The organism is Bartonella mastomydis, from assembly GCF_900185775.1.
Taxonomy (GTDB): domain Bacteria; phylum Pseudomonadota; class Alphaproteobacteria; order Rhizobiales; family Rhizobiaceae; genus Bartonella; species Bartonella elizabethae.
In genome coordinates this window covers 289,423-404,765 of sequence record NZ_LT883138.1, presented here as the reverse complement: position 1 = coordinate 404,765, position 115,343 = coordinate 289,423, and the positions used below count along the sequence as shown (strand labels likewise).

Sequence of the window (115,343 nt, the reverse complement as noted above, 5' to 3'; positions counted from 1 at the left end):
CGCGCCGAAGTTACTGAAGAAGATGAACCCCATTTGGTTGGTATTTCCTTCGACATTAGTGAACAGCAGCAATTGGCTGAACAAACAGCACAAGCTGACCTTCGTATCCGTGATGCGATTGAAAACATTTCAGAATCTTTTGTCTTGTGGGATGCTGAGGGACGTTTAGTCATGTCCAATAGCAAATTTTGCGAATATGCCGCTATTCCTAAACAAATTCTACAATCAGGGATCCAACGTGCAACCGTCGAAGCCATGGCTCGCCCTGCACTCAGTGAATATCCCCTCAAAGATGATGGTCACGGTAACTTAACCAGTATTCGCCAAACAGCAGATGGTTATTGGCTTAAAATTAATGAACGGCGAACCCAAGACGGAGGATTGGTTTGTATTGGTACGGATATTTCTGAGCTTAAACAACAACAGGAAAAATTTGAAGACAGTGAAAGGCGTCTTTTTTCTTTTATTCAAGAACTCAAACGCACTAGAGGGAGTGCTCAACAACGTGCAACAGAAGTGGAAAAACTGAATAAAAGTCTGAAAGCAGAAAAAGAGCGCGCAGAAAGTGCGAATAAGGCTAAATCAGAATTTTTAGCCAATATGTCTCATGAATTGCGCACACCTTTAAATGCTATTCTCGGCTTTTCAGATATCATGTTACAATCGACTTTTGGCCCCCTTGGTTCACAGCGCTATAAGGAATATATGCATGATATTTACAATTCAGGAACCCATCTTCTAACTCTTATCAATGATATCCTTGATATGTCAAAAATCGAAGCTGGAAGATTTACGCTTGATTGTAAAAATACCGATCTTGAGCCCATCATTAGTGAAGCAGTACGAACGCTTACACCACAGGCTCAAGAAAAAAATATTGCTGTTACAACAAATATCACCCCAGAACTTCATGCTGAAGTTGATGGGCGTGCAATGAAACAGATTTTCCTTAATCTCATCTCTAATGCGGTTAAATTTACGCCTTCTGGTGGAAATATTGATGTTTGCGCTTTCAAGAAAAAAGATAATCTTATTTTTAAAATTACCGATACAGGTGTTGGTATTCCACAATCAGCCATCAAAAAACTTGGGCAACCTTTTGAACAAGTTGAAAATCAGCTGACTAAATCTCATACGGGCTCAGGTCTTGGATTAGCCATTTCACGCTCCTTATTAGAGCTACACAAAGGGAAACTTGAAATTACTTCAAAAGAAATGAAAGGAACAACGGTAACGATTATAATGCCCATCACACAAGATTAAATTTGTTTTTAATCTCCTCTGTTTGTTCCCGTTGTAACAAAATCTGTTTCCGTTTAACACCCCAACGATATCCTGAAATAAAACCATTTTTACGGACAACACGATGACAAGGAATAATGATAGCCAATTCATTACGCGCACATGCATTAGCAACGGCACGAAAAGCTTTTGGCATCCCCAAACGACATGCTAATTCCTCATATGAAATTGTTTTACCACACGGTATATCGCATAATCGTGCCCATACTTGCCGTTGAAAAACGGTACCCTTTATATCTAGGGGTAAATTATATTTTTTTACCAACTTAGGCGTTTCTATCATGGCTATAATATGTGCAACCTCTCTCTTAAATGCATTGTCACCCACAACTTGTTGTGCATCACCAAAGCGTACCGTAAACTCCTGTAATAATTGCTCTGTAGTATCTCCTAATGCAGTATAACAAATCCCCTTTTGAGATTTAGCCACCAAAAGTTTTCCTATGGATACATCTTCCAGACAGAATATTTTCTTTTGGGAAATATTCAGCATTTTAACTTTCTCTCCATTTAAAAAAACTTTGAACATAACCTACAATAAAGGGAGAATATTCACATCTTTTAAAACCAAACATGATTATCCTGAAATTATCTTCTTCGTTATGGTATTAAGATACATCCTCACTATTTTATGGTCTGAAAACAGACAGAGATTGTCTTTCTTCTTCCCCTAAAAAACCAAGACTGCAACCAGAGCCAAAATTTAGCTTTTTTTCTTACAGTTCCCCCCTAGTAATCACTTCAATATAGTTCACTTCATAAATTCTCCTTAAATCCTAGATTGAATTTTGCTACACACTCTAACAAAAAAACACCTCATGTATCATTTTCATGCCCTATATCATCCTCTAAACAGCAGTGTTTTACAAAACAAAAAGATGAACTTCCCCTTTCATTTTACGAAACTTCATCAAGACATAATGGTTTATGTTTTATTCCCCACGAATGCTTGAATATTTTCATTTTTCGGAGCACTCTTATTGTCTTATTAAAGTTTATCCTTTTGATATACTGATCAGGTAATTCAACGAAAAAAAAAGGAATTTATTTTCAATTTTATGAAAAAAAGCATGGAAAAGGCATTTTAGTGCTTACTTTCTTTGTCACTTAACTTATAAAATGACTGTAGCCTCAAAACTTAAATATTTTTCTTGCCACAATCGTGTACGGATATTTGTCATAGGAAAAAAACATGCCCAAACGCACAGATATAAAATCTATTCTTATCATCGGAGCAGGACCTATTATTATTGGTCAGGCATGTGAATTTGACTATTCAGGCACACAAGCCTGTAAAGCATTAAAAGAAGAAGGCTACCGAATTATTTTGGTCAATTCTAATCCCGCCACGATTATGACAGATCCAGATCTTGCTGATGCAACTTATATAGAGCCCATTACACCTGAGATTGTTGCTAAAATTATTGCTCGTGAGCGTCCCGATGCCCTTTTGCCCACCATGGGAGGACAAACGGCTCTCAATACTGCTTTATCATTAAAGCGTATGGGGATTTTAGACCGCTATCATGTTGAAATGATAGGAGCCAATGCTGAAGCGATTGATAAAGCGGAGGATCGTGCTTTATTCCGCCAAGCGATGGCAAAAATCGGTTTGGAAACACCACGGTCTATGTTAGCCAATGCCACAGAACTGAAAGAAGAAAATCGCCAGAAACATGCAAAAACGCGTGCTGAACTTAAAGAAAAACTTTCTGGTGTAGCCCTTGAAAAAGCCCTCGAAGAACTTGAACGCAACTGGCGACATACCGAAGCTGATCGCAAACAGCATTATATCGCCCATGCAACAGCAAAAGCAGTTCAAGCGCTTGATGTTGTTGGACTTCCCGCTATTATTCGTCCTTCGTTTACCCTTGGTGGAACCGGGGGTGGAATTGCGTATAACCGTTCTGAATTTTATGAAATTATTGAACGGGGGCTTGAAGCTTCTCCTACAACAGAGGTTTTAATCGAAGAAAGTGTTCTAGGGTGGAAAGAATATGAAATGGAAGTTGTTCGTGATAAGAACGACAACTGTATCATTGTTTGTTCTATTGAAAATATTGATCCGATGGGTATTCATACCGGTGATTCGATTACTGTAGCCCCCGCTCTCACCTTAACCGATAAAGAATATCAACGTATGCGCAATGCTTCGATTGCGGTCTTGCGTGAAATTGGTGTTGAAACGGGAGGGTCCAATGTACAGTTTGCTGTTAATCCTGAAAATGGGCGTCTCATTGTTATTGAAATGAATCCGCGCGTTTCGCGCTCTTCAGCACTTGCCTCAAAAGCAACGGGTTTTCCCATTGCCAAGATAGCTGCAAAACTCGCCGTTGGCTATACACTTGATGAATTGAAAAATGATATCACAGGTGGTGCGATACCAGCATCATTTGAGCCTTCTATTGACTATATCGTGACCAAAATTCCTCGTTTTGCTTTCGAAAAATTTCCTGGGTCGTCACCTGTCCTTACGACTGCGATGAAATCTGTAGGAGAGGTCATGGCCATTGGACGTACTTTTCAAGAATCATTACAAAAGGCACTCCGTGGACTTGAAACAGGACTTACTGGTTTTGATGAAATTATCATCCCAGAACATGCTGAAGGTGATGAAAAAAGTTCTATACGCTCAGCCATTGCCATACCAAGTCCTGACCGTCTACGCTATATTGCCGAAGCTATGCGCGCGGGCTTACCCTTAAATGAAATCCACCAAATCAGCAAAATTGACCCGTGGTTTTTAGAACAAATAGCCTCCATCGTTGAAATGGAGCAGCGTATCCGCATCCATGGATTACCTAAAGATCAAGATAACTTACGTATGTTAAAAGCTATGGGATTTTCGGATGCGCGATTAGCTACCCTTACCGGACAAGAAGCCGATGATATTGCGGCTTTGCGCAAATCACTGAATGTTAAACAAGTCTTCAAACGGATTGATACTTGTGCTGCTGAATTTTCTTCGCCTACAGCCTATATGTATTCAACATACGAAGTTCCCTTTGCCGGTATAGAGCGCTCAGAGGCACAGATTTCTGAACGCAAGAAAATTGCGATTTTAGGTGGTGGTCCAAACCGCATTGGACAAGGAATTGAATTTGATTACTGTTGCTGCCATGCGGCTTTTGCCCTACGTGATGCAGGCTTTGAAGCCATTATGATTAACTGCAATCCTGAAACCGTTTCAACTGACTATGATACCTCCGATCGTCTTTACTTTGAATCTTTAACAACAGAAGATGTTATCGCTATTTTAGAAGCAGAACAGGAAAAAGGCGAACTCGTTGGAGTCATCGTCCAATTTGGCGGACAAACACCCTTAAAATTAGCAAGCGCTCTGGAAAAACACAACATTCCCATCTTAGGGACTTCACCTGACGCCATCGATTTAGCAGAAGATAGAGATCGCTTTCAAAAACTATTATTTAAACTTAACTTAACACAACCTAAAAATGGAATTGCCCACTCTATCGAACAAGCACGCCTCATTGCCCATGAACTAGGATTTCCATTGGTTGTGCGTCCTTCTTATGTTTTAGGAGGACGTGCTATGCAAATTATCCGTGATGAGCGAAGCTTGCAAAATTATTTACTTGAAAGTGTGCCTGAATTAATTCCAGAAGATATCAAAGCTCGTTATCCCAACGATAAAACAGGACAAATCAATATATTGCTTGGTAAAAATCCGCTTCTCTTTGACACTTATCTAACAGAAGCCATTGAAGTAGACGTTGATTGTCTGTGTGATGGTAAAGAAACACTGATTGTGGGAATTATGGAACATATTGAAGAAGCTGGGATCCACTCCGGTGATTCAGCGTGTTCTTTACCAGTTCATACGCTCTCACAGAACATCGTCGCTGAATTAGAGCGCCAAACAAAAGCATTAGCACAAGCACTTCATGTTCGTGGCTTAATGAATGTACAATATGCCATTAAAGATGACACTATTTATGTCTTAGAAGTTAATCCCCGCGCTTCGCGGACAGTTCCATTTGTTGCGAAAACAATTGGTCGCCCTATTGCTAAAATGGCTGCACGTATTATGGCAGGAGAAACGCTGCACAATGCTCTCCAAGCTTATGGTGGATTACCTTCTTCGCAGAAAAAACAACATATTGCCGTCAAGGAAGCCGTGTTTCCTTTTGCCCGCTTTTCCGGTGTTGATACGCTGCTTGGTCCAGAAATGCGCTCAACCGGTGAAGTTATGGGACTTGACTATGAGTTTGCGCTTGCTTTTGCTAAAGCGCAACTTGGAGCGGGTGTAAAGCTCCCTAAGGAGGGAACTTTATTCGTTTCTGTAAGAGATGAAGACAAAAAACGCATCTTAAATCCTGTAAAACGTTTAACAGAACTTGGCTTTTCTGTTTTTGCCACAAGTGGAACACAAAAATTTCTCGCCGAACATCATGTTGAGGCAAAAAAAATCAACAAAGTTTTAGAAGGTCACCCGCATATTGAAGATGCTATTCGTAATCGTCAAATTCAATTGATTTTTAATACAACCAGTACGGCCAGTGCCATCTCAGACTCCAAATCATTACGCTATGCAGCACTCATGCAAAATGTTCCCTATTATACAACAATAGCGGGCGCCAAAGCTGTCGTAGAAGCGATCAAAGCACTCAAAAAGAAGCGCCTTGAAGTACGTTCCCTGCAAAGTTATTTCAGTTGAATTTCTTGCTATGCGAAGAAACATACGCTTTTTGATACGCTTTCTTGATTTTTTCTTTGTATAAAAAATAGCAATTAAAGCTTGCTTTTTATGCTAAAGGCTTTTATATGAACTCTATCGAATTTTCGGTTACGTGACTTTCTTTCCTGTGCGTTCTGCACTTTTGACGAAACCTCTCCCACCTAATTTCGATCTACAACCGTATTGAAGAATTATAGCTTCAGTACACAATATAATTATATATCTAAGGAGTTTCCTATGTCTACAGGAACAGTTAAGTGGTTCAATACAACAAAAGGTTTCGGATTCATTCAGCCTAGTGATGGCAGTGCAGATGTATTTGTACACATTTCCGCCGTTGAGCGTTCTGGTCTAACCAATCTTAATGAAGGGCAAAAAATTTCTTATGATGTTCTTCAAGACCGTCGTTCAGGAAAATTTGCCGCTGGCAACCTTGCAGCTCTTTAAAGTTTAAATTCTGCAAACTCTCGTTTAAAAATCTTCGTCTATAATGACGAAGATTTTTTTTACTTTGTATAAAGCAAAATTTAAAGCAAAATTGATCTTAACAAAAAAAACACTGCTTATCTATTTTGCGCAATTTATCAAGTTATTTCTCTCCTTCCTCTAATACTTTTATAGTCCTTAAGGGGAGAATTCCTTGTCAAAATGCTCAAAAAACAACACTATAAAAACCCATATCAAAGTATTTTAGAAGTTTTTTATTGCATACAATATAATCTCTTATAGAATATCCTTAAAGCAATAATCATTTATTGATATAATATAAGGATTTTAAATTATGGCTTTTATTGCCGACAAGCTGTCTCGTATCAAACCTTCTGCAACAATTGCTGCTTCCCAAAAAGCCCGTCACTTAAAAACATTAGGGCGCAATGTTATTGCCTTAAGTGCTGGAGAGCCAGACTTTGATACCCCAGACAACATCAAAAATGCGGCCATTGAAGCTATTCGAAGGGGAGAAACAAAATATCCTCCTATATCTGGAATTCCAGAATTGCGCCAAGCAATTTCTGCAAAGTTTAAAAGAGAAAATAACCTTCTTTATCAACCAGAACAAATTATTGTTGGGACCGGTGGAAAACAAATTCTCTTTAATGCATTGATGGCAACTTTGAATAAAGGAGATGAAGTCATCATTCCATCCCCTTATTGGGTGAGTTATCCAGAAATGGTCGCACTTAACGATGGTACGCCTGTCTTTTTAGAAACAAAAGCTGAATTTTCTTATAAACTTCAACCCCAAGAGCTCGAAGCGGCCATTACCCCCCAAACAAAATGGTTCATTTTTAACTCTCCTTCAAATCCATCAGGGGCTGCTTATACATATTATGAATTGAAAAAACTCACAGATGTTTTAGTAAAATATCCTCATGTCTCTATCCTTTCCGATGATATCTATGAACATCTCACGTATGAAGGTTTTACCTTTGTGACTCCCGCTCAAGTAGAACCAGCGCTTTATGAGCGTACACTCACAATGAATGGTGTTTCCAAAGCCTATGCGATGACGGGCTGGAGAATCGGTTATGCAGGGGGACCACAAGAACTCATTAAAGCTATGGATATCATTCAAGGTCAGCAAACATCTGGAACGAGTGTGATTTCACAATGGGCTGCTGTTGAAGCACTCAATGGACCTCAAGACTTTATCGCTAAAAATAAAAGTATTTTTCAAGCACGCCGTGATCTCGTTGTTTCCATGCTAAACCAAACTCCTGGTATTCATTGTCCAACACCTGAAGGCGCTTTTTATGTTTATCCTTCTTGCGCAGAACTTATTGGCAAGAAAACACCAAATGGCCAATGTATTCAGAATGATGAAGACTTTGCTATAGCGCTTCTAGAAACAGAAGCTGTTGCTGTCGTCCAAGGATCTGCTTTTGGACTTGGGTCAGCTTTTCGTATTTCTTATGCAACATCAGAAAAATTACTGGAAGAAGCTTGCACACGTATCCAGCGTTTTTGTAATAGTTTAATTTAAAAATTTTTAACATCATCTCTTGTGAGAGTTTTTTACAGAATATCAATCTATGCAACAAAATATCGAAAGTTATATTAAGGACAAAGCTTATAAATTCAGCAAAAATATTCATGAATAAACATAACAAAAATAGAAGCTGCAGATAAAAATTAAAAAAATCCAGCAATTAAATAAATGAAACAGTCTGTTGTCATGAGAGATGAAAAACCTGTTTAGCCTTCTCTATCCAATTTATAACACTAAGAAAGACCTCGTGCTTTTCAACATAATCACCCTGTATAATGAAATCTTTTCTATTTCTCTGCTTCCTTTTCGCCTTATAATGAAGAAGAATCTACCTCTCTCCTCTGTGTAAATAGTTCAATTTCTTTTAAATTTTCGCTATTAACCACTTGATTAACTTTATAGGTTTTATGAACAAGCCCTTAATATTCATCTCATACTCTCATAAAAAACACTTCATGTATAAAGTTTTACATGCTTTATAGCCCCCTAAAAACACAATTTTATGGTGTAATAGAATAAATCTCCTTTAAATTCCTCGTTGAGCTTTAGTCTACCTAAAGAAGTTTATTGAGTATTCATAAGTTTTGAAATTTTCTCTTATCAATCTTCCCATGCGTTGCAATTTCTAAGCACTCTTTTAAGAATAAAAAAAAGCCGGACAAACGTCCGGCAAATCTGGAAAATCCTCAGAGATAAAATCAATCTGACAGATCTTCGTAAGGGAACACTCAAGAAAATGCAATGGGAGGCAACATAATCAAGAGATAGCATTCTATGTCATTTTATAAGCAAAAGCACAATAAAGACTTAAGCGTATCTGCTATGCAATAAACACATAGCTCTAATTTTTTCTCAATCTTATATCTCTTTAATGAAATAGAAAGAGCTCATCCTCATACGATTATTTTTAATGTTACAATAGTCTTCACATTTGAATGCATTTATAAAAGATATTTTATCCCTTTTTGCAAAAGTATTTATCCACACAAACGTCTTCCACCCTATGACCTAAAATGGTTTTAACAACCTATGAGGGATATTGGTTGTTTCAAAAAGCTAATCCCGTAAAATAGAGTGAAACCCATGAAAACAAGCTCCAAGTTTATTTTTTTCATATACTTTGACATACAACTCTCAGCAAAGTAATCATAACCTCTAACAGAAAAAAATTATTATGAGATAACAGATGCACTCGTTTTAAAGAGGCATTTCTCAAGACCCTCACCCTCATCTCGCGATAGCGCCGTGTGAATGTTATAACAATAAAGCCATTGAATTCCTTCATCTTTATACTTGTAAAGGAGTAAATCCGCACTATCACACACTTTACCAACCCTAAACGTTTCGACAGCCCTTAGAACTTGAGACAGTTCAAAAGAGGCATGCCTTTATAATTTTTATCCACATGTCCTACCCGCTTGTAACGTACTCGCAAATGAGTTGATTGATTCAATATGGGAAAATTTGAAACAAATGAATATTACGAGAGCCTTAAGGTGCAAAACAACTCATTGTTGCTTATAAATTAAGGCAGGAATATTAAAAAGACCACTGACGCGCTTTTAAAAAAATATAATCTCGAAAAGCATTTAACCTTGCCAAATTCTTTAAATTATAAGGATAACAAAAAAAAGTATCAAAAGAAGGAATATCAACCATATCAGGAAAAAGACGCACCAAGCGCTCATCATTATTGACGATATAATCGGGCAGCACAGCAATTCCAAGATCACGCATAAGTGCATTCTTTATTGAAATAATATTGTTGATTTGTAGAATTGAAACGCGCAATGATCCATCACTTCTACCAGCTTTTTCTAACCAATTTAAACCAGATAAATAAGGGGGAACAGGTTCACCAAACGAAATAATACGATGCCCATCGAGCTCAGACAATTTTTCCGGTTTTCCATAATTTGCAATATACTTTTCCGAAGCATAAACATGCATATGAATTGTAAATAATTTTCTTTGTATAAGATCAGGTTGTTGGGGTTGATGGAGGCGAACAGCACAATCTGCATGACACATCGTCAAATCAAGCTCTTCATCGGAAAGTAAAAGCTGAACCTGCATATCAGGATAAAGACTAAGAAATTCTGGCATGCGCTCTGCAATCCACCCAGCCCCCATCCCAAAGGTTGAGGTCACACGTAAATGCCCCGTTGGTTTTGCATAGCTTTCACTTAATTGCAAACGTACACTTTCAAGTTTCATCAAAACATCATGAGCTGTACGATAAAGAGTTTCTCCCTGTTCTGTAAGAATCAAACCACGCGCATGACGCAGGAATAAAGATACCCCAACCTCTTGTTCTAAAGCCGATACCTGTCGGGAAACTGCTGATTGAGATAAATGAAGCTTTTGAGCAGCATGCGTAAAAGATCCTGCTTCCGCTGCAGCGTGAAAAACCCTCAACTTATCCCAATCCAATGGTGACGCCACAATTAATTCTACCTATAGATTCTCTATGTTCTCAATGAATTATTAACGCTTAGATATCTCTAAAAACCGTTCTGCTTCCAATGCTGCCATACATCCCCTCCCCGCGGCTGTTACAGCTTGGCGGAATGTTTCATCTGTTACATCCCCTGCAGCAAAAACACCCGCAATGCTTGTTGCTGTTGAATCCGGTGCTGTCCATAAATAGCCGCCTCGTTTTTGTTTCAGTTGCCCTTCAAACAGAGAAACAGCAGGATCATGCCCAATGGCAATAAATATTCCCTCTGCTTCCAATTTCATCTCATGACCTGTTTTAACGTTCTTCAAACGCGCTCCTGTTACAACAGCTCCCTTTGTTCCCTGAGCTGGAAGCCCCACAATTTCTTCGACCACATGATCCCAAAGAACACGTACATTATTACAAGCAAATAATCTATCTTGCAAAATTTTCTCTGCCCGAAACTGTTCTCGTCGATGCACCACGCTTACACTCTTTGCTATATGCGATAAATAAAGGGCTTCTTCAACGGCCGTATTTCCTCCCCCTACAACAATAACATCCTTATCCCGATAAAAAAAGCCATCACACGTAGCGCAAGCAGAAACACCACCGCCCATAAAGGTCTGTTCACTTTCTAAACCAAGCCAGCGCGCTTGGGCTCCTGTTGCAATAATCAGTGAATCACAAGAATATTGTGTTCCCAAATCCCCATATAAAACAAAAGGATACTTTAATAAATCTGCCTTTGTAATCGTATCATAGACAATTTTTGTCCCCATATTCTCAGCTTGTTTTGCCATTTGTTCCATCAACCATGGTCCTTGAATGGGGTCAGCAAAACCTGGATAATTTTCCACATCCGTCGTAATTGTCAATTGTCCACCCTGCTGCAAACCTGTCACTAAAACCGGCTGGAGCATTGCTCTTGCCGCATAAACCGCCGCTGTATAACCAGCCGGACCGGAGCCAATAATCAGCAGACGAATATGCGATTGTACCATTAAATCCCCTTCATTTTTTACAACTTAATAATTCTATAAATTCTAACGGAATGTAAGTCTTTTAAAAAAATATTTTTCAATAGGCTCAATTATGTTATATATACTTCTTTTCAAGTTTTATGAAAAGGTCTGATTATCAATTCATCAAGGCATGCTAATGTTAAAGGCTAATCTTTATCCTATAAAGAGAAAAACATAAATTCTTATGAGCACAAAACCATAATAAAAAGAGATACAAAGATAGGGAACGGTCATTTTTCAGTTTATTATCAATGTCTGTGCACGTTTTGCGTTGATCATGGGAGGAGCAATGCTTTTGCCAATTTTGGTGGATTTGCATGACAATAACCGTAATTGGATAATCTTTCTTTATTCTTGTGCCATAACCACCATGTTAGCAACGCTGATTCTTTTAGCAACAAAGGGCGCTACCTGTCGTTTTTCAGCACGACTTGGCTTTATGCTCACTGTTTGTCTTTGGCTTACAGGAAGCATTGTAGGTGCTTTACCTCTTTATCTTTCCCCTCTTCCCATTTCTCTCGCAGGAGCCATTTTTGAATCGGTTTCTGGAATTACAACAACAGGCTCCACAGTTCTTTCTGGTCTTGATCATTTATCGCGAAGTATTTTGTTATGGCGTTCTATTATATGCTGGATTGGAGGAATTGGTTTTATCGGTTTAGCCCTCTTGCTTTTGCCTTCACTGCGTGTGGGGGGCGTACGACTTTTTCATATGGAATCATCTGATAAATCTGAAAAAATATTACCTCGCATCAATCAAATTGCTAACGGAATTATCATCGCTTATGTTGGACTCACATTGGCCTGTATGCTTTCTTATTTTGCTGCGGGCATGAATTTATTTGATGCCATTAACCATGCAATGAGTACGGTCGCAACTGCTGGTTTTTCAACGCATGATGCTTCTTTTGGCTATTTTTCTGATACACCAGCCATCTTAATTATTTCAACAATTTTCATGTTGCTTTCTGCTTTGCCCTTCGTACTTTATGTTAAATTAGTCCTGCCTGGACACTCCAAGCGCTTCCTTGACCCACAAGTGATTGTTTTTCTCCATATCGTTCTCCTTTTCAGCTTTGCTTTAGCAGCGTGGCTACGGTTTCATGATCATCGTGCTTTTCACTTGATTTTCCTCGATGTCATTTTTCATCTTTCATCCATTATTAGCACCACAGGTTACAGTGCTGAAGATTATCAGCTTTGGGGGCCCTTTGCGCTTGGAATTTTCTTCATTGTTTCTTTTACAGGCGGGTGTGCTGGTTCTACTTCTGGTGGCATGAAAATCAATCGCCTCATTATTCTTTGGCGTATTACACAAACAAATATAGAAAAACTTCTTTCTCCTAATGTCATTGTAAAGGCGCGCTACGATCATTCAAATATATCAAACGATGTTGCTCAAGCCGTTTTGTTTTTTGTCTGTCTTTATATGTTCTGTCTTGTTATTGGCACTGCACTTTTGCTCACAACCGGTCTTGATTTTACCTCTGCCTTTACAGGCGTTTTAACAGCACTTTCAAATGTCGGCCCAGGCTTTGGAGATATTATTGGTCCCGTTGGGAATTTCTCTACAATCAACGATAATGCTTTATGGATTTTAAGTTTTCTAATGTTAGCTGGACGCCTTGAAATCATAACAATATTCGTCCTTTTTATTCCCGCTTTCTGGCGTGAACAATTCTAATGCATAGAGCATTTTATTTTATCATGATAAAAAATTGATAAAATAAAAAAGGTGCTAACAAGATTTAATCTTCAATCAATCAACTGAAAATTTTCTAAAATTTCAAATATCGTATAAATGATTGACATAAAAATATTTCGGAAAAAACAATCAAATGATAACAGCTTTCAAAGCCGTAACATAACATATGGCACTTTACATGACATTCTTAAGTTTCTTTATCAAATAAAATGGACTTATAGAACATCCTTTTTTACGAATAATCGCTCGTGCAAAAAATATGAATATTTGAAGATAAAAATGCTTTTTCTTTAATAAGTCATGGCCTTATAAAAAACAAAATACCATTTACTATAAATTCGTAATCGTATTAAAAAAACTTACAGCACTCATCACCCGCATTCCACGACAGTCTTCATGAAAGGCACAAAATGAGTATTATTACACGCCGGTACCACAAAACAAAATATAAATTAACACCACCATATCATTTTCTTTTTATGAATGTTACAACAGCTTTCATTTCAAACAATTTATAAAAATCTCTTTATAGCTTGTCTTCAATAATTTTTTTCCACCAATGCCATCTTCCAATTGTGATGTGCAAAAGGACAGCTCTCATTGATTTAAGCTCAACAGATTTGACATGAGAAAATCTTACGATACTTAAAGCTCTTATTCAAATTGCAAAGGTAGATTATCTATATGAATCGATATATTGATCTTAGATTTATCTTATTATGAATTTATTGAAAATATGTATGACTATTTTATCCATGGAGAGACCATCATTATCTTTTTTAAGAGAAGAAAACACTTTTTTGCACTCTATTTGAGTCTTATAAAACAAACAATATCAGGACGAAACTGTTAAGATAGTCCATAAATCTATAGATTTGAGTTAAAGCATCGTTTTCTTATTCTAAAATATCATTAGCATAAGAATAGCTTTTCTCCCTTCTCGTATGCTTTATTATAAGCCTCATATCGCTCTCAAGCATATACATTTTTATTTTTTTTATCCAAATTTTGAAAAATTCTTATAGCATTCTACTAAAGACAAAATAAATTTTGTAAAATAGCATTTATATTCTTTGAGCTATTTTCTTGATGATTACGAAATAATCCTTAAGCAACGTACTTTACTATCATTCCTAAAGGAAATTTTTGATATAATATTAAAGTGTTTTTTCCGCAAACAGTTCTTCATAAACACTTTCAATCTCGCTTGCCTCTTTTTCTAAAGGAAAGTGAGCACATACATGGGTTAAAGCTTTTTTTCCAGCTGCCAATGTTTTTTCTATATCAGCAAAATAAGGTTCAATGGCTGCCGTTAAAGCTTCCCCATCTCCTGCTTTAACAACTGTTCCTGTTCCCTCTACAACCAATTCTTTATAAGCGCCTGCATCACTCGTTACAACTGCTACCTGTGATGCCATTGCCTCTAATGGTGTTAAACCGAAACCTTCTGTACGAGAAGGTGCAATATAAAGCGATAAACGACGATACCACAAAGGAATATCCAGAATTTCACCAAGAAAAATAATGCGATCACTAAGACCAGCCTTAGCAACTTTTTGGCGTAATTCTTTTTCAAAACGAGAATGTTGTTCTGTCGTACGACCAGCGATAAGTGCTGTCCACTCTGGATAGAGTGGTAATAACGCTATCATGGAATCAACAAATAAATCTGTTCCCTTTGAGCTACGCAAACGGCCAAAACACCCTACCGCATATTTTCCTGGGAATCCTGTTGAAGAAAAGTAATCATCAAGTGTCCGTGGTGGTGTAAAACGCCTCACATCCACCCCATGCATAATAACCTTATGAGGAACTTCTAGATAAGCACCCGTATGTGTACTGGTAGCAATAACCCTATCCATACGACGAATCAACTATTTGGTAAAAGACTTATGATGACGTTGTGAAGCCGATGTAAAGATAAGTTTCAGCTTCATTTTCAAGATATCGCGCAAAAAGATCCCACAAAGCATCTCAATATTGCGTCTTGCATGCCAAATACGAAACGACTTCCCTTTCGGACTTTTCCAAAGTCCGAAAAGGTCCCCAAAGGCAAGAGCCGGAAATTTTTTTGGTAAGCCAAACCCCACGGTGGCTATACGCACTCCCTGTTGGCGTTGCAGTGGAATAAGCTGAATAATCGTGGATGTCACTCCCGATAAACGCCTTTTAAAGTGGGGCGCAATAATCTCAGTTTCTTCCAAAGGCACACGCATAACTATTTAGATATTCAAATGTACTGAACCTTAATGATTTCGTAATTATGCGCACCACCAGGCGCATTCACTTCAATCACATCACCCTCTTGTTTGCCAATGAGTGCACGTGCAATCGGTGAAGAAATAGAGATTTTACCAATCTTTACATCAGCTTCTTGATCCCCTACAATCTGATACACCTTTTTTTCTTCAGTATCCTCATCTAAGAGTTTAATAGTCGCTCCAAATTTGATTTTGTCGCCTGAAAGACGAGAGACATCGATAACTTCTGCTCTTGCGATATAATCTTCAAGCTCATTAATACGCCCCTCATTATGACTTTGTGCTTCTTTAGCAGCGTGATACTCGGCGTTTTCTGACAAATCACCATGGGCACGCGCCTCAGAAATTGCTTCAATAATTCGTGGACGTTCCTGTTGTTGACGCCAACGCAACTCTTCTTTAAGACTTTCAAAACCAGCTGTAGTCATCGGAACTTTTTCCATAATCCGTCCCTTTCTATTACACGGAAGGTTTAATAAAAATACAAAAAACGGCTTCCAAAATTACTTTTGGAATCCGAAAACTACGATCTTTTTCATTATATAGCACAGTATCCCTGTTTTCCATATAAAAATAAATAAAGGGAACAAAACATGCACTAATAGTGTTTAAAACATCTCATTTTGGTGTTTAAAACGTTAAACTTCGCTCTCCTCTTTAAAATCTCATAAAGAAGAAAGAATTGTAATTTTTTTTGTTTTATCATAGTCTAGCAACAGAAATCATATAGAATATCAAAGAGAGAAGGATAATTTCTAAAGAAATTCTTTGTAGAAAAATGAAAAAAATTGTCATTTTTTTTATGTTTGGCTCTTTCTTTTTAGCCACGACAATATCTAAAGCAGCAGATGCCTTTGTGACAACAAATCTTAATTTTAGAACAGGACCTAGCACTCAGTATGCAGTTTGTGGCTTAATCTCTGCTGGAGAATTGGTTTTTGTTAAAAACTGTGAAGGAAATTGGTGCCATATCCGACATAACACTCAAATAGGTTGGGTATCATCTCGTTATCTTTCATTTAAAGATGGTAATGACCTTTATCACACATACACAATGTCTTTAGGCCCAAACCAGACCCCATAGGATTATTCTTCATAACAACTATGATAACTCATGCCCTCTTGAAGATCATCATGGCAAGAATGCAATAATATCCCACGAGCGACCACAAATATACCCCTCCAAAGAAATATTTCAAAGAATTCATCTCATAGAAAAAACTTGCTCAATATCCCCATGAAAGCGCTAATAAACCAAAACAAATCATTCAATAATGTTTTGCTGTTCTTGTAATAAAATTGTAAAAATTAGTATTTTCTTTAAAATCACCAGAAGTTTTCTCTCAAAGGATACAACAATGAAAAATGGTGTTACTGCAACCGTAGAAGCTCTTTCTGCTCTCATTGCTTCAGGTAATCCTCTTTTTAAAAATGGTGCATTATGGACCCCTCATCGCCCTATTCGTCCTGAAAAATCTGAAGGCGGTATTCCATTTCAACTCGAAACATCCTTTAAACCGGCGGGAGATCAGCCTCAAGCCATTAAAACTCTGGTTGAGGGAATTGAAAAAGATGAACGTACACAAGTGCTTTTGGGGGTTACTGGCTCGGGAAAGACCTATACGATGGCAAAAGTCATTGAAAAAACACAACGTCCAGCTCTCATCTTAGCCCCCAATAAAACGCTCGCCGCACAACTTTACGGAGAATTTAAAAGCTTTTTTCCTCACAATGCTGTCGAATATTTTGTTTCTTATTATGACTATTATCAACCCGAAGCCTATGTTGCACGATCTGACACTTATATTGAAAAAGAGTCCTCTACTAATGAACAAATCGACCGGATGCGCCATGCTGCAACACGCGCCGTCTTAGAGCGTGATGATGTTATCATCGTTGCATCTGTCTCCTGTATCTACGGAATTGGTTCCGTAGAAACCTATACGGCCATGACCTCCCAAATAGAAAAAGGAGACAAACTCAATCAACGAAAATTCCTAGCTGATTTAGTTTCTCAACAATATTATCGGCAAGACATTAATTTCATTCGTGGTTCTTTTCGTGTACGGGGAGATACCATTGAAATTTTTCCTGCTCACCTTGAAGATCGTGCTTGGCGTATCTCGCTTTTTGGTGATGAAGTAGAAAAAATTACTGAGTTTGATCCTCTAACGGGACAAAAAACAGGTGACCTCCAATCTATTAAAATTTATGCCAATTCACACTATGTAATACCACGTCCAACCTTAAATCAAGCAATGAAATTGATCAAACGAGAACTCGTTCAACGTCTTGATGAATTGAATGATGCCGGTCGTCTTTTAGAAGCACAACGCTTAGAACAGCGTACAATTTTTGATTTAGAAATGTTAGAAACAACGGGTTCATGTCCGGGAATTGAAAATTATTCACGTTATTTAACAGGACGAAATCCTGGTGAACCACCACCAACCTTATTCGAATATATTCCACTCAATGCTCTTGTTTTTATCGATGAAAGCCATGTCACGATTCCCCAAATTGGCGGCATGTATCGCGGTGACTTTCGCAGAAAAGCCACTCTAGCAGAATATGGTTTTCGCCTCCCTTCCTGTATGGACAACCGTCCTTTGCGCTTTGAAGAATGGGACGCTATGCGCCCACAAACAATTGCTGTCTCCGCAACGCCTGGACGCTGGGAAATGGAACAATCCCATGGTGTTTTTGCTGAACAAATTATCCGCCCAACTGGGCTTGTTGATCCAGAAACAGAAGTTCGTCCAGCATGTACTCAAGTCGATGATGTTGTCAATGAAATTCGTAAAACAGTTCAAAAAGGCTACCGTACATTGGTCACGGTCCTAACCAAGCGTATGGCCGAAGATTTAACGGAATATCTCCACGAACAAGGTATTCGCGTACGCTATATGCATTCCGATATTGATACGTTAGAGCGCATTGAAATTCTTCGTGATCTGCGACTTGGCACCTTTGATGTCCTCATTGGGATCAACCTCCTTCGAGAAGGTTTGGATATTCCAGAATGTGGTTTTGTTGCTATACTAGATGCCGATAAAGAGGGTTTTTTGCGCTCAGAAACCTCGCTCATCCAAACCATAGGACGTGCCGCACGAAACGTAGATGGTCGCGTTATTCTTTATGCAGATACAATGACCGGCTCTATAGAACGTGCTTTACAAGAAACACAAAGACGTCGAAAAAAACAAATAGCCTATAATAAAGAGCACCATATCACACCAACCAGTATCAAAAAAAATATTGACGATATACTCAATGTGGGCCGTGAAAACCATCAAACTCCTACAAATATTCCTGATTTTATCACGCAAAACAATATGGATCACAATAATTTAGCCAGCCATATTCAATCTCTGGAAAAATCAATGCGTAAAGCAGCAGCCGATCTTAATTTTGAAGAAGCAGCACGACTTCGTGATGAAATAAAACAACTCCAGAAAATAGAACTCGCAATCGCGGATGACCCCTTAAAATAGCATAGCCCCCTCCCTGTGATCCCATTAACTCTTAAGTGATACAAATCTTGAACACGAAAGTTCATCCAGAGATATCAACGTTTTTGAAAATCAAAAAAGAAAAAATCTCACAAAAATACTTTTAACAAAATAGCCAAAAAACAAAGAAAAACTCTGCTCAACAAATCATCTAAAAATCTCAAATAAACCTTGAATTTCTTAAAGCCCACACGAAATACCACACACAGATAAAACATGCTCTATACTGTAATAGAAATATCATGTAACGAAAAAGGATTCTTAAACAACTTTAAATATGAGGATTTTTAGACAATTTTTTCTTATTTGAATATATTCTATTGAAAAGCTATAAGATTTTCGAGCAACATTTCTAAATTTGCAATCAATAATAACACATTAAAAACAATATCTTTTATAACCCAAAAGATTTACTTATAAAGATAATTTATCGTTTTTTATAGAGCATAAAAAGCAAAAGCGCCGTAAAATTTTCTCATTTCAAACCTGTTTATGATGAAACAAAAAACGTCCGACTTACACCTGATAAAAAATGCACATTAATATAAAAGATTTGACCTATCAAAAAATGAACAATGATCTATGAATTCAAAAATATAACATATCTCTTCGTTATAAAAGTATAAGTCTATGATAAAATTAATGATATTTTTGATTCATATTTTTATTTTTTTAGGTTATATGGAATCAGTTGATGCAAAAATTATCTCCTGAATAAAAAATTTTCTTCCTCTTGTAAAAAATGAGATTTTATAAAGTAATTTTTGTCAATCGACATTAATAGAATATTTTTTATGAAAAGCGATCTTTATTTTCTGTTTATTTTATCATTTTCTGTCAACCAAATAGCTCTTTATTCGTTTTGTCAAAATAAAATCAAAAGTCATTCAGGTTATATTCAGTTTATCGCGTGTATGATGTAAAAAATATGTATTGAAGTTAAGGAGTGTCGCTATGAAAAAATCAAGTAAATTAGCGGTATTATCAGTGGTATCGATGGCAACCGTTTTTGTCCCATTAAGCACAGCGCTTGCGGATATGAAATGGATGCATAGTGAAAATCATATTGATCAACAAATAAATGCTATGAGAAGAAGTATGGATAACCAAATGGAAGATATGAGGAAAGGAATGCATTCCTATTTTCCTTCTTATCATTCTAACAGCCATTCTACTTTTGAAAAATATCACTCTTCTCATACGCATCCCTACCATCATGGTGACCATAAAAGACGAGAACATAATCGTCATCATGTTGAACGCAAAACATATCGTTATGTTGAACGCAAAAAGACAACACATCATCATATATATGAGCATCATGTGACGCGCGATAACTCAGGAGATGCTTTAGCAGCAGGTATTCTTGGTCTCGCAGCCGGAGCAATTCTTGGCAATGTTTTGAAAAAACCAGAACAGCCACAAATTATCTATCAACCTATGCCACAAAGACAGGTTGTCTATCAAGAAATTCCGCAAGTAGTGTATCAACAAGTTCCTGAGACTCAAATCATTTATGAATCTCAGTCAACAGCCACATACCAGCCGCTCCAGCAACCATGGACTCGTGGATGGCTTCAATATTGCAAGAAAAAGTACCGTTCATTCAATCCCAAAACGGGTACTTTTAGAGGTTATGATGGACAAGACCATTTTTGTTATGCCCCATTGAACTAACATCTTTGCTTTACAAGAAAATTTTAAGAGCTTCCCAAAAAACGCTTTAAAGCGTTTTTTGGTTATGTACTGATGAGATCTTGAAGAAAAGGATTCCACTGGCGCTCATAGCCTATATAACTTCCAAGACCATGACCACAGATAAAACGAACATCATCGCCTAAAGACAAAACTTTTTCTCGAAGTGATCTCATCAATTTTTCATGAGAACAAAAAGGAAAATCTGTACGTCCAATAGAACCGCGAAAGAGAACATCACCCAATAAAGCAAAACGTTCTTCCTCATTAAAATAAATAACATGGCCAGGAGAATGCCCCGGTGTATGAAAAACCTTGAACACATGTTCAGCAAAATGGACACTATCGCCATCTTCTAACCATTGATCCGGAATACACACAGAGGCATCCATGATACCATAATTTCTTGCACTTTCAACCACAGCATCCATCACAGGCTTATCATCACGATGTGAACCAATAATTTTTACGCCAAGTGCTTCTTTTACTTGCATCGCTGCTCCCACATGATCAAAGTGACCATGTGTTATCCAAATTGCTTCAACGGTAATACCCATCTTTTTAATGACTTCTTGAATTCGAAGCCAATCTCCACCAGGATCCACTAAAACACCTACTTTCTGTTCTTTATCAAAAAGCAGAGTGCAATTTTGCTGAAAAGGCGTAACCGGAATAATATGCGTACTAAAATGACTCATGTAATCCTTTTTTAAAAAGAAATCCTTTCAAGCTTATTTTCTTCAAGCTTACAAGGAACATTTCCTTCCTTCTATAAGATAACCTGCTCGACAGCTTTATGCAACTTATGTAAAGTTAAATCTTTTAAAAACTTCATTTAAAGGTTTTGGAGAATGAGCAATCACGTTCAAGTTTTGTGTGACGATGCCCCTCACCTTCTTGTGATTGATGACGATACACGTATTCGTAATCTTTTATTTCAGTTTCTCATTAAAAATGGATTTCGTGTTTCAGTTTCAGCCAATGCCACGCAAGCAAGACGACTATTGAAAAGTTTAGATTTTGATCTTCTTATCGTTGATGTCATGATGCCTGGTGAAAACGGTATTAGTCTTACCCATTCACTGCGCCAAACAAAAGATGTTCCTATCCTCATGCTCACCGCTTTATCAGAAATAGATAGTCGTATCCGTGGATTAGAAGCAGGTGCAGATGATTATCTAGCAAAACCGTTTGATCCTCGTGAACTTCTCCTTCGCATCAATGCTATTTTACGACGCGGTTTTCCCCTTAGCCAACCCAAAATTGAGCAAATCGTTTTTGGGCCTTATATTTTTTCAATTTCACGGCGCGAACTCAAAAGAGGAGGAGAAATTATTAAATTAACTGATAAAGAACAAAAAATGATGGTCATTTTTGCCGAAAACGCAGGTGACATCATTCCGCGTCATCAATTTGCAATGGATGACAACACGATCAGTGAACGCGCCATTGATGTACAAGTCAACCGCCTTCGTCGTAAGATCGAAAAAAATCCAGCATTGCCTATATGGCTCCAAACCGTACGAGGAATAGGGTATAAACTCTCAATTGAATAGGCAAACAATGATCAAAGCTTTAAGAATTTTTTTTCGATGGTTAACGAAAAAGATGCCTAAACGGCTTTATGCACGCTCTTTGATCATTATTATCGCTCCCATGGTGCTTCTGCAAACGGTCATTGCTTACGTCTTTATGGAACGGCATTGGCAAATGGTAACGGAGCGTCTTTCAATGGCTGTCGTGCATGATATTTCAGCCATTATTGATATTATTGAAACATACCCGCAGCAAGATAACTATGAAGATATCAAACGTATTGCACAACAACGGATGGGATTAAATATTTCTATTCTCTCTCCTGCCCCCCTACCCCCTCCAGGACCAAAGCCATTTTTTGCAATTCTTGATTATTTTCTCAGTGAAGAAATTACCCGCCAAATCAATCGTCCCTTCTGGATTGATACCGTAGGGGATTCTGATCTTGTTGAAATTCGCATCCATCTTGGCCACAATATCTTGCGCGTCTTTGCACCACGTAGCCAAGCTTATGCTTCCAATACCGCTATTTTTTTAAGTTGGATGGTAGGAACAGCCCTTGTTTTATTGTTGATAGCAATTTATTTTTTACGCAACCAAATAAAACCCATTCAACAATTGGCTGAAGCAGCTGAAAGTTTTGGACGGGGGCGCCCCTTACCAAAAGGATTTCAACCACAAGGAGCCGATGAAGTTCGTCGTGCTGGTATTGCTTTTTTACGAATGCGCGAACGTATTGAACGGCAAATCGAACAACGCACCATGATGCTCTCAGGAGTAAGCCATGATTTAAGAACTATTCTTACACGTTTTAAACTCCAGCTAGCATTAGCAAATACTGATTTTGATATTAAACCGCTTGAGCAAGATGTCAGTGATATGCAAAATATGTTAGAAGATTATCTTGCTTTTGCCCGTGGCGAAGGAAGTGAAAGTGTCAAGACCTTTGACCTCAACGCTCTTATGCAAAAATTCTCCGACGATGCGCATCTTCACAAACGTCAATTTTCTTATGCCATTGAAGGCCCTACACAAATACAAGTACGCCCTCGTGCATTCACACGCTTGGTCAGCAATCTTGTCTCAAATGCATTTTATTATGGAACGACCATTAAACTAACAGCCAACTCTCAAAAAGAATCCTTTATATTGATCATCGACGATGATGGACCTGGAATCCATAAAGATATGCGGACAGAAGTTTTTAAGCCATTCTTCAGAATTGATAGAGCACGAAATCAAGATGCAAGTGGAACAGGACTTGGTCTTTCTATTGCCCAAGACATAGCACGCAGCCATGGTGGCAACATACAATTGGATGAGAGCCCTCTCGGGGGATTACGCGCTATTCTTGATATCCCCCTATGAGCAATCTTTCAGCAAACCGCCTATAAACAATAACGAACTTGATATTTTAGGCATTCCCTACAGTTTCAAACAAAGTGTATTGTAGTGCCTTGTAAGCACTTTCTCCCGATAAAGCCACCATCTGAAAAGCAACATAATGGCTTTCACAGGCTTTCAGTGCATGTATCAACAATGTTTCAACCTGTATATGGGATGGATGCACTCCACCAGCCAACAGAAGACCTTGTCGATAAATAACCGAATTATTCCTCTGCCAGTAATCAAAATGTCCCAGCAACAACTTTTCATTAATCGCGAGCAATAAGCGTTGTATTTCGGCTGTTCGAGCATTTTCAATAGAAAGATCAAATGAACAAGCCAAATGCAACGCTTCTTGTTCTTCCATCCATGAAAAAGCAAGACGATAATTTGCCCGTTTTCCTTCCACACAAACGCTAATTTCATCTTGAGCATCCCGCTCAAACGACCAATCATATTCACAGGCAATCTGTTCGATAAAGTCAACAGGATGCTCTTTTCTTTCTGTGGCGCAAAATGCAAGCCTCATCACAATCCTCAATCATCTTAAAACATTGTCAACAGAATATAAACCGCTTGAATTGTAACAATATTTTGTCACAATCAGAACTTTTACACCAAACAAATACACATTAAAAACATAGAAACTACACCCCCCCAGAACACAATCGCGCTCTTTAGGGCAACCTGATAATCATAAAACGAATCACCAAGTCTTTTCAGTGTATTGATACAATTTCATAGCGCCAGCCCCCCTGATTCAAAAAAGTGTATTTTACCCAAAAAAAAATTAAAAATAAACAAATGCTCCGCTCTAACAGACTCAAGATTAAGCATTTTTTAGTTTCATGCATCGTATTGAAAAATTGGGGATATTTTTTGAAGACTCTTTTTCTTAAAGAAAATATTTTACTTTTTTCGTGTATTCTTTTTTTCTAAATCATCTTTTTCTAAATCATCAAGACGCTTTTTCAAGTCAGCATTATCAGCATGGATTTTTAGCACCATCTCCTTAAAAGTCTCAAATTCTTCACGTGAAACAAGATCAAGTTTGTTGGCTATCTTTTCAGCCTGCACACGAAAAGCTGTTCCAGCTTCACGTCGTATACCTTGCGCAACATCAGCGGCATCTGTTGCTAATTTTGCTAATTCATCAAGAATACGGTTTGATCCATTACGCATAACATTTTTCCTCAAATTTTAATATTGACACACGCATTATAGCGTATTCTCATAACATTTAGATACTTTAATTTGTTCCTTTTACCCTATTTTTACCCTACTGTGCAGATTTTTCATGATGATTTTGTTCGAAAATTTTTATATTCCTTTTTATCGCCATAATTTTTTACCACGATATGGGTGGAAATCTATTATTCTTCCTGACTTGACCATTGTGCATTCATCTGTCATTTCTGACCATTAGAGTCACTTCATATCCATCTTATACAATGTAAAGTGCTTAATTCATGAACAACCTTGTCTGTCCAGCCATTGCTTTTCCATCTTTTCTTGATCCTGTCATTATCCAGCTAGGCCCCATAACACTTCATTGGTATGGACTTGGTTATGTCGTGGGTATTCTTTTTGCTTGGTGGTATGCACAAAAATTATTAAAAAAAACGTCTCTATGGCATAAAAACCACCCTCCTATGGATAAAGAAAAGATCGGAGATTTCGTTGTCTGGTCGGCCATAAGTGTTGTTGTCGGAGGGCGTTTGGGACAAGTTCTTGTATGGGATCCTCTTTATTACTTTAGCCATCCAAGTGCTATTATTGCCGTATGGGATGGGGGAATGTCTTTTCATGGTGGTCTTATTGGCATTATCATTGCAATGATTTTGTTTGCTCGTAAAAATAACATCAATATACGATCCATGTTTGATATCATTGCTGCCGGTGCGCCTATCGGTATCGGCATTGTACGAATCTGCAATTTCATCAATCAAGAATTATGGGGCAACGTTACCACACAACCTTGGGCAGTTTGTTTTCCCCTAGATCCTTACTATTTACCGCGCCACCCAAGCCAACTTTACGAAGCATTTACAGAAGGATTTTTTCTCTTCACTCTTCTCTTCATTGTTATTTTTGCCTTCAACGCATTCAAACGCCGTGGGACTGTGTCAGGAATATTTATTATAGGCTATGCAATAGCACGCAGCATCTCAGAAGTTTACCGCGCTCCTCAAGAAGATCCAGAATGGTTCTCTACTCTTTTCCATTCTACAGGCTTTACCTATGGCATGGCTTTATCTCTTCCCATGCTTCTTTTAGGGTTTTATCTCCTCCTTCAAGCATTTAAAGATAAATCTACCGAAAATGACACCCCTCAAAGAAAAAATTAAAGAAATCATCGCATCTCATGGCCCCATTACTGTCAGTGAATATATGACATTGGCGCTCACAGATCCTCAATTTGGCTATTATCAAACACAAACACCTTTTGGGCGCACTGGTGATTTCATAACAGCACCCGAGGTGAGCCAATTATTTGGAGAAATGATTGGCATTTGGCTTCTTGCAAATTGGAATGCCCATGGTTGTCCTCAGCCTTTTATTCTTGCTGAAATAGGACCAGGACGTGGAACTTTGATGGATGACATTTTGCGAACCATCCAAAAGCTTTCAACAACAGCATTTAATACTGCTGAAATTTTTCTGATTGAAATAAGTAAAAAACTCGCAAAAGAACAAAAAAAACGCCTTTTCTCTTATCAAAAACAAATCCATAGCATTGAAAATTTTAATCAAATTCCTTCAAAACCTCTCTTTCTCATTGGGAATGAATTCCTCGATACACTCCCCATCAACCAATATATTAAAATCGATGGTGAATGGAGAGAACGCCGCATCACAAGCAATAAAGATGGAGATTTCATCTTTATTGCTGCCCCGTATAAACTTCCTTCTTCTTGTCTACAAACCTATTGCTCTGAAGTCCCTGATGGGACAATTTTTGAACATGCTCCCTTACGACATCAATTCATGCAACAGATCAGTCACCATTTAGTGCAAGTCACAGGTTCTGCTTTGCTTATCGACTATGGTGCGTGTGATCTTGCCTTTGGCGATACCTTGCAAGCACTCTCAAAACATAAATTTCGGGATGTTTTTGATGCCCCTGGTGAACATGATTTAACATCCCATGTTGATTTTTCTTTTTTAAAAAATATAGCTCTTGAACAGGGCTGTTTTGCTGAAACCTTAGAGCAAGGAGAATTTCTTTTTAAAATGGGGCTCATGGAGCGTGCAAAACAACTTGGAATGGGAAAAAGCGTTTCCTTGCAAGACAAAATCCGCCAAGATATCCAACGGCTCGCTGGCCCAGATCAAATGGGTAAACTATTTAAAGTTTTACATTTCAGTGATAAAAATATACCTATACCTCCCCAATTTTGATGATCGACAATTTTATCAATAAGAACATCATTCTCTGAAATGTTCGTCGACAAATAGGAACATCACCCCACCATTCAAATAACCCCATAAGGAACTTTTATGAAGCCTATCCCTCATCCCATCCTTGCAAAAAATCTTTCTACTTTACACCACCATGGAATAAAACATGGATTTTTTACACGTCAAGCTAGTGTTTCAAAAAACCTTTCTCATAGCCTTAATGTTGGAAAAAGGTTAAATGATCAACCTGAATATATTGTGCAGAACTGTCTTTTGATCGCTGATTATTTTTCTATTGAGGTACAAAACTTAGTCACGGTCAATCAAATACATTCTTCCGATGTTGTCGTAGTCAATCAAGCGTTTATTGACAATCCTCCCAAAGCAGATGCTCTCGTTACCACCACACCAGGGCTTGTAATCGGTATTCTTACAGCAGACTGTGGCCCAATACTGTTTGCTGATCCACAAGCTGGAGTCATCGCCGCGACGCATGCTGGCTGGCGCGGAAGTTTAAATGGAATTATTGAAAAAACAATTGCTGTTATGGAAAAACAAGGAGCCAAAAGACAATCAATAACAGCAGCTCTTGGACCTTGTATTGGTCCGCACCACTACGAAGTAACAAGTGAATTTTATAACCAATTTATTGAGAGTCACAGCAAATTTCAAAAATATTTTTTAAAAACAGAAAAAGTCAATCATTTTCATTTTAATCTATGGGCGTTTATTATCAATCAACTCAAAGAAGCAGGCGTTAATGCTTCTTGTGTAGAGCTTTGTACTTATCAAGATGAACAGCATTTTTTTTCTTATCGACGTACAATACACCGCAATGAACCTGATTATGAGCGGCAAATTTCTGCTATTATGTTGAAATAAATATTTTTTCAAAAAAATATCAAAACCGCAAACAAAGGAATGTCGATAAAATAAGTACGCTTTTTTCTACAATTCTTTTTTCATAAAAATTCTTATTGGCGTTACAAAACACGAAAATTGTCGCATTGAGAAATAAAACAAATTCTTTTGTTCAACGTTTACTTATTAATGACCTTTAATATGTCATTATTTAAACATAAAATATCACTGAAGCTATTTTCTAAATCAAGTCGTTGAAAAAAGCTGAACTGAGTGATTAAAAATATCTTCACTGCCTTCGCTCTCTCTACAAATAATGACACATCAATTTTAAAAAATACTTCGAAATACCAAAAAAATAAAAAACATGACACGCATCAAGATCCGCAAAAGCATCCTTAGAACAAGTAATTTATAAAACTTATAGAGATCAAAGATCTTTCTCTATCGCAGATCCTCCCGTACAAATAAACCGTATCTTTTTTTTCTTAACAATTTCAATAATTAATTCTACAGGGAACAAAAATTTGGGAAAAAGAGAAAATATACCGCATCGCTCTTTAACAATAATCAATAAAATTGTAAGGCTTTTGTAATTGTTTTCTTGCAATTTAATAAAAAGAAATTAAAAACCGTGTCGCATTCCTACCATGATTATTCAGAGGTTCTACTATGAAACTTTTCTGCGGAAATTCTAACCCACGTCTCGCTGAAGATGTTACAAATTATTTGAACATCCCCTTAGGCAAGGCAACTGTAAAGCGCTTTGCTGATCAAGAAATTTTCGTAGAATTGCATGAAAATGTACGAGGCCAAGATGTATTTGTTTTGCAATCTACATCTTATCCTGCAAATGATCATTTGATGGAATTGCTCATCATGATTGATGCCCTTCGTCGGTCTTCTGCGCGTCGTATTACAGCGGTAATACCCTATTTTGGCTACGCCCGCCAAGATAGAAAACCTGGACCACGGACTCCTATTTCTGCAAAACTTGTTGCCAACCTGATTACTGAAGCAGGCGCCCATCGCGTTTTAACATTGGACCTTCATGCAGGACAAATTCAAGGTTTTTTTGATATCCCTACAGATAATCTCTATGCTGTTCCTGTTATTTCTCGTGATGTCAAAATGCATTATTCTCTTGAAAATGTTATTGTTGTTTCACCTGATGTAGGTGGTGTGGTCCGCGCTCGCTCGCTCGCCAAGCGCTTGAACAGTTTGCTTGCTATTGTCGATAAACGTCGTGAACGTCCTGGTGAATCAGAAGTTATGAACATTATTGGAGATGTATCGGGGAAAGATTGCCTTTTGCTTGATGACATTGTTGATTCAGGTGGAACTTTATGCAATGCAGCAAGTGCTCTCTTGAAACATGGTGCCAATAGTGTCACAGCTTATATCACACATGGTGTTCTTTCTGGAAATGCTATTGAGCGTATTACTAACTCAGAGATGAAAGAATTGGTTATTACAGATTCAATTATGCCAACAGGAGCCATTGAGAAAGCTCATAATATTCGCGTTTTACCCATTGCTGATCTCATTGGAGAAGCAATTGCCAGAACAGCAGCAGAGCAATCCGTTTCCAGCTTATTTGGTTAAAGTGGTTCTTTAGGATCTCCCGGTGCTGTCTCTACACCCAGATCAGGAAAGGCAACAATACGTTGACCACTAAAATGCGTATGAATAACAATAAGGCCACGCTCTTCAAAGTAGGTTAAAAGCCGACGTGCACGGCTTAAAGAATGTGTTCCATAAAGACGGGCTAAAAATGCATCAGATGGGCATGGCTTTCCCCCCAATGCAGCCTGTGCCACATTCAAGAAGACTCCTTGAACATCATCTTCCAAACTTTCTGATATCTGCAAAATATGTTTCCAATGTTCACTGACAGCCGTTTGTTCATCGACAAAAGCCTGAGCAATCGCCAATTTACGCCGAAATTGTGAAAGATTAAAAGGAACCTTTGACATACCATGGATACGGCAACGAACCGAAAAATCTTGATAAAGCTCTGCTGTTGAACGATAAAAAGCCTCAGAATCCTCAAGAATTTCCCGAATAACTTGTTCCGCTTGACACTCTCTCTCAACATCAGAAAGTTCAGGAAATAAACTCGGGGGGTCTTCTAAGCTCTCTTGTTTTTTATGCACCACCTCCTCTAATATCTCATGCATTGATTTTTCTCTCACTGGTTCTCGTATTTGTTTAAATGGCGTTAAAATTTCCTCTGGTGAAGCCGTAAAAACGAGTTCTTTTGCATCTATGTGCTCTGTTGGAAGTGGCATTAATTTAGGGCTAGAAGAGCGTGCTAAAGTTTCAACAGAACCAATGATAATTGGTAAAGGACGTCGTGATAAAGCAGGACCTAAAGCGATAAAATTTCCCCGCTCAAGATCTCTAAACATTTCCGCTTGGCGACGCTCCATCCCCAAAAGATCAGCCGCACGCATCATATCAATATCTAAAAAAGTCCGCCCTATTAAAAAATTTGAAGCTTCAGCAGCAACATTTTTGGCAAGCTTAGCCAAACGTTGTGTTGCAATAACGCCAGCAAGACCACGTTTACGTCCTCGACACATAAGATTGGTCATAGCGCTTAGAGAAATTTTACGCGCTTCATCGGAAACTTCTCCTGCCGCAGTGGGAGCAAACAATTGTGCTTCATCGACAACAATAAGCATAGGATACCAATAATCACGCTCCACATCAAACAATGCTCCAAGAAAAGCCCCCACAGCACGCATCTGTTGTTCAGTATCCAACCCTTCAAGATTAAAGACCACCGAAACCCGATGTTGCCGAATGCGATGGGCAATACGCGTCAACTCTAATTCACTTCGTTGAGCCTCTACAATAACATGACCAAATTTATCGGCCAAAGTTATAAAATCCCCCTCTGGGTCAATCACACAGTGCTGTACCCACTGAGCACTTTGTTCTAAAAGACGGCGTAAAAGATGTGATTTTCCTGACCCGGAATTCCCTTGTACAAGAAGACGTGTCGCCAATAATTCTTCCAAATCCAGAAGTGCTGGCATCGATTTATGCAAAGCACGACTTTCTGACATCTCACCCAAGGCAATCTCAACCTTCATAACATCTCCAGTGTTTGATTTTAAACATATCAGCGCCTATTGGTTGATTCTCCATCCGCACCGCAATTTGTAACATTTCCTCCTTTTTAACGGTAGAAATCATCGATTTTTCCCACAACTCTTGCATCTATGAATAGTTTGAATTATAGAACAAGCTTCTACGTAGACACCCTTGGAGGCAACGTAGAATGGAGCAATCGCTGTTTTCTAGCGCATATCTTCATATCCATGCAAAAACTGTTATTGTTTTTGCAGGATCTCCAATCATGTAAAAAGGACTTAAATTATGAGTAAAAGCTACACTCTTAAGGCCGAAAAACGCGAGCGGGTTGGTAAGGGGTCCTCCCGTGAACTTCGCCGCAACGGTCTTATCCCTGCTGTCATTTATGGTGAAAAACAACCTCCTTTGGCAATAACAGTTCCCTATAAAGAAATTTTCTACAAAATTCACGCCGGTGGCTTTCGGACCACCATTGCAACGATTGTTCTCGACAAGCAAAAAATTATGGTCTTGCCAAAAGATTACCAATTAGATCCTGTGCGTGACTTCCCACTCCATGTCGATTTCTTACGCATTTCGGCAAAATCCGTTGTAGAAGTGAATATTCCTGTCCACTTTCTCAATGAAGATACAGCGCCTGGACTTAAAAAGGGTGGTGTCCTCAATATTGTTCGGCACGAAATTGAATGTACAGCTCCGGCAAATGCTATTCCTGAGGCCATTGAAATTGATCTCTCCAGCTACTCTATTGGTGATTCTATTCACATTTCAGCTGTGCAACTGCCCAAAGATGTAACCCCCATCATTCAAGATCGGGACTTTACCATTGCGACCATTGCAGCGCCTGCGAGTATGGATGTCAGTGATGAAACTTCCGAACAAGAAAAGGATGAAGATGAGGCTCAAACTTCATAAAACTCAACAGGCGGGAATTTTTCCCGCCTTAATTTATGAGACATGTAATTCCCTTACACTTTGACTGAAGGTACATATGTGGCTTATTGCTGGTCTTGGCAATCCTGGTTTGCAATATCAAAATAACCGCCATAATATTGGTTTTATGGCTGTGGATGCTATTTATCAGTCCTTTTCTTTTTCTCCATGGTCGAAGAAGTTTCAAGCAGAAATCTCCAATGGTTTTATAAATAATGAGAAAATTTTTCTTATTAAACCGCAAACTTTTATGAATCTTTCGGGGCAAGCTATTGGTGAAGCTTTGCGATTTTACAAATTAGATTTAAAAAATTTGATTATTATTTACGATGAGTTAGACCTATCACCGGGAAAAGTCCGTATAAAAATTGGAGGAGGAAATAATGGGCATAATGGTATTAAGTCTATTGATGCCCATTGTGGTACCGATTATTGTCGCATACGGATAGGTATTGGTCATCCTGGAAACAAAGAACTTGTTCATCAGCATGTTTTAGGGAATTTTACCAAATCTGATCAAGAATGGTTGCCCACTCTCTTAAATACCCTTGCAAAAAATATTGCTCTCCTTATAAAAGGTGACAAATCTCTCTTTATGAATGAAGTTTCACAAACGATAAAAAACAAACACTTACCCTAATCGCTCATTTCTCTTATCAGCAAAAAATCAACTTTTTTCTATAAAAATTTTATATAACGTATTATAAAAATTAATTTTTATAAACTGAATAAAAATGCCAAATATCATAGGTTCATTATCAAATCTATTGATAATGAAGCAATCAAAACCAATTGGTCTACATCTCACCAGTTGGAGAGGTATACGGATAAAAACTCTTGAAAAAAGAAAGAAAAATGCCTCTTATAAATCTTTTCAAAGGAAAAACCTGTTGGGAAAACATGAAAAGCTGACAAAGAAAATTATGATATTTATACAGACCTTGTGAAAACGAGAAGTCTATACTCTCTTTTTGGAGAAAGAGAAGATTGAACAGCAAACCAAAATACTCAAATGGCTCTCTCCAATCTTCTCCCTAAAATTAAAAATCATTTGGCTGAATGGTTGACTCTAGCGGATCGTAGCCATTTGATTGTTGACTGTAAACTGTAGATATACTCCTATTGTTTTGCAATACCACAACGCGCGAGCCAACGGGAACACGATCATAAAGATCAATAATATCTTGATTGAGCAAACGGATACATCCGCTTGAAATAGCACGCCCTATTGACCAAGATTCATGTGAGCCATGAATACGGAAAAGTGTATCTTTCCCGTTTTTGAAAAGATAAAGTGCTCGCGCGCCCAATGGATTATCGGGTCCTGGTGGCATTCCTTTCCCCAAATGTCCATAACGTTCTGGTTCTCGAGCCATCATTGCTGCAGTAGGCGCCCAATTTGGCCAGCGACGTTTGCGCTGTACAACACCCTCACCTTCAAATGCTAGGCCTTCCTTACCGACCCCAATTCCATAGCGTAAAGCTTTTCCATTTTCACCAATAAGGTAAAGAAAACATTCTTGCGTATCGATAACCAACGTTCCAGGTGGATAAGATGTATAATAAATCACTTCTTGTCGCCAAAACTTTGGATCAATTTTTGCAAGATCAACAGCAGGTAACGGATAAGCTTCATTCGTTACAGGACCGTACAAAGCCTGTATTTCTGGTGGAATGTATCGAGCTTGTTGCAAAGAAGCCGATGACATATCTGATTGATGTGTTGTAGCACATCCAGCTAAAGCTAAAAGTGCTGCAATTAAAAAGGCACAACGAGATAACACTCTTCTATTTTCTCCGATTAATTATTTACGCAGATTTGCGTACCATGAAAAACTTAGCACACTATTAACATTAACTTGAAGTTTTCTTAATTATTAAGTTTAAGAAGAACTTTAAAGGGTAAAAAAGCAGATTATTCATTGCTGTAGACTTTTTTCTTACTTATCACAATACAAAGACTATAACTCTTCTGAAAATATGCTATAAAAAAATTTTATCTTGACCATAAAATCAACAGAAAAGAAAGATTCTCATGGGCTTTAAATGCGGTATTGTCGGATTACCTAATGTTGGAAAATCAACTCTTTTTAATGCACTAACAAAAACAGCCACTGCACAAGCTGCCAATTATCCTTTTTGTACCATTGAACCAAACACTGGTGACGTTGCTGTTCCAGATTTACGAATGGAAAAAGTTGCATCGATTGCAGGTTCAAAAGAAATTATTCCTACACGCATTAATTTTGTTGATATTGCGGGGCTTGTACGAGGCGCTTCAAAAGGTGAAGGTTTAGGGAACAAATTTTTAGCCAATATTCGCGAAGTCGATGCCATTATCCATGTTTTACGCTGTTTTCAAAATGAAGATATCACTCACGTAGAAGGACGTATTGATCCTATTTCTGATGCGACAACCGTTGAAACTGAACTCATGCTGGCGGATCTCGAAAGTCTGGAGAGACGAATCGTACAAATCCGTAAACGAGCAATTGGAAAAGATAAAGAAGCTCTTACAATTCTCCCCGTTATGGAAAAAGCATTAAATATTCTGCAACAGGGAAATCCTGTCCGGTTATTACTCAAAGATATCGCTTTAGATGAACACCATATTCTAAAGAGCTTAAATCTTCTCACTTCCAAGCCTGTACTTTATGTTTGCAACGTAAGCGAAAATGATGCCGCTCATGGAAATAACTTTACCCAAGCAGTTGAAAAAATGGCAACGGAACAAAATGCGCAAAGCATTATCATTTCTGCTTCTATTGAAGCGGAAATCACACAATTGAGTGATGCTGAAGCATCAGAATATCTCGATGCTCTAGGGCTCTTTGAACCAAGTTTAAATCGCCTTATTCGCGCTGGTTATCATTTACTTGATCTCATTACTTACTTCACCTGCGGACCTAAGGAAACACGAGCATGGACAATTACGCGTGGTACAAAAGCTCCCCAAGCTGCCGGCGTTATTCACTCCGATTTTGAGCGCGGCTTCATTCGTGCCCAAACGATTAGCTACAATGACTATATTGCTCTGGGGGGAGAAAGCGGTGCAAAAGAAGCTGGAAAGGCTCGCGATGAAGGAAAAGAATACATTGTGCAAGATGGTGATATCATGTTATTTAAACATAATACTTAATTCTTCACTCTCCCTTAATATTTTAGCATTTTATCTTGAAGATTTTGTAATAAGTCTATAGAAGAGTATTGCAAAAACTCCCAAGTTCTTCTGAACTAAAAACCGTTGCTACCATGTTATTATGGTAGCAACCTCTTTGTCTATTAAAAAATGGAAATATGAAATTAGCGTGCCCAATGCCCTTCATATTTAAATGTTGGAGCATCTTTTAAAGAATCCTTTGTGGCATTTGTAATAAGTTTCCACTTACCATAATCATTTGTCATCTGGATTGTTTCTGGAGAAACGACCACATAACTCTCCCCTATACCAAGAAAACCGCCAACAGCAATTACAAATCCCGCAATATTATTTTCACGTAGAATAATATCTTTTACTTCACCAATATTTTCATCTTCTATATTATAAACATCGGCGCCTATAAGGCTGGAAGCAACAAAGTCCGTTGCTAAAGGCGTTACATAACGCACAGACTTATCGATCCCCACCTGTACAATACCCGTCGAAGAAATTATTTCATGTTTAGAAGGCATTTCAAAAGACTGAGCATAAGTACTAGAAAGCATCAAAATTGACATAAGAGTAGTACATACAATTTTTTTCATTTTAACATCTCCGTTTTACTTTGCTTTTACTTTATAAAACCTCAATGCATCATAAACAGATTTGTTCCTTATGTTCTTTATACTTTCTACTCTTTCAAGATAGGTTACCTTGTCCTTTTCTCTTTAATTTCCTCTTTTGTTTCTACCTCCAAACCACACCAAATACGATTTTTTAAAATATAAACAAGTCCTGCAAAAATGATTAAAAATAAAATAACACGAAAACCGGTTTTTTTACGAATTTCCATATGAGGATCAGCAGCCCACATCAAAAAAGCAGCAACATCACGCGCGTAATGTTCAACAGTTTGGGGGGTTCCATCTTCATAAGTAACGACACCATCACTCAAAGGAGGCGCCATGGTTAAAGAATTACTGGCAATAAAATAAGGATTATACCAATAACCATCCACAATCTCTACCTCCTTTGGCGCTTCCTGATATCCTGTTAAAAGAGCGGTAATATAATCTGGACCGGCTGTATCATAATGCGTTAACACATCAGTAATTAAAGCAGGAAACGGCAAAGATACACCACGTGCACGTGCCATCAATGATAAATCTGGAGGATACGCACCATTTAAAGCAAATCTTGCTTCTTCTTCATTTGCAAAAGGAGAAGGAAAATAATCCGTTGCGACCCCAGGACGTTTAAAATTTTTTCCTTCACGATTAGGACCATCGCGCACTTCATATTGTGCTGCCCAAGCTTTAATCTGTTCTTGATCATAGCCAAGAGCTTTTAAATGGCGAAAAGCCACATATTTTAGCCCATGGCAGCTGGAACAAACTTGTTTATAAACCTTTAACCCACGTCGCAATTGTGCCTTATCATAAAACCCAAATGGCCCTGAAAAACTCCATTCTTGTTTTGTAGGAATCCGTAAAGGAAAAGAAGTCAGTTCCTCTTCTTGATCCAATCGATCAGAGGCATAACTAGCCCCACTCTGAACAGAAAAACTCAGAGAAACAATAACAATTAATCCAATAAAAATATTTACCATAGTCTCTTTTTTTTCTGTTTCAGATCTTGCATAATTGAAGAGGGAAGAGAACGACTTTTTTCAAACGTAGGTAAAATCGGCAAAATAACCAAAAAGAATATAAAATAATAAACCGTAGCCAATTGCGTCCATAAAAGAATTCTGTCACTTATTTCTCTTGACCCCAGCCAACCAAGAAAAACGACATCAAAAACCAACGCCCAAAAGAAAATTTTATAAACAGGTCGATACCTTGCCGAACATATTTTAGAGCGATCTAACCACGGGACAAAAATCAACACGAGAATCGAGCTGACGAAGAGAACAAAGCCCACAAAAGTTGAAGAAAAAATACCGATATCAAAAGTTATAGCACGCAGCATTGCATAAAAAGGTAAAAAATACCATTCTGGAACGACACGAAGCGGTGCCTTTAAAGGATCGGCCACGCTATAATTTTCGGCTTGCCCCATATAATCGGGCATATAAAATAAAAACCAAGCAAAAAAGATCAAAAAAACAGTAATGGCAAAAATATCTTTGATAAGTGTATAAGGCGAAAACGGTACCGTTTCTTTATCTGATTGTATCGCAAGACCCGTTGGGTTTCCTTGCCCCACACAGTGGATTGCCCAAATATGAAGCCCCACAAAAAGAAGCAAAATAAAGGATAAAACATAATGAAAAACATAAAAACGATTCAATGTTGGTTGTCCTACACCATAACCACCAAGAAGTATTTCATGTAACCATGCTCCCACCAAAGGTATCGTTTTTAAAAGCCCTGCAATCACTGAGGCGGCTGAAATAGACATCATCCCCCAAACAAGCACATAACCAAAAAATGCGATTGCCATCATGATGATATAAATAAAAATCCCTGTGATCCACACCATTTCTCGCATATTTTTATAAGAACCATAATAAAGTCCGCGCGCCAAATGGATATAAACGGCAATAAAAAAAAACGAAGAACCTACACTATGCCATGGACGAAAAAGCCATCCAAACTGGCCTTCACGCCGAAATCGTTCACCCGTTTCAAAAGCCAAATGAATATCTGGAACATAATGCAGTGACAAGACAAGACCAGTCAAAAGCTGTGATAAAAGCATAAGGGTCAAAATACCGCCAAACGTATAAAAGTAATTAAGATTACGCGGAACAGGAAAAATCACAAATGCATTATAAAAAAAACGAGGAAGAGGAAAACGCTTATCAAACCAACGGGAAAGAGCATTTTTAGGACAATAAGGAGGAAACCTTGTCATGACCTTATCCTATTTTGAGCAAAGTATCAGAAAGAAATTGGTAAGGGGGGATTGCCAAATTATAGTTCGCTGGACCTGACCGCACTCTTCCCGCGGTATCATAAACAGACCCATGACACGGGCACAACCACCCTCCAAATTTCCCCGATTGCCCAAGTGTTACACAGCCTAGATGCGTACAAAGATTAATGACAATAAGCCAATTTTCACGGCCTTTACCGGCTGAACGCGCAAAATCCGTCGCTTCTTTTTCACCTTCAAGATTAGGATTGCGAGCTTGACGATCTTTTAGAAGACTCAAATTCGTAGCACGCGCATCAGCGATTTCTTTTGCCGTACGGTTTCGAATAACAACGGGCTGTCCTCGCCATTTTACCGTCACTGACATCCCCTCTTCAATACCGGAAAGGTCAACCTCAACAGAAGAAGATGCCAAAACAGCCTCATCTGGGCGCAACTGACGGACAAAAGGCCACGCAACAATACCCATTCCAACTGCTCCTGCAACAGCTGTTACTAAAAACAGAAAATCCCGCCTCGTCTGCTCACCCATTGCCTTAACTTAAAAGAGATACTTTTCTAAAAAATCTTTTTATCATACCCTCTCCCATTGCACAATGCTTGTATTACTTGCGTTGCTTTAACCCATAACATATCCCTATAAAAAACTTCTATTCTTCGTATGATTGACACAAAAATTGCTCAATCGAAGGAAAGCCCCTAACTAGGAGATTCTCTTTTATCTCAAACCAATCTTTGACCGTAACTTTTTCCTGAAACTTAAACTGCATAAAAAATAAATACAAAAATCATATATTTTTTGACCATATTTTTCGAATAAATTACAGCACTTCTTTACAAAGCTGAAAAAAATCATATTACAGAGAATATGACACTTCATATAGCTCTTTTCCAACCTGATATTGCTGGTAATACCGGAACAATTTTACGTCTTAGTGCTTGTTTTGGTTTACATGTGCACATTATTGAACCCGCAGGCTTTAACCTGTCGGACCGTAATCTCAAACGTGCAGGATTGGATTATCTCGAATATGCTTCCTTAGAACGACACATTGATTGGCAACATTTTTTAAGCTCTATGAAACGCTTTAACCGCCGTCTTTTGCTTTTAAGTACAAAAGCAAAAACATGCTATACGCAGATAGACTATCAAAAAAATGATGTTTTACTTTTTGGTCGTGAATCAGCTGGCGTTCCCGATTATGTCCATGAAGCTGTCGATTACACATTGAAAATTCCCATGAAACCACAGGCACGCTCTCTCAATCTTGCCATGAGCGTAGCCATAACAACAGGAGAAGCACTGCGCCAAATTGGTTATTATGAAGAAAACTGTAATCTATAAAAACACAACACTTCTATCAAAGCATTAATAGAATATCAAAATACATAAACTCTGGTTTTCAAATAAATAGAAAAAACTATTTTTCAAGAATTTTTCAAATCTTAAAAGCACATACTTTTCAATGATACTTCTGGAATAAAGCCTCTAAAAGCTCATAAGCTATCCTATAAATATAGTTAAAGCGTATAACACCTGCCATTGCTAATACCCAAGTGCTGATAAAATAAACGTTTCTTAGTGCCCATTACCTCCATTTTATATCACCATCTGTGAATAATTAAATCCCTCTCATATAAAAATGCCTTGAGCATCCTCCTCTTTATGCTCATACAAAATACAAACCGTTATCATTATTCTCTCTAATCTGTTCTTATTTTCCAGAATCTTTATCTTTGATATAGTTTATTAAGAGGTATTTTTCCCCCTTATAATCGTTTTTTCTCACACGACTTCCCTCGCTTGTGACGAATAAGGCAATAATTTTGACTGAATAGTATGAACAAGTTTGAAATAAAGATAATCTTACGATATTTAGCGCTCTTATTTCATATGAGTAATGATAAATTATTATTATAAATCAATTTTTTCTAATAAGGCATGACGATCCATTAAAAATCCACTTTCAACCCATATCATTTCTAGTTCTTTAAGCTTTTTTCCTAAAAGGATACCTTTTGAAAAACCTTTTTTTATTAAATCGTTACCATTAATGGGAAACGTTGGAATCTGCCATTTTTGAACAAGCTGATAAAGTTTGAGATACTCTTCTTTTTTTTGCAAAGCATCCCCTTTTTCTGGAATATCGGCATGTGATGCAGCCACTGACAAGGATAATTGATCCAAAACCGGCTGTCGCCCCTGAAAATAAATCAATTTTTGTACAAAATGATCAGAACAGTTTTGGCTTATTATTTCTAACTCTGCCCATTCCTTTAACCGTGTTGTTTCCTTATGGGAAAAACGCAAGCGCTGTGCCATTTCATGAAGACGTATAGGATCAGGAGGAAGAAGACTTTCTAACCGTAAAAATGGATCAACTTTCCAACCAAGCATCTGTTCTGTTTTCACCAATGCGTGAATTGCATCAATGCCCCATTTTTCTGTTTCAGGAAAAATGAGTGACAAAATTCTGCTTTGTCGCATCCATAAAAGAGCACGTGTTGGATCAGAAGCTAAAAGAAGCTTTTTCATTTCTGCCCAAATACGCTCAGAAGAAAGTTTTTTTAAACCGTGTTTTAAACGAACACATGCCTTCAACCCTTGACCATCAGGTCGCCCCGCTCCATACCACGCAAAAAAGCGAAAAAACCGTAAAATACGCAAATAATCTTCACGAATACGATTTTCTGCAAAACCTATAAAACGAACTGTTCGGCTCGCAATATCGCTCAAGCCTCCTACATCATCATAAAGGTTGCCAGCGGCATCACAATAAAGGGCATTTATCGTAAAATCTCGCCGTTCAGCATCTTTTTTCCAATCACGCCCAAATACCACTTTTGCATGACGACCATCTGTTTCAATGTCGCTGCGAAGCGTTGTGACCTCATAAGAACATGAATGCGCAACCACTGTTATTGTACCAAAAGCAATCCCTGTCGGAATAGCTTTAAATCCTGCTTCTTCTACACGTGCAATAATCTGTTGCGGTAAGCAGGTTGTCGCAATATCAATATCACTAATAGGTTGCCCTAATAGTTGATTGCGCACTGCTCCCCCCACAATACGTGCCTCTTCCCCCTCTAAAGATAAAATACGAAGAAGTGTTTGGACATCACTTTGTTGTAACCACGCAGCCTGTTTGAAGTTCTGCCTTATATTCACCCTTTAACCTTTCAAAAAGTTGTCTTCATTGCTTTCAAAAACTCTCTTCATAAAACAAAGTTTTTAAAACATTCCTTATAAAACAAGCCTCTTTCTTTAAAAGAAACTTTTCTCTATCTATACACGAATATGAAAAAAAACGGCTTATGATGCTTCTTTTCTTCTCATTTTCTGTTACAAACAATAAGATATCCATTATCATGCAGAGAAAATTACCATTTTTGCGACAAACGCCTTAAGGAAAAAATATGAGTCACCGTGATCCAGCATCTAATTCTGTGAAAAAGGTTAATACCAAACAGGAGGCCCAAGTTATTATTGAGGATATTGATACGGCACACAAAGAATTAGATATTATACAACAAGAAATTGACAAAGTTATTTTTGGGCAAAGTCATATCATTGAATATGCTTTAACAGCTATTTTTGCTGGTGGCCATGCTCTTCTTGTCGGTGCTCCGGGGCTTGCAAAAACACGTCTTGTGGAAACATTGGGAACCGTTTTAGGACTTGATGAAAAACGTATCCAGTTTACCCCAGACTTAATGCCATCGGACATTATCGGTTCTGAAATCATGGATTCCGATAAAGAGGGGAAGCGTTCTTTTCGCTACGTTCAAGGTCCCATTTTCACGCAGCTTCTCATGGCTGATGAAATCAATCGTGCCTCTCCACGCACACAGTCAGCTCTTTTACAGGCTATGCAGGAATATCATGTGACCGTTGCAGGAACCCGTTATGACTTACCACAACCTTTTCATGTTCTTGCAACGCAAAATCCTCTCGAACAAGAGGGAACCTATCCACTTCCTGAAGCTCAACTCGATCGCTTTTTGATGCAAATTGATATTGATTATCCTGATCTTACAACAGAGCGGCGGATCATTTTAGAAACAACAAAAGAAAAAAAATCAAATGCCAAAGCAATTTTATCCGCTAAAAAATTGCAAAAAATTCAAAATATCGTTCGCAAAATGCCTCTTTCAGAAAATGTGATCGAAGCTATTTTAAAAATTGTCCGCTCAGCCCGCCCGGATAAAGACAATAGCCTTGCCAATACTTATGTTTCTTGGGGACCTGGCCCGCGCGCATCACAAGCTCTTTCACTTTGTGTTCGTGCGCGTGCTCTTTATTATGGGCGTTTAGCCCCTTCACTTGATGATGTTGAAGCGTTGGCATATCCCGTATTACAACATCGTATGGCGCTTAATTTCTCTGCTCGTGCTGAAGATATAACCGTAAAAGATATTATCAATAACCTTGTGAAAGATGCTCTTTAAATGGCTATTGGCAAAAAAGTTTTACAAAAACCTCCATTGTCGCTGGCAAAAGAGCTGTATAAGGATAATGGGAAAATGCCATATTTCCTTTTACAAGCGCGTCATATTGCCAATACACTGATAACCGGATGGCATGGGCAACGCAAACGTGGTCATGGAGAAAATTTTTGGCAATTTCGTCCCTATATGGAGGGAGAATCCATTACCCGCATTGATTGGCGTCGCTCAGCGCGTGATGAAAATACCTATCTCCGTGAGCATGAATGGCAAATGACACAAACCGTTTGGCTTTGGCCTGATCAGAGCCCATCAATGCATTACTGTTCGCGCTTTTCTAAAATCTCTAAAGGCAATCATGCCATCATTTTAACCCTTGCCTTGGCATCACTTTTGGCACGGTGCGGCGAACATATTGCTATTCCCAACTTAGTGCCTCCCACGATGACATCCAATGTCGTAGAACGAATAGCATTTGCTTTAGAAAATCATTCAGATGAAAATTCATTTCCAGATTTTTCAACGATTACACGCTTTTCACACACCATTATAATGAGTGATTTTCTCGATCACCCTGAAAAAATCATCCAACATTTAACTGCTTTATCGACAAAACAGGTGACAGCTCATTTAATTGAAATTGCTGATCCTGCAGAAGAAAGCTTTCCCTACACAGGTCACACGGAATTTTTTGATCCGGAAACGAAAGAAAAACACATTTTTGGAAAAGCAGAAAATCTTCGTAAGAGCTATTGTAAGCTATATCAAGCACGTCGACAAGAATTGGTAAATTTTTGCACACGCCAAGGGTGGTCTTATCACGTCAGTCCAACAGATCAACCTTTAACAGAGACCATTTTGCATCTTGCAAATACAATGGGCGACTCTTCACTGCAAAAAAGGAGGGCACTTTGAGTTTTTCTGCTCCCTTTCTGTTATTAGGGCTCTTGTTTCTACCGGTCATGTGGTGGCTGTTGCGGATATCCCCTCCACCTCCACGGAAAGAGCTCTTTCCTCCTTTCCGCTTCTTACCCAAATCAACCCATCAGCAGGAAACAGCAAAACATACCCCTTGGTGGTTGCTCTTGTTGCGTTTAACCATAGCCGCACTGGTTATCATCGCTCTAGCCCGCCCCACTTGGAATCAAAAGCCAATAAGCTTTTCTGGATCTCAACCCCTTGCGCTCATTATTGATAATGGATGGGCATCTGTAAAAGAATGGAAAAAACGTATCTCTAGCGCTGAAATGCTCCTTGCACAAGCAGAAAAACAGCAAAAAAATATTTATCTTATTGCAACGGCTGAGAATGATATCTCCAATGTGGAACCCAAACCAGCAAAGGTTATAAAACAGCATTTAATGCATTTGCAACCGCGTCCTTGGCCTGTAAATCGTGTGCATATCTTAAAAGAATTCAGTAAAATAAACAAAGGAAAGCCGCTCGATATTGCTTATTTAAGCGATGGATTACAAACAAATGACGAAGAGCAAACTTTTGCTCTAATTGAAGAATTAAAACCTAGAAACTTCTTGTGGTATTTGGCTGATATTTCCGATTTAATCGGCATAACATCCATAGAAAATAGCAATGGAAATATGGTCGCGCGTATTATTCGCTCAACAACACACAATGCGATGCCCGCTACACTCAGCCTTTACGATTCACACAATCAACTTCTTGGTCAATTTACGAAAAATTTCTCTGAAGGCGAAACAACAGCACTTATTCCTTTTGATGTCCCCCTTGAACTACGCAACGATATCGCTTGGATAAAAGTCAATAACCAAAACCATGCTGCTGCAACTTTCTTAGTAGACAGCCATAGCAGGATAAGCCGTGTTGCTCTTCTCTCTCCAGATACCAACGAAATGACACAGCCTTTACTTGCTCCGTTTTATTATATTATCAAAGCACTACAAGATCATACACAGCTTATAACTTCCGGTGGAAGAGAACTTTCAACGGATATTGATCATTTGCTTAAACAAAATCCATCTGTTTTCATTATGGGCGACATGGTTAATATCCCTGAAAAAGCAGAAAAAAAGCTTTCTGATTTTGTGAATAAAGGGGGAACACTCATCCGCTTTGCAGGAGAAAAACTCAGTAGTATAGAACATTACGATAGTCTCCTTCCGGTACCGCTGCGTCAGGGTCAACGTTCCCTTGGAAGTATTATGTCTTGGACAAAACCGCAAAAACTTGCCCCTTTTGCAAAAAATAGCTTTTTCTTTGACCTTCCTTTTCCAGAAGATGTTACTGTCTCGCGCCAAATCCTCGCAGAACCAACCCCAGATCTTTTCGAAAAAACGTGGCTCAGTCTTTCGGATGGAACCCCTCTTATTACCGCAGCAAAGCGTGGGAAAGGAACCCTCATTTTCATTCATATTGCCCCTGATCCTACATGGTCTAATCTTCCTCTTTCTGGCTTTTTTGCACAAATGTTGCAAAAACTAATCACATTAGGAGCTTTTGAAAACACAAACCCAACACATAAAGAAAAAAGAACAAGAGTACAAAATCCTTGGCAAACCATAGCCGCTGATGGACAATTACAAATCCCCCCTTCTGATGTTGTTCCGCTAATCTTTAATGCACAAAATCCACCCCGTCCTTCCTATCATACTCCCCCAGGACTTTATGGTGTCAAAAATGACTTTTATGCGCTTAATCTCTTAAACCATTCATCGCGCTTGAGACAACAATCATCATTGCCAAATTCTCTTAATAAGAATCCTTTATCTTATGATACAAAAGAAAAAAATCTTATCGGTCCCCTTTTAGGATTAGCCCTCTTATTATTTGCCTTTGATAATTTTCTCATTTTATGGATGGGAGGTATTTTTTCTTTTAATAAACGGCGTAATCTGTTTTTCCTTCCTCTCATCATTCTGATTGGTTTATTTTCATATGATCCAACGCTTCATGCACAAACGACAGAAAATCATCATGATAGTGTGCAAGCCGCTGGTGCAACACATCTTGCCTACGTTATAACCAACAATCATGAAATTGATACAACGAGTAAAAGTGGTCTAGAAGCCTTAAGTCAATTTATCGCAGAACGCACAATGCTTATCCCCGGCTCGGTTAGAGCACTTGATCTCGATAAAGATGAACTCTCCTTTTATCCTCTTATTTACTGGCCAATTGATGTTCAGAGTCCTATACTCACCCCTCAAGCCCTTGAAAAAATAAATAACTTTATGAAACATGGAGGAACCATTTTATTTGACACGCGTGATCAGATAAAAAGCAATCTTAATCTTGAAGGAGATGCTACTCCAGAAACGCAAAGATTACGAACCATCTTAAAAAGGTTAAACATTCCCTCCATTGAGCCCGCATCAACAGATCATGTTGTTGCACGTTCCTTTTATATTATGCCAGATTTTCCTGGTCTCTACCGTGGTTCACCTTTATGGGTTGAATCCTCATCAACGAACAAAAAAAATAAAAACTCCCTTGCCAGTGGCGATAATGTAAGTTCTCTGCTCATCACCGCAAATAACTTTGCTGCTGCTTGGGCACTCGATGAAAAAGGGACATGGAAATATCCCCTTGTTCCCAATGACCCAGTGCAACGTCTATGGGCATTTCGTGCAGGCTTAAATATTGTCCTTTATGTGCTTACTGGAAACTATAAAGCAGATCAAATTCATGTTCCAGCGCTCTTGGAACGCTTTAAAAGAGAAAGAAGGCAATGAACCCACTTTTCACTTTTCAGCCTTTTTTACCACTTTTTTGGATTCTGCTGTTAAGCGGAATATCTATTCTTTTTGTCGTTGTTGGTCTTATTACACAGCGTCAAGGATCTTTGTTTCGTCTGATGGCATTGAGCGCTCTCATTTTTGCTTTGCTTAATCCAATGATTATCAAAGAACAGCGCGAACCGCTGAAAAGCACAGTAGGCATTGTCATTGACCGCAGCAAAAGCCAAACTTTTGGAACACGGATAGACGACAGTGATGAAGCGCGCGCGCAATTAATCAAAACATTGGCGCATTATCCACAATTTGAACCACGTTTTATTGAGGCTGGAAAACTTGCTGATCATCAATATGCCTCCTCAACGAATTTGTTTAATGCTTTAACACAAGCACTTTCTGATGTACCGCCCTCTCGTTATGCAGGAACCATTTTTATCACTGATGGACAAGTGCATGATATTCCAGAGCTATCAGATCTTCATCATAAAGCACCTCTGAATGCTCTGATCACAGGGCGCTCAGATGAATTTGATCGTCAAATCAAGTTTATTTCTCCTCCACGCTTTGCCCTTGTCAACAAACCACAAAAGCTCTCTATTTTGATAGAAGATCAAGGAGTGTCTCAAGAAACAATACCACAGAAAGCCAATATGACACTCAGTGTCAATGGACAAGAAGTTGGCCATTATTCTATGACTCCTGGTATTATTTTTCAAACTGAAATTATCCTTCCCCATGCTGAAAAAAATATTATCCAAGCAACAACTGAACCTTATAAAGGTGAACTAAGCATTGAAAACAACCGCGCCATAACAACCATTGAAGGAATCAGAGAAAATTTACGCGTTCTTCTTATTTCAGGTGCTCCTTATAATGGAGAACGAACTTGGCGAGACCTTTTGAAAGGTGACTCTAATATTGATCTTGTTCACTTTACGATTTTGCGCCCCCCCACTAAAGCAGATAATACCCCTTTAAGCCAATTATCCTTGGTGGTCTTTCCCACAAGAAAGCTCTTTGTTGAGGAGATTAATAACTTTGATCTCATCATCCTTGATGGTTACCAACACTCTGATGTTCTCCCTTTAATCTATTATGATTATATCGCCCAATATGTACAAAAGGGTGGTGCATTGCTGATGGTAACAGGACCTGAATTTACCCAAAAAAACTCACTTGCAAAAACACCTTTAATAAGCATCCTACCAGCATTGCCCAATGGAACTATTATTGAAAAACCTTTTCGCCCCGCATTAACCAAAGAAGGTGAGCGTCATCCTGTCACAAGGAATCTTGCAACGCTTAATCTTCCAGCTTCTCAATGGGGACGCTGGCTGCGACAAATTGCTATTCAAGATGCATACAAAGGCACAGCGCTCATGAAAGGCGCCGATGAACAGCCACTTTTACTTCTTTCCCATGTTGATAAAGGGCGTGTAGGTATGTTGCTTTCCGATGAAAGTTGGCTTTGGGCACGAGGTTTTGAAGGTGGTGGTCCGTATGCCGCTCTTTATCGCCGAATTGCTCATTGGCTCATGAAAGAACCGGAACTTGAGGAAGAAAAATTAAGTGCGACCAGCAACCATCATCATTTAACAATTCGCCGACAAACTCTGAAAGACCATCCAGAACCCGCTGAAATAACCTTTCCTTCTGGAAAAAAACAAAAGATCATCCTCACTCAAGAGCAAGAAGGTCTCTTCTCCGCAACTGTAGCCACTGATGAGGCAGGGATTTTTACCATCAAAAATGGTGGTTTAACAATACTTTCTTCTGTAGGGATGCTCGATAATCTTGAATTGTTTGACTTAATTTCAACACAAGAAAAATTAGCCCCCATTATTAAACACACGGGGGGCTACATTGGACGTTTACACCCTGAAGGAAAAGAAAACATTCATCTTCCTCCACTCAAGCTCATTCAATCAAAAACAAATCTGTCATCTTCCCCAGCACATTCAATTATTTTAAAAGAAGCGACAGAAACGCGTTTAATTGATACCTTTTATTTTTCGGTATTTTCTGGTTTTTTTGCCCTGCTTGTTTGTCTTTTACTGTTGAGCAGCATGTGGTATCGTGAAGGTCGTTAAAAAATCCTGAGATTTTGTAGAGCAGTTTTTAAATTAAGCTGATCTTTTTGTATATTTACTTATCTTTTACAATGAGATGAGATATTGACTTATCATTGAATAATTTACCACTTCTTCATATCGAGTTATTATTCCTGTTAGGATTTTCCTTATTTGTAATCCTGTTCATATTAAATCAATTAAAATCATTCTTTTACACATCCTTAAAAGAGGTGCTGCATGGATAAAAACCATTGAAGAAAAGAATAAAATTCCTCTTAGGAATCCTCTTAAAACAAGGATTTTTATAAAGTTGGGATGGGATAGTATAACGGTTTTGGTTTGCCCCTTGTATGAGCGTAAAGATGGTGGTGCATGAATAAAACCTTATAAACGAGGTTTTTCATAGCTTTGAAGAATTTTCGTTAAATGAAATCAATCACACTGAAAAAAATTTAAAAAAATATGTGAATGTACAACACAATGATATTTTTGTTGGAGATATTCTATTTGGAATTTTTCTCTTGAGGCGTTCTGTTTTGCGTGAGAAACACCTCCCATTAAAAACGATATATGGCAGCACAAAACCGTAAAAACTCTTGATAAATACAACATATTCTTTTGGATTTTTCACTAAACGATTAAATTTTTATGATAATGTGTGGTCGTATAAAAGCTGTTTAAAAGTCTTAAAACTTTATGACCATCATTTTAAAGTTTATCCCATCATCCAAAAGACATATCGCTTACCAAGAATGGTCTGTTGTATTACGCTGTCCTTTGTCATAAGACATACAATACAGCATCAATTCTTCAAAGAATTTTCGAATTTTCTCTTACTTTCAATAAGCTGTTTTCCCTTTTACAATCCTTCTTGCCTTTAAGCACTAACTTATCTTATGTTTGTTCTTTAAATCGTTTTTAATACTCTACGAGCTTTTATGTTTTATCTTGCCCATATATCGGATATACATCTTTCCCCTCTCCCAAAACCTTCCCTTTTTGAACTTTCTGGAAAGCGTCTTACTGGTTACTTAAATTGGCAAAAAAAACGTAAGAGTCAAATGGCAACAAATGTCCTCGAAACTTTAATAGATGCCTTGAACAAAACAAAGCCTGATCATGTTGTGATCTCTGGTGATCTTGTGAATCTTGCTCTTGATAAGGAATTTGAACAGGCGCGTCGTTGGCTCCTGACCTTAGGACAACCTCAAGATATTTCTTTGACATTTGGAAATCATGATGCGTATGTCCGCGGAGCCCTCCAAAAAGCATGTATGCTCTTTAAACCTTGGATCACAGGGGACGTACCTCAAAAAAGTACCTTTCCTTTTCCTTATATGCGCATTCGCGAAGATGTCGCCATCATAGCTGCTTCTTCAGCCATTGCGACACTTCCTTTTCAAGCTTCTGGTTATTTTGGTAAAATGCAAGCGCAAACATTACCGCACTTTTTAAAAGAAGCAGCACAGCGCAACCTTTTTCGTGTTGTCATGATCCACCATCCCCCTTTTCCCAAGGCAACGTCTTGGCATAAAAAACTACGAGATATAAAACGTTTTCAAGAGGTTATCAAATACCACGGTTGCGAACTTATTCTTCACGGACATACTCATTTACCCACATTGAAGTGGATTGAAGGACCCATTAAAAAAATTCCTATTGTTGGTGTTCCTTCCGCATCACAAGCTTTTGGTGATAAAAAACCACCCGCGGGCTTTAACTTATTTTCCATTGAACGCTTACAAAATCAATGGCACTGCCAGTTACAACGTTATAGCATTATCAATCCCCAAAACGAGATTGCCTGTACTGAAACAATTAATCTTTAAACACTTCCAAAGTTGTCAAAACAACAAAAAACGAAAATATTTTTACTTTATATCCCTTTCATAAATCATAATTTTATTATCCTTCTCCTCTTAACAAGAAAAAACTCTACCTTCTTTGTCGATAGATCGATTTCTCTCAGAGTGCTCCATTGATTAACCCCACTTATGTGACTGACTTTACAAAGTCATTGGTTTACATCCCTCCTATTTTCAAGGATCGAAGATTTCTACCCTATCTGATCTATAAATAATCTGAATTCTTTTCGTAAGAGCCTCCCCTGTCGATTGCACCCTGTGATCTACTTCACAAAGTTCTACACGCCTTTCTTTGCACTTCATCGCACACTCAAAGCATCTCATAGGCAAAATCTTCATCCTCCTATAATCATGATATTTTGTAAAATATAGAGAAGTGCATTTAGTTTCTACACCTAAATATTAATGACAATAAAAAGCCCAATAATAATTAAAATGTATAATTTCAATAATCCATTCCCCTGTAATTCATAAACAAATGATGTTGATTGATTTATGGCAAATAGATTTGAAATGACCCCCTGCTATTATACGCAAAACTTATTATCGAATATTTGAAAAATTTATAAAAATAATAGTTCCTCATTCAATAATAGACATAGAAAATAATGTTTTTTATATCTTGATAAATGTCTAATTTTCTATCTATTTTTTCCTATAAATCACTTTATAATATTCTTTATTATTATTGTATTATTACCTATAATAAAGCATAAATTATCCAATAATAATAAGAAAATTATAGTATGATTTTTTACTATTTGAGTTATCTTGTGGATGTGATTTTATGCGATTTTTTTTGTTATTAAACAAAATATTTTATGATAACGAACAATAAAAAATTCAATTGTATGAGAAGTCTTTCAAATACGAGAGAATACCATTGGATTGCCTATTCACGCGTTTATTTTAAAGAAGTATGTTTGCTATTCAAGCCCTTTTACGACGACTCCCATGAATGGTTTAATGGTAAAGTTCCATTAAGTCGCATGTTTTTGCGTTTATGAAGAAGAAATTTGCTACCATTACACACTTAGCTCCCCAATGTTGCAGATATCTCTTGGCACTTGAGACGGTTCATAAGAAGCATTTTTATTCTTTCTTGAATGTCTTTATACGCACAGGCTTTCCCCAGCCTGTAACGTACAGACAAATGATTTTGATTGATTCAACGTGGAATAGGTTTTAAATGAGAGAATTCTACGATATTCTGAATTCTTATTCCACATGAAATAGTAATTTGTTTTTATAAATAAAACTATTGTCCAAATAAAATAGTACCTCTCCTCAGTAGAGGAGTATTTACCAGTACCTACTTGAAAAATAAAAGCCTCATTTTAAAATGAGGCTTTTAAATTGTTTAATTCTGCAAAAAATTAAAATTTATAAGCGACACCCACACGGAAGTCGTTTGTCTTATAGCTCATTTCAACTTTATCTTGCACAAATTTCTTCTTACCAAAATCTGAATAACGATATTCTGCACGCAAAAGAATATTATCAGTCATTGCAAAATCAACTCCCCCACCAAGAGTATAACCAATCATGGTCTTTTTTTCATCATGCATCAAATCAGACGAATCAACTGCTTCTCTAAGTGCTTCTTTAAATCTGCTATCAATAACGAACCCAAAAATATTCTGAAGCTGCGTATAAGCAATTCCACCGGAAAGATAAGGCATCATACGCTCAAGCGCAAACCCAACTTTTACCCGTGTAGCACCAGACCATTTTTGTTTTAAAGTATGACTTATACCTTTAATAAGTGATTCTGAAGATTCCTCTTCCTCAGAACCCCTCGTTAAACTTTTTGTTTTTGAAGACTGTGCTGTTTCCCCAGCTTGACTGTTTTGAGGTATTGGGATGTCTTTCGTATGCTTTTTATTAGACCACATAATATCCGTCTCAACACCGATAATAAAACCATTATCGATATCAATATTGGAACCTGCATAAACTCCCCCTATAAAACCAGAAAGTTTAGGTAAATTCTCTTTCGGAAGAGCCTCCCATTTTCCAGCAGTCTCATCTATCAAATAATGCACAGCCGTTTTACTTGAAAAGTTACCAATCTGTCCTCCAATATAAAACCCTGTCCAAGAAAAAGCAGGCGCTGTAATAACAGGAACATGTTGCTCAGGAATAATAGCATCCGCTGCCTGTAATACAGAAATTGACATTAAAGAAAAGATAGATGTTGATATTAAATACTTTTTAATCATAATTGCTCCCCTAAAAGCTAATTTGAACGTAAATAATGGTGGATATTTTCACATTTTTTGCAAAAAATCTATAGCAAAAATAACACAGTTATAAAAAATTAAAGTTTATATTTAAATATTAAATTATTTTAGATAAATAATATTGTAAAAAAATTTAAATACTCTTTATATTTTTCTTTATTTATTTAATCTCTATTGGCTTTTATAGATTCATATTTCTCATTATTATCCAGTATTATATCAATAATTATAATATTAATTTTTGAAAAATGAGAGAGATAATCAATAAAACTTTTTGTCTTATTTACTTAAGTATCTTCGTAATATTCGTGTTATAAGAAATCATATACAGCCATAATCTTTATAAGATTTTATCTAAATTTGTGTGCTAAAAACACTCTTGCACATCTTCTTGTGTTGAAGATCTCTCAATTCATAAGTGTATCTGATAGACTGATACTTTATAAATGAGCCATATGCTTCTATCATACCCTTAAGCTAAACTCACAAAGAGTATTATTTACTAAAAGTCATCATTCCATTAATTTTTGTATGAATAATAACTCCTAGAATAAGCTCATTTAACAGAAAAATTCTTTGATTACACTTGAGAAACGAATAGATAAAATTTTTCACTCTCTAAAGCTCTCAAGCGTATAATGAAATATCAAAAGTAATATATAAAAATGGAATGAACCGTTTTTATTATTCTATAATATCCGTTTAGTTTTTATCTGAAAATTACATTCAATACTTTTATAAAAGCATTATAAAAGATATTTAATATTTTATAATTTTTGTAAAAATTGAACAGACCAATTGCCCAGTTTCTGCAATTAATTTTTCAACACGAAGCAAATCAGGTTCCCCAACGCTCTTTAACAAAAGGTCACTTAATCCAGGTGGCATATCATTGGGATCAAGGGGATCACTTAAGCAAAGCCGTATAATTTGACTCAAATTTGTATAGAGACGATAGGCATAATGTAAATCAGCAATACATGACTGATTAAGAAAACTGTTTGGTAAGTGATCTAAAATATCGGCTGTCGTCGCCCCAATTTGAAACTCAATGACATGCGTAATAAGAGAAAATTGAGCAATAAACTCCAAATCGACAATACCACCAGACATCGTTTTAAAATCCCATTGATTCTTTGGCGGCTTTTCTTTTGCAATCAAAGAGCGCATTTCATATACTTCTTTTGCAACTTCGTTCTTATTACGAGAAAGAGCAATAATTGTACACACTTCATTTTCTAACTTTTGTAAAAAATCAGGATCTCCTGTAATGCCTCGAGCCCTTGTTAAAGCAAGATATTCCCATATCCATGCTTCTTGACGATAATATTTTTTAAAAAATGGAAAAGAAACAGCAATAGGTCCTTTATTGCCTAAGGGACGTAACCTTAAATCAACGGCATAAAGAACACCTTGGCTTGTAAGGGTAGATAAAGCAGAAACAAGACGCTGTGCTAAACGCGTATAATATTGAGGGATGTAAAGAGGCTTTTCTCCATCAGATATTTCTGCATCATCATCGTGTTCATAAAGTAAAATGATATCAATATCCGAACCAGCTGTTAATTCACGACTTCCAAGCTTTCCCATTCCCAATATGCCAACACGTCCCCCTTTAATGAAGCCATGAAGACGAGAAAACTCCTCTTGAACGGCAGAAAATGTTTTTGTAATCATAAGATCAGCAAGCGCAGTAAAAGCAAAACCTGCTCTTTCTCCTGTAATTGTACCATTCAAAATTCGAATACCAATCAAAAAACGTTGCTCATCTGCAAAAATCCTTAAATGGTCCAGAATTTCCTCATAAGAGGAAACATCTTCAAGAAAATATTCAAGCCGTTTTTCTAAATAGGTTTTTGTGGGTAACTCTGAAAGAATATTAGGGTCTAACATTCCATCAAAAACATGAGATCTGCGTGTAATGATTTCCGCAAGACGTGGTGCAGCCCCCATGATCAAGACAAGCATATCTAAAAGAGAGGGATTAGACTGCAAAAGACTAAAAAGCTGAATTCCTGAAGGCAATCCTTGTAAAAAACTATCAAAACGCAACATTGCCTCATCCGCTCGTTTTGTTGCACCAAAAGCTTTCAAAAGAGCTGGTGTTAATTCTGTTAATCTCTCACGCGCTTCAGCGGATTGCGTTGCTTTATAACGACCACAATGGAGAGTGCGCATAATACGACAAATATCACTCGCTCTTTCAAAACCTAAACGGCTTAATGTTATTAATGTCTCCGGATCATCTCCTTCTCCTGTAAAAACTAAATTGCCAGTTTCTAAACCGAGTTCTTGTTCATTCTCAAACAGTGCTGCATAGTGTTTTTCAACAACCTGAAGTGTTTTTAATAAATCACGGATAAAACTGCTCCTGTCTTGATAGCCCATTAAATAAGCAACACTCGTGAATTGAGAAATATCATTTGGAAGAAGATGCGTTTGTTCATCCGCAAGCATCTGAATACGATGTTCTACATTTCTTAGAAAAGCATAACTTTTTATAAGACTATCTCGCGTTTTCTCACTGATCCAACCAAGTGTGTGAAGTTCTGCTAACATTGCAACTGTCTGACGTCCTCGTAATTGAGGAAACCGTCCACCAGCAATAAGTTGTTGTGTCTGAACAAAAAATTCAATTTCACGAATACCACCACGACCTAACTTTATATTGTGCCCATAAGCAGCAATTTGACCATAACTTTTATGCGCATGAATTTGACGTTTGATCGAATGAATGTCAGCTATTGCAGCATAGTCTAAATATTTTCGCCATACATAGGGAAAAAGCTCTTTAAGAAAATTAAAACCTGCTCTCTTATCGCCGGCCACTGGACGTGCTTTAATCATGGCGGCTCTTTCCCAATTTTGTCCACGCCCTTCGTAATAACGCAAGGCAGTCCTTACTGGTAAGGCCAAAGGTGTTGATCCTGGATCTGGACGAAGACGAAAATCAAGGCGAAAAACATATCCTTCAGCTGTACGCTCTTGAATGATACGGATTAATCGGCGTACCATTTTAGAAAATACGTCGACACTTTCAGAAAGATTACCGATATGAGGGGACGTTTCATCAATGAAAACAATAAGATCAATATCAGAAGAATAATTAAGTTCTCCTGCTCCTAATTTGCCCATCCCTAAAATGATTAAACCACAGTCTTTTTCTGGATTCTCACGGCTCAGCAAAGTAATCTTACCATGATCATGTGCTTCTCTTAAGAGAAAACGCAATGCTACACCTAACGCAGCTTCACCCAAACGCGTCAACCAAGCACATGAAACTTCATAAGTAAAAACACCACTCAAATCAGCTAAAGCAATAAGGACATGTACCTCCCGTTTTTTGCGTCTTAAAGCAGCCATCAATGAAGTTTCATTGATGGATTTATCCTGATCAATAACCGTAATATCATCGATAATTTCGCTTATCCTTGTTTCTATATCAACATACAATAAAGGACTAAGATAGGATGGATTAGCAATTAAAACCTCACGCAAAAAAGGAGATAAAGTCATAACTGAACGGATAAAATTAATCTGCGTTCCCTTCTCTGAAATGAGAGAAACAAGCGGTTCTAAACCTTCTTTCCTCGCTTGTTCTTCCATGTCTTTTAACCATTGGGAACCACTTTCATTGAGAGGGCATAAAGGGAGAAGCTGTGTTTTTAAAAAAGCTTGTTTTGCCTTCACTCCCTTGAAAAGCATTTTGCCTTCCTTTCTATTGCATTATACTTTTTAAATAGTTGTTCCGCATGAAAAGAAAAAAGTGAAAAAATATCTTTAAGGAAATAACAAGACAGCTCTAAGTCCTGGATTTGCATTTTCAAGTAACAATTCACCTCCGTGTAGCTTCATAACTGCTTTTGCTATACTTAAACCAATCCCAAAACCAGGTTGTGTACGGCTTTCTTCAAGACGAACAAATCGTTCTGTGACTTTTTCACGTTTATCCTCTGCTATTCCTGGACCATTATCGCTTACAACAACTAATAAATGTTCATCACGATATTCCATTGATAAGCAAACCTTCGCTTTCCCTCCATCTTTAGAGGCATATTTAATCGCATTATCGATAAGATTAAAAATTGTTTGCGCAACAAGCTCACGATTCAATTTAAGCTCTTTATCAAAGATATCTCCTAACTGAAGTAAAACACCTGACTCTTCAGCAAAAGGTTCATAAAGCTCAACAGCATCTTCAAGGATCAGTCTCATATTCATCCTCTCAAGATGCTCAATTGCACTGCTAGCTTCAATGCGTGAAATCATTAAAATCGCATTAAACGTACGAATAAGTTGATCTGATTCAGCAATAACACTCTCAAGAACCTGACGATATTCAAGCTTTGTCTTATTTCCCGAAAGTGCCTCTTCAGCACGATTTCTAAGACGTGTTAACGGTGTTTTTAGATCATGAGCAATATTATCTGATACTTGACGTAAACCAATATTTAACTCTTCAATGCGGTCTAACATAACATTAAGATTCGTTGATAATCGATCAAACTCATCTCCTACCCCAGAAACCGGTAAACGCCCACTGAAATCACCATCCATCAAGCGCCGTGATGCTGCTGTGACCTGATCAATCCTTTGTAAAGCTCTCCTGCCAACAAAAAACCATATGAGTAAAGCACCTCCCACCATTGCAGCAAGCGCAATGATTACAGCTTTACGAATAACCGCCGCAAAACGTTCGGGCTCATCCAAATCGCGTCCTATAAGGATCTTCATAGCATTAGGTAAATCAAAAACAACCGCCAAAGCGCGATGTTCACTTGTTTTGCCATGTTCTCCAAAACGGGAATATAAAAAGGAATTAGAAATAAAACCATTCTGTTGCAAAAGACCTAATTCAATACGTGCTACATTGCCTGCTAAAATACGCCCCATAGGATCCGTAACAAGATAAAGAAATGCCCCAGGTTGCCTTGAACGATAATCTATCGTACGCATTAATAAAGAAAGCCCCCCATAATTATAAGCATTTTCAATATACTTTAATTCTTCATGTAAGGCCTGTTCAGTCTGCTCTTTTAACAGCGAAGCAGAAAAGGCTGTCATATAAATAGAAAGACCTGTTGCCACCAATCCAAACAATAAAATGTAAAGTGCTGAAAGCCTTAGCGCAGTCGTGCGCATTATATTCATCAAACGATTCATGCTTTGTTATCTGGTGCTTTCAGCATATATCCGGCGCCACGCACCGTATGAAGAAGTGGAACATCAAAGTCTTTTTCAATTTTTGCTCTCAAGCGCGATATATGAACATCAATGACATTTGTTTGCGGATCAAAATGATAATCCCAAACATTTTCCAAAAGCATCGTGCGGGTAACAACCTGCCCCGCATAGCGCATTAAATATTCAAGGAGACGAAACTCTCGTGGTTGCAATAGAATGTTTCTATCACCCCGTTTTACCGTATGGGCTAACCGATCAAGCTCAAGATTGCTTACGCAATAAACAGTTTCTGCTTCTTTAGGATTCTTCCGCCGTTGTAATACTTCAACACGCGCAAGAAGTTCAGAAAAAGCATAAGGCTTTGTCAAATAATCATCCGCCCCTGCACGCAAACCCGTCACACGATCATTGACTTGCCCTAAAGCTGAAAGAATGAGAACGGGTGTTTCATTGCCTTTAGCACGCAATTCAGCAATAATAGAAAGCCCATCACGATGCAAAAGCATCCGATCAACAACCATAACATCATAATTTTCTGTTTCAGCTAAAGCGTATCCAGTATCACCATCATAGGCAACATCAACGGAATGTCCGACCTCCGAAAAAGCTTTTTCGAGATAACGTCCTGTTTCACGATCATCTTCGATAACGAGTATTTTCATAAAACGCATCTCCGTTATTGTTATAAAATTGCATTGTAGGACAGAAATTTAAAAAATCTCTGTCCCACTCATAATAAAGTGCTATTTTTTGAAAATTGGAAGAGCGACAAAACGATTTTGATCATTTGTTCGCACTTGTAGGAGAATAGCTTTTCGCCCTAGCTTTTGGGCATTCTTGATTGCATCGGTAATATCAGAAGTCTTTTTAACAGATTTATTATTCACTGTCACAATAACATCACCTGGGCGGATTCCCTTATCTGCAGCATCTGAATCCGAATCCACATCCGTTACAACCAACCCTAAATCATCGTCAGAAGGAGCAACAATTAACCCATAATCTTCCAATGTTTCATCTGAATTACCCCGTTCATTTAAATATTTTGAACTTTCTTTCTTACCTTCATCTTCAGGCATTGCAGCAAGTTTAACTTTGATCTTTTCCTCCTTACCGGATCTAAAAATCCCTAAAGTCACAGTTTCTTGTGGACTCATATTTGCAATACGCTTTGCCAAATCACGAGAATCATTAACTTTTTCATCATTCACTGAAATAATAACATCACCTGCCTTGATACCAGCCTTTGCTGCTGGTCCTTTTAATGGATCAGTTACCAAAGCACCTTTCGCTTCTTGCAAACCTATCGAATCAGAAATTTCCTTCGTTACTGGCTGAATCATAACCCCAAGCCAACCACGTTGAACTGAACCTTTTTCGATAAGCTGTTGTACAACCTGTTTCGCTGTCCCTGCTGGAATAGCAAAAGCAATCCCAACATTGCCTCCTGAAGGAGAAAAAATCGCTGTATTAACGCCAACAACTTTGCCATTCAAATCAAACGTTGGACCTCCGGAATTTCCTCTATTAACAGCAGCATCAATTTGAATAAAATCATCATAACTACTGGTACCAATATCTCGTCCACGGGCCGAAACAATCCCTGCTGTCACAGTTCCACCAAGGCCAAATGGATTACCAATAGCAACAACCCAATCACCAACGCGAAGCTTTGAATCATCTCCAAAATCAACATAGGAAAATTTTCTTTTGTCATTTACTTTTAGGACTGCAAGGTCAGTTTTTGGATCTTTCCCAATGAGCTTTGCATTCAATTCTGTACCATCATCAAGAACGACAGAATAACTTGTGCCTTCAGAAATCACGTGATCATTGGTCACAATGTAACCATCAGACGAAATAAAAAAACCCGATCCAAAAGCGATAGGGCGGAGTCTTTGTGAATGATGGGGAAATTTACTTTTAGGCCTATCAAAATCATAAAACTCTTTAAAAAGCCTTTTTAAAGGATGTTGATCTGGTAATTGATCAATCCCTGGACCACTAAAAAAGTTGCTAAAGAACCAATCTTCTTTCTTTTTATTGCTCTTTACTTGCACCGCAACAACCGCTGGTTTCACTTGAGCAACGATATCTGCAAATCCCTGTTGTTGCACTAACGAAGTAAATACAGAACTTGCATGAGCCTTTGTCGTCCATAAGCTTGCTGTACATCCACTAAAAAACAGTGCACTCTCCAATACTGCGGAAAAACTTACTGCGACAAATGTTTTAAAGAAAGTTTTTTTTAACATTTACTCTATGCTCCTATTCAATCATACTTTCTATCCCAATCTGATTACCTATAAAATACCAGACCTTACCGTTTTCTGTCTAAATTGTTAAAGTTTTGTAAGATTTTAGTATCCACCAATATCATTTACAATAAGGTTGATTGCTCATTACAGATGAGCTAAATTTTTCCCTCTATGTAATATCTTTTTGACTGTTTTCCCCCCGTTGTATTTACAATCATTATTTTCCCACGTTTATACCGTTTTAATTGGAAAAATATGACACTTGCACCAATGATGATAATCATCAAAGGTGAAAACCATAAAAACCAAGTTGTTTTATTCAATGGTGGTTTTAAGAGAATGAATTCACCATATCGTTCAACAAGAAAGTCAATCACTTGCTGATTGCTATAGCCCATTTTTAATTTTTCCCGAATTAAAAGCCTTAAATCTCGTGCTAGAGAAGTGTCTGAATCATCAATTGATTGATTTTGACAAACCGGACAACGTAAATGCGATGAAATATCGCGCGCTCGCCTTTCAAGAACTGTATCTTTTAAAATCTCATCTGGCTCTACTGCTATCGCTAATCGAAAAGGAAACATTGCAATTAAAAAACATAAAAGCCAAAGAGTTTTTTTCATCTCAATGTCCTCTCCTAAAATTTAAAGTAAGCAACACCCTCTTGTAGGCTCCAGTGCGAAACCAATATCCCAGAAGGGAAAAACATCCGCCCATAGCCATCATGAATGCCCCTAACCAAATACAGATTATATAAGGCTTCCACCATATATGCACAACAAGACCCCGATTATCGAGATGTCCCGGCACAATATAGAGCTGTGATAAGCCATAACTTTGAAGACCAACTTCCGTTGTTGATGTATTTTGGCTTGAATAAAATCGCTTTGAAGCTGTTATATGACCCACGATTTTTTTATTTTCATATATTTTAAAATAAAACTCCATTGCCGAATAATTCGAACCAAAACGATTATCCACGGCATCAAAATGAAGCGTTTTATCCGCTATCGTCACCCACTCTCCTACGTTCATGATTAAAATACGTTCTTGACCAAAACTTGCCACACAAATAATACCAAATAATGTAACACCTAATCCCATATGTGCCATTGCTGCACCATAAACCGACCATGGCAACCTAAGAAATCTCTTAACGCGTACTGAAAAAGCTTTCTTGCCATATCCGCTCTTTCCCCACAAATCCGCTAAACTGCCTAAAAAAACAAACGCTGAGAGCCCAATGCCTAAAACTGCAAGAATATCACGCACAGATGTCGCGTAAAATATTATAAAACAGACGATACCAACCAAGACAAAAACAAACCACAACCGTTCAGAAACTGCGAGAAAATCACCCCGTTTCCATGCCATCATTGATCCAAACGGAACAAGCAACAATAACAAAAGCATGAGCGGTCCACAGGTAAGGTTGAAAAAAACAGCCCCTACAGAAATTTTTTGCCCTGTTAGCATCTCAATAAAATAAGGATAGAGCGTACCAATCAATACTGTTGCTGTTATTGTTGTCAGTAATAAGTTATTTAAAACAATAAATCCTTCGCGCGAAATTGGTTGAAAAAAATTTTCTGTTTTTAAAAGAGGAATGCGCAACGCAAAAAGAAGAAAAGCCGCTCCCGTAAAGAAAAATAAAAGTGCAAGAATTGCTTGCCCTCGCGCTGGATCAACAGCAAAACTATGAACAGATATTAAAAGACCAGAGCGAACAAGAAACGTTCCTATCAGAGAAAGAGAAAAAGTAAGCAGTGCTAAAAACAAAGTCCAACTTTTCAATATTCCTCGTTTTTCGAGAACAAGAGTAGAATGTAAAAGAGCTGTTCCTGAAAGCCAAGGCATAAACGAAACATTTTCAACAGGATCCCAAAACCAATATCCTCCCCATCCTAGCTCATAATAAGCCCAATAGGAGCCAACCATAATCCCCAATGTTAAAAAACACCAAGAAAGTAGCAGCCAAGGACGAACCCAACGCGCCCAAATCCCATCAATATGCCCTATAATCAATGCCGCAACGGCGAAAGAAAAGCAAAGTGAAAAACCAACATAACCTAAATAAAGAAGGGGAGGATGAATCGCTAATGCGATATCTTGTAAAAGAGGATTAAGATCATTTCCCTGTAATGCTGGTGGATTCACACGTAAAAATGGGTTGGATACAAAAAGAATTAATAAAAGAAAAGCGCTTGTAATCCAACTTTGGCAAATTAAAATAAGTGTCTTAAAATCTTCTGGCAAATCTTGGCTAAAGAAGGCCACTAATGCACTAAAAAAAGTAAGACTTAAAATCCATAACAACATAGAGCCTTCGTGGTTGCCCCAAACACCTGTGATTTTGTAGAGCATCGGTTTTTCTGAATGAGAATTCTCAACAACATTCAAAACAGAAAAATCAGAGACAACATGAGCATAAATCAGCACTAAAAAAGAGAAGAGCAATAATGTAAAAGTGATATATGTGAGAGGGATAGCTGTTTGCATTAACAAACGCTCTTGCCTCCAAAAACCTAAAGCAGGTAAGAAAGCTTCTAATAAGCTTACGGCAAATGCAGCGGCTAAAAAAATATGACCCAGTTCGACAAGCACAATCGAATTATTTCTCCACACTGTAATGTTTTTTCAAGCGATCAGCGGTTTCTTTAGGCATATAAGTTTCATCGTGTTTTGCTAAAATACGCGTCCCTATAAAAAAACCTTGTTTATCGAAATGCCCTTCTACAATCACCCCCTGACCTTCACGAAAAAGATCCGGTAAGACACCCTTGAAAAACACTTTTTCATGTTTTGTGTTATCCGTTATAAAAAAAATAACGCCACTCTCTTCAACATATTGAACGGTCCCTTTTTCAACAAAACCGCCCAAACGCAAAGGGCGACCCGTTAAAATATCTTCTCTTGTAATTTCAGAGGGCATTCTAAAAAAACTGACTGTATGACGTATTGCATACACGATGAGACTTGCTGCAATTGCCATAACCAAACAACACAATAAGATGATCAGTAAGCGCTTTTTTTTTCGCTTCTTTAAAATAAGCTTTAGCGAAGCAGAATTCTTTAAAGATTGATTGTTCATAGACACTCTACGAAAAAAAATTAAACACGTCTTATAAGCATCCATTTTTATTTTTTAAAGAGCTTTGCATATCCTCTCTATAGGTGCAACTTTTTATCGAATACCTCATCTTTGCCAACACGCTTATCAATACCTTTTTTCCTTGTTTAGTTTTACACCAATTTCCATTTACTCTATACAACTTGTGCCGCGCTCTTGACATTCTCCATTTCTGCTCTTCACCCTCCTTCACCTAGACCTCCCACTTCTAAGTTGATCACAGCTCTTGTCGTGCTCAATAACTTTTCTCTATTTCAATTGGCGACGATCACTTTTCTTTGTCTGTTCACTTGATGAATCATCACGTAACTGAATCATCATTTTTTCAACCCGTGAGCGTCCTGCAAAATTTTCAGGCATTGTATCAAGAAAGCTTTGTAAAAACTGCACTGCCTGCACTGTTTTTCCGGCTTGATGAAATGCATCAGCCAACAAGAGACGTGGATAAAAATCTGTTGGCGCTAAATCTGCTGCTTTTTGAAAAGCCCTTTGTGCCTCTTGCGTTATCACTCCCCCTTCGTAACCAACCAATGCTAAACCATATCCTACAAGCCTTGGCGCTGTTTCTCCATTTAAGCGAAGGGCATCTAAATAAGTATTCACAGCTTCTTGAAAATAGTTTTCTTCAAGATACCCTACCGCTAATGCATCGGCTAGCTTACCATCATGAGGAGAACGAAAAAAAAGTGCTTGCAGACGAACAAGCTTTTCTTGCTTACTGAGAAGTTTAGGATTCTTATCCATTAATTCGCTAAAAAAATAACTTTTTACTTCTGGATTACCTGTCAGCCCATAGATACTCCAAGTCATAAGAAGAACAAACAAAACACTTAGTGTTTTAAGAATATTTCTTTTTTTATAATGCCTATAAAGCTTACGAGACTCAACCGTATGGATATGACTTCTATAATCATTCATGGTTTGGACTTGGCACTGTTCCTTTACCCCATCGTCAAAATGTAATGAAAGAAAAAGAATAATTGCCAAAAAAGTGAGAAAAAATGCTGCAAAAATGTGTAAGAGCATATCATTTTTTTCCAATACAAACAGAAGATAACTCGCTTACCTTTACCCTCTTCACGAGAAGAGTGATGTGAAATGATAAAAATTCATCTTTTTATGAAGAACATCGTAAAATCTATTGTTCATTTTTCTCAATAGATCAAACAAGGCTTTATTTTCATAGTTTGATTATAAATACGGATCTTCTGAAATCCCTCCCTCCTTTTTTTTATTGTCTCAATATTTCTTTACAAAGTTTATAGACATTTTCTGTTTAAGGAGAAGATATGTTATTCTCCCATTTTGGGTAATAAAACTTTTGTACACAACCCCCCCAAGACAGAACGCGATAAAAAGAGAGTACCACCATATTCATTAACCATATCTGCGACAATAGCTAACCCTAAACCTGTCCCCGGTTTACTTTCATCAAACCGCCGCCCTCTTTTTAACGCTTCATCAATTTTATCTTCTGTTAAACCAGGACCATCATCTTCAACAAAGATACTAAAATATTTTTCTTCTTCAAGGTTTTCTTCTAAACAACAAGAGATCAACACCTTTGCGCGAGACCACTGAGTAGCATTTTCAATCAAATTTCCTATAATTTCTTCTAAATCTTCCTTTTCACCAGAAAAAACAATATCATCAACATCCATAATAAATTCAATTTGTTTGTCAGGATTAAGCTTTTTCATAACCCGCACTAAACGATCCATTACATTGCGAACAGATGTATGATAGACAATACTATCACATTGTGCGGCAATCTGCGCCCGCTGAAGATAACGATTGATTTGTGCTTGCATGATTTGCGTTTGCTCTCTCAACAAACAAGCCTTTTCTCCACGCATCTTATCTGTCTCATTCATAATCACGGACAAAGGTGTCTTCAATGAATGTGCGAGATTACCAACCTGTGTGCGAAATCGCTCAATAATACGCTGATTATTCTTAATGAGAGCATTCATCTCTTGGGCAAGCGGCATCACTTCGCTAACTAAATCGGTATTCACATAGTGAACTCTTCCTTCTCGAATATCATTCAATGTGCGTCGAATAAGCTTCAACGGTTGAAAACTAAAGAAAATAAGAGCAATATTAATCAGCACACTTCCGATACCAAAACTCCAAAGAAAAACTTGTAAAGTTCGCTTAAATTCCTTTACTTGAGCATGCGCGTCATCAATATTTCCAACAAGTCGAAAGCGTGCAATATGATTTTTATTATCAAGAACAACATCACTCTCAATCACTTGGAGCTTTTGACCATTGTTTCCCTTTATCCGATAAGAGCGAAAGAATTTATTGTCAAAAGGTACGTCGACATTACTGGGTGTAAAGATCTCTCCTGTTCCCAATGAGGGAGAGGTCAATCTTCCTTTCAAATTATGGGATATCGCAACAACTTCCCAATACCATCCCGTTGTTGGATCAGCATAACGAATGTCATCAATTCCAGCTCCTCCTTTCAAAGTGTTTTCCGGAGACACCGTTACTGTTGCAATCAAACTGTAGAGTTGAGCAGAAAGAATACGCTCTAGACTCTCTTCAGTTGAACGCTTATAAAATAAAATACTCACTGCAGAAATCGATAAAAGAGAAATAACAACCCATAGAGTTGATAGGATCATAACACGTAAACTGAGTGATCGCGTAATGACAAAAAAGAACTTCTGAAACCAATTATTCTCTTTTAAAACATTCATTCATCACCTAGCGTTCTTACGCGATATCCCATACCTCGAATAGTCTCAATCAAATCCACGCCAAGCTTCTTGCGTAACCGCCCTACAAAAACTTCCACTGTATTTGAATCCTTATCAAAATCCTGATCATAAAGATGTTCGGTCAGCTCTGTTCTTGAAATGACCCTGTCACAATGATGCATAAGATACGAAAGAAGTCTGAATTCATAAGAGGTTAATTTAATCAATTGACCATCCACAAAAACACGGGATGTCTTTGTATCCAACAAAACATTTCCGCAACATAAGGCACTTGTTGCATGGCCTGTCGCACGACGAATGAGTGCCCGCAAGCGCGCCATCACTTCCTCCAAATGAAATGGCTTCACAACATAATCATCAGCCCCTGCATCAATACCACGCACCTTATCAGACCAACGATCTCGTGCCGTTAGTATTAAAACAGGCATGGTACGTCCTTCTTGACGCCACTTTTCAACAACACGAATACCATCAATCTGCGGTAAACCTATATCAAGTATCACTGCGTCATAAGACTCTGTACGCCCTAAAAAATAAGCCTCTTCACCATCGAAAGCACTATCGGAAACATATCCTGCACGTTTTACAGCTTCTGCCAATTGATGATTGAGATTTCGATCATCTTCGGCAATTAAAATACGCATGACAACATCTACCAACTGCTAATCGGCGGGAACCACAACTTCAACGCGTCGCAACTTTTCACCATTATGGGCTGGAATAACAACCACAATTGCACACATATCCCTTCCATCCTCAACAACCAGTTTTGAACGGACGAGAACCCCCTCCTCCTGAGTTGCAACCCTTTTACCCACCTCAGCGCAACCAGCAGCCATAACAGAATCGGCTCCTAAAAAAGATGCTATTATCACGAACAAGAAAAATTTTTTCATCATAGATATTTCAATAACCTATCTTCTTAATCTTCTGATAAGATACAAGAAATAATGTTTTTTTTCGGGTCAATTTAAAAACCAAAAATGAAAAATAATTTATCCTCTGTCTTACAGAATAACGCGTTAATATTACTCCAAATTTTTAAAAATTCAAAATAAAATATTTTTAATCATGACAATAAAGTTTATTGGATAAAATAATAAAATCTTAATACAAAGTCTTACAAGAAATGAATAATTCTCCAATAAACTCTTTCTCTGTATCACTATAGAAAAAAAATACTTCTACTCCATATAAATTTTATAGATTTGTTTGGTTTTATTGCTTTGCCATAGGCTCTTTTTAAATGTTTAAATTTTTTAAAAAAAAGAAAGGACAACAGCATAAGCCATTTCACAGTCCAGCTCTCATCGAATTAGATGCACGACTAGATACAGCGCTTTATCGCATTCGTTCTGCAAACAGTTTTTTCTGGAAAAAGGCAAAAATTATCTCACAAAATTTTCATCTTCAAGGATGGAAACGCTTTATCGTTGAAGTTTTTGATGAAATACTCACTTTAGGGTTGATAGGCTTTACTCTTTTTACCATTTTTGGCATTTCTGTTTTTGAACTAACCAAAACAGATTGGTCTTCTCCACAAAATTTTTCCATTCTTTTTCTCGATCGCTATGGAAATTCCATTGGTCATCGTGGTGCACTGCCGGCGATCTCTGTCCCCGTTGAAGAAATGCCTGACACCGTTATTAAAGCAGTTCTCGCTACAGAAGATCGTCGTTTTTTCGATCATTGGGGCATTGATTTTCAAGGGCTTACACGGGCAATTTCACAAAATATGCACGCTAAAGGTGTGGTGCAAGGTGGTTCAACTCTTACACAACAATTGGCAAAAAATTTATTCTTAACAAACGAGCGCACAATAACACGTAAAATCAAAGAAGCTTATCTTGCTCTTTGGTTAGAGGCAAATTTTAGCAAAAAACAGATTTTGCAACTTTATCTTGACCGTGTCTATATGGGAGGAAATAATTTTGGTATTGCAGCAGCAGCAAAATTTTATTTTGGAAAAAACATACGTCATATTTCTTTAAATGAATCGGCAATGTTAGCAGGGCTCTTTAAAGCCCCAACAAAATATGCTCCTCATAGTCATCTCTTTGCAGCTCAAACACGTGCCAATGTTGTCCTTTCTAATCTTGTTAACAGTGGCTTCATGACGGAGAGCCAGATTATCAACGCACATCGCCACCCTGCTAGGGCCCTTCCCCAAATAGACAATAATCAGCCTGACTATTTTCTTGATTGGGCATTCGAGGAAGTCAAAAAAATGCGTGATCAACTTCCAAGTCATCGTTTAATTATTCAAACAACCCTTGATCCAGAACTTCAAAAAGTAGCAGAAGAATCAATTGCCTATCATTTACATCAATATGGTCAACAATATCGCGTCACACAAGCCGCCACTGTTATACTTGACAATAACGGTGGTGTATGTGCAATTGTTGGAGGAGTGGATTATAAGAAGAGTCAATTTAACAGAGCAACACAAGGCGGCCGACAAACTGGATCTTCATTTAAACCTTATGTTTACGCAACCGCACTAGAACACGGTCTTTCACCTTCAACAATTGTTTCAGATGCGCCTATCAATTGGGGAGGATGGACACCTAAAAATAATTCTGGTCGTTATCTGGGAAAAATTGATTTGGCAACGGCTTTAGCCTTTTCCATTAACACAGTTCCTGTTTACCTCACCTATCAATATCTTCACCGCGATACAAAACCCATTATAGATCTTATCAAGAGTATGGGGATCAACGCGCATATTTTATCACACAAAACGATGGTTCTTGGTACTTCCAACATGACCCCCATGGATCAAGCAACGGGCTTTAATGTCTTTGCGAATGGTGGAATAGCTGGTAATCGTCATGGATTCACACAAATCAGAACACTCGATGGTCATTTAGTGTGGGATTTCGAGCATAACGGAAAAAAACTACACCGAGTTCTTAGCAGTCAATCAGCGGCTTATATAAACCAAATGATGGTGGGCGTCACAACACGAGGATCCGGTAAGCGTGCTGCTCTACCCATGACACTTGTTGCTGGAAAAACTGGAACATCACAATCCTATCGCGATGCTTGGTTTGTGGGCTTTACGGGTAATTATACTGGCGCAGTATGGATGGGAAATGATAACTTTTCACCCATGAATCGTGCTTTTGGGGGAGGCGTTCCTGCCATGATATGGCATCGCATCATGCTCGCTGCACACCAAAATATCATGCTCAAACAGCTCTACGGTGTTAAAGATTCTCTGCTTCCTTATCAGCCTCAAACACCCTCCTCCCATACAGATTCTGAATTTTTTTCCCCAATACCCTCTACGCTTTCTCCTGAAACATTGAATATCGTGCGCTTGATTAATAAAGATCTGAAAAAATCCTCTGCACTTTCTTTAAAAATGAAAACAACTGGAGATTCAACATTTTGAATTCAAAATATTCACTGATGCTTTTTAATATGACCATTTTCTTTTTTATCTTCGCTTTTTCCATTTTATGTGGAACACTGAGTATCGACTATGTGCTCAATTCCTTTCCTCATTTTGGACGCTTTAAAATTGGAAAATGGAGTGCTTACCCACAAATAGGCACCACCAATATGGATCCTTACACCCGCGCCCGCACTGCCAAACAAGGCATTGTTTCACTTGGACGCACTGAAGGTATTCAATTCCAGATTTGGCAAGATAATCAAGGGCGTCCACTCCACCCTCACTGTCATTATTTGCTCAAAGGCACCATCCCTGAAACCCGTCTTTTTACCCTTTATACAGCTGATAAATCCCTTAAACCCTATATTTCATCAAAAGAAATACCTTTTGAACTCCACACAAACGCTATTACTTATGAGCATGATGGCGAATTGCGTATCCATATTTCACCTACACCGCAAGCCGGCAATTGGCTTGCAACCGTTAGTCAAAAAGAATTCGGGCTTATTCTTACCTTATACGATACCTCAATCATCTCAGCAACGGCATTAAAAAAGCTCACCATGCCCTCAATAGAACAAATCCCATCAGGACAAATAAATTGTGACTAGATTTATTCATACCGCACTGCTCGCCATCATTGGCGCTATTATCGTTCATATTTGCTTTCTCTTTCTGATCCCCACTTGGGCACAAAATAATATATGGACAAGCCTTAAAAAATCTGGAGCCCCTTATCAATTTGTTGATTTTACTCCCGATAATCCTATTCAACAATCTGCTGATCCACTCTTTCTTCTTAAAGTCTGCAGATTTAATCTTGAAAACGGACCTGTTCATTTAAAGGCTTTGAAAACACAACAATTTTGGTCACTGGCAGCCTACACACACAACGGAATTATTTTTTACAGCCTTAATGACCGAACAGCCCCTGATGCGACACTCGATCTTATCATTGGAAAACCCATACAAATAATAGCACTCAAAAAGTCAAAACCTAAAATAAATGCTAATTCAGTTTTAGTTGCTAAAAATTTAAATGAAGGTTTTGTCATTTTACGTATTTTCGCCCCCTCTTCCCTTGCAAAAAAAGAAAGTGAAGCTTTTCTTTCATCAGCGACCTGCCACATATTTTATGAATAAAAATATCCTCACTTTTACAGCAACTTACTTTTTAGTAAAAACGAAACAAAACCTATCAAAGCGGTCATCTTTTTCCTCTATGAATTGAATATTCAAATTTAGATTTGTCTGATTTTGATCCCTCATTTTTTATTGAGTGCGATAAAGTATTTTCAATCCTCTCACAATAGCCCTTTATTGAAATACAACTCCGCCACACATGTATACCTACAGATGTATACAGAAAAAATCAGCCCATTGATTATCCAAAATGAAATCTCTGTTAAACAATGTTATATTTGATAGGCATCATCCGATAAAAAACTGCACACAACTAGAGAAAAAAAGAAGGGTAAAGTTCTCAACAAATATACTGATACCAATAATAAAACTTGTTATTTGAGTTTATTGCTATTTATTGACAAACATTCTCCTAAAATTCAATCAATGACAGAATAAAGTGCTGTAAAAAACACTTATTCCCTTCAATGAAAGCCCTAAAACAATCGCTAAAAATTGATGAAATATCACGCATCCTTGATCTCAAAAATAAGTGCTTTACTTTTGTCTTATGAGCAAAAACTTTTGTAGGATATGTCATCTGAAAAAACTTTGCTTATAGTTTACAGTCGAGGGAAAAAACTTCATGAAGAAGAAATATGTTCGGTTAATTTCAAGAGCAGCGGTATGGTCCCCTCGATTTGGAGGATTAGCGTTTTTTATTTTATTATTTTCGGTCATCTTACAACGTTTTTCCGTCATTCATGTAACCGACTTTATAATTTTGACCAGTATCTCTACTGGCTGTGTGATTATTTCTGTTTTTCTCGCTATTAAAGCACTTCATAGTTTGTGGGTCTATGGAGCTCTGGGGGGAATGAAAGCTTTAAAAGGAATACTTTATTCACTCATAACTGCAACACCATTGGTATTATTTTTTGGACTTTGGTTTACCTTACCTGCTCTTTACGATGTTTCTACCGATACACAAAGACCACCAGCTTTTTTTCGCACAATGCGCCCCAGTGATGCTTTACCACTCAAAAGTGTTTTGCTTGAACAAGAAACATTACAAAGGTCACAATGGCCAGAAATGTCGGGGCGCCGTTATGATGGCGCACCTGAACGCATTCGCGAATCCGTTCTCAATGTTTTGGCTGCGTATGATTGGCCTATTGTAGCGCAACGAGAATTTAAAGGCGAAGAAAATGAGATTTATATTGAAACGAGAGCTAAAACTTTTTACCTCGGTTTTATTTCAGACATCGTGATCCGCTTAACTGATGAAGGTGATACCACCTTTGTAGATATGCGCTCTGCTTCTCGTTATTTACCAAGAGATTTAGGAACCAATGCTGCCTTTATTATCGATTTTATGGATGCCCTTGATACAGAAATCGCTTCACTTCCTCTCTCACAAGATGATGGATAACAATTAAGAGAGATAAGGCACTTCATTTCATAAAAATTGCTTACTTTTCAATGAATATGATACATAAGAAAATAATCTTTTTTTAAATCTATAAACTAACAATCCTTATACAAAAGACAATAATCTCAAAACGACCCATTCTTGAAATAATTAAAAAGATTTAAAAACAGCAAATAAAAAACAGAAATATTTATTATTAATAATATTAAAGTCTCTGTCCAACTGTAATAAGTAAATATTTTTTAAAGGCTTAATAGTATATAAAATAATAAATAAATTATTATAAAATATTTATATCAAAATATTATTATATAAATAATTATTGTCCATATAAATAACGTAAACAAATAAAAACTGTTATAGACAATAATATAATAAATATAATGAACAAAAATGTGCTTAAAAACATTTTTTCAAAATTTCTTTATTACTATAACCTTTAAATTTATAATGTAAAAACGCTGCATAGAAAAATATAAATAAAGAACATGTATAAGATAATAACTCTGCAATAATATGAATAATATCACTCATAAAAAAAATCTTTAAAAATATATAAAATAATTATTGGAAATAAAGCTTATTTAAGGTGATAAAATATTTTATTTTAATATATAGATATATATATTAATAATTTTATATATAAAAAATTAATTTACTATAATAAATAACACTCATTCAGCACGAGTAATATTTTTAAATTCTATTACAATTATAATACATAAATTTAAATTATAATATATTATTTATTATAAAAAATTTACGAATAATACATTATAATTATATTCTTAAAATAATGTAATAACGTAATTCTATATTATTTTAAAATTCCCATATATCTAACTAATAAACTTCCAGAATAATATATTATAAAAAATATAATTGTTGATAATATTATTCTTTTTATACTCCAGTTCTCACCTTTAAATCTATTGAAAAAAAACATGAAAAATCCAAATGCAATTGCTGTCACTAAGGAACTAATAAAAGTATACATAACAAAGAATCCAAAATAAAATATCTATTATCATAAAAAAATATCCCTGAAATCAGTTTAGCCATAGCTTTAAAGTATGTTTATAATATCACTGATCTCAGAAATATCTTTATCGTTATTTTCTAAATAAATTAGAAACAGTGTTCTTCCACTTTATGGATGGCATTGATTGTATTTATCTATAAAACCGCTAACAGCTCCTTCTAATCCGCCGCCTACTGCTCCACCGAGCGCACCAACAAGACCTCCAGAAGCTCCTGCTATTCCACCTCCTATTGCTCCTATCCCTCCCTTTATAGCAGCTGATTCAACGTAATCGCCTACTTGACAGCTCGGATTTGGATGACATTGATTATACTTATCTACAAAACCGTTAGCTGCTCCTGTTAATCCCCCGCCTACTGCTCCAGTGAAAGCACCAACAGGACCTGCCACTGAACCACCTAATGCTCCTCCTACTGCTCCTATCCCTCCCTTTATGGCAGCTGCTTCAACATAATCGCTTACTTCACAACTCGGATTCGGATGAAATTGATTGTACTTATCTACCAAGGCATCACCAGCTCCTCCTATTCCGCCGCTTACTGCTCCACCGAGAAAGCCAGCACCTGCACCTCCTGGTCTAGCAATAGAACCTCCCGCTGCACCAGCACCACCTCCTAATACTAATCCTACAATGCCGCCGTTACCTGCTTCTTGAGCATAAGCGTCTGTATTATGATCATCTTCTGGAAAAAGCCAACTGTGTGGTTGTGAGTTACTACTTGAATCACCAGCTCCTCCTATTCCGCCGCTTACTGCTCCACCGAGAAAGCCAGAACTGACACCTCCCGGACCAGAAAAAATACCTCCGACTGCACTAGCAATACCTCCTATTACTTCTCCGATGATGCCACCTGTACCTGTTGCTTGGGCATAAGCGTCTGTACTATAATCATCTTCTGGAAAAAGCCAACTGTGTGGTTGTGAGTTACTACTTGAATCATTTGATGAGCTTGAACTCCCCATTTTAATCCTCCTAATATCTATTAAACAATAACTGTATCACAATAATACAGTGGAAATTTCCATTATTATGCTGTTTAACGAATGTCAAATATAATTTTAAAAAATATAAATATAAATAATAAATACATTATGTTTATATTATATTCTTACAAATTGTATATTTCAATTAAGCAATAATAATATTTACAATACTGTTAAAATATGCGACATCCATCGCTCTTTCTCTTAAACAAACATAAATTCAAATGAAGCATTCACAAGAAAAACCTGTAGCCTTCTCTTGGTTTACAAGAACAACAAAGAAATATATTTATTATGTCATCGAACTTAGTTGCGTTGCTGTTGTTTTGCGTTTGCTGGGTTTGGTAAATCCTTTTATTTTTCAAGCAATTATTGACCGCATTCTCCCTTTTCAGCGCCTTGAAAGTCTCTATGCTATCGTTGTCTTGATGGTTGCTATCATGCTTTTTAGTACCGCTCTTAGCACTCTATCAGGTTACCTAGGCACTTATTTAGCCAATCGGCTTACGCTAGAATTTGGACGGCGTATTTACACCCATCTTTTAAGCCTCTCCTTGTCTGTGTTACGTCATTGGAAAGTGGGGGAACTGTTTTCACGTATTGGAGAGGTTGATACAATTCGCGGGTTTCTAACAGGAACCATCGCCACAACTGTCCTGAATGTTCTGTTTGCAATTATTTATCTTGCTGCACTCTTTTCCATTAGTCCGAAACTTACCTTTATTGTTCTTATCATTTTGCCCTTACAAATGGGCTCTTTAGCATCGGTTGGTCCCTTTTTACGCCGCCAATTACGCCGTACATTCACTCTGCAAGCCGCCCATAAATCACGCCTTATTGAAAGCTTTACCAATCTTGAAGCCATCAAAGCACACGTAAAAGAATCTGCTCATACGATACGCATGCAAGAAACTTTAGCCCGCAGTCTCGATCAAAGTCTTACGACCAGTAAATTTCATCTTTTAAATGGAGCTTTAAGCCATATTTTTGGCGACCTTTTTACCATTTTTATTATCTTTTTTGGTGCTCAGGCAGTGTTGCAAAATCAAATCACACTAGGACAACTTGTTGCTTTTCATCTTCTCGCTGGCAATGTTTCTGGTCCTATCTTAAGCCTTGCCTCCCTGTGGGAAGAATGGCAGCATTTGAAAATCTCTCGTCTTCGTTTGGGTGATATTCTTAACGCACCTTCAGAATGGGAAGAAGAAAAGCCCCCCCTTCAGCTCACCACAAGCCCTCAACTTGAAGCTAAAAATATCTGCTTTTCTTATGGAGAAACACCTATTGTTAACCATGTTGATATTTGTTTAAAGCCTGGGCAACCCATTATGTTGCTTGGTCCTTCAGGCTGCGGAAAATCAACCTTTGCGAAACTCCTTTGTAGTCTTTATCCTCCAACAAATGGACAGATATTGATTAACAACCAATCTATACAAAACTTTGATATCCGTAGTGTGCGCCAAACAATTGGGTATTTTCCTCAAAGTCCTTGCCTTTTTTCCGGAACCATTCTTGAAAATATGCTTCTTGCAAAACCAAATGCCTCTGAGAATGAAATCGTTGCTGCCCTTCATGCAAGTGCTTGTCATGATTTGATTTCTCAATTGCCGCGAGGGATTCATACCCAAGTAGGCGAGCAAGGTGGCTTTTTATCAGGTGGACAACGCCAACGCCTAGCATTGGCTTGTTTTTTTCTCATCGAACCGCAGATTCTTATCTTGGATGAACCTACTTCCGCTCTGGATGACAGGGTCAGTGCACAAATCGTTGAACATTTATATAAACTTTCACAAGAGCGTATTGTTCTCGTCATTACCCACAAAAGTGATCTTTTTCCCAAGCATGCAACCGTATTAAATTTCTCTGATCTGGAGGCAAAAAATGGCAGATAAGGCTCCCCATTTGCGCCCTTTATCGCCAACACTTCATATGGTGGTTACTGTTTTGGTCGCCTTATTCCTTTTTATTGTCATTGGTAGTTTTATCACCAAAACAGAGATTGTTGCACGGGGACAAGGATCAGTTATTCCCACTTCCTATGTTCAACTCGTCCAAGCGCAAAATACAGGACGCATTGAAAAAATCCTCGTAAAAGAAGGGCAATTTGTTCATCAAGGAGACCTCCTTATTCAATTGGATCCGCGTGAAGCTTTAAATGAACGTGCACGTGTCCAAGCCGATATCGCTCAACAGACCCTTCAAGGGCAAATTGCCGCTGCGATTTTAGCTGCCTTAAGTGAAAGAGATCCTTTGGATAAAGATTTTGTGACCAAAGGGCTCGCTTATTTGCAAATCTCTTCCTCTAACAATAAAACAGCGAAAATAGAGGGAGAAAAACTCATCCATGCGACCCTTCAATCACTACAAGATAAAGTAAAAGCACTGAAAGCCCAAGCTGATCGTGTTACACGAAGCGGTGCTGTCCAATACGCACAATTGGATAGATTACGAGATGATCAACAATTAAGCCAAGAAAAGCTCAAAGCAGCCAAAAGCTTGATGGAAACAAAAGTCATCAGCCATTCTCTTTATTTAGAACGTTTACATGACTTTAAAAATGTGGAACATGAAATTTTAGCCAATCAAAGACGCTTGGAAGAAAATGCTGCTGAAATAGAAGCACTCCGTCAACAAAGACAAAGCCTTATTTCTGATGAAATCGCCCGCTATCGACAGCTTTCTCGTGAGACAGAACTCTCTCTTCAAAGCTTAAAAGCCAAACTTGACAGCAGCCAATATCGTCTTGACCACTTATCACTTTACGCCCCTGTTGATGGACGCATTGATGATTTAAGTATCCACACTTTGGGTGGCTTTGTAGAAGCGGGTAGAACTCTGATGCGTATTGTCCCTGGTTCAGGGGGGCTCATTGTTGAAGCGTTTTTTGATAATCGAGATATTGGTTTTTTAGAAAAAGGCCAACGTGCTTACGTAAAATTTTCTGCCTTTCCACCTGAACGCTACGGCGTTATCTACGGTACCGTTATGAATGTAGGTGCAACAGCGCGCCATCAACAAGAAATTAATGGTGTTTATGCTGTTTTAATCAAAATCGACCAAGATCACATCACTTTTAATCACCAAGAGCTTAAATTTATCCCTGGCATGACCGTAACAGCTGATGTCATTACTTCAAAACGGCGTCTCATTTCTTATTTCTTTGAACCTATTACCAAAGTTTTAGAACAATCCCTAAAAGAAAGATAATCTGTATGAATGAAACTCCATCACCCTCACTCATAAACCCAATAATGGCTTTAGGAGCTATGGTCGTTTTAATGCTTCAATCCCCCCTACACCGCCGTTGGCTAATCTGGGATATCGAACGAAACTTAGGTCCAGCCTTACGGGTTGGGCAATACAAACTCTATCAAAATGAGCATGGGGAATTTTGCGCCTTTATCACTTGGGCTTTTTTAGATGAAAAAAATCATCAATCCATGCTTGAAAAAGGAGAGCTTTTGCCCAATGCTGACTGGCAGACTGGAAAATACGTATGGTTTATTGATTATGTAGCACCTTATGGCCATACTGCACATATTGTCCGCGATATGCAACGAAATATATTTCCTGATCAGCGTTATTTTTATGCTGTACGACGTAATGAAGATGGCGGAATACGAAAAATTGCTCGCTGGTGTTCCTATAACCCATCCAACTAGCTTTTATCTACTTAAGTGTGCATAAGTCATTTAAACCTACTCTCTTAATAGAAAAGAATCTTTTAAAAGACTGTGTTGGCAATAATTATCAAAAAGAACCTTAGCATATTAGAGAATTAACGCGCTAAAAATGGATATTTCTCAGCTTACCAGACTTGATATCAATAGCAATAAATTGTTAAGAGATTTAATTCACTCTCAAGATCCAGAAAACTTTGATTTGATTTATTTCATTAAATATTGGCTGGGGTACCTGGATTCGAACCAGGGAATGCCGGTACCAAAAACCGGTGCCTTACCGCTTGGCTATACCCCAAAATAAAATACGCCTTATAATTACTTTTGCACCTTATAGCGATTCCTGCCACTGGACGCAATATCTGAAAATCAAAGACCTTACTTTTTTATTACAAAGTCTCTCCGCGTTTTACGATACCGCATCGATACAAATTGGTAATAGAAATGGATAGAGAGTTATTCTCTTAACACAAGTCACAGCCATTTATCCATCAATTATTTTACTCTTTTATTAATTTCCTAAAAACAGAAGATGAAAATCTTATCGTTTATGTCTCGAATAAATGAGTATATGCTTTGCTTTTTTTGATATATTCAAAACTCATCTTACTCAATTAAAACAAAAGCTGTCACAACACTGAGAATTGGCAAAGTGTATGGTAGCCTGCTGTGCTCTTTTATTAAGTGTAAAGATGGTAATGTCCACTTATTTTATAGTGTTATAATGGTTTTATATGTCATATTATTCAGGGATAGCGCTACGAAATGAAATCAAGCGTATTGAGCAATGTCTCTTAAAAACATGTTTTAATATCCTGTTGTAAACACCCTTGCACACTAGTAAGTTGAAAAATTTTGCAAAAAATTAAAAGTATTTTATGTGCTATTTGCAAAAAATATTTTTAGATATAAAAACAAAGAATGAGAGCTTTTTTCCTTTACTTTTTATTCAAAAAATCATGCTATTTTTATCCATTCGTAGATGTAAAAAATCTTCAGAAGGCACTATTTATATAGACCTGTGTCCCTTTTGATTGGTTGCATACATTTTTCTTAAAAGCTCCTTTTGCAAAAAGAAAAATATTAAAATTAATTAATATAAAAATTAATAAAAATAAGCATTCAACATTTGCTTTTATGAGCTGCAAATGGCAAATTGGATTATTGGAGTGAGCTTAACAATTAGAATCGAGGAGATTTTTAAATGGCTTTTGAATTGGCTGCATTGCCTTATGATTACGATGCTCTTGCGCCCTATATGTCACGCGAAACACTTGAATATCATCATGATAAGCATCATCTCGCTTATCTTACCAATACCAACAACCTTATAAAAGACGCAGGCTTGGAAAATGAAAGCCTTGAAGAAATTGTGAAAAAAAGTTTTGGAAAAAATGTTGGTTTGTTTAATAATGCAGCGCAATATTACAATCATAACCATTTTTGGAATTGGATGAAAAAAGATGGTGGTGGTCAAAAGCTGCCTGAAAAACTAGCAAAAGCTATTGAATCTGATCTAGGTGGTTATGACAAATTCCGTACTGATTTTATTGCTACTGCTGGTGCCCAATTCGGCTCCGGATGGGCATGGGTTGCTGTTAAAGATGGTAAGCTTGAAATTATGAAAACGCCAAATGGTGAAAATCCTTTGGTTCATGATGCTCAGCCTATTCTAGGTGTGGATGTGTGGGAACATTCTTATTATATTGACTACCGCAATGCTCGTCCGAAATATCTCGAAGCTTTTGTCGATCATTTGATTAATTGGGATTATGTTCTCAAACTTTATGAAGATTGCGGATTGTAAGCTGTCTAGATAATTTTTTAGTGTCTATAAGTCCCTATAATTTAGTAAATTATAGGGACTTGCAAACAAAGTTATTATAGATTAGCAACGGTCTTTTCCTGCTATCTTTAGAATATATGCGTAGATATAAGCAACTTCTTCTAACTTTGAAAAACGCCCAGCTGCACCAGCATGCCCTGAATCCATGTTAATACGCAATAAAATTGCATTATCATCTGTTTTTAACTCACGCAATTTTGCTACCCATTTTGTAGGTTCCCAGTAAGTTACACGAGGATCTGTTAATCCTGCGATCACAAGCATAGGGGGGTATTTTTGCGCTTTGACGTTATCATAGGGAGAATAAGAAGCTATAAGATTATAATCTTCTTGTGATTCAAGAGGGTTTCCCCATTCAGGCCATTCGGGGGGCGTTAGAGGTAAGGAAGCATCGAGCATCGTTGTTAAAACATCAACAAAAGGTACATTGGCTATAATCCCAGCAAAATCCTGTGGCGCGATATTGGCAATAGCCCCCATCAACATTCCTCCTGCCGAACCACCATGCGCAATCAACCGATCATGGGCTGTGAATTTATTGTTTACAAGATAGCGCCCACAAGCAATAAAATCAGTAAATGTATTATATTTAAAGAAATGCTTTCCTTTCTCATACCATTCAAATCCTTTTTCTTTGCCTCCACGAATATGGGCAATAGCATAAATAAAACCTCTGTTTACGAGAGAGAGGGCATTACTATTGAAACTGGCAGGTATAGAAATCCCATAAGCACCATAACCATAAAGCAAACAAGGTGCACAACCGTTAAGGGGTGTCTTTTTATGATAAAAAAGTGAAATGGGAATTTTTTCACCATCCTCTGCGGTGGCCATAACACGCCGCGTTATATATTCATCTTTATTATGACCAGAGGGAATTATTTGTGTCTTTAATAATACTCGTTTGCGACTTTTCACCTCGTAATCAAACACTTGATCAGGTGTTGTCATCGATGAATAAGAAAAGCGAATGGATTGACTATTATATTCCGCTGCACCTTGCAAACCTAAAGAATAAGCCTCTTCATCAAAAACAATGGAATGAATTTGTTTCGTTGTACGCTCCATAATTTTTATACGAGGGAGTCCTTCAAAGCGTTCGAGCCAAATAAGAAAGTCTTGATACGCATCATGGGATAGGATTAAACATCCAAGCTGATGAGATACAAGCTCTGACCAATTTTCTGATTGCGGAGCCGAATAAGGCGCAACCATAATTTTAAAGTCCTTTGCATTATCTAAATTGGTCAAAATATAAAAGACATCACCACCTTCTGTAAGTGAATATTCAACACCTTTTTGCCGTTTTCGTACACACTGAGGAACGCTAAGAGGTGCTTCAGCAGAAATTAACCAGATCTCTGAGGTTTCATGATCATGAATACTTATATAAATAACATCATGAAGCTTAGAACCACTTACATTTAAGAAAAAACCTGGATCATCTTCACGAAAAATAAGTTTATCTTGTGATTGATCCGTGTTTAAGCGATGATAATAGAGCTCTGAAGGTCGGTGGTTTTCATCCAACTTTGTATAGAAAAAACCTTCAGATTGAGCATCCCACACAATTTGTCCGGATGTGTCAATTATGGTGTCCGTAAAATCAGATAATGTTTCTAAATTACGAATTTTAGCTGTATAGAATTCCGATCCTTTATCGTCATAAGTCCATACAACATACCTATGATCAGGAGATTCTTGAACTGAACCAAAATTGAAATATTCTTTACCTTCAGCCAAAAGATCACCATTAAGATAAACGTGTTTTTCTCCACCATTCCTTGATGTCCGAAAGTAATGTGGTTGTTGCCCTCCGGTAACATAAGAAAATCCGTAAGAAAAAGGTCCATTTTTTATAGGAACAGAACTATCATTCTCTTGGATCCTGCTTTTCATTTCGGTAAAAAGCAAATCTCTTAATGACTTTGTATCAGCCATTTGAGCCGCTTGATAAGCATTTTCTTTTTCAAGATGATGTCGAATATTGGGATCAAGACAGTTAGGATTTTTAAAAACATCTTGCCAGTTAGATGCACGTAACCAATGATAGGGATCATCACGAAAAATACCATGATATATTTCCTTATGAGTGATTCTAGATGCTTTGGGAGGAATTGTAAAAGTGCGGGTCATACACAATCCTATATTTAAATATGTTAATAGCTTCGTTTATATGTTAGAATCACAATTATTGATGCAAGTATAAAAATATAATTCCTACGCACGTGCAAAAACAGCATCGCGATCGTTTTTACAATTAATATCCTTCTATTCATTAGCCGTCATAGCTATTGTTTTGTGAGGGTAGAATACCACTTTTATAATGAAAGTGACAGTAAGACAATTAAGTTAAGAGAGAAAGAATTGATTTTTTTTGATACAGTATAAATGTATAATTTTATAGAAAGGAATAACTACATATAAAGTATTGTAATTATATTACAAGATATAAAAAAGTATTATATACGTCTTAAGGTATAGTTTTATATTATATATCGTGATATATTATCATATTTATAATATAGTTTGGTTTTTGTTATTAAAATTAATAAATATAAAATATAAAAATAAATTTAAATTTTATAAAAAATACACTTGATAGATTGTAAGTATTTAAAATAAAAATAATATTTTATATTTTATATTTTTATAATTATTAATTTTATTTTTACCTTTTCAAAAAAAATAAATAAATTTTATCTTATATTTTTTTATATTTGTGATATATCATATATTATGTATGATATGTTATAGAATAAAACTATCCTTTAACATGTAAGAATTTCGTTTTTCTTATTGTATATTATGACAAAAAAGAGGTATTTATTTGATTTTTTTGTGTTTTGGCAATTTTATAGAATAATTGAATTGACAAAAAAGATTTTTGTACAATATGAAACTTATGTGCATGGGATCTTTATATTATGAGTATATGCACTATATCTCGATTTTGGATTACTCGATTTTAAATTAAAGGAAACAAGAATGGAACATCGTGCAGTCTTAGAGACTGAAAGCAATTTAGTTATTACATTGGTTGCTGATATTGTTGCTGCCTACGTGAGTAATAATTCTATTCGACCGACTGAAGTGCCAAGTTTGATTGCTGATGTCCATGCTGCTTTTCGTAAAGCAGGGAATCTAGAATTAACGGAAGTCGAAGCTGAAAAACAAAGGCCTGCCGTTAATCCAAAGCGTTCGGTATTTCCTGATTATCTCATTTGCCTTGAAGATGGAAAAAAATTTAAATCTCTCAAGCGTCATCTCATGACACATTATGGAATGTTACCAGAGGAATATCGTGAAAAATGGCAGTTAGACAGCTCTTATCCTATGGTGGCGCCTAATTATGCAAAAACACGATCAGCTTTAGCCAAAGAAATGGGGCTTGGACGCAAAAGTAAACGGAAAAAAGCTAAATAGTCATATTTTGCGAAAAAGTAGTTCCTAATATATATAAAGTTGCTTTTTAGAGTGCATATTTTTTGTGTTCATAATGGTTTTTAGAAAGGGAATTATATAGAGCTTTCGTTACGGATTCGTTTAATCATTGATTTTAAACCATTGGATCGTTGTGGTGTAAGATTTTCATTTAAACCAAGTTTTTCAAAGAGCTCTTGAGCATCAGAGTTACGAATTTCAGAAGCTTTTTTACCTGAATAAAAAGCAAGAAGAATATAAATAAGTCCACGCACAATATGGGCATCGGAATCACCTTGAAACGTTAATATTGGATCTTCTGAATTATTACGTGACGATAAAAGCCACACTTGGCTAACACAACCAGGAACTTTGTGAGCATCGTTTCGAGCACTTTCTGGAAACGGCGGCAATTCATGGCCAAGCTCAATGACATAACGATAACGGTCTTCCCAATTATCTAAAAGCGAAAAGTTTTCTATAATATTATCGATTGCTTCCGCCATTATCTTAGTCCTGTTTCCTTTTACTAATCATGTTGAATATATTTATTGGTAGATAAATATTTATCTACCTAATATAACGAATATGAAGAACGTTAAAAATTCTTATTTTAAGATAACATTATATGATTTTGTAAGAATTTTTTTATTTCCATTTTATGAGAAGCATTAGGAGAAACCTTTATATTAGTTTTGTGCCCTAATATGTCTCCTAAATATTCATAAACAGCTCTTGCACCGTAATATGCGCGTTCGCCAAGTAAACTTAAAAAGGACTTTCCTACTTTACAAGTCTCTTTATTACGGTCACAAAATGTTCCTAAGTCATTTAAAGCTTCCTTAAACGCAATAATCACATCGCTTGTTGTTGTCTCATTATTTTTTGAATTAGGAGAATGGTTACCGCTTGGACTTGCTACAAAAAATGAAATAATGACAAAAACAAAAAACAAAAAAAATGATAATTTGATTAAAAAACGTATCATGAGCAATCAATGTACCGCAATGGTAAAGGCAATAAAATAAAAAGAGTATTTTATACACTGCTTCTTTATAAAAAATTTATAAAATGAATTTTTTATAAAATTGAGTATTCATTTATTGGACCTATATCATTAGCTTTTTTATAAATATGATACAATGTTGCTGTATAAAAATGGGATAATTGTCTCTTCGATAAAAAGATTAATACTTAAATTATACAAAAATATCAAATCGTTATAAGATTATTATATAATAAACTATGATAAGAAATAAGAGACATAATCATGATCGTACATAAGGGGTAGAAAGTGAATACCCTACATTTGTAGTCTTTTATTCCACAAGAAAGTGTAGCGATAAGATAAGGATTAAACACATAAGTCCAATTTCTTTTCCATATTGTGTACATACTTATTTTAAATGATAATTCATTATTTTAAGCTTAGTTGGAAGGGCTAAAGAAAGGGCAAATTCTATTATTCTGACTCTCATGTCGATAACATACTGATATTGTCTATAAAATTTTTACTGGCACACCATAAACATGATCAACATGTCGATAAAAATATAGAGGAATCTCTTACGATTCCATCTCAAGCCAAGATGTTTTTATAACATTGTAAACATCAATTTCATTGATGCTTATGAAAATGATTGAACATGAATAGAAGGATTTGTGCCAAAATATAATACCATTAAGAGCTAATTGCTTTTATCAAACCGTTTACGGATAAGTAACTCTCTCTATGTAAATTATAAAGAATAATAATGACTATCATCATTCTGGCATTATAGAAAAATATTCTCAACTTTATTTTAAAGAATAGAAAATATAGGTGCCAGAAATGAAGAATAACGTAGCATTATTGTTTAGATGATTAGATGTGATAATGCTCATTTGAAAACACCACAGGGTCTTGAGAATTAATCATTTGATGCTCTCTTTATACAGATTAAAGATTTGTAAAATATGAAATTAATAAAAGTTGATAAGAGCTCTTGTTGATTTATCAACTTATAAATGGATATAATAAGGCTACTTATTCTAGGAACTTGAAAGGAAAAAGCAATAATATCACTGCACTTCTTTCTAGCTTGAAATAAGAAATAATTTACATTCATTTTTATGAAAAATAAACGCAACTGAAAATCAAAACTAATGGCAACAAAGCGAAAGACGTCCAGAAAAAAAACTGTAAAACATCGTAAATACCATCGTAGTATTGTTATCACTCTTCTTCTTATAATTTCTCATTTTATTTTTTGGGTAGCAAAAACTCTTTATTTCTATACACGAAAAAATACTTTATTTTTTGTGGGCTCTCTTCTTTTTAGCATTAGTTTTTTATTTGTTTCATTTAATGCTTTATTTTCTCAAATGACAACACACCAAAATATTTTCACTCAAATAAAGTTTTCTTCTGCTCAAAATATAGGAAAAAGCTCTCTTCTATCTGAAAAAGAAGCAAAATCACAAGAACCCTCTCGTGTGACTTCTGGACATTCTCTAAGTCATTCCCAAACAAATTCACCTTTTCCTCCTCCATCAGCAAGTATGCTGGAAAAGCAAAAAGAACTCGCAAAATTAGGATTTTATGATGGACCTTTAGATGGACTGGATGGACCTAAAACACGGCGTGCTATCGTTTTATGGAAACAACAAACTACTCAAAAAATGCAAAATGATGTTTTATCCAATCCCACAGCAGATGAAATTGCGATATTAATTAAACAGAGCGAAATAGAAATGGCAAATAATACAGCAACAAAAAATATAACAAATTCGAAAGAAGCTGTTTTAGATCCTTCTGTTGAAGATATTTTACAGGTACAAAAAGCTTTACAGATTTTTGGCCATGAGGAAGTTCTTGTCACAGGAACAGAAGATCAAAAAACCATAGAAGCCTTAAAACAGTTTCAAAAAATGTTTGATCTTCCTGTTACGGGAAAAATTAACCGCACAATTTTAATGAAAATGCGTGAAATTGGTTTATTACATTAAAGCTAATCGTCTATATTATAAAAATAATCTCTTGATTTATAATGATAATTGATCATTTTCTTGTTTAACGACCCCAAATACAAAAATATTTCTTTACCGTAAACCCTTTTATATTAAATAATCAGAATAGGTTTCTTACATATTCTATATTGAGCCATACAATTGGCTAGCAAAAGAATCACAACCGGTTGCAGAAAAAAATCATTGTAAGAAAGCAAAGGCACTTACTTTAAAATTTTTATTGCTTCTGATGATCAAGGGACACGAAATTCTGCTATCGTATCACACCTTCCCTTCATATTTTCGAGCCAAAAATGTCATATATTACTGTCAATTTGCTTTTGTGAATATAACGCAAAGAATATGTCCAAACACCTGAAGAATAAGGAGATGAAAAGCTGGTTGGGTTATGGCTGTTGTTTTACAAAGTATTTTTAAAAGGCCAGCATATTTCTCTAATCTATAATTGGAAAGTTTTGTATTTTATAACATTGTTTTCTAAAAAAGCCTGTGCTTTTGTTGCTGCTTGTCAAGCAATATTCAATATTCATTCAACCGCATATTTGAGATAAAGACTAAGGCGCTTTCTCTACTGTTGTCGCTTTTGTATATCAAAGGGGTGCAACCCACGTATATCTCTGTTTGTGTAATCTTTCGAAAGCAGGAAAACAGCCTAATTTGGGCAGAACATAAAAGTTTTAAGAGTAGAAATCATTTGTCATCTTGGTCATTTTCTTTTCATTTAACTTTACGTGTTTCAAAGACAGTTAAAGCCCGTGTCTTCTTTTAAATAATGGAGCTTACCTATTGCCTCACGCTTTTATTTATCACGTGTCTTTTTGGGATCACCGTCCCCTCACGTAAAATAAAACATCCCAAATGAAATATACTTTGCCATTCACGGGGGGGGTGAAATAAACATCTCTCAAAGTCTCCAAGCCCATTTTGCAACAATACCTGCGAATAATACAATAGCAGTTCCACTTTGCAGTATCATCTTTAAGCTTGTAAAGGAGAAAGCTGGCATCATTACACACTGTCCCTACTTTCAATATTGCAACAGCTTTTGATGCTTGGGACGATTCATGAAAAGGTATATCTTAGCTTTATTTTTTTATCTACGTAATTCTCCCCGTTTGTAAAGAGCAAGAAACATAGTTTTGATTGCTTCAATTATAAAAGAAGCTGAAATGAGGAAATCTTATGATATTCGGAAGGATATTCAATATGAGAAATATATAAATTATATTTATAATCAATACCTTATATAACTTTTATATTTCTTCATAAACATAAAGCTGGCAGCGCACAGGGAATTTTATAAACTGATAGGAAGTCTTAGATAATTCCATTCCACAAGTGATGACGTGAAATGGGTTAAGAGACGTTTCTTCAAAACAACCCATCAATGTACAAAATAAATGCATTTGTTTGAAGCATTCTGTTTTACGTGAGCCATTCCTCCTGTTAAAAAGCAAACCCATGAATTAATTGCATAATAGCATCCCACTCTCTATCAAGTGTCCCATCCATACTGAAAATCTATTAATAATAATCCTTTGTTTTATCTTACCTCATATTTTCTTTCATCCCCCCTCTCAAAAATACACTTTCTCACATGCTATAAATTATAGGGGATTCTAGAAATGCTTTGTATTTTCTTTAAGGAATAAAATAAAAGGAGGTACATAAAAATTTATTTCAGTGGTAACGATACAATAAAAAATATTAACCCGTTATATGCTTTTTGCTATTGCAGCTTGCGCTGCCGCTAAACGGGCAATTGGGACTCGAAAAGGAGAACATGAAACATAATCTAGGTTATTTTCTTCACATAAAGCAATAGAAGCAGGATCACCTCCATGTTCACCACAAATTCCCAATTTTATTTTTGCACGCTTTGAGCGTCCACGCTGTGCAGCAATGGCAACCAGTTCTCCTACACCATCACGGTCAATAGATACGAAAGGATCTTGTTCCAAAAGGCCTTTCTGAAAATAGGTTGCCAAAAAAGGAGCCGCATCATCACGGGAAATTCCAAAAGTGGTTTGTGTCAAATCGTTTGTTCCAAATGAAAAAAACTCCGCCGTTTCAGCAATTTCATCGGCTCGAAGCGCTGCTCTTGGAAGCTCAATCATCGTCCCAACCATATACTGAATAGTGCTTTCCTTTTCTTTCATCACTTCGCAAGCAACCTGATCAATACGCGCTTTGACAAAATCGAGTTCAGATTTAAGCGCAATAAGTGGCACCATAATTTCAAGCATAACAGGAGATCCAGATTTTTGGGCGGCTTCTGCTGCTGCTTCAAAAATCGCCCGCGCTTGCATTTCAGCAATTTCAGGATAAGTAATGGCTAAACGACATCCTCGTAATCCAAGCATAGGGTTAAATTCGTGCAACTGCTGTGCGCGTTCAGCAAGCGCTTCTGCAGAAACACCCATAGCTTTTGCAACTTCAAGAATTTCTGCATCGGTTTTTGGTAGAAACTCATGGAGTGGCGGATCGAGCAAGCGAATGGTCACAGGCAAACCACACATAATTTCAAATAATTCACTAAAATCTGAACGCTGCATTGGCAAAAGCTTGTCTAATGCTTTGCGACGTCCACTTTCATCATGACTTAAAATCATTTCACGCATGGCAACGATACGTTCACCAGAAAAAAACATATGCTCCGTACGGCAAAGACCAATACCTTCAGCACCAAAAGAACGCCCCATACGAGCATCAGATGGTGTCTCAGCATTGGCACGAACTCTTAGACGTCGCATGCCATCAGCCCATTCCATCAACTTTGCAAAGTCTCCGCAAAGTTCAGGTTGTAACATCGCAACCTTGCCTTTGAAAATTTCCCCACTTCCACCATCAATTGTGATAATATCACCCTTTTTAAAGCTTTCTCCTGAAGCAAGCAGCGTATTTGTGTTATAATCAATCCGCACACTGCCAGCACCGGAAATACATGGCTTTCCCATCCCCCGCGCCACAACAGCAGCATGGCTTGTCATGCCGCCGCGCGTTGTTAAAATTCCTTCAGCAGCATGCATCCCGTGAATATCTTCTGGGCTTGTTTCTACGCGGACCAAAATAACTTTGCGCCCTTCTGCCGATGCTGTTTCTGCCTCTTCTGAGGTAAAAACAATTTCACCCGTTGCAGCTCCAGGAGAAGCCGGTAAACCACGTCCTATAACAAAACGTTCTGCTTTGGGATCAAGTGTTGGGTGCAAAAGTTGATCAAGTGACTTTGCATCAATACGCATCACAGCCTCTTTGCGACTTATTAATCCCTCCTCAACCATTTCAATCGCCATCTTGAGAGCTGCACGCGCTGTGCGTTTTCCTGAACGAGTCTGCAGCATCCATAATTTACCCTTTTCAATGGTAAACTCGAGATCTTGCATATCTCGATAATGCTGCTCAAGTTTCTGCGCAATCTGACATAACTTCAAAAAAGCTTCAGGCATGATTTTTTCTAAAGATGGATTATTTGAACCAGCAACAATACGCGCATTTTCTGTAATGTTTTGAGGCGTTCGAATGCCCGCCACAACATCCTCTCCTTGCGCATTAACTAAAAATTCACCATAAAGTTCTTTTTGTCCTGTCGATGGATTGCGTGTAAAAGCGACACCTGTTGCTGAATCTTCTCCCATATTCCCAAAAACCATAGCTTGCACATTCACTGCCGTTCCCCAACTTTCAGGAATGCCATGTAAACGGCGATAAGTAACTGCACGTGCTGTCATCCAACTTGAAAAAACGGCTCCAATCGCCCCCCATAACTGTTCTTCAGGATCTTGTGGAAAGGGGGTCCCTAATTTTTCTTCAACATAGGCTTTATAAGAAATAATAACATTCTTCCAATCATCTGCTGTCAGTTCTGTATCAACAGTGTAACCATTGTGTGCTTTGGCTTCATCGAGAATCTCTTCAAAGTACGAATGGTCTACGCCTAAGACAACGTTAGAATACATTTGGATAAAACGCCGATAACTATCATAAGCAAAACGTTCATTATTGGCTTGTAAAGCAATCGCTTTGACAGTTTCGTCATTCATGCCAAGATTAAGCACTGTATCCATCATCCCTGGCATAGAAGCTCGCGCCCCTGAACGAACAGAAAGCAAAAGTGGTCTTTGTTCATTCCCAAATTCACGTCCTGTTTGTTCAGCAACGCGTCTTAGTGCTTTCTTAACAGATTCCTGTAGCTCTTCTGGATATGATTTGTCATGGGCATAATAAAAATTACAAACTTCTGTTGTCAGAGTAAAACCAGGTGGTACCGGCAAACCAAGATTACTCATTTCTGCCAAATTAGCGCCTTTACCTCCCAGAAGATTACGCTCGCTTGCACTTCCTTCTGCGCTGCCATCTCCAAAACTATAAACCCATTTTTTCATTATACAAATCCTCCCATATCAGCACCAAAACATCATTCAACGCAGACTCATTTAAAAACAATGATTTGATTTAAATACCAGCAAAACAAAAAATATCGTTTCATAATCACTTCATAAATACACAATACCAATCCTTCCAAAAGAGAAATGACCTCACATCTCACTTATCCCCCCTTTTGGAAGATTAAAATTCAATTTTTAAGATAACCATCAATCACCGAAAAAAACTCATCTACGTTCATGGCACCTTCATATTTATCACCATTGATAAAGAAAGTAGGTGTTGCTGTGACACCAAGTTCTTTACCACGCTCAAAAGATGCATTCACTTCATCTAAAATGGACTGATTTTTCAAACACGCAGTAAAACTCTCATCCGTAAAACCCGCCATTAAGCTAATCTTTTTCAATGGTGTCAGAGCATCTTTTACCCAAACCCACTCATTTTGTTTTTGAAACAAAACTTCTATCAAAGGAAAATAGCGATCTTCTGGTGCACATCGTGCTAACATAAAACCTGCTGTTGCCCGAGGATCAAAAGCATAATCGCGAAAAATCATTTTCACTTTGCCTGTTTTGATATATTTTTTACGAATTTGAGGAAGGATATCATTATAAAAATGTGCACAATGCGTACATGTCAACGAAGCATACTCAACGATGATGACTGGAGCATCCGCCTCTCCCTCAAAGCGATCCTTTACTTTTCCCGATTGAAGAAGCTCAGCCATATCCACCGTTGCAACAGGTTTGGAACCACGCGCTAAAGCAACTGTTACACTGTTTTGTACAATCGTTATGAAGAGAAAAATTATTCCGAAAGATAAAAAAGAACGATATTTTACCATAAATAATACTTTTCTGTTGTTATTAAACGAATAGGAATCCAATGCTTTTGCATATATTAAAGGAAAATATATAAAATATCTTGCTATTTATTATTTTTTTCCGAGAAAATGCAACAGCCAAGTTTATAAAGTGATTGGCGCAAGCTTTTATCTTCAACTCCTTCGAGCATTTTTTCTAGGTATTTTTTGTCTTGTTCACTCAAAGTCGGCTTTAGAGGCCCATGATTCATAAAAATCGATACACTCCTTTGCTCAACCTTGATGCGATCAATCGCAATATAACCGAAAAATCCATTAATTCTATGAAGCAATTCCTCTGTTTCATGCATCAATTTTAACGCAGCAAATCCTTCACATGCGACAACAAGTGTTGCAGGCTTGAAAACTTCTTCTTGATCTGCGCGACGTTTCCAAATAATTTTAAGAGGTAGTGTATGTTTACTGATATCATAGCCCGCAATTTGTGGCCAATGCTCTATAAGCGCGACATTAAGTCCTGTCCGTTTGCGTAAAACTGGATCAAGTATTTTCAGTACCGTCTCAGAAAGAGAATAAAAAGCATGCTTTTTGAGTGTTTTTCTCATTTTTAGATCATTATTCAACCGTTTACTCAATGACAATTATTTGTTTCATCTAAAAATTATTACCTTTCCAATTTACATAATATCAACAAAATAGAAATTCTCTCCTCACCAAAATCTCGACAATAAAAATAAAAGAGCAAAAAAACATGGATTACCAAATCAATGCTTTTTTCTTTTGCATTTTACATTTCCCTATGCTTGAAAACAATCATGTATGAAATTTCTTCGCACCTCCTTTCTTGGTACGATCAAAATCACCGACATCTCCCATGGCGGATTACCCCCGAAGAGCAAAAACAAGGTATCCGTCCTGATCCTTATCACGTTTGGCTTTCTGAAATTATGCTTCAACAAACGACCGTTGAAACTGTTAAGCCTTATTTTAAAAAATTTCTGAAACTTTGGCCTAATCTTTCCTCTTTAGCAAAAGCCTCCCAAGATGACATCATGAAAGCATGGGCTGGACTTGGTTATTATTCACGCGCACGTAATCTTAAAAAATGTGCACAACAGCTTATTGAAAACTACGCAGGACAATTTCCACAATCTGTAAAAGCCTTACGAACGCTCGCGGGGATTGGAGATTATACAGCTGCAGCCATTGCCGCAATTGCTTTTAACCACCCTGTAGCAGTGGTTGATGGTAACGTCGAACGTGTGATCACCCGCCTTTTTGCTATCTCTTCAGTATTACCAAAAGCAAAAGCTGAAATTAAAGAACAAACACAAAAAATTATTGCTTTAAATCGTCCTGGCGACTTTGCTCAAGCAATGATGGATTTGGGAGCAACAATTTGTACGCCACGCAAACCATCTTGTTTTATCTGCCCTCTTCAAAGTTTATGCAAAGCGGAAAAGATGCAACAAACAGAAGCTTTTCCAGTCAAAGCTCCTAAAAAAGAACGCCCTTTAAAAACAGGTATTGCTTTTGTGGTCCTTAATAAAAAGAGACAAATTTATTTAGAAAAAAGACAGACACAAAAACTCCTTGGCGGAATGACCCAAATTCCTAATAATATTGGTATAAACAACGAACATGGACTTCAAAATGCACCCTTTACTGCCAATTGGCAATTCAAAGGACAAATTTCCCATGTTTTTACTCACTTTTCTCTAAAACTTGATGTTTACTATACTGACGATCTTTATGAAACGAATTGTGAAAATGGTTGGTGGTGCAATATTCAACATCTTGCCGACGAAGCGCTCCCCACTGTTATGAAAAAAGCCATCGCCATAGCACTTCCTAATTCTTTCAGATTTAAATGACTGTCCTTATTGGTAAAAATATTTGTTAACGGAGACTTCTATACCCCTAGCGACTATTTTTTCCTCTGTAAAAGAAAAATTTAAGGACGTGAAATGATCAATTCTTGCTATAGATTAAGAATTAAGAAGGGAGAGAAAAGCTTAGAAATTTGAGATTTAAATTTCAGGCTCTATCCTTTTTTTGCCTGTGAAGGAGCACGCCGATACCCATCACGCACTTTACCAGTCTCCCAAGTTTTGTCTATAGCCCTTAACTCTTGAGACTGTTCACAAGAGGTACTTTTAGTCCTTTCTTTAGCAATTTTGCCTCTATGTAAGCTTCGCTTATGACGTGCAAACAAGTGATTTTGATTGTTTCAATATAAAATAGGTTTGAAATGAAAAAATCTGATGATATTCGGGAAGATAATTTAAGGTAAATAATGCCAAATTATCTTTATAAATCCATATATTGCACGCACATCTATAGATGTACATGCTTCCGCCCTAAAAGCAGTTAATTTTTTTGAACTCCTAAGTGAATCTTTTTAATTCTATTATTTCATTTTCATAACAATATCTCGATTGATAATTTGGCTATTTTGACACTTAAATGAGAGCATAGAGTGAAACTTTTTCATTTTGATTTCTTCTACCAGAAATATAAAAAACACTCACTTACCACTTTGCGAGCAAGACGAGCTATATAAATAACCCTTTAAAAGGTATAAAGTGCCCTTATGTCTCTCTCAATTAAAGGCATCTACACATTGGTGGTCAATAGAATGAAGCGATTATCTTCATTCATAAAACACCTGTTTTTAACATTTGTGAACGTATGATCATTCTTAAATGATCGATAGACTTCAACCGTCCATTTTCCTCATAATACCAAAAGGTCCAACCGTTACAACTCTGCGAATCTTGAGCCTTTCTTCCCATTGCATGAATTGAGCCAGCTTCACCACCATGCATAATCGTACCATCAGCTCTTACAATAGCAGATACTTGCTTCTTGCGATCATAAAGAACTTCTCCAGGATAGAGTAAACCTGCTTCAAGTAAACTATTGAATGCTACACGTGGTTCTGCTTTTTTTCTATCCAAAATCGCCAGTTCTGGTTGTGCTAAAGGTTTAACCGCCGCAATTCTCTCACATGCTGCATCAATGTAATCTTGCTCGCGTTCAATCCCAACAAAATCACGCCCTAAAAGCTTGGCAACAGCACCTGTTGTTCCCGAACCAAAAAACGGATCAAGAATAACATCACCAGGTTTACTAGAAGCCATAATAATACGTGCTAATAACGCTTGTGGTTTTTGTGTTGGATGTAATTTACGCCCTGCATCATCCTTTAAACGTTCTGCTCCTGTACAGAGAGGGAAAAGCCAATCTGAACGCATTTGTAAATCTTCATTTGCTGCTTTCAAAGCATCATAATTAAATGTGTACTTTTTATCTTTTTGATCTCGTACAGCCCAAATCAGCGTCTCATGGGCATTTTGAAAGCGGCGCCCTCGGAAATTAGGCATCGGGTTATTTTTGCGCCAAATAATATCATTAAGCATCCAAAAACCTAAATCTTGTAATGCCGTCCCAACTCGAAAAATATTATGGTAAGATCCGATAACCCAAAGCGTTCCGTTGGGTTTTAACACACGACGACACGCAAGCAACCATGCTCGAGTAAAAGCATCATAAGCAGCAAAACTCTCAAATTGGTCCCATGCATCATCAACCGCATCAACAAGCGAATGATCTGGACGGTATAGCGCACCATCCAATTGCAAATTATAGGGGGGATCCGCAAAAATCATATCAACGGAATGTTTTGGCAATTTTTCTAAAACGGCAACACAATCTCCTTTAAAAATTTTATTGCGCCATGGCATCTGTGAGGGAGTACGAATGAAATCTTTTTGAAGCTGAATAACTGTCATGAAAAACCCAACAAAATGAACTGAATTTGCCCTATAATCAACCAAAATAGTTTATAGGCCCGCTTTACCAATCCATATTTACAAAATAGAGTAAACGTATCGTTAAAGTTCTATAAAATGATATTCATTTTTATTTTTTTTAAAGTAAAAAAACTTTCGTATGAATGAATCCTTATTTTTCTTTTTCTTTATGTACTGTTCCCATAGCTTTTATTTTGTAAAAGAATTAAGAATCGTTTTCAAAGCGTATTTTTATGAAATAAGGTCCTCTTAATATTGTTTTCATGAAAGTTGTCCATCTCATAACATGTAAAGGAATATCTTATGCCTCAGATAGATCTTATTATTTTTGATTGTGACGGAGTTCTCGTCGACTCTGAATATCTTGCAGCAAAAATTGGATCTCAATTGCTCAAACAAACAGGATATGAAATATCAGCGGAAGAATTGAGTGAGCGTTTTGCAGGGCTTATCTTTCGCGATATTCTTAAACACGTTGAACAGGAAACAGAAAAACCAGTTTCTGCTCATCTCATAGGTCAGATGACCAATATTTTTCGTACACAAATAAAAACTGAATTACGGGCGATTGATGATGTAAGAGAAGCCGTAGAAATGATTCAAACACGCTATCCCTACTGTATCTGCTCTAATGCAAAGAGCGTAGATATAAAAGAGATGCTCACCACTGTTAATCTTTACGACCTTTTTGAAGGTAAAATATTTTCAGCACCTGAAGTTGGAACAAAAAAAACGAAACCTGCCCCAGATGTTTTTCTTTTTGCCGCACAACAATTACAGGTAGAGCCTCAAAACACAATCGTTATAGAAGATTCACTTCATGGTGTCCATGCTGCCATAGCAGCAGGCATGCGTGTCATCGGCTTTACGGGAGGTTCCCATAGCTATCTTGGCCACTCTAATGCACTTGCAGACGCTGGTGCAGAAACGGTTATTGCAAAACATGCTCATTTAGGAGAAGTTTTAGAAGCAATGGCGGTATGGCGCGATTTATTATAAAAAAAACCTCTTGAAGATATCAGTTTGTAAATTCTTGTAAGAGAGCATTTTTATCCAAATGTCCTCCCCTTCTCGCTTCTCTTCTTTTCTAATAACTTCAATAAATATGTGACTTTCAACATAGGGCGATTGCATTTCAATATGAAGAAGAAAAATATGGTCCCTTATCCAGAAACCATGAATCTAACCATTGTACATACTTTAAAAGAAGCAAAATAAGGATACGAACTCATAGAAATCCAATCTTCTAGGAAATAAAATCCACTGGTAAACTGCCTATCTCTCTCAAATCTAATAGCCTACTCCCACATCAGGCACCCATCCTGATAAATGGCTAGATTTGTCAAAAAAATTAAGATGCCTTACTCAATAAGCTGTGCAAATTGCTATGCCAAAACCATGCCCCCTCAGCTTATTAAATACATTATTCATTAGGGTAAAATTTTATGCTTTGTTCGTATTGACCATAGGATAACATATTAAAATTCTTGGTACCTATAGAATACAAGAGTTTGTTGAAAACGACAAAAGCACCCTTGCTGAGTTATAAGGATTTATACTTCTTCAAGCCAAATCTCGTAAATTTGTTGAAGGCTCATTGATAGTGCTGTTTAAACAGTCTTTTGATAACATCGATTGGTACAATCTTTCTAAGATTATATAAAGACTAAGAGAATATATCTTTAATAAAGATATAGGCTTTTATAGGAAATATTTTTCACCCAAAAAACTTATGCACAACATATTGATTTATAATAATAATCTAGCATAATTCAGACTAAATAAAAAATGAATTTCGTAAAATTCTCTCATTTCAAATATTGGATATGTTGAATCAATTAAAGAAGTGGATAAAAACGCCTCTTCATGAAGCGCCTCAAATGCCGAAAATTATAACAACATTAGGAACGAGCCCAGCGTACAATCACACCATCTTACTCCTTTATAAAAATAAAGATGGCGGAGACCGCTATGAACTTAGAGTTTTATCCTTATATTACTCACACATATCCTTGTAAAATAAGCTAAATGTTTCTTTAAAATAAATATTTTAATATGAAACATATAATAGTCAAGGTTGAATACCATAAAGAGATACGAGCAACGGCTCAAAATTTTCTCAAAGCACTTAATAAACTTTTTTAAATAAGTAATGAAACTAGATCTTTTTAAAGGTGATCAACTTTAGGAAAAAACACCTTTTCTAAAAAACAAAAGCAGTTTTTCAGTTTGGACAGAAGAAAATTTTAAAAATATTATCCAATGTTTATTTTTGGGCACACGAAAAAATATATCTCTATTGATGTTCTTCTGTACGCCGTCTACGGTCGCGCTATTCACATGAGCGAAAAGATCATTGTATTCATCTTTATCCAACCCGTACTCTAATTCACTTATTAAGAACTGTATATTTCTTATTATTTATAACTTAAAAAGAGATATAATTAAGAGTAAAGTAAATAAATATTACTATATCATCACAATATAATTAAACACAATCTTTGAAGAATGAATTCATAGTATCTACATATACACACTTTATAATAAAATATATCTGTAAAAACAAATATAGTGGATAATATTCTAGTGATTTCCTTCATATTCATTATTGATGAGTTTCCCTCATAAATTACAATTTTTATATTTTTTATTATATATTCGATGATAAACATCGTTTTTATAGATTTAATTCATAAAAAATATGTCATAAAATATTTTTTGCAATTATTACTGTTACTTTTTTACAATAATTTTTATAAAAAAATATAACTATATTTATAATATGTATTTTTTATATTGACTAAAAATACATAATGAAATATGTGTCCTCTTTATGAAGTAAATTATATGTACATATTGTATGTTTACTTATATATATAATTTAAAAATATTTGAGGTAAAGTTATGGTAAAAATATTTAAAAATTATGTCTTAAGTGTTTTTATAGCGAGCACTTTTTTTCTTTCACAAACCGTAAATGTTAATGCAAACTATTTGGAAAACACTCCTCCAAAAGAGGAATTGTCTATTCCTCTGAAGCAACAAATAAAATATGCAAAATCTGAAGAAGTTTTTACAACTGCCTTTTATGCTCCATCTGTAAATTATCAAACAGAAAATGGAACAACCTTTGAAGGAAAAGTTGAAAAGGTTCTTGAACCCATGACTGTAGGAATGGGACTATTGCTTACTGGATATGCAATAAGTTTTATAGGTTCGATCATAGGTTGGATAAAGGACATCGTGTTAATGTTCAAATAATTCAATATATTGTATAACACTAGAATACTTGCTTCATTATGTATTATTGATTTTGTGTAAGTCATTACATAATGAAGCTCATCTTACTAAAAATATAAATGCTGTAGATTATATCCAAATATCCAAATTATGAATGTACGCATATATAAAGTATTTGAGGTAAAATATGATTAAATTGTTTAAAAGTCATATATTAATTATTTTCATGATGTTTGCCTTTTCTCTTTCACAGGTTGCAAGTGTACATGCAAAATATTTGCAAAAGAGTACTCATCTTGAGAATACTTTTGTTTCTGCGATAGAACAGAAAAGAAAAGATGTCATCCATCCTATTTCTCTCTATACACTCAATCTAAATCATGATGTGGGAAATGAAACGACCATTGAGGGAAAATTTGAAAAGGTCGTTGAACCTCTTACACTGGGGACTTTTGGTATTGGGATGGCAATTGGATATGCATCAAGTACGGTAGGCATGCTTTTAGGATGGTTAGTAAGCAAAATAATATTGTATTTTAAATCTCGTTAAAATTAAAGTTTCATCAGAATAAAATCTTCTCGTATGAAACATAAACTATAGATGCACGCTGTTTTTATCCATTATTGATGATAAAAATAATAAATTATTCCATTAAGAATGAAAAAATTTAAATGCTTCTGTTTCTCTTAATGTACACTCATTCTATCAATGCATCTATTCAATTAGGATTAAATAAGAGTAAAAGTATTGGTGATAAATGATGATTCAAGTATTGAAAAGTTATGTATTAAATATTTTTATAGTGGCTGCTTTTTTACTTTCACAAGTTATAAATGTTCATGCCAACCATTTGAAAAATGATGCTTCGTGGGAAGCTGTTTCCCTCATGGAACAAGAAAAGAAAGAAGCTATCAATATCGCTGCTTTCTATGTCCCAAATTTCACTTATGGCGTAAAAAGTGAATCTGTCATTGAAGGAAAAGTTGAGAAAGTGTTTGAACCCATTACTCTAGGTGTTTTTTCTACAGTAGGCGCTTTGGGTTTTGGATTCTTGACAGGAACTGTGATGGCTATATTTAGCGGAATAATCGGATGGGCAATCGGAAAAATTAAAGGCAAATAATTTAAAGATATTCAATTATTTTTTCTATTTAAAATAAAAATATTTTACAGCCTGCTTTTCATCATTTGGCAGGCTATTTTTATGCTTTTTTATGGATAAACCTTAGGTTACCATACTGTATAGTACAAATATAATATTTAATTCATATATAAGCTGATAAATTAAGCTCAACAGAGATTATTCAAAATATACATTTGTGCATGAAATGCCATAAAATTACCTTATAAATTTTCCAGTATGAATTTCAAGATGTTTCATTTCAACATTCATTTTAGCGAATTTAATTGTTACAAAGTAAAAGAGCATAAAATAGCTCTGAACGATTGAGTTTTATAAAAAAAGTTCTTCAATAAATACAATTCTATCTCTTTGATTTTATTATTCAAAAAGATACATAAGTAAAGATACGTTGTAAATTTAAGTGAATGAATCATAGAAAGAAAATTCTCGACTGTAACAGGTTTTCTGTGAACACTTGATCTTTGTATCTCAAAAATAAAAATGTTTAAGACTATTTCTTTCATTTTCCTTTTATTATTAAGTCAAAAAGAAGAAAATAAGCTTCTATCCATTTAATAATTTAAATATTATGAAAAACATGAAATAAATAACTTCATCAATTTGCCAGAAAAAAAGGATAAAACTTATGAAATATATCAGCACGAGAGGACAATCTCCTGCTTTAAGCTTTACGGAAACGATCATGACAGGACTGGCAAGTGATGGTGGACTTTATCTTCCAGATAAATTTCCACAACTATCATTTGATGCGTTACGCGCACTTCGTGGTCAGTCTTATACAACAATTGCTAAAACAGTTCTGTGGCCCTTTGTAAATAATGAGATCGAGTATACAGCTTTTGAAAATATGATTGCTGAATCTTATGCAACCTTTCATCATCCAGCAATCTGTCCGTTACAACAAACTGGAACAGATGAATTTATCCTTGAACTCTTTCATGGGCCTACTTTAGCTTTTAAAGATGTGGCAATGCAATTTCTTTCCCGACTGATGGATTATGTTTTGACTCAAAAAAATAGATGCGCAACGATTATTGCTGCAACATCGGGTGATACAGGAGGGGCTGCGATACAAGCTTTTGCTGGAAACAAACACTCAGATATTTTTGTTTTATTTCCTAAAGGACGTGTATCATCTGTTCAACAACGGCAAATGACAACCAATCAAAGTACAAATGTTCATGCCATTGCCATTGAAGGAAATTTTGATGATTGCCAAGCTCTTGTCAAAGCAATGTTTAACGATCATCATTTTCGTAAAAAAAGAGCCCTTTCAGGTGTTAATTCTATAAATTGGGCGCGTATTATGGCGCAAGTTGTTTACTATTTTTCATCAGCACTTTCTTTAGGTGCTCCTGATAGAGCTGTTTCATTTACTGTTCCTACTGGCAATTTCGGTGATATTTTTGCAGGCTATGTCGCTGCACGTATGGGATTACCCATTGCTCAATTGGTTATTGCAACAAATGATAATGACATCCTTGCACGTACATTGACCAGCGGGACTTACGAAACACAACCAATCGTCCATACCACATCACCTTCTATGGATATTCAAGTCTCTTCTAATTTTGAACGTTTACTCTTTGAAAGCAGCAATCGTGATCCAATGGGGGTTCGCCATGCAATGGAAAACTTGAAAAAAACGGGATCTTTCACTCTTGATGAAAAGCAACTCAAAAATATTCGTTCCCTCTTTTCCGCTGGAAAAAGTAACATGGCTGAAACAGCACAAACAATTGATCGTGTCTATAAAGAAAGTGGCTATCTTGTCGATCCGCATACAGCCGTCGCCCTTAAAGTAGCACGCGAAAATAAAAAACCACATATTCCAATGATCGTCCTTGCCACGGCTCATCCTGCTAAATTTCCTGATACGATTAAAAATGCTTGTGGACTTCATGCTCCATGGCCACCTCATCTCAATGATGTCATGGAAGCTGAAGAACACTTCATAAGTCTTGCTAATGATGAAAAAATAGTAAAAGATTATATTTCTTTAAAATCGCGTGCATCTTATTAAAGTTAGCTGCATTAATTTAAATCAAGAATATTCTAATACCCTTAACAATGAGGTCTTTAGCTTGTTTAATGGAGTCGTAAATACATGGATGTAGAAGTCTGTCGCCTTAGTAATGGTTTGACGATCGCCACACATACAATGCAACAGATTGATAGTGTCGCACTCGGAATATGGGTTAAAGTGGGCTCACGCAATGAAAGCTTCACACAGCATGGTATCGCCCATCTGCTTGAACATATGGCTTTTAAAGGAACCGAAAACCGTAGCGCTTTCCAAATTGCAACCGATATTGAAGATGTGGGGGGTGAAATCAATGCCACAACCAGTATTGAAACAACAGCTTACTTTGCACGTGTCCTTAAAAGTGATATCCCACTTGCTATCGATATTTTAGCCGATATTTTGATGCACTCAAAATTTGACGAAGATGAACTAGAACGAGAAAAACAAGTCATTTTTCAGGAAATTGGTGCCGCCCATGACACGCCTGATGATATTGTTTTTGATCACTTTACAGAAACAGCCTTTCGTCATCAATCCCTTGGTCGTTCTATTTTAGGAACAGCTAAAACTCTTCAATCATTTACATCTGCTGATCTTCATGATTTCATCAATAAACAATATAGTGCAGATCGTATGATTGTCGTTGCAGCAGGAGCCGTAAAACACGAAAGCTTTATAAAAGAAGTTGAAAGTCGTCTTGGCACTTTTCGCTCCCATTCAACCGCCTCTCTTCCTAATCTTGCAAATTATGTCGGCGGCGACTTTCGTGAATATCGTGATTTAATGGATACACAAGTTGTTCTAGGGTTTGAAGGGCGTGCTTATCACGCGCGGGATTTTTATGCGACCCAAATTCTTTCAATCATTCTTGGTGGAGGGATGTCCTCACGTCTTTTTCAAGAAGTAAGAGAAAAACGTGGATTATGCTATTCTATTTATGCTTTTCATTGGGGGTTTTCAGACACTGGGCTTTTTGGTGTTCATGCAGCAACTGGACAAGAAGGGCTCAAAGAGCTTCTGCCTGTGATTCTTGATGAACTTTCCAAAGCAAGCAAAAACATTCACGCCAATGAACTCCAACGAGCACAAACGCAATATCGTGCTAATCTCACAATGTCACAGGAAAATCCTTCTAGTCAAGCGCATCTCATTGCTCGCCAAATACTTCTTTACGGTCGCCCCATTCCAATATCGGAAACAATTGAACGCCTCAATCTCATCACACCTACAAGATTAACTGATTTAGCGCATCGCCTTTTTACAAGTTCCACGCCCACACTCACTGCTGTCGGACCTGTAGGCCCCCTCATGAATTTTGATGACTTAACATCAACTCTTTCATATAAGCTAAAGTAAAAAACTGCTTTTTAAAAAGAAGCATCACAATGAGCATGAATATATTTTATCATAAAATTTACCACTGAAACTCTTCTCATTAAATAAGTTTTGGAAATATTGGGCAAAGAGGCGTACAAAACTATCCAATTCCTCCTTCATGTGATAGAGATTCTAGTAAGTAAAGTTTATATTCATGAAATTTAGAAATTCATGATATAATTTTACGCTTTTAAAATATACAATTCCATCCGCTTCAAGTTTTATGGAAGCAAATGGATATGTGGTCTGTTTGTATATAAAATCATATAACTTAAGAGGAAGTGATCACAATTTATTCTGTAAATAAATGGTAAAAGGTGGACGTTTTTTCTTAAAAATCTAAATGAAAATTAAACATCCTAAAATATTGAGAGTGGGACATTGTGAAGAGTTTGCGTAAAATAATTGACATCATTTTCATTATCGTCGTTAGTTCTTTTGTCCATCTTACATCAGCATACGCTATTGAGCCCGTTAAGATTTCTTCTCAGGATGCTGCTCTTGATCTCTCAAAAGCCATTGAAATTCATCATACAAACAATTCTATTTTTCAAACAAGCACAGCACCAGGACCAGATGGTATTGTATGGCGTATTGAAGTGCAGGCAAAAAGTGAAAAATTTTCCGGAAACTGGGCAGTTTTTTCTCTTGCGAATCCTACAGATGAACAAGTCGATCGTCTCATCGTTGCCCCCCATTATCGCATGGCGCACTCTAGATTTTTTTGGCCAGACCTTGGATCAGAACGGATTCAGTCTATAACACCAAGTGAAGGTTTTTCTCTCGATCGTCAGCCGAGTACGAACTCTGATATCTTTCATATTACTCTCAATCCCGGTGCTGTTGTTACATTTGTGGCAGAACTTAACTCTGCAAACCTACCACAAATCTATTTATGGCAGCCTGAAGCTTATAAAGATGCCATTAATTCTTATACGCTTTATCATGGTATTCTTCTTGGAATATCAGGTCTCTTAGCCCTTTTGTTAACTGTTCTCTTCGTTGTCCGTGGAACAGGGCTGTTTCCTGCAACAGCTGCTGTTGCTTGGGCTGTACTTTTTTATATTGGTATCGATTTCAACTTTTTAAATAAATTCTTTGCAGTTACACTCACAACACAACCAATCTGGCGTGCAGGTACAGAAGTAGCCCTTGCTGCAACACTCTTCATTTTTCTTTTTACCTACCTCAATCTTAATCGCTGGCATTATCATTTTAGTTATGGTGCTATCGCTTGGATTATTGCCTTTTGTAGTTTGGGAGCCTTTGCTATTTATGATCCAATCAGAGCAGCAGGAATTGCCCGTCTATCATTTGGTCTTACCGCTGTACTGGGTATACTGTTCATCATCTATTTTTCAATCCGAAGTTATGACCGCGCCATTATGCTTATCCCAACATGGTTGCTTATTAGCTTTTGGTGTGTGGGAGCCTATGCCTGCATAGCAGGACATTTAAACAATGATATTATCCAGCCAGCATTAGCGGGAGGATTAGTGCTCATTGTTCTTCTCATTAGCTTTACTGTCCTGCAACAAACTTTTTCTCATGACGCTTTCCATGAAGGAATATTTTCCGACCTTGAACAACAAGTCCTCGCAGCAAAAGGAGCTGGAAATATTATTTGGGATTGGAATATTGAGCGTGATCGTATCGTTGTTCATCCAAACATGAAGACCCTTTTTGGTACTGAAATTCACAACCTCAATGGGACGATGCGTAACTGGATTTCGGCCTTGCATTATGATGATCGTGAACGCTTCCAAGCCGTATTGGATATCATTCTTAAAAATAAAAAAGGGCGTATTGATCAAATTTTTCGGCTTTCTTCCGGTGGTGGTTATTATCATTGGTTTTCTCTTCGCGCACGTCCAGCAATGCAAAAAGATGGGAAAATCACACGTGTCATTGGAACCATTGTCAATATTACGAACCATAAAAAATCTGAAGAACGCTTATTACATGATGCAATCCACGACAGCTTAACTGGCCTTCCTAACCAACAAATTTTCTTTGATAGACTACAAAATTATACCTCTTTAGCGAAAGCAAATATTAAAATTAGACCGACCGTCTTTATGATTGATTTTGATAATTTTCGCCAAATTAATCGTAAGTTAGGCATAGCCGTTGGGGATACTGTACTCCTTATAATCGCTCGTCGTTTAAATCGTCTTATTAACTTTCAAGATACCTTATCGCGCCTTTCAGCAGACCGTTTTGCAATCATTTTACTCAGTGAAACTGAACCACAAAAAATTGCAGCATTTGCGGATCATTTGCACAAAACAATTTCAGCACCTATTTCACTTTCGGAAAATAAAATAATTCTTTCAACGTCTATCGGATTGGTTACATGGAGTGAAAGCCGATCAACGGCTAAAGATATTTTTAATGATAGTGAATTAGCGATGATTCGTGCAAAACAAATGGGGGGAAACCATATTGAACCTTTTCGTCCTAATTTTCGCACTTTGGGTCTCGAACAGAATACTCTGGAAAAAGATATTCATTATGCCATAAAACGTCATGAGATGAAAATCCTCTATCATCCTATTCTTAATTTATCAGACGGACATATTATTGGTTTTGAAACAATTGTGGAATGGCATCACCCAACTTATGGAAAATTAAATGTCTCTGATTTCATAAAAATCGTAGAAAATGAACAAATCGTTATGGATTTGTCACAATTTATCATCGAGAATGCCATTATCGATCTTATGAATGTAGAAGAAAAATTTCCCCAGCAGTCTTTCTTTATTTCAATTAATTTACCAAGCGCAGAAATGATTCATCCGCGTTTTATCAGTCAACTGCGTGCCGCTCTGCTTCGCCATCCGCTCCACAAAGGGCGCTTGATGATTGAAATATCGGAATTTGTCTTAAGAAACAATCCTGAACAATCAGCACACTTTCTCGAACAAATTAAAACACTTGGAATGAACCTCGCACTCGATAATTTTGGAACAGGTTATTCATCACTGACCTATCTTGTGCGTTATCCATTTGATATGGTTAAACTTGATCGTTCACTGATCTCTATCGATTCTCTCAAGAAGAAGCTCGTTCTCAAGTCTATCATTAATATGGCAACAGATCTTAACTTGCAAATTATCGCAGAAGGTGTTGAAAATGAAAAAGAAGCAATCTTTCTCCGTCAAGAAGGCTGTAAATATGTTCAAAGTACACTTGTGACAAAACCAATTGCTATAGAAGAGTTAATTACTCTCGTTCAAAGCCATTTCCCTTATAAGCCAAAATATTGATTTATAATAATAAGTTAGCGTTATTCAACTTGAATTAAAACTCTGAGACCCATAAGATTCTTTTATTTCAAGATTTCTCTCATGTTGAATCAATCAAAACCATTCGCTTTCACATCACAAGTAGGAAAAGCTTAAGTGGAAAAAACTATTTAAAAAGGAGGAAAATACCTTTTCATGAATCATCTGAAGTGCTAAGCGCTGTCGCACCATTGGGAGTTGACAAAATATAACGATGATGCCCGGCTTATTACCTTAGAAGCGTAAAGATGGAGGCTCTGTGGATTACCGTAAGACCACTTACAAACGCTATCGCGAAATAGGCTTGGGAAGCCTGAGGGATGTTTTCTTAAAATAAAAACATAAAGGATAGAACAATGTGTAAAGTTAAAAACTTTAAAAAAACTCTACGCGTGTCCCATTTCAGAAGCAAGATAGATTGGATCAATCCCCATGCGTGTTAAACTTTTATCATACTTGCAACTTAAATCACTTTCAAAAAGAAAACTCGGTGATGTCGAACTGATTAACCAACCGTTTGTAGAAATTTCTGCCTCAAGTTGCCCTGCTTTCCATCCAGCATAACCTAATGCTACCAATGCATGTTGTGGACCTTGTTCACAACTGATCGCTTTTAGTATATCAATTGTCGCCGTAAAACAGACCTTATCTGCAATAAAAACAGTTTCTTCACAAGCATAATCATCTGAATGAAGGACAAAACCACGCGAAGGATCAACAGGACCACCATAGCGAACTGGAAACTGTTTTATTGGTTCAGAAAGCTGTTTTTTTTGGCCACTGTCTATTACACCAAGGTGAAGCAAAAGCTCTGGAAAATCAATATGATGTAATTGATTGAGAATAATGCCCATCGCACCAGCATCAGAATGCGCGCAAATATAAATAACAGAACGAATAAAGCGTTTGTCATTCATCCCAGGCATTGCTATGAGTAATTGTCCACCCAAAAAGCCATTACACTGCTTCATTAATCTGTTATTCTCCATAATTTACATGATAAAAGTTCGTCTATTTAGTACACTAGGAAAATAAAACTCCAATGAAAAAAAGTCACATATTTACAAATTTACAAAATATCCCAGCTTTCTTTTATAAAAAGCTTTTCGTTACTTTAAGCTTAACATTGATAGTTTTAGAATTACTTAACATTCCTGTAAATGCTCAAACAGAACAAAAACTCCAGCTTTTCTCAACCTCTTGGTATGAATCAGAGGGTGGTCGTATCCGATTAGCAATCACTGAACCTTCTCTTTCTGGAATGAGAGAAGGCTTTATTGAAATTGTGCTTAAACCAAGCTGGAAAACGTACTGGCGGAACCCAGGTAATTCAGGAATGGCACCCTTTTTTAATTTCAACCAACAAGTTTCTTATGAAATCTTTTATCCTACTCCACAGCTTTTTGAAACAGAAAATGATTGGTCATTAGGCTATAAAGATAAAGTGATATTGCCTTTTCATCTATCTTCTTCCAGCAAAAATTTAAGTGGTTCTTTCACTCTTGGATTATGCCATAAAATCTGCCTTCCTTTGACTGTTAACTTTGATTTTTTGCCATCTACTCTTAAAAACAAACCTCTGCCTATTTCCTTGTTAAAAAACGCCCAAGATTCTTTACCGCGTATGACGCAAAATGCTCTAAAAATAAGTGCCGAAAAAAATAATAATACCCTCCTGATAAAAATACAAAATAACGATAAAACAAAGCCTTACTCTCTCTTTTTAGATGGAGGAGAAATGCAAATTGGAGCAGCAAAAAAAGTCAGTGAGAATGCAGAATATACTCTCTTTAGCGCTCCACTCTATTTCGTACCAGAAAAAAACAACCATAAAATTTTTTATACAGTCTCTTTTAAAGATCACGCTTTAAGTGGAACATTTATATTCCATACACAGTCAACACCTCTTGCTATCCCATGATAAAAGAGAAAAGATTCTCAAACAGCCATTATGTTGGAAAACGCCCATTTTCCCGATATTGCTCAATTGCTTTGCGAGCAAGAGCATCAGCGCGTTCATTCTCTGGATGGCCCGCATGTCCTTTGACCCAGTGCCATCTGACTGTATGGCAAGAACAAGCATCCTCAAGAGCTTGCCATAGCTCCATATTTTTCACAGGACTTTTTGATGCAGTGCGCCAATTATTCTTTTTCCAACCTTCAATCCATTTAGATATACCGTTACGCACATAAACTGAGTCCGTATAAAGATCGACCAAACAAGGCTCTTTAAGCGCCTTTAATGCACGAATTGCCGCCATCAGTTCCATTTGATTGTTCGTTGTATGAGCCTTACCGCCATAAAGCTCACGTTCATGACCATTCCAGCGTAAAATTGCTCCCCAGCCACCAACTCCAGGGTTTCCTGAGCAAGCACCATCTGTATAAATTTCAACAACTTTTTGTTGACGAGCCATAAAATTTAAAAACCTAATTCATTTAGCGAGCTGACGTTACTGAAAAAACAAAGCTTGTGCCAATACTCCCATGGATCTTTTTTAATAACAAAGCTATCAGGCGGTGTATTAAACCAATCATAAAGACGTGTGAGTAAAAAACGTAAAGACGCACCGCGAGTCAATAAAACAATCTTGTCCAATTCTAAAGGGATCAAGGGTCTTATTTTTTGATAATTTTCCAATAATTTACGTGCTTTACTAAGATTATAGGAATGATCAGCTTCAAAGCACCAAGCATTTAAACAAATCGCTAAATCATAAGAAAAAAAATCATTACATGCAAAATAGAAATCTATTATACCAGAAAGACGATGATTAACAAAAAAGACGTTATCATTAAATAAATCAGCATGAATAATGCCTGTTGGTAAATTGGACGGCCAATTTTCCTGTAAAAAAGCCAATTCCGACTCAATTTTTTGTCCAAACTCTTTTAACAATGCATCTTCTGCGATTTGACAACGTTGCCATAATACCTGCCAATCCATAATAGAAAGCGTATTTTTACGACTGAATATAAAATCCTGTCCAGCTAAATGCAATTGCGCTAATCCCATACCGACTTCGCCACAATGACCTATATCGGGCTGTCGGATCCACTCTCCTTCCAGAAAGGTAATAATAGCAGCAGGACGTCCTGCTAGTTTACCGATCATCGTGCCATCATTTTGAAAAACCGGTTGCGGACAAGGAATTCCACGTTGCCCCAAATGCTGCATCAAACGACAAAAAAAAGGTAAATCATCTTTTGAAATACGCTTTTCATAAAGCGTTAAAATAAACCGCCCTTGTGTTGTCTCCAGCATAAAATTAGAATTTTCAATCCCTTCCTCTATCCCTTGATAAGACAAAAGTGATCCTATTGCGTAACGGGTTAAAAACGCTTTTAAATCATTTGGATGAATATTTGTATAAACGGCCATTATTCTGCTTTCGTTGTAGACATGTCTGTATTCTGATTTTCATTTTTTGCATTATTTGTTTGACCATTTACAAATGCCATATCTTGAGGCGTTAAAATGACGTCACGTAATTCACGACTCACTAAAAATCTTTCCGTTTCCACCACTGTTTCAGCTAATTCTATTGTCACATCATAACGCGCACGAAACGCTGAAATAATTTCATCAATAATAATTTCAGGAGCTGAAGCCCCTGCTGAAAGACTGACAACAGAAAGAGATTTTAGATTTTCAAAATTAATTTCATCAGCACGCTGAACTAAAATAGCTTGCCGCGCACCAGACTTTTCGGCAACCTCTACCAAACGTCGTGAATTAGAAGAATTTGGCGCTCCAACAATCAAAAACAAATCACTCCCCTTTGCAGCTGCCTTAACTGCATCTTGTCGATTCGTCGTAGCATAGCAAATTGACTCAGCCGCTGGGGCTGCTAATGTAGGAAAACGTCGTTGTAATACATCGAGAATTCCTGCTGTATCTTCAACAGAAAGCGTTGTTTGTGTAACAAATCCTAATTTATCTGGATCAATTGGTTGATAATGCAAGGCATCTTCTATCGTTTCAATAAGCGTCACAGCCCCATCTTCAAGTTGTCCCATTGTCCCTATAACTTCAGGATGACCCGCATGACCAATCAATATAACATGACGACCATGACGTTGATGGCGTATCGCTTGTTTATGAACTTTCGAGACTAACGGACATGTTGCGTCGAGATAAAACAAATTATAACGCTGTGCCTCTTCTGAAACAGATTTTGGTACACCATGGGCAGAAAAAACAACCGGTTGACCACGATGTTCTTCTGGAATCTCACCAAGCTCTTCAACAAAAACAGCGCCCCTTTGCTGTAATCCCTCAACCACGTAGCGGTTGTGTACAATTTCATGACGAACATATACGGGAGCACTATATTTTTTTAATGCAAGCAGAACTATCTGGATAGCACGATCAACCCCTGCACAAAATCCACGTGGACCACAAAGACGTATCGTTAAAGGGGGAAGCCCAGACATAAATCATCCTTATAATCTTTATAGCTTTAGTCTCATATTTAGACAAGCTAACATTGTACCTGAATAAGCAATGTAAAAAAAACGTGCAATATCACCTTTTGCATAAGAACACACTCTAATAGTGTTTTCTTACAGAAAAACTTTTTGAAATTCACTTTTTCATTTTATTTGTCTAAAGGTCAATAAAATACCAAACAAGAGATTCAATTAAAAGAGCTCCAAAGATCGCTGCCAAATAAAGTAACGAAAAGAAAAACGTTTTTTTGGCCATCAAAACAGTTTCATCATGGGTATCAGCTTTCCATAAACGATAGGCATAATAAATAAAAATAATGCCTAAAATTGTCGAAAAGATACCATAAAAAATTCCACCAAGACCAGTAAAACAAGGAGCAGCAGCGCATAGTACCATCAAAATAGTATAAAATAAGATCTGTTTTTTTGTTGAATATTCACCTCGTACATTGGGCATCATCGGAATGCCGGCAGCCTCATAATCAAGAGAGGAAAAGAGAGAAAGAGCCCAAAAATGAGGGGGGGTCCACATAAAAATGATTAAAAATAATAAAAAGCTATCAAAACTCACTGTCCCAGTTGTTGCAGCCCATCCAATCATTGGTGGGAAAGCCCCAGAAGCACCACCAATAACAATATTTTGTGGTGTGATACGCTTTAACCAAATTGTATAGATAACAACATAAAAGAAAATTGTAAACGCAAGAAAAAATGCCGAAAACCAATTAATGAAGCTCCCCATAATCAATACCGAAAGCAGAGACAAAGCCATGCCAAAAATAAATGCCTTTTGAGAGCTGATTTTACCCATAGGAATGGGACGCTTTTTGGTCCGTTCCATCACGGCATCAATGTCAGCATCATACCACATATTCAGTGCTCCCGCACCACCGCCACCAGCAGCAATACATAAAATTGCTAAAAAACCATACCACGGATTGATGGGGACAGGAGATACCATTAAACCAACCAGCGCTGTAAAAACCACAAGTGACATAACACGTGGCTTTAATAATGTGATATAATCACCGATACTGGACTTTGGTGGCATTGATTTACCATTCGCAACCGATAACTCTCCTGAAACAGACATTCCACTCAAAATCCTTTTCCATTTCTGTCATTCACAAACAAATATTATTTGGCAAATACTATCTTACTCTCTAGCGTATGAGAATGCCCCATTAAAACCAATTGTATTTTTGAGAAAAGAAAATATGGCATACCCTTCTTGTACGCATCCCCTAAAAATAGATAGAGATATTTGCAACAAAAATACATTTTTTCAATCAACATTTTCTCTTACATTACAAATTTATCATAAAAATGTATCCTACCAAACATCATAAAGCCATGCTGAAAATTTATCTCCTATAAAATGCTCTTTCTGTTCATTTTCCTTTATTTTTTGCATAGAGATGACTATATTTGGTAAATATTGGTTTTGTGTTATAGGTTTTACGTGGGGAATTCATTTTTTATGCGAATTTTATGCAAATCTATGCATGATTGTGTATATATTGAATCGGATAGGATTTTCTGTGATATTTTATAAATTACTCAAAAAAGCTTTTTTTATTGGTGCTGTTCTTCACACACTTTTTAGTAGTTTGATCAATCATGCTTTTGCACAAACGCCCTATGCGCAAAATGTTCCCGCTCCACAGACCTATGGTGCCTGGACAAAGGTTTGTACTCTCCCCCCAGGGACACCTAATATGCAGTGTGAAGTCGTACAAAACGTTCATACACAAGGTCGTCATGATATTACCTTGCGCGTTACATTTTATAAACTTCCCCAAAAGCAAGGTGCTTTAATGCGTGTTTTTGTTCCGATTCGCGTTGAGTTACGTCCTGGCGTTGGAATTAAAATTGACGGTAAAAATATGGGCCGAATGGAATATCGTCGTTGTCTTGGTGATAATTGTGTTGCTGAAGCTTTTCTTAAAGACGATATATTACAACTCTTTTTAAAAGGAAAAATGGCAACCTATTTTATCTTTACAACCCCTGAGCAAGGAATTGGAGGTCTCGTTGACCTACATGGTCTTGGCGATGCTTATGCAACTTTACCCACATGAATGAAATCAATGCCCATGGGATGATTAAAATCCCCTCATCTATTTTGAGAACATCTTAAATTAGATCAATAAAAATCTTCTAACCTCCCAATAAAAATAGGATAATTCTTATGAAATCGCTGATTGATCATTTTGATATTGCTTCCTCTAAAGTGCAATCGCTTGTACAGGAAACGCTTCATGATGCTGATGATGGCGAACTTTATCTCGAGTATAAAGAAAGCGAAGCCCTTTTATTTGATAATGGACAGCTTAAAAATGGCTCTTTCCACCAAGATATGGGGTTTGGTTTGCGTGTCGTTGCTGGAGAAGCAACTGGATATGCACATTCTAGTGAATTATCAGCTGCTGCCCTCAAACGTGCTTGTGAAGCTGCTAAAGCTGTTACCTACAATAATCACGCCGGACCTTATAGCATAGCCCCTCAGCAAACAAATAAGAGACTTTATCAACCGCATAATCCCCTTGATGCTCCGTCATTTGAAGAAAAAAGTGCTCTTTTGCAAAAAATTGATGCTTATTTACGAGCAAAAAATGATAAATTGCATCAAGTGACTGTTGCTCTTTCTGGCTCACTACAACATGTCGAAATTTTACGTGCAGATGGATATTTGGTTCGCGATATTCGTCCTCTTGTACGGCTTTCTATATCTGTGGTTGCGGCTGAAGGCAATCGACGTGAAAATGGTTTTTATGGATGTGGGGGGCGACAAGCATTTGAACAATTTATTTGTGAAGACAATTGGAAAAAAGCCGCAGACGAAGCCTTACGTATGGCTTTAACAAATTTAGAAGCAGAAGCAGCACCTGCAGGAACATTTGATGTTGTCTTAGCCAATGGATGGCCTGGTGTTATGCTTCATGAAGCCGTAGGTCACGGTTTAGAAGGTGACTTTAACCGCAAAAAAACATCTGCTTTTGCTGGACTTTTAGGACAACAAGTTGCCGCAAAAGGTGTGACAGTTGTTGATGATGGAACAATTCCTCATTGCCGTGGTTCTCTGACTATCGATGATGAGGGAACCCCTTCAGGATATAACGTTCTCATTGAAGATGGAAAACTCGTTGGTTTTATGCAAGATAGGCTTAATGCACGACTTATGGGGAGTAAATCAACTGGAAATGGACGGCGCGAATCCTATGCTTATGCCCCAATGCCACGAATGACCAATACAATCATGCTAGGAGGGGACAAAACACCTGAAGAAATCATTTCTTCCCTTAAAAGTGGTATCTATGCTGTTTCATTTGGGGGAGGACAAGTGGATATTACTTCTGGCAAATTCGTCTTTGAATGTACTGAAGCATACCGAGTAGAAAATGGTAAAATTGCTGCCCCCATTAAAGGCGCAACTCTTATTGGAAATGGACCAGATGCTATGAAACGTATCACTATGATTGGAAATGATAGTAAACTGGATAATGGTATTGGTATGTGCGGAAAAGCAGGGCAAAATGTTCCTGTTGGTGTTGGACAGCCTCATCTGCGAATCAATAATATGACAATCGGTGGAACTGCGCTTAAAGAATAAGTTTGCTCATTTCTGCCCAATATTACCCCCCTTCCCGTCTATTCAAACGGTTTATGAGGAAGGATATTTTTTGTATGCAATGCATTGATTTTAAAGATAATCCAACTCATTCAACTTGAATGAGAACCTTTATACCGTATTCTCTTATTTTTAATCTGTGTATGTTGAATCAATAAAAAACATTGATTTGTATACTACAAGATCCGTGTGGAGTAAAATTATACAAGAAAGGCATACCTCTCATGAACCGTCTCAAATGCCAAAGACTGTCATGTCATTGGGAGATAGTCAACATAACGGTGCTGCTGGCTTGTTCAGATATCCTCTCAAACATACCTTTTTCATAATATGTTCGTTTTTTGTGTGGAGTAGCACTGTCTTTTATATTTCATAATCAAAAAGTCTCAAATAAGAAAGCTTCCTATATTCAATGCTCTTAATTCAATGAGAAAAAGATTATTATTGTAGATAAATTTTGAAGAGATTTTTATAATAATACGCAAGTAAATTTTTTAAAATCTTCATGGCGTTAAAAAAAATTCAGGCTAAAGCTTCCAGCCCTTCTTCTTTTTCTTTTTGCTCAAAACAGCAACAATTTCAACGTGGGGTGACCACAAAAATTGATCAATGGGTGTGATTTTTTCTATCGTATACCCCCCAGCAACAAGAAGAGATAAATCACGCGCAAATGTAGCTGGATTACACGAAATTGCCACAACGCGGGGTATTGTTGCCTTCGCCAGTTCACGGACTTGTTCCTCTGCACCCGCACGAGGAGGATCAAAAACAACACTCTCAAAACACTCAAGTTCCTTTACAGAAAGTGGATGGCGGAAAAGATCGCGTCTTTCACAAGTGACTGTTTTTAAACCTGTTGAAAAACGTGCTGCTGAACTTAAATTTTCTAACGCACTCTCATCATTTTCTATTGCATGAACATTCATCTTTTTTGCCATACGCAAGGTAAATGTTCCTACCCCTGAAAACAAATCAAGAGCATTCTTCATTTTTTTTAAATGAGTCAAAATAATATTGCCCATTATATTTTCAGCCTCAACGGTTGCTTGAAGAAAACCACCAGAAGGAAATTCAACACGGACATCTCCAAAGTAAATCTCTGGTTTTTCTCGTTCAATCAAAACTTCACCGTCAACAGATAAACGTGTAATCCCATAAGAAAGAGCTGCACTGATCATTTTCTGGCGAAATGATTCATGGTGTATAATGCAACCGCTTAAAGCAACATCTAAGCCATTTTCAACGCGTGTTATCGTAACATGAAACCGTTTGACAGAGCTGCTTAGAAAAGCACAGAGCTCTCTGATATTACGCAACTGAGAAATAAGCTCTGGGCAGCTTACCGGACATTCCTCAATAGCCACGATCTCATGAGAAAGATAACGGTTAAAACCAACTTTTTGACCCTGTGGAGTCATGAATGCTGTTAGAGTTATCCGCCGTCGGCTATAGGGTTTACATTCTATTAAAGGCGCAACAACGCTCTTAATTCCATAGTTTTTAAGCGCATCAACAACCAATTGTCGTTTCCATACACGATAAGCATCAGCACGCCAATGTTGAAGAGTACAGCCTCCGCATTCTCCAAAATGCTGACAAAGAGCATCAATGTGTTCTGGTGATTTTTGTTTTAATGCTATACATGTCGCATATTTTCCATGAACAATAATTTCTGCACACTCTCTTGGCAAAGTAAAAGGAACATAAACAGA

The 115,343-nt window shown here is 37.0% G+C and carries 84 protein-coding genes, 1 tRNA gene and 1 pseudogene (2 of these 86 only partly in view); 44 read left to right on the top strand and 42 right to left on the bottom strand.

Annotated features, from left to right (window positions below; translation table 11 throughout):
- Positions 1–1,263, top strand: the 3' portion of a protein-coding gene (locus FJG96_RS04860; protein WP_139412992.1) for a sensor histidine kinase. Its footprint begins 1,059 nt before the window's first position; 1,263 of the gene's 2,322 nt are visible here — the last part of the coding sequence; its start codon lies beyond the left edge, outside the window; the stop codon is at positions 1,261–1,263.
- Here FJG96_RS04860 and FJG96_RS04855 read toward each other — a convergent pair.
- The gene (locus tag FJG96_RS04855; protein ID WP_139412991.1) at positions 1,250–1,795 is read right to left on the bottom strand and encodes a methylated-DNA--[protein]-cysteine S-methyltransferase; all 546 of its coding nucleotides are present in this window, start codon (positions 1,793–1,795) and stop codon (positions 1,250–1,252) included. The two genes, FJG96_RS04860 and FJG96_RS04855, sit on opposite strands and share 14 nt — an antisense overlap.
- 699 nt (positions 1,796–2,494) lie before the next feature.
- Here FJG96_RS04855 and carB point away from each other — a divergent pair.
- From carB to FJG96_RS04840, 3 genes are all read left to right on the top strand, one after another.
- Positions 2,495–5,980, top strand: coding sequence for a carbamoyl-phosphate synthase large subunit (gene carB / locus FJG96_RS04850; protein WP_139412990.1), 3,486 nt, complete (start codon positions 2,495–2,497; stop codon positions 5,978–5,980).
- A 258-nt stretch (positions 5,981–6,238) separates the two neighbouring features.
- A complete protein-coding gene (locus FJG96_RS04845) occupies positions 6,239–6,448 on the top strand; it encodes a cold-shock protein (protein ID WP_005773801.1) in 210 nt (69 codons plus the stop codon).
- Positions 6,449–6,782: 334 nt separating this feature from the next.
- Positions 6,783–7,985 carry a pyridoxal phosphate-dependent aminotransferase gene (locus FJG96_RS04840; protein WP_139412989.1) on the top strand — a complete coding sequence of 401 codons (1,203 nt, stop codon included), beginning with the start codon at positions 6,783–6,785 and terminating at the stop codon, positions 7,983–7,985.
- Positions 7,986–9,530: 1,545 nt separating this feature from the next.
- On the opposite strand, the gene FJG96_RS04835 is transcribed toward FJG96_RS04840, so the two are convergent.
- Positions 9,531–10,436, bottom strand: coding sequence for a LysR family transcriptional regulator (locus tag FJG96_RS04835; RefSeq protein ID WP_139412988.1), 906 nt, complete (start codon positions 10,434–10,436; stop codon positions 9,531–9,533).
- A gap of 42 nt (positions 10,437–10,478) precedes the next feature.
- The gene (gene trxB / locus FJG96_RS04830) at positions 10,479–11,435 is read right to left on the bottom strand and encodes a thioredoxin-disulfide reductase (protein ID WP_139412987.1); all 957 of its coding nucleotides are present in this window, start codon (positions 11,433–11,435) and stop codon (positions 10,479–10,481) included.
- A 310-nt stretch (positions 11,436–11,745) separates the two neighbouring features.
- Here trxB and FJG96_RS04825 point away from each other — a divergent pair, with 310 nt between their 5' ends.
- Positions 11,746–13,140 carry a TrkH family potassium uptake protein gene (locus FJG96_RS04825; protein WP_139412986.1) on the top strand — a complete coding sequence of 465 codons (1,395 nt, stop codon included), beginning with the start codon at positions 11,746–11,748 and terminating at the stop codon, positions 13,138–13,140.
- 1,178 nt (positions 13,141–14,318) lie between these two features.
- On the opposite strand, the pseudogene FJG96_RS04820 reads toward FJG96_RS04825, so the two are convergent.
- A pseudogene (locus FJG96_RS04820) lies at positions 14,319–15,377 on the bottom strand (glycosyltransferase family 4 protein).
- A gap of 14 nt (positions 15,378–15,391) precedes the next feature.
- Positions 15,392–15,865, bottom strand: coding sequence for a transcription elongation factor GreA (gene greA, locus FJG96_RS04815; RefSeq protein ID WP_005773808.1), 474 nt, complete (start codon positions 15,863–15,865; stop codon positions 15,392–15,394).
- 335 nt (positions 15,866–16,200) lie between these two features.
- Here greA and FJG96_RS04810 point away from each other — a divergent pair, with 335 nt between their 5' ends.
- The 3 genes from FJG96_RS04810 to FJG96_RS04800 all read left to right on the top strand — a co-directional run bounded on the left by FJG96_RS04810 (position 16,201) and on the right by FJG96_RS04800 (position 20,611).
- The gene (locus FJG96_RS04810; RefSeq protein WP_139412985.1) at positions 16,201–16,506 is read left to right on the top strand and encodes an SH3 domain-containing protein; all 306 of its coding nucleotides are present in this window, start codon (positions 16,201–16,203) and stop codon (positions 16,504–16,506) included.
- A gap of 274 nt (positions 16,507–16,780) precedes the next feature.
- On the top strand, positions 16,781–18,916 hold the full coding sequence (uvrB, locus tag FJG96_RS04805; RefSeq protein WP_139412984.1) for an excinuclease ABC subunit UvrB: 2,136 nt from the start codon (positions 16,781–16,783) through the stop codon (positions 18,914–18,916).
- A gap of 972 nt (positions 18,917–19,888) precedes the next feature.
- A complete protein-coding gene (locus tag FJG96_RS04800; RefSeq protein WP_139412983.1) occupies positions 19,889–20,611 on the top strand; it encodes a BA14K family protein in 723 nt (240 codons plus the stop codon).
- 62 nt (positions 20,612–20,673) lie between these two features.
- On the opposite strand, the gene FJG96_RS04795 is transcribed toward FJG96_RS04800, so the two are convergent.
- Complete coding sequence (locus FJG96_RS04795) at positions 20,674–21,327, bottom strand: MBL fold metallo-hydrolase (RefSeq protein WP_139412982.1); 654 nt, start codon at positions 21,325–21,327, stop codon at positions 20,674–20,676.
- A gap of 153 nt (positions 21,328–21,480) precedes the next feature.
- Here FJG96_RS04795 and FJG96_RS04790 point away from each other — a divergent pair, with 153 nt between their 5' ends.
- Positions 21,481–22,185: a response regulator gene (locus tag FJG96_RS04790; RefSeq protein WP_139412981.1), complete on the top strand. Its 705-nt coding sequence runs from the start codon at positions 21,481–21,483 to the stop codon at positions 22,183–22,185.
- A 7-nt stretch (positions 22,186–22,192) separates the two neighbouring features.
- On the top strand, positions 22,193–23,533 hold the full coding sequence (locus tag FJG96_RS04785; RefSeq protein ID WP_139412980.1) for an ATP-binding protein: 1,341 nt from the start codon (positions 22,193–22,195) through the stop codon (positions 23,531–23,533).
- Positions 23,534–23,579: 46 nt separating this feature from the next.
- Here FJG96_RS04785 and FJG96_RS04780 read toward each other — a convergent pair whose 3' ends face one another.
- Positions 23,580–24,080 carry a type III secretion system chaperone family protein gene (locus FJG96_RS04780; protein ID WP_139412979.1) on the bottom strand — a complete coding sequence of 167 codons (501 nt, stop codon included), beginning with the start codon at positions 24,078–24,080 and terminating at the stop codon, positions 23,580–23,582.
- A 380-nt stretch (positions 24,081–24,460) separates the two neighbouring features.
- Complete coding sequence (locus FJG96_RS04775; RefSeq protein ID WP_139412978.1) at positions 24,461–24,733, bottom strand: accessory factor UbiK family protein; 273 nt, start codon at positions 24,731–24,733, stop codon at positions 24,461–24,463.
- A gap of 287 nt (positions 24,734–25,020) precedes the next feature.
- Between FJG96_RS04775 and lgt the strand changes: the two genes are divergently transcribed.
- From lgt to FJG96_RS04755, 4 genes are all read left to right on the top strand, one after another.
- A complete protein-coding gene (gene lgt / locus FJG96_RS04770; RefSeq protein ID WP_139412977.1) occupies positions 25,021–25,899 on the top strand; it encodes a prolipoprotein diacylglyceryl transferase in 879 nt (292 codons plus the stop codon).
- Entirely contained in the window at positions 25,874–26,953 is a 1,080-nt protein-coding gene (locus FJG96_RS04765) for a class I SAM-dependent methyltransferase (RefSeq protein ID WP_139412976.1), read from the top strand. Before lgt ends, FJG96_RS04765 begins: the two co-directional genes overlap by 26 nt.
- Before the next feature lie 99 nt (positions 26,954–27,052).
- Positions 27,053–27,835 carry a peptidoglycan editing factor PgeF gene (pgeF, locus tag FJG96_RS04760; RefSeq protein WP_139412975.1) on the top strand — a complete coding sequence of 261 codons (783 nt, stop codon included), beginning with the start codon at positions 27,053–27,055 and terminating at the stop codon, positions 27,833–27,835.
- A gap of 651 nt (positions 27,836–28,486) precedes the next feature.
- On the top strand, positions 28,487–29,419 hold the full coding sequence (locus FJG96_RS04755) for a ribose-phosphate pyrophosphokinase (protein WP_139412974.1): 933 nt from the start codon (positions 28,487–28,489) through the stop codon (positions 29,417–29,419).
- Here the strand turns inward: FJG96_RS04755 and FJG96_RS04750 are convergent.
- Entirely contained in the window at positions 29,416–30,915 is a 1,500-nt protein-coding gene (locus FJG96_RS04750; protein WP_139412973.1) for a helicase HerA domain-containing protein, read from the bottom strand. The two genes, FJG96_RS04755 and FJG96_RS04750, sit on opposite strands and share 4 nt — an antisense overlap.
- Before the next feature lie 286 nt (positions 30,916–31,201).
- Between FJG96_RS04750 and FJG96_RS04745 the strand changes: the two genes are divergently transcribed.
- Positions 31,202–31,831, top strand: a complete 630-nt coding sequence (locus tag FJG96_RS04745; RefSeq protein ID WP_139412972.1) for a 50S ribosomal protein L25/general stress protein Ctc — start codon at positions 31,202–31,204, stop codon at positions 31,829–31,831.
- A 76-nt stretch (positions 31,832–31,907) separates the two neighbouring features.
- Positions 31,908–32,489, top strand: coding sequence for an aminoacyl-tRNA hydrolase (gene pth, locus FJG96_RS04740; RefSeq protein WP_139412971.1), 582 nt, complete (start codon positions 31,908–31,910; stop codon positions 32,487–32,489).
- A gap of 400 nt (positions 32,490–32,889) precedes the next feature.
- Here pth and FJG96_RS04735 read toward each other — a convergent pair whose 3' ends face one another.
- Entirely contained in the window at positions 32,890–33,633 is a 744-nt protein-coding gene (locus FJG96_RS04735; protein ID WP_139412970.1) for a L,D-transpeptidase, read from the bottom strand.
- 251 nt (positions 33,634–33,884) lie between these two features.
- Here FJG96_RS04735 and ychF point away from each other — a divergent pair, with 251 nt between their 5' ends.
- Positions 33,885–34,988: a redox-regulated ATPase YchF gene (ychF, locus tag FJG96_RS04730; RefSeq protein ID WP_139412969.1), complete on the top strand. Its 1,104-nt coding sequence runs from the start codon at positions 33,885–33,887 to the stop codon at positions 34,986–34,988.
- A gap of 164 nt (positions 34,989–35,152) precedes the next feature.
- Here the strand turns inward: ychF and FJG96_RS04725 are convergent, their stop codons facing one another.
- The 4 genes from FJG96_RS04725 to petA all read right to left on the bottom strand — a co-directional run bounded on the left by FJG96_RS04725 (position 35,153) and on the right by petA (position 38,400).
- A complete protein-coding gene (locus tag FJG96_RS04725; RefSeq protein WP_005773828.1) occupies positions 35,153–35,593 on the bottom strand; it encodes a PRC-barrel domain-containing protein in 441 nt (146 codons plus the stop codon).
- Positions 35,594–35,697: 104 nt separating this feature from the next.
- Positions 35,698–36,597 carry a cytochrome c1 gene (locus FJG96_RS04720; RefSeq protein WP_139412968.1) on the bottom strand — a complete coding sequence of 300 codons (900 nt, stop codon included), beginning with the start codon at positions 36,595–36,597 and terminating at the stop codon, positions 35,698–35,700.
- Positions 36,591–37,847, bottom strand: a complete 1,257-nt coding sequence (locus FJG96_RS04715) for a cytochrome b (RefSeq protein WP_139412967.1) — start codon at positions 37,845–37,847, stop codon at positions 36,591–36,593. Before FJG96_RS04715 ends, FJG96_RS04720 begins: the two co-directional genes overlap by 7 nt.
- 4 nt (positions 37,848–37,851) lie before the next feature.
- Positions 37,852–38,400: a ubiquinol-cytochrome c reductase iron-sulfur subunit gene (gene petA, locus FJG96_RS04710; protein WP_139412966.1), complete on the bottom strand. Its 549-nt coding sequence runs from the start codon at positions 38,398–38,400 to the stop codon at positions 37,852–37,854.
- 336 nt (positions 38,401–38,736) lie between these two features.
- On the opposite strand from petA, the gene FJG96_RS04705 reads away from it, so the two are divergent.
- Positions 38,737–39,213 carry a tRNA (cytidine(34)-2'-O)-methyltransferase gene (locus FJG96_RS04705; RefSeq protein WP_139412965.1) on the top strand — a complete coding sequence of 159 codons (477 nt, stop codon included), beginning with the start codon at positions 38,737–38,739 and terminating at the stop codon, positions 39,211–39,213.
- A 570-nt stretch (positions 39,214–39,783) separates the two neighbouring features.
- On the opposite strand, the gene FJG96_RS04700 is transcribed toward FJG96_RS04705, so the two are convergent.
- On the bottom strand, positions 39,784–41,037 hold the full coding sequence (locus tag FJG96_RS04700) for a CCA tRNA nucleotidyltransferase (RefSeq protein WP_139412964.1): 1,254 nt from the start codon (positions 41,035–41,037) through the stop codon (positions 39,784–39,786).
- 248 nt (positions 41,038–41,285) lie between these two features.
- Here FJG96_RS04700 and FJG96_RS04695 point away from each other — a divergent pair, with 248 nt between their 5' ends.
- The 5 genes from FJG96_RS04695 (at position 41,286) to FJG96_RS04675 (ending at position 49,928) form a co-directional block, all read left to right on the top strand.
- Positions 41,286–42,317, top strand: coding sequence for an AAA family ATPase (locus tag FJG96_RS04695; protein ID WP_139412963.1), 1,032 nt, complete (start codon positions 41,286–41,288; stop codon positions 42,315–42,317).
- Entirely contained in the window at positions 42,318–43,229 is a 912-nt protein-coding gene (locus FJG96_RS04690) for a DUF58 domain-containing protein (protein WP_139412962.1), read from the top strand.
- Positions 43,226–46,024 (top strand): DUF4159 domain-containing protein, encoded by a 2,799-nt coding sequence (locus tag FJG96_RS04685; RefSeq protein WP_139412961.1) that lies wholly within the window; start codon positions 43,226–43,228, stop codon positions 46,022–46,024. The genes FJG96_RS04690 and FJG96_RS04685 overlap by 4 nt, the downstream gene beginning before the upstream one ends.
- Positions 46,021–48,117 carry a glutamine amidotransferase gene (locus tag FJG96_RS04680; RefSeq protein ID WP_139412960.1) on the top strand — a complete coding sequence of 699 codons (2,097 nt, stop codon included), beginning with the start codon at positions 46,021–46,023 and terminating at the stop codon, positions 48,115–48,117. The genes FJG96_RS04685 and FJG96_RS04680 overlap by 4 nt, the downstream gene beginning before the upstream one ends.
- A 920-nt stretch (positions 48,118–49,037) precedes the next feature.
- Complete coding sequence (locus FJG96_RS04675; protein WP_139412959.1) at positions 49,038–49,928, top strand: metallophosphoesterase family protein; 891 nt, start codon at positions 49,038–49,040, stop codon at positions 49,926–49,928.
- 1,412 nt (positions 49,929–51,340) lie between these two features.
- On the opposite strand, the gene FJG96_RS04670 is transcribed toward FJG96_RS04675, so the two are convergent.
- The 12 genes from FJG96_RS04670 to FJG96_RS04615 all read right to left on the bottom strand — a co-directional run bounded on the left by FJG96_RS04670 (position 51,341) and on the right by FJG96_RS04615 (position 66,410).
- Positions 51,341–52,186: an outer membrane protein gene (locus tag FJG96_RS04670; RefSeq protein WP_139412958.1), complete on the bottom strand. Its 846-nt coding sequence runs from the start codon at positions 52,184–52,186 to the stop codon at positions 51,341–51,343.
- A gap of 780 nt (positions 52,187–52,966) precedes the next feature.
- Complete coding sequence (locus FJG96_RS04665) at positions 52,967–55,912, bottom strand: bifunctional [glutamine synthetase] adenylyltransferase/[glutamine synthetase]-adenylyl-L-tyrosine phosphorylase (protein WP_139412957.1); 2,946 nt, start codon at positions 55,910–55,912, stop codon at positions 52,967–52,969.
- A 75-nt stretch (positions 55,913–55,987) separates the two neighbouring features.
- Positions 55,988–57,370 (bottom strand): sensor histidine kinase, encoded by a 1,383-nt coding sequence (locus tag FJG96_RS04660; RefSeq protein WP_139412956.1) that lies wholly within the window; start codon positions 57,368–57,370, stop codon positions 55,988–55,990.
- Complete coding sequence (locus FJG96_RS04655; RefSeq protein WP_139412955.1) at positions 57,367–58,053, bottom strand: response regulator transcription factor; 687 nt, start codon at positions 58,051–58,053, stop codon at positions 57,367–57,369. The genes FJG96_RS04660 and FJG96_RS04655 overlap by 4 nt, the downstream gene beginning before the upstream one ends.
- An 81-nt stretch (positions 58,054–58,134) precedes the next feature.
- Complete coding sequence (locus FJG96_RS04650; RefSeq protein WP_139412954.1) at positions 58,135–59,646, bottom strand: Do family serine endopeptidase; 1,512 nt, start codon at positions 59,644–59,646, stop codon at positions 58,135–58,137.
- 158 nt (positions 59,647–59,804) lie between these two features.
- Entirely contained in the window at positions 59,805–60,272 is a 468-nt protein-coding gene (locus tag FJG96_RS04645; protein WP_139412953.1) for a cytochrome c-type biogenesis protein, read from the bottom strand.
- 1 nt (position 60,273) lies between these two features.
- Complete coding sequence (locus FJG96_RS04640) at positions 60,274–62,253, bottom strand: heme lyase CcmF/NrfE family subunit (protein WP_139412952.1); 1,980 nt, start codon at positions 62,251–62,253, stop codon at positions 60,274–60,276.
- Positions 62,254–62,260: 7 nt separating this feature from the next.
- The gene (gene ccmE / locus FJG96_RS04635) at positions 62,261–62,740 is read right to left on the bottom strand and encodes a cytochrome c maturation protein CcmE (protein WP_139412951.1); all 480 of its coding nucleotides are present in this window, start codon (positions 62,738–62,740) and stop codon (positions 62,261–62,263) included.
- A gap of 288 nt (positions 62,741–63,028) precedes the next feature.
- Positions 63,029–63,805 (bottom strand): tetratricopeptide repeat protein, encoded by a 777-nt coding sequence (locus FJG96_RS04630; RefSeq protein WP_139412950.1) that lies wholly within the window; start codon positions 63,803–63,805, stop codon positions 63,029–63,031.
- 266 nt (positions 63,806–64,071) lie between these two features.
- A complete protein-coding gene (locus tag FJG96_RS04625) occupies positions 64,072–65,490 on the bottom strand; it encodes an ATP-binding protein (protein WP_139412949.1) in 1,419 nt (472 codons plus the stop codon).
- Positions 65,487–66,155, bottom strand: a complete 669-nt coding sequence (locus FJG96_RS04620; RefSeq protein WP_139412948.1) for a response regulator transcription factor — start codon at positions 66,153–66,155, stop codon at positions 65,487–65,489. The genes FJG96_RS04625 and FJG96_RS04620 overlap by 4 nt, the downstream gene beginning before the upstream one ends.
- 18 nt (positions 66,156–66,173) lie before the next feature.
- Positions 66,174–66,410, bottom strand: coding sequence for a hypothetical protein (locus tag FJG96_RS04615; RefSeq protein ID WP_139412947.1), 237 nt, complete (start codon positions 66,408–66,410; stop codon positions 66,174–66,176).
- 347 nt (positions 66,411–66,757) lie between these two features.
- Between FJG96_RS04615 and FJG96_RS04610 the strand changes: the two genes are divergently transcribed.
- The 4 genes from FJG96_RS04610 (at position 66,758) to FJG96_RS04595 (ending at position 71,465) form a co-directional block, all read left to right on the top strand.
- Complete coding sequence (locus FJG96_RS04610; protein WP_139412946.1) at positions 66,758–68,908, top strand: transglycosylase domain-containing protein; 2,151 nt, start codon at positions 66,758–66,760, stop codon at positions 68,906–68,908.
- A gap of 17 nt (positions 68,909–68,925) precedes the next feature.
- The gene (locus FJG96_RS04605) at positions 68,926–69,522 is read left to right on the top strand and encodes a DUF1214 domain-containing protein (protein ID WP_139413615.1); all 597 of its coding nucleotides are present in this window, start codon (positions 68,926–68,928) and stop codon (positions 69,520–69,522) included.
- Entirely contained in the window at positions 69,515–70,054 is a 540-nt protein-coding gene (locus FJG96_RS04600; RefSeq protein WP_139412945.1) for a DUF1254 domain-containing protein, read from the top strand. The genes FJG96_RS04605 and FJG96_RS04600 overlap by 8 nt, the downstream gene beginning before the upstream one ends.
- A gap of 625 nt (positions 70,055–70,679) precedes the next feature.
- Complete coding sequence (locus FJG96_RS04595; protein WP_139412944.1) at positions 70,680–71,465, top strand: DUF1499 domain-containing protein; 786 nt, start codon at positions 70,680–70,682, stop codon at positions 71,463–71,465.
- Positions 71,466–72,615: 1,150 nt separating this feature from the next.
- On the opposite strand, the gene FJG96_RS09045 is transcribed toward FJG96_RS04595, so the two are convergent.
- Positions 72,616–73,470, bottom strand: a complete 855-nt coding sequence (locus FJG96_RS09045; protein ID WP_246046903.1) for a complement resistance protein TraT — start codon at positions 73,468–73,470, stop codon at positions 72,616–72,618.
- Between the two features lie 245 nt (positions 73,471–73,715).
- On the opposite strand from FJG96_RS09045, the gene FJG96_RS04580 reads away from it, so the two are divergent.
- From FJG96_RS04580 to FJG96_RS04570, 3 genes are read left to right on the top strand one after another with little or no spacing between them, the layout of a single operon-like run.
- Positions 73,716–75,383: a peptidase domain-containing ABC transporter gene (locus FJG96_RS04580; RefSeq protein WP_139412942.1), complete on the top strand. Its 1,668-nt coding sequence runs from the start codon at positions 73,716–73,718 to the stop codon at positions 75,381–75,383.
- Entirely contained in the window at positions 75,373–76,698 is a 1,326-nt protein-coding gene (locus FJG96_RS04575) for an HlyD family type I secretion periplasmic adaptor subunit (protein WP_139412941.1), read from the top strand. The genes FJG96_RS04580 and FJG96_RS04575 overlap by 11 nt, the downstream gene beginning before the upstream one ends.
- Positions 76,699–76,703: 5 nt before the next feature.
- Positions 76,704–77,153, top strand: a complete 450-nt coding sequence (locus FJG96_RS04570) for a toxin-activating lysine-acyltransferase (RefSeq protein ID WP_246046902.1) — start codon at positions 76,704–76,706, stop codon at positions 77,151–77,153.
- Between the two features lie 241 nt (positions 77,154–77,394).
- Here the strand turns inward: FJG96_RS04570 and FJG96_RS04565 are convergent.
- A tRNA-Gln gene (locus tag FJG96_RS04565) sits at positions 77,395–77,469 on the bottom strand.
- Positions 77,470–78,375: 906 nt separating this feature from the next.
- On the opposite strand from FJG96_RS04565, the gene FJG96_RS04560 reads away from it, so the two are divergent.
- Positions 78,376–78,978: a superoxide dismutase gene (locus FJG96_RS04560; protein ID WP_005773910.1), complete on the top strand. Its 603-nt coding sequence runs from the start codon at positions 78,376–78,378 to the stop codon at positions 78,976–78,978.
- 81 nt (positions 78,979–79,059) lie between these two features.
- Here the strand turns inward: FJG96_RS04560 and FJG96_RS04555 are convergent, their stop codons facing one another.
- On the bottom strand, positions 79,060–81,153 hold the full coding sequence (locus tag FJG96_RS04555; RefSeq protein ID WP_139412939.1) for a S9 family peptidase: 2,094 nt from the start codon (positions 81,151–81,153) through the stop codon (positions 79,060–79,062).
- Positions 81,154–82,005: 852 nt separating this feature from the next.
- Here FJG96_RS04555 and FJG96_RS04550 point away from each other — a divergent pair.
- Positions 82,006–82,443, top strand: a complete 438-nt coding sequence (locus tag FJG96_RS04550) for a Ros/MucR family transcriptional regulator (RefSeq protein ID WP_005773912.1) — start codon at positions 82,006–82,008, stop codon at positions 82,441–82,443.
- Positions 82,444–82,535: 92 nt separating this feature from the next.
- Here the strand turns inward: FJG96_RS04550 and FJG96_RS04545 are convergent, their stop codons facing one another.
- Positions 82,536–82,946 (bottom strand): SufE family protein, encoded by a 411-nt coding sequence (locus FJG96_RS04545; RefSeq protein ID WP_139412938.1) that lies wholly within the window; start codon positions 82,944–82,946, stop codon positions 82,536–82,538.
- A 107-nt stretch (positions 82,947–83,053) separates the two neighbouring features.
- A complete protein-coding gene (locus tag FJG96_RS04540; protein WP_139412937.1) occupies positions 83,054–83,428 on the bottom strand; it encodes a DUF5330 domain-containing protein in 375 nt (124 codons plus the stop codon).
- A gap of 1,157 nt (positions 83,429–84,585) precedes the next feature.
- Between FJG96_RS04540 and FJG96_RS04535 the strand changes: the two genes are divergently transcribed.
- Positions 84,586–85,428, top strand: a complete 843-nt coding sequence (locus FJG96_RS04535; protein WP_139412936.1) for a peptidoglycan-binding domain-containing protein — start codon at positions 84,586–84,588, stop codon at positions 85,426–85,428.
- 1,736 nt (positions 85,429–87,164) lie between these two features.
- Here the strand turns inward: FJG96_RS04535 and ppdK are convergent.
- From ppdK to FJG96_RS04515, 3 genes are all read right to left on the bottom strand, one after another.
- On the bottom strand, positions 87,165–89,831 hold the full coding sequence (gene ppdK / locus FJG96_RS04525; RefSeq protein WP_139412935.1) for a pyruvate, phosphate dikinase: 2,667 nt from the start codon (positions 89,829–89,831) through the stop codon (positions 87,165–87,167).
- Positions 89,832–90,022: 191 nt separating this feature from the next.
- Entirely contained in the window at positions 90,023–90,679 is a 657-nt protein-coding gene (locus FJG96_RS04520) for a DsbA family protein (protein WP_139412934.1), read from the bottom strand.
- Positions 90,680–90,762: 83 nt separating this feature from the next.
- Entirely contained in the window at positions 90,763–91,263 is a 501-nt protein-coding gene (locus FJG96_RS04515; protein WP_139412933.1) for a DUF721 domain-containing protein, read from the bottom strand.
- A 162-nt stretch (positions 91,264–91,425) separates the two neighbouring features.
- Between FJG96_RS04515 and mutY the strand changes: the two genes are divergently transcribed.
- Entirely contained in the window at positions 91,426–92,532 is a 1,107-nt protein-coding gene (gene mutY / locus FJG96_RS04510; protein ID WP_139412932.1) for an A/G-specific adenine glycosylase, read from the top strand.
- A 783-nt stretch (positions 92,533–93,315) separates the two neighbouring features.
- On the opposite strand, the gene FJG96_RS04505 is transcribed toward mutY, so the two are convergent.
- On the bottom strand, positions 93,316–94,404 hold the full coding sequence (locus tag FJG96_RS04505; protein ID WP_373925582.1) for a site-specific DNA-methyltransferase: 1,089 nt from the start codon (positions 94,402–94,404) through the stop codon (positions 93,316–93,318).
- Between the two features lie 372 nt (positions 94,405–94,776).
- Between FJG96_RS04505 and FJG96_RS04500 the strand changes: the two genes are divergently transcribed.
- From FJG96_RS04500 to FJG96_RS04470, 7 genes are all read left to right on the top strand, one after another.
- Entirely contained in the window at positions 94,777–95,472 is a 696-nt protein-coding gene (locus FJG96_RS04500; RefSeq protein WP_139412930.1) for an HAD family hydrolase, read from the top strand.
- A gap of 1,905 nt (positions 95,473–97,377) precedes the next feature.
- Positions 97,378–97,734 (top strand): hypothetical protein, encoded by a 357-nt coding sequence (locus FJG96_RS04495; RefSeq protein WP_139412929.1) that lies wholly within the window; start codon positions 97,378–97,380, stop codon positions 97,732–97,734.
- A gap of 166 nt (positions 97,735–97,900) precedes the next feature.
- Positions 97,901–98,263 carry a hypothetical protein gene (locus FJG96_RS04490; RefSeq protein ID WP_139412928.1) on the top strand — a complete coding sequence of 121 codons (363 nt, stop codon included), beginning with the start codon at positions 97,901–97,903 and terminating at the stop codon, positions 98,261–98,263.
- 211 nt (positions 98,264–98,474) lie between these two features.
- Positions 98,475–98,837: a hypothetical protein gene (locus FJG96_RS04485; protein WP_139413613.1), complete on the top strand. Its 363-nt coding sequence runs from the start codon at positions 98,475–98,477 to the stop codon at positions 98,835–98,837.
- Positions 98,838–99,483: 646 nt separating this feature from the next.
- Positions 99,484–100,881: a threonine synthase gene (gene thrC / locus FJG96_RS04480; protein ID WP_139412927.1), complete on the top strand. Its 1,398-nt coding sequence runs from the start codon at positions 99,484–99,486 to the stop codon at positions 100,879–100,881.
- Between the two features lie 84 nt (positions 100,882–100,965).
- On the top strand, positions 100,966–102,240 hold the full coding sequence (locus FJG96_RS04475; RefSeq protein ID WP_139412926.1) for a M16 family metallopeptidase: 1,275 nt from the start codon (positions 100,966–100,968) through the stop codon (positions 102,238–102,240).
- Positions 102,241–102,644: 404 nt separating this feature from the next.
- Entirely contained in the window at positions 102,645–105,530 is a 2,886-nt protein-coding gene (locus FJG96_RS04470; RefSeq protein ID WP_139412925.1) for an EAL domain-containing protein, read from the top strand.
- 404 nt (positions 105,531–105,934) lie between these two features.
- Here FJG96_RS04470 and FJG96_RS04465 read toward each other — a convergent pair whose 3' ends face one another.
- Positions 105,935–106,519, bottom strand: a complete 585-nt coding sequence (locus tag FJG96_RS04465; RefSeq protein WP_139412924.1) for a YqgE/AlgH family protein — start codon at positions 106,517–106,519, stop codon at positions 105,935–105,937.
- A gap of 71 nt (positions 106,520–106,590) precedes the next feature.
- On the opposite strand from FJG96_RS04465, the gene FJG96_RS04460 reads away from it, so the two are divergent.
- A complete protein-coding gene (locus FJG96_RS04460; protein ID WP_139412923.1) occupies positions 106,591–107,469 on the top strand; it encodes a protein-disulfide reductase DsbD domain-containing protein in 879 nt (292 codons plus the stop codon).
- A 28-nt stretch (positions 107,470–107,497) separates the two neighbouring features.
- On the opposite strand, the gene rnhA is transcribed toward FJG96_RS04460, so the two are convergent.
- The 4 genes from rnhA to cyoE all read right to left on the bottom strand — a co-directional run bounded on the left by rnhA (position 107,498) and on the right by cyoE (position 111,093).
- Positions 107,498–107,965: a ribonuclease HI gene (gene rnhA / locus FJG96_RS04455; RefSeq protein ID WP_139412922.1), complete on the bottom strand. Its 468-nt coding sequence runs from the start codon at positions 107,963–107,965 to the stop codon at positions 107,498–107,500.
- 5 nt (positions 107,966–107,970) lie between these two features.
- A complete protein-coding gene (locus FJG96_RS04450; protein ID WP_139412921.1) occupies positions 107,971–108,930 on the bottom strand; it encodes a homoserine kinase in 960 nt (319 codons plus the stop codon).
- The gene (gene ispH, locus FJG96_RS04445; protein ID WP_139412920.1) at positions 108,930–109,985 is read right to left on the bottom strand and encodes a 4-hydroxy-3-methylbut-2-enyl diphosphate reductase; all 1,056 of its coding nucleotides are present in this window, start codon (positions 109,983–109,985) and stop codon (positions 108,930–108,932) included. Before ispH ends, FJG96_RS04450 begins: the two co-directional genes overlap by 1 nt.
- Positions 109,986–110,157: 172 nt before the next feature.
- Complete coding sequence (gene cyoE / locus FJG96_RS04440) at positions 110,158–111,093, bottom strand: heme o synthase (protein ID WP_139412919.1); 936 nt, start codon at positions 111,091–111,093, stop codon at positions 110,158–110,160.
- Positions 111,094–111,541: 448 nt separating this feature from the next.
- Here cyoE and FJG96_RS04435 point away from each other — a divergent pair, with 448 nt between their 5' ends.
- Positions 111,542–112,081 (top strand): invasion associated locus B family protein, encoded by a 540-nt coding sequence (locus FJG96_RS04435; RefSeq protein ID WP_139412918.1) that lies wholly within the window; start codon positions 111,542–111,544, stop codon positions 112,079–112,081.
- A gap of 110 nt (positions 112,082–112,191) precedes the next feature.
- Positions 112,192–113,613, top strand: coding sequence for a metalloprotease TldD (tldD, locus tag FJG96_RS04430; protein ID WP_139412917.1), 1,422 nt, complete (start codon positions 112,192–112,194; stop codon positions 113,611–113,613).
- A 545-nt stretch (positions 113,614–114,158) separates the two neighbouring features.
- Here the strand turns inward: tldD and FJG96_RS04425 are convergent.
- Positions 114,159–115,343, bottom strand: partial view of a class I SAM-dependent RNA methyltransferase gene (locus FJG96_RS04425; protein ID WP_139412916.1) — the 3' portion only. 69 nt of this gene lie beyond the right edge of the window; 1,185 of the gene's 1,254 nt are visible here — the last part of the coding sequence; its start codon lies off the right edge, out of view; it ends in the stop codon at positions 114,159–114,161.

Coding starts and splice junctions, on each gene's coding strand:
- FJG96_RS04855 (WP_139412991.1), bottom strand. CDS start 1,795: ATGCTGAATATTTCCCAAAAGAAAATATTCTGTCTGGAAGATGTATCC.
- carB (WP_139412990.1), top strand. CDS start 2,495: ATGCCCAAACGCACAGATATAAAATCTATTCTTATCATCGGAGCAGGA.
- FJG96_RS04845 (WP_005773801.1), top strand. CDS start 6,239: ATGTCTACAGGAACAGTTAAGTGGTTCAATACAACAAAAGGTTTCGGA.
- FJG96_RS04840 (WP_139412989.1), top strand. CDS start 6,783: ATGGCTTTTATTGCCGACAAGCTGTCTCGTATCAAACCTTCTGCAACA.
- trxB (WP_139412987.1), bottom strand. CDS start 11,435: ATGGTACAATCGCATATTCGTCTGCTGATTATTGGCTCCGGTCCGGCT.
- FJG96_RS04825 (WP_139412986.1), top strand. CDS start 11,746: ATGCTTTTGCCAATTTTGGTGGATTTGCATGACAATAACCGTAATTGG.
- greA (WP_005773808.1), bottom strand. CDS start 15,865: ATGGAAAAAGTTCCGATGACTACAGCTGGTTTTGAAAGTCTTAAAGAA.
- FJG96_RS04810 (WP_139412985.1), top strand. CDS start 16,201: ATGAAAAAAATTGTCATTTTTTTTATGTTTGGCTCTTTCTTTTTAGCC.
- uvrB (WP_139412984.1), top strand. CDS start 16,781: ATGAAAAATGGTGTTACTGCAACCGTAGAAGCTCTTTCTGCTCTCATT.
- FJG96_RS04800 (WP_139412983.1), top strand. CDS start 19,889: ATGAAAAAATCAAGTAAATTAGCGGTATTATCAGTGGTATCGATGGCA.
- FJG96_RS04795 (WP_139412982.1), bottom strand. CDS start 21,327: ATGAGTCATTTTAGTACGCATATTATTCCGGTTACGCCTTTTCAGCAA.
- FJG96_RS04790 (WP_139412981.1), top strand. CDS start 21,481: ATGAGCAATCACGTTCAAGTTTTGTGTGACGATGCCCCTCACCTTCTT.
- FJG96_RS04785 (WP_139412980.1), top strand. CDS start 22,193: ATGATCAAAGCTTTAAGAATTTTTTTTCGATGGTTAACGAAAAAGATG.
- FJG96_RS04780 (WP_139412979.1), bottom strand. CDS start 24,080: ATGAGGCTTGCATTTTGCGCCACAGAAAGAAAAGAGCATCCTGTTGAC.
- FJG96_RS04775 (WP_139412978.1), bottom strand. CDS start 24,733: ATGCGTAATGGATCAAACCGTATTCTTGATGAATTAGCAAAATTAGCA.
- lgt (WP_139412977.1), top strand. CDS start 25,021: ATGAACAACCTTGTCTGTCCAGCCATTGCTTTTCCATCTTTTCTTGAT.
- FJG96_RS04765 (WP_139412976.1), top strand. CDS start 25,874: ATGACACCCCTCAAAGAAAAAATTAAAGAAATCATCGCATCTCATGGC.
- pgeF (WP_139412975.1), top strand. CDS start 27,053: ATGAAGCCTATCCCTCATCCCATCCTTGCAAAAAATCTTTCTACTTTA.
- FJG96_RS04755 (WP_139412974.1), top strand. CDS start 28,487: ATGAAACTTTTCTGCGGAAATTCTAACCCACGTCTCGCTGAAGATGTT.
- FJG96_RS04750 (WP_139412973.1), bottom strand. CDS start 30,915: ATGAAGGTTGAGATTGCCTTGGGTGAGATGTCAGAAAGTCGTGCTTTG.
- FJG96_RS04745 (WP_139412972.1), top strand. CDS start 31,202: ATGAGTAAAAGCTACACTCTTAAGGCCGAAAAACGCGAGCGGGTTGGT.
- pth (WP_139412971.1), top strand. CDS start 31,908: ATGTGGCTTATTGCTGGTCTTGGCAATCCTGGTTTGCAATATCAAAAT.
- ychF (WP_139412969.1), top strand. CDS start 33,885: ATGGGCTTTAAATGCGGTATTGTCGGATTACCTAATGTTGGAAAATCA.
- FJG96_RS04725 (WP_005773828.1), bottom strand. CDS start 35,593: ATGAAAAAAATTGTATGTACTACTCTTATGTCAATTTTGATGCTTTCT.
- FJG96_RS04720 (WP_139412968.1), bottom strand. CDS start 36,597: ATGGTAAATATTTTTATTGGATTAATTGTTATTGTTTCTCTGAGTTTT.
- FJG96_RS04715 (WP_139412967.1), bottom strand. CDS start 37,847: ATGACAAGGTTTCCTCCTTATTGTCCTAAAAATGCTCTTTCCCGTTGG.
- petA (WP_139412966.1), bottom strand. CDS start 38,400: ATGGGTGAGCAGACGAGGCGGGATTTTCTGTTTTTAGTAACAGCTGTT.
- FJG96_RS04705 (WP_139412965.1), top strand. CDS start 38,737: ATGACACTTCATATAGCTCTTTTCCAACCTGATATTGCTGGTAATACC.
- FJG96_RS04695 (WP_139412963.1), top strand. CDS start 41,286: ATGAGTCACCGTGATCCAGCATCTAATTCTGTGAAAAAGGTTAATACC.
- FJG96_RS04690 (WP_139412962.1), top strand. CDS start 42,318: ATGGCTATTGGCAAAAAAGTTTTACAAAAACCTCCATTGTCGCTGGCA.
- FJG96_RS04680 (WP_139412960.1), top strand. CDS start 46,021: ATGAACCCACTTTTCACTTTTCAGCCTTTTTTACCACTTTTTTGGATT.
- FJG96_RS04675 (WP_139412959.1), top strand. CDS start 49,038: ATGTTTTATCTTGCCCATATATCGGATATACATCTTTCCCCTCTCCCA.
- FJG96_RS04670 (WP_139412958.1), bottom strand. CDS start 52,186: ATGATTAAAAAGTATTTAATATCAACATCTATCTTTTCTTTAATGTCA.
- FJG96_RS04665 (WP_139412957.1), bottom strand. CDS start 55,912: ATGCTTTTCAAGGGAGTGAAGGCAAAACAAGCTTTTTTAAAAACACAG.
- FJG96_RS04660 (WP_139412956.1), bottom strand. CDS start 57,370: ATGAATCGTTTGATGAATATAATGCGCACGACTGCGCTAAGGCTTTCA.
- FJG96_RS04655 (WP_139412955.1), bottom strand. CDS start 58,053: ATGAAAATACTCGTTATCGAAGATGATCGTGAAACAGGACGTTATCTC.
- FJG96_RS04650 (WP_139412954.1), bottom strand. CDS start 59,646: ATGTTAAAAAAAACTTTCTTTAAAACATTTGTCGCAGTAAGTTTTTCC.
- FJG96_RS04645 (WP_139412953.1), bottom strand. CDS start 60,272: ATGAAAAAAACTCTTTGGCTTTTATGTTTTTTAATTGCAATGTTTCCT.
- ccmE (WP_139412951.1), bottom strand. CDS start 62,740: ATGAACAATCAATCTTTAAAGAATTCTGCTTCGCTAAAGCTTATTTTA.
- FJG96_RS04630 (WP_139412950.1), bottom strand. CDS start 63,805: ATGCTCTTACACATTTTTGCAGCATTTTTTCTCACTTTTTTGGCAATT.
- FJG96_RS04625 (WP_139412949.1), bottom strand. CDS start 65,490: ATGAATGTTTTAAAAGAGAATAATTGGTTTCAGAAGTTCTTTTTTGTC.
- FJG96_RS04620 (WP_139412948.1), bottom strand. CDS start 66,155: ATGCGTATTTTAATTGCCGAAGATGATCGAAATCTCAATCATCAATTG.
- FJG96_RS04615 (WP_139412947.1), bottom strand. CDS start 66,410: ATGATGAAAAAATTTTTCTTGTTCGTGATAATAGCATCTTTTTTAGGA.
- FJG96_RS04610 (WP_139412946.1), top strand. CDS start 66,758: ATGTTTAAATTTTTTAAAAAAAAGAAAGGACAACAGCATAAGCCATTT.
- FJG96_RS04605 (WP_139413615.1), top strand. CDS start 68,926: ATGCTTTTTAATATGACCATTTTCTTTTTTATCTTCGCTTTTTCCATT.
- FJG96_RS04595 (WP_139412944.1), top strand. CDS start 70,680: ATGAAGAAGAAATATGTTCGGTTAATTTCAAGAGCAGCGGTATGGTCC.
- FJG96_RS09045 (WP_246046903.1), bottom strand. CDS start 73,470: ATGGGGAGTTCAAGCTCATCAAATGATTCAAGTAGTAACTCACAACCA.
- FJG96_RS04580 (WP_139412942.1), top strand. CDS start 73,716: ATGAAGCATTCACAAGAAAAACCTGTAGCCTTCTCTTGGTTTACAAGA.
- FJG96_RS04575 (WP_139412941.1), top strand. CDS start 75,373: ATGGCAGATAAGGCTCCCCATTTGCGCCCTTTATCGCCAACACTTCAT.
- FJG96_RS04570 (WP_246046902.1), top strand. CDS start 76,704: ATGAATGAAACTCCATCACCCTCACTCATAAACCCAATAATGGCTTTA.
- FJG96_RS04560 (WP_005773910.1), top strand. CDS start 78,376: ATGGCTTTTGAATTGGCTGCATTGCCTTATGATTACGATGCTCTTGCG.
- FJG96_RS04555 (WP_139412939.1), bottom strand. CDS start 81,153: ATGACCCGCACTTTTACAATTCCTCCCAAAGCATCTAGAATCACTCAT.
- FJG96_RS04550 (WP_005773912.1), top strand. CDS start 82,006: ATGGAACATCGTGCAGTCTTAGAGACTGAAAGCAATTTAGTTATTACA.
- FJG96_RS04545 (WP_139412938.1), bottom strand. CDS start 82,946: ATGGCGGAAGCAATCGATAATATTATAGAAAACTTTTCGCTTTTAGAT.
- FJG96_RS04540 (WP_139412937.1), bottom strand. CDS start 83,428: ATGATACGTTTTTTAATCAAATTATCATTTTTTTTGTTTTTTGTTTTT.
- FJG96_RS04535 (WP_139412936.1), top strand. CDS start 84,586: ATGGCAACAAAGCGAAAGACGTCCAGAAAAAAAACTGTAAAACATCGT.
- ppdK (WP_139412935.1), bottom strand. CDS start 89,831: ATGAAAAAATGGGTTTATAGTTTTGGAGATGGCAGCGCAGAAGGAAGT.
- FJG96_RS04520 (WP_139412934.1), bottom strand. CDS start 90,679: ATGGTAAAATATCGTTCTTTTTTATCTTTCGGAATAATTTTTCTCTTC.
- FJG96_RS04515 (WP_139412933.1), bottom strand. CDS start 91,263: ATGAGAAAAACACTCAAAAAGCATGCTTTTTATTCTCTTTCTGAGACG.
- mutY (WP_139412932.1), top strand. CDS start 91,426: ATGCTTTTTTCTTTTGCATTTTACATTTCCCTATGCTTGAAAACAATC.
- FJG96_RS04505 (WP_373925582.1), bottom strand. CDS start 94,404: ATGCCATGGCGCAATAAAATTTTTAAAGGAGATTGTGTTGCCGTTTTA.
- FJG96_RS04500 (WP_139412930.1), top strand. CDS start 94,777: ATGCCTCAGATAGATCTTATTATTTTTGATTGTGACGGAGTTCTCGTC.
- FJG96_RS04495 (WP_139412929.1), top strand. CDS start 97,378: ATGGTAAAAATATTTAAAAATTATGTCTTAAGTGTTTTTATAGCGAGC.
- FJG96_RS04490 (WP_139412928.1), top strand. CDS start 97,901: ATGATTAAATTGTTTAAAAGTCATATATTAATTATTTTCATGATGTTT.
- FJG96_RS04485 (WP_139413613.1), top strand. CDS start 98,475: ATGATTCAAGTATTGAAAAGTTATGTATTAAATATTTTTATAGTGGCT.
- thrC (WP_139412927.1), top strand. CDS start 99,484: ATGAAATATATCAGCACGAGAGGACAATCTCCTGCTTTAAGCTTTACG.
- FJG96_RS04475 (WP_139412926.1), top strand. CDS start 100,966: ATGGATGTAGAAGTCTGTCGCCTTAGTAATGGTTTGACGATCGCCACA.
- FJG96_RS04465 (WP_139412924.1), bottom strand. CDS start 106,519: ATGAAGCAGTGTAATGGCTTTTTGGGTGGACAATTACTCATAGCAATG.
- FJG96_RS04460 (WP_139412923.1), top strand. CDS start 106,591: ATGAAAAAAAGTCACATATTTACAAATTTACAAAATATCCCAGCTTTC.
- rnhA (WP_139412922.1), bottom strand. CDS start 107,965: ATGGCTCGTCAACAAAAAGTTGTTGAAATTTATACAGATGGTGCTTGC.
- FJG96_RS04450 (WP_139412921.1), bottom strand. CDS start 108,930: ATGGCCGTTTATACAAATATTCATCCAAATGATTTAAAAGCGTTTTTA.
- ispH (WP_139412920.1), bottom strand. CDS start 109,985: ATGTCTGGGCTTCCCCCTTTAACGATACGTCTTTGTGGTCCACGTGGA.
- cyoE (WP_139412919.1), bottom strand. CDS start 111,093: ATGTCTGTTTCAGGAGAGTTATCGGTTGCGAATGGTAAATCAATGCCA.
- tldD (WP_139412917.1), top strand. CDS start 112,192: ATGAAATCGCTGATTGATCATTTTGATATTGCTTCCTCTAAAGTGCAA.